Genomic DNA, 115,343 nt, shown 5'->3' on the forward strand with positions numbered 1-115,343 from the left:
GATGCGTGCCGAGCTCGACCAGTGCCTGCTCACTGACGAAGAAATGGCCCTGGGCGTCGAAGGCTGGTGTCAGTGGGTCGATCCCTTTGGCCCCTGGTATGAGGAGGCAGCCGCCTGATGCTGGCCCCGGTTATTCCCCTGCGCCCCGTGATTCGCCAGACCAGCGGGGAAACCCCGCTGGCGCTCTCCGGCATCCTGGAAGATGGCGTGAACCTGGCGCTGTGGCAGCGCCAACTACCGCTGCATATTGCCCAATTCGGTGCGTTGCTGGTGGCGCTCGATGAGCCGCTGGCCGAAGCGTTGGTCATCGAGTTGAGCGACGACGATACCGTGCCGAATTTGCAGGGCCTGGCGTCCGGTTGCCGTGATCTTGAAGGTTATGATGGCTTTATCGCCGATGTCTCCTGGCTGGTCGGCGCCTTCGCCTGCCTGCTTGGCGCCAGGCGCATCGGCGTGCGTTTGCGCCTGCTGGACAAGGCCATGTGCCCGCGTTTTCATGTCGACCACGTGCCTGTGCGGCTGATCACCACCTACGCCGGCGTTGGCAGCCAGTGGCTGCGCGAAGGCGTCATGGACCGCCGCCGGTTGAGCCAGCCTGACGCAGAACCCACCGAGCGCATCGAGCACATCCACTGCGGTGAAGTGGCGCTGCTCAAGGGCACCAAATGGCACGGCAATGAACACCATGGCCTGATTCACCGCTCGCCCGCCCTGAAGGCCAATGAGCGTCGCTTGATTCTCACGCTGGATTGGCTCGCATAAACGCGTAGGATCAAGCGCTCTACATGGCCTGAATGATGCCTTCCATGCTGCAGAATATTCCCACCCACGTGATTGCCGGGCCCTTGGGCGCCGGCAAGACCAGCCTGATCAAACACCTGCTTGCCCAGCGCCCGGCCAACGAGCGTTGGGCGGTGTTGATCAACGAGTTCGGGCAGATCGGCCTGGACGCTGCCTTGCTCACCCAAGAGGAGGATGGCATTGCCCTGGGCGAGGTCGCGGGTGGCTGCCTGTGTTGTGTGAATGGTGCGCCGTTCCAGGTAGGCCTGGGTCGGTTGTTGCGCAAGGCCAAGCCGGATCGGCTGTTTATCGAGCCTTCGGGCCTGGGCCATCCGGCGCAGTTACTCAAACAACTGAGCCAGGCGCCATGGCAGGACGTACTGGCGGTTCAGCCCTGCGTACTGGTGCTGGACGCTCAGGCCCTGGCAGCGGGCAGACCTTTGCCGCCGGCGCAGCAGGAGGCGCTGGCCAGTGCCGGCCTGCTGGTGTTGAACAAGGATGAGACGCTGGATGCGCTGCAGCGCCGGGCCATTGAGCAGCAATTACCCGGCAACGCGGTTTATTGGACGCGTCAGGCGCGGTTGCCCATTGAGCAGTTACCTGGTTTGACGGCACAGGCAGGCGGGGCTGTGGATAACTTTGTGGCCCCCAAAGGCTTGGCGCACATAGAGACGGTCTGGAGCGACCCCGCGCTGCCGATCTGCCTGAGCCAGGCCCAGGAAAACGGCTGGAGCATCGGCTGGCGCTGGCACCCGAGCCAGCAATTCGATCCGCAGCGGTTGAAGCAGTGGCTGACAGGTCTGGAATGGCGTCGTGCCAAGCTGGTTATCCACAGCCGTGACGCGTGGGTATCCGCCAATGCTGTGGATAACAGCCCGTTGGCCTGGCAGCCCAGCGAATGGCGCCGCGATTCGCGTATCGAACTGATCTTCAGCGCACCCCAGGACATGGCGGCATTGCAGGCCGCCGTGATGGCCTGCCGTTACTGACGGTTCTTGGTGGCGTGATCCTGGCGCCACTGGCTCAGTTCGATAACCTCGGCGCTGGGCAGCGGCTCCTTGGCTTCGAACGGGTAGGGCGCCAGTTCGATCTGCGCGCTGTGAGCGCCAAATTGGGTGATGGTGCCGCTGTGGCGAGCCTCGCCCGTCACGGTGAACTCGAAATTGTAGACGCGCGCCAGGCGGCGCCGACCACTGGCATCCTTCACGAAACCGATGCGTTTCAACGCCACCGCGCCGTCGAGCAGTTCGATGTCGAGCTTGGCGCAGTGCTGCTTGACCCGCTCCAGCGCCCGCTCGCGCAGGCCATGGTTGTGCCAGACCCAAGCGGCGCCGGTCGCCAGCAGCATCAACACGAACATGTTTCCCAGGGTCAGCATTCCATGAACTCCAACAAAGTGAGCGCAGCTTAACTGTGTCGCCGGTCTGTCGTACAGGCTGCGTTTAGTCGCATACTGCGCGGCCAGAATTTCAACGGCTTTATGGAAATCTCCTGCATGAAACGTACACCCCATCTGCTTGCGATCCAGTCTCATGTGGTCTTTGGCCATGCCGGAAACAGCGCCGCCGTGTTCCCCATGCAGCGGGTTGGGGTGAATGTATGGCCGCTCAACACGGTGCAGTTCTCCAACCACACACAGTATGGCCACTGGGCGGGCGAAGTGCTGGCGCCGCAGCAAATTCCAGCACTGGTGGAAGGTATCGCGGCGATCGGCGAGCTGGGTAACTGCGATGCGGTGCTGTCCGGCTATCTGGGCAGCGCGGATCAGGGGCGCGCCATTCTGAGTGGCGTGGCGCGTATAAAAGCGCTCAATCCCAAGGCGATGTACCTGTGCGACCCGGTGATGGGCCATCCGGAAAAGGGCTGCATCGTGCCGCAGGAAGTCAGTGATTTCCTGCTGAACGAGGCTGCGGCCATGGCGGATTTCCTGTGCCCTAACCAACTGGAGCTGGACAGCTTTGCCGGGCGCAAGCCGCAATCGCTGTTCGATTGCCTGGCGATGGCCAAGGCCCTGCTGGCGCGCGGGCCGAAGGCGGTGCTGGTCAAGCATCTGGATTACCCGGGCAAACTGCCGGACGGCTTCGAGATGCTGCTGGTGACGGCCGAGGGCAGTTGGCACTTGCGCAGGCCGCTCCTGGCATTTCCGCGCCAGCCGGTGGGTGTGGGGGACCTGACGTCGGGGCTGTTCCTGGCGCGGGTGCTGTTGGGCGATAGCCTGGTGGCGGCTTTCGAGTTCACAGCGGCGGCGGTGCATGAGGTGCTGCTGGAGACCCAGGCCTGCGCCAGTTATGAACTGGAACTGGTGCGGGCGCAGGATCGTATTGCCCATCCTCGCGTACGCTTTGAGGCGACGCCGATCAGCCTGTAAATACAAACCCATGTGGGAGGGGGCTTGCCCCCGATTGCGATATATCAGCCGCCATCTGTTTGGCTGAAAAACCGCTATCGGGGGCAAGCCCCCTCCCACATTTGATTGGGTTCGCAGATCTGGACTCAGGGCGCGTCGGCCTTGATTTCCTGGTAACGCTTTTCCAGTTCCTGGCGAATCTGCCGACGCTGCTGGGCCTGCACGAAGCGGCGCTTGTCTTCGCTGTTCTGCGGCTGCAAGGGGGGGACGGCGGCCGGTTTGCGCTGGTCGTCCACCGCTACCATGGTGAAGAAGCAACTGTTGGTATGACGCACCGAGCGCTCGCGAATGTTCTCGGTCACTACCTTGATGCCCACTTCCATCGAGGTGTTGCCGGTGTAGTTGACCGACGCGAGAAAGGTCACCAGTTCGCCGACATGGATCGGCTCGCGGAAAATCACCTGGTCCACCGACAGCGTGACCACATAGCGGCCGGCATAACGGCTGGCGCACGCGTACGCCACTTCGTCGAGGTACTTGAGCAGGGTGCCGCCGTGGACATTGCCTGAGAAATTGGCCATGTCAGGGGTCATCAATACCGTCATCGACAGCTGGGCGTTTCCGGGTTCCATAGCACACTCACGGGTTTAGGCATTGGTTGGGTAGGGCACCTCTGCGGGTGCTGGGAGCTTTGCAGCCATCCCTAACGGGACGCCGGTGGGCGGCTTGCCGTCACGCCCGGGCCGATCTGTTTCCATATATTGCACCGGCTTTCCGGCGGAAGTCGCAGTGTTAACCTTCAAACGCGCCTCTATGGGCATTTCTTACGGTCACGGCAGACTTTTCTTTCAGCGGCTGCGCGCGCGGGAAGTGGAAACCGCCAGCAATTTCAAGGAGCCCCACGCCATGCACGCCATCAGCTTTATCCAGGACTTGGCCGTGATCATGCTGGTGGCGGGGGTGGTCACCATCCTGTTTCATCGCCTCAAGCAGCCGGTAGTGCTGGGCTACATCGTCGCCGGTTTCATCATCGGCCCCCACACGCCGCCGTTCGGCCTGATTCACGATGAAGACACGATCAAGACCCTGGCCGAACTCGGGGTGATCTTCCTGATGTTCTGCCTGGGCCTGGAGTTCAGCCTGCGCAAGCTGTTCAAGGTGGGCGCCACGGCGTTTATCGCGGCGTTCCTGGAAATCATCCTGATGATCTGGATCGGCTACGAGATCGGTCAATGGTTCGACTGGAACACCATGGACTCGTTGTTTCTCGGCGCGATCCTGGCGATCTCCTCAACCACCATCATCGTCAAGGCGCTCAATGACCTGAAGATGAAGAACCAGCGTTTCGCCCAGCTGATATTCGGCGTGCTGATCGTCGAAGACATCCTGGGGATCGGCATCATTGCCTTGCTGTCGAGCATCGCCGTCAGCGGCACGGTCAGCTCCGGCGAGGTGTTTTCCACCGTGGGCAAGCTGTCGCTGTTCATGATTGTTGCGCTGGTGATCGGTATTTTGCTGGTGCCGCGCCTGCTGGCCTACGTGGCCAGGTTCGAAAGCAACGAGATGCTGCTGATCACGGTACTGGGCCTGTGTTTCGGCTTCTGCCTGCTGGTGGTCAAGCTCGAATACAGCATGGTGCTGGGGGCCTTCCTGATCGGCGCGATCATGGCCGAATCACGCCAACTGATTAAAATCGAGCGCCTGATCGAACCGGTTCGCGACATGTTCAGCGCGATTTTCTTTGTCGCCATCGGCTTGATGATCGACCCGCAAATCCTGCTGCAGTACGCTTGGCCGATTGCGGTCATTACCGTGGCCGTGGTGCTGGGCAAGATGCTGTCTTGCGGGCTGGGCGCGTTTATCGCCGGCAATGATGGTCGCACCTCGTTGCGGGTGGGCATGGGCCTGTCACAGATTGGCGAATTTTCTTTCATCATCGCGGCGCTGGGGATGACTCTGCAGGTCACCAGCGACTTTCTGTATCCGGTGGCGGTGGCGGTTTCGGCGATAACGACGTTGCTCACCCCTTACCTGATCCGCGGCGCCGACCCGCTGTCATTGAAAATTGCCGCCGTGATGCCCCAGCGCATGAGCCGGGTATTCGCAATGTATGGCGAATGGCTGCGCAGTATTCAGCCTCAAGGCGAAGGCGCCATGCTGGCGTCGATGATCCGCAAGATCGTGCTGCAAGTGGGAGTGAACCTGGCGCTGGTGATTGCGATCTTCTTCGCCGGCAGCTTTTTCGCGGCGCGCATCGGAGGGTATCTGGAAGGCTGGATCAGCGATCAAAGTTGGCAGAAGGCGTTGATCTGGGGTGGGGCACTGCTGTTGTCGCTGCCGTTTTTGATCGCGGCGTACCGCAAGCTCAAGGCGCTGTCGATGTTGCTGGCGGAGATGAGTGTGAAGCCGGAAATGGCCGGGCGGCATACCCAGCGTGTGCGGCGGGTGATCGCGGAACTGATCCCCATTCTGTCGCTGTTGGTGATCTTCCTGCTGTTGGCAGCCTTGTCGGCCAGTATTCTGCCGACCAACAAGTTGCTGGTGCTGATTGCGGTGGTCACGGCGGCGGTGGCGGCCGTGCTCTGGCGCTGGTTCATCCGCGTGCATACGAGGATGCAGGTGGCCTTGCTGGAGACGCTGGATAACCACAAGGATAACCACAAGGATACGCAGTAGGAGCGAGCTTGCTCGCGAAGATCGTCAACGATAACGCGGGAAACCTGACACCCAGTGTCGCGCCCAGGTTTTTCGCGAGCAAGCCCGACTCCTACAAGAGGCTCAGCTTTCCAGCCAGACGTCCCGCGCCCAGTGCCACACCGATTCCCAGGTTTCTTCCTGAACCAGTTCTTCCTCGGCGGACCACAGCACCACGGTGCCGTCTTCTTCGACGCAGTAGTAGTCGTCGCCGTCCTGGCAGATCGGGATCAGGCTGCGGTCAACACCGGCGTCCCAGGCGTTGGCGGCAACGTCCGGCAGATACGTGTGGGACTGCGGGTCGGTGACGGTCACCGGCTCAAGGCTGCCGTAGACCACGTCGCTGACGGTCAGCAGGAATTCGCGGAACACGAAGGGAATGTCGATGAACAGTTGTTCTTCGATTTCCACCAGTTGGTCTTCGTCAGGCAGCTCCAAAGGAACCGGGACCGGTTCGTTGGCTTCACGCAGTTGTTCGATGATTTCTTCCACGGCCGGGATCCTCTTGCTAGATGGCGCGTTTTATAGGGGCGTTTTATACAGTAGCTCGCTATAAGTGCAACCGTGAAATAGAAAACCCCGGAACATGTCCGGGGTTTTTGTTACCACTTGCTTAAGCGTGCGGGTTTCAGCCGTTCTGGCGGATACCGGCGACCAGCCATGGCTGGTTTTCGCCCTGCGGACGTTCCATGTTCCAGCTTTCGCTGAACACTTCGCCCTGGTCGAAACGCGAGGTCTTCGACACGCCGCTGAAGGTCAGGGTGGCGATGGTCTTGTCGGCGCGATCATCCACACCTTCCAGCTGTACGCGCAGGTCGTCGATATAGGTCGACTGGAAGCCGTCACCCAGGTCAGCACGTTCGCGCTTGAGGAACTCCAGCAGTTGCGGGGTCACGAACTCGGCGATCTTGTCCATTTCGTTGGCGTCCCAGTGTTGCTGCAGGGACTGGAAGTGGTTGCGGGCCGCTTCGACGAAACGCTCTTCGTTGAACCACGCCGGCGCGTTGATTACCGGACGGGCGGCAGCAGGGGCTGCCGAACCGCCGAAGATCGACCCCATGGCGGGTTTTTGCTCGAACACTTCACGCTGCATCGGCGCGCCGGCCGGAGCCAGGTGCTCCTGCTGCTTGCGACGACGGGCGGCGATAAAGCGGAAGATCACGAAGGCAATGACCGCCAGGATCAGGATGTCGAAGATCTGCATGCCCTGGAAGCCGCCGCCCATGAACATGGACGCGAGCAGGCCACCGGCGGCGATGCCGGCCAATGGGCCCAACCAGCGCGAAGCACCGCCGGCCTTGGCCGCGGCACCAGCGGCACCGGCTGCGCCCGCAGTCGCTGCAGCACCGCCGGCACCGGCGGATGGAGCCATCTGACTGGTCTGGTGAGTCGGCGCCGAGCCCATGCTCTTGCCGCCGCCGAAGCGTTTGGCGTTGGCGTCGAGGCTCATTGTCAAGCCGATGCACAACGCCATGGCGATGCTAAGAAAACGTTTCATAAAGGGAATTCCCATTTGTGGATTGCACGCGCGCCATGTTGCACAGGTGTCGTGACAGTGGCTAGCGACATAATGTTTCGGGCTTTTGCGTAGGACTGATTCGGAATGGTCTGTAGGACTTATTACAGATATTGGCCCGCCCTTACTAAAAACAAGGGTAGGCCAAAAACCTTCATGTTGAACGGTTCTCTGTAGGAGCGAGCTTGCTCGCGAAAATCGTCAACGATAACGCGGGCATTCTGGATGAACGCGTTATCTGGACGTTCTTCGCGAGCAAGCTCGCTCCTACAGGAGGGAAGACTTCAGACAGCCTCAAGTTTGGCGTAGCCCATCATCAGCCACTTGCTGCCTTCGGCGAAGTTCACCTGCACCCGCGCCTGGGCGCCGGCGCCTTCGAAGTTGAGGATCACGCCCTCGCCGAAGATCGCGTGCTTGACCTGCTGGCCCAGGCTGAACGGGGTTTGCGGAATCTCGGAGCCGGCAAACATGTTGCTGGAGTTCTGCTGCTGGCCACCGCCGAACGGGCGGCTGACGCTGTTTGACAGGCGCACTTCCTGGATCAGCCCCTTCGGCACTTCACGTACGAAGCGCGACACCTTGTTGTAGGTCTCGCTGCCGTACAGGCGTCGGGTTTCGGCGTAGGTCATCACCAGGTTCTGCATGGCCCGGGTAATACCCACGTAGGCCAGGCGACGTTCTTCTTCAAGACGGCCAGGCTCTTCCAGGCTCATCTTGTGCGGGAACAGGCCTTCTTCCATGCCCACCAGAAACACATACGGGAATTCCAGGCCCTTGGCACTGTGCAAGGTCATCAGCTGGATGCTGTCTTCATGCTCGTCAGCCTGGGCGTCCCCGGCCTCCAGCGAAGCATGGCCAAGGAAGGCGGCGAGCGGAGTAAGGTCCTCTTCGTTCTCGGCGTTTTCGAACGCACGGGCGGCGCTGACCAGTTCCTCGAGGTTTTCTACCCGTGCCTGGCCTTTTTCGCCTTTTTCGGCCTCGTGGTAGGCGATCAGCCCGGACTGTTCGATCACGGTCTGGGTCATCAAATGCAGGGGCATCTCCGCGCACTTGGCCGCAAGGTTCTCGATCAACTCGACAAACACACCCAGTGCGCCGGCTGCGCGGCCTGTCAGGCCTTTATTGGCGATGAGCAGGCGCATGGCCTCCCACATCGACACATCGGCATGGCGGGCGTGTTCGCGAATGGCCTCGACGGTTTTTTCGCCGATGCCACGGGCCGGGATATTGATCACCCGCTCCAGCGCCGCGTCGTTGCCCCGACCTTCCAGCAAGCGCAGGTAGGCCATGGCGTTCTTGATTTCCGCACGCTCGAAGAAGCGCTGGCCACCGTAGATGCGATACGGGATGCGTTCACGCAACAAGGCTTCTTCCAATACGCGGGATTGGGCGTTGGAGCGGTAAAGAATGGCGATATCGCTGCGCGAAAGGCCGGTTTTCAGCGCACTTTCGATGCTTTCCACCACGTAGCGCGCTTCATCGTGTTCATTGAAGGCGGCGTACAGGTTGATCGCTTCGCCTTCGCCGCCGTCGGTCCACAGCTCTTTGCCCAGGCGCCCGGTGTTGTTGGCGATCAAGGCGTTGGCGGCCTTTAGAATCCCGGCGGTGGAGCGGTAGTTCTGCTCAAGGCGGATGGTCACCGCGTCCGGGAAGTCCTCGGAGTACTGATAGATGTTCTCGATCTTCGCGCCGCGCCAGCCGTAGATCGACTGGTCGTCGTCACCCACCACCATCAGGCTGTCGCCACCCTTGGCCAGCAGGCGCAACCAGGCGTACTGCACGGCGTTGGTGTCCTGGAACTCGTCCACCAGAACGTGCCGGAAACGCTTCTGGTAATGGGCCAGCAAGCCGGGGTTGTCGCGCCACAGGTCGAGGGCACGCAACAGCAGTTCGGAGAAGTCGATCACGCCGGCGCGTGCACAGGCCGCCTCGTAGGCTTCATAGATGCTGCGCATGGTGGCCAGGAACAGATCGCCGCTGGCCTGGATATGTTGCGGGCGCAGGCCTTCGTCTTTCTGACCGTTGATAAACCACTGGGCCTGGCGTGCCGGCCAACGCTGCTCGTCGAGGCCCAGCTCGCGGATCACCCGCTTGACCAGACGTTGCTGATCGTCGCTGTCGAGGATCTGGAAAGTCTGGGCCAACCCCGCTTCCTGCCAATGCGCCCGCAACAGGCGGTGTGCCAGACCGTGGAAGGTGCCGACCCACATGCCGGCCGGGCTGATGCCCATCAGTTGCTCGATGCGATGGCGCATCTCGGCGGCAGCCTTGTTGGTGAACGTCACCGACAGGATGGAATGGGGCGACGCGTTCTCGACCTGGATCAACCAGGCGATACGGTGCACCAGCACTCGGGTTTTACCGGAGCCAGCACCGGCCAGGACCAACTGACGGCCAACGGGGGCCGCTACGGCCTGGCGTTGGGCATCGTTGAGGGAGTTCAGCAAAAGGGAGAGATCATCGCGCATCGGCGCATTCTAGGGTGCCGGGTGAAGACGGGCAAACCCCAATGCCACGCGCCCGACGGAAAACCGCCTGCGGGGCAACATTCTGTCGGGTGCGGATGACCGGTCAGTCATGCGCCACAGCCCGCGTGGCGTCTCGTTCAAGCTGTCTGGAACAGCGCTTTGCGCCCAACGGCCGGGCGTTTTTTATGATCTGGAGCAGTTTGGCCCGAGCGCTTGCTTGTGTATGCTCCGTCGACGTTCGGGCTCACCATTATAAGAACACTGCCTATGACCTTTGACACTGACCTGTTCGGCCCTTCGGCGGCGCCTGCGCAGGTTATCCGCAAACGTTACGCCACCCAGATGGCGGTCGAGCGGACACGCCTGTTGTATCAAGGCTCATTGGTGCCGACCCTGTTGATGCTGGTCAATGGTCTGGTGTGCGCCTGGCTGCTGTGGAACCCTGCGCAATACCTGCTCGACAGCCTCTGGCTGGTCTGGTTGCTGGCGCTGGTGGCGATGCGGGTCATCCAGGTGGCGGCCTTTGAGTCGGCCATGCCCAGCCGTCAGGCCCAACCTGTCTGGCGCCGGATGTTCATGCTCGGCTCGGCGGTCAGCGGCCTGACCCTGTCGATCGCCGCCATCGCCCTGGTGCCCACCGACAGCTTCATGCAACAGGCCTGGGTGTTCGGCCTGATCGGCGCGGCGATGCTGTCGGCCAGCGTGGCGTATGCCGTAAGCCTCTGGGCCTTTGTGTCCTTCGCCTTGCCGTGCCTGTTGCCGGTCATCGTGTATCTGTTCTGCAGCGGCACCTCGCAGCAACAGGGCTGGGGCGTGCTCGGTGTGATCCTGTTGGCGTCGTTGAGTGTGGTGGCGTGGCAGGTCAACCGCCTGATCCAGCGCGGTCTGTTGCGACGCTTCCAGAACCAGGCCTTGATCGAGCATTTGCAGCAGGCCCGGCAACGCAGCGAGCAGTTGAACCAGGCGTTGATGCGCGAAGTCGAGCAGCGTCGCCAGGTCGAGCAGGACTTGCGTGACGCCCAGGTCGGCCTGCAAGACCGTATGGCGCTGCGCAGTCAGGAACTGGACGCCGCCAGCCTCGCCCTGAACAAAAGCGAGGCGCGCCTGGCCATGGCGCTGCAAGCCAGTGAACTGGGCCTGTGGGACTGGAACCTGCAAACCGATGAGGTGCACCACACCCAGCTCAAGGAACTGTTCGGCCTGGAACCCGAGTACGTCACCGCGATGCTCAGTCATCTCAAGCCGCGCCTGCACCCCGACGACCTGCCGCTGCTCAAGCATGCGCTGGTGGAGCACCTCAAAGGCCGCAGCGAGGACTATCAGGTGGAATACCGGATACGCCATGGCGACGGGCACTGGGTGTGGATCGAGGACCGTGGGCGCGCGGTAGAGCGTTCGCCCGGTGGGCGGGTGATCCGCATGCTCGGCACGCGCCGCGACATCAGTGCCGGCAAGGCCCTGGAAGAACAGCAACGGCTCGCCTCGACGGTGTTCGAGGCCGCCAGCGAAGGCATCGTGATTCTCGACCCGAACTACGTGCTGATTGCGGTCAACCAGGCGTTCAGCCGTGTCACCGGTTTTGACATCGACGACCTGCTCGGGCGCAATGTCGTGGAGTTACCCAGCAGTCGCGATGCCCGGCGTCACTTCCCGGTGATTCGCCAGGCGCTGCTCAGCCACGGCACCTGGCAAGGGGAACTGGTGGAGACGCGCAAGAACGGCGAGCTGTACCCGCAGTGGCTGCAACTGAGCGTGGTGCGCGATGCTCGCGGCAATGTCAGTCATATCGTCGGTTTTTTCGCCGATATGTCCGCGCGACGCGAGTCCGAGGAGCGCATGCGCTACCTCACCCATTACGATGAGTTGACGGGCCTGGCCAATCGTTCGCTGTTTCGTGAACGGCTGCGTGAAGCGCATCAGCGCGTGCGTCAGGGTGGGCGCAGCCTGGCGCTGCTGCACATCAACCTCGACCGTTTCAAGCTGCTCAATGACAGCCTGGGCCATGAAGTGGCTGACCAGCTATTGCAGAAAATGGCACGGCGGTTGATCAACGCACTGCCGGAAGCCGACACCATTGCACGCCTGTCCGGTGATGAATTCGCCGTGCTGTTCGATGCCTATGGCAACTTGTCGAGCCTGGCGCGCGTGGCGACTCGGCTATTGGCAAAGCTGCGCGTGCCGGTGACGGTAGAGGGGCATGAGCTGGTGGTCAGTGCCTCCATGGGCGTCAGCCTGCTGCCGGATAATGCGCGGGAAATTTCTGCGCTGGTCAGCCAATCGAATATGGCGATGCAGCACGCCAAGCACCTGGGCGGGAATAATTTCCAGTTCTACACCGATAGCCTGCAAGCCAGCACCCTGGAGCGCCTGCAGCTGGAAAACCATTTGCGCAAGGCCATCGACGAGGGCCAGCTCACGGTGTTCTACCAACCCAAACTGTGCCTGGCCACCGGCAAGCTCAATGCGGTGGAGGCCCTGGTGCGCTGGGAACATCCGCAATGGGGCCTGGTGCCGCCGGGGGACTTTATCGGTCTGGCCGAAGAAACCGGTCTGATCGTGCCGCTGGGTGAGTCAGTGTTGCGCAAGGCCTGCTGGCAGGCCTGTGAGTGGCAGCGTCAGGGGCTGGCGCCGATTCGCGTGTCGGTGAACCTGTCGGTGCATCAGTTACGCCAGGGCAAGCTGGTCAGCCTGGTGCGCCAGGTGTTGGAAGAGACCGGGCTGGACCCGCAATACCTCGAGTTGGAACTGACCGAAAGTCAGCTGCTCGACAGTGTCGAGCACATCATCATTACCTTCCGGCAGTTGCGCGAGCTGGGTGTGAAGCTGGCCATCGACGATTTTGGCACCGGCTATTCATCTCTCAGCTACCTCAAGCGTATTCCGGTGGATTACGTGAAGATCGACCAGACCTTTATCCGGGGGCTTGGCCAGGGGCGTGAGGACGCCGCCATTACCCGAGCGATCATTGCCATGGCCCACGGGTTGGCGCTCAAAGTGGTGGCCGAAGGCGTGGAGGATCAGCAGCAACTGGATTTCCTGCGAAGCGAGGGGTGCGACGAGGTACAGGGCTATCTGATCAGCCGACCGATGCACGCCGAGGGGCTGGCAGATTTGTTACGGAAAAATCCGGAATTTCCTTAACGACTCGGGGGCAGCCCCTGTGGCTACAAAGCCTCTACCCTTAATTTCAGAGGGGGGCGGGGCGATTTAGTGCTGCATCAGGCGGGCAAAACGGCAATTCTTGTAGTATAACTACAAGCTTGCTACATCCCTGGCGTCTGCCAATAACAAGAGTCCTGCCCTTTGAACCTGTTGCAACATATCGCCCAGTCGCGCCACCTGTTACGCAAATCGGAACTCAAGGTTGCCGATCACGTGCTGCTTGACCCTGCGGCCGTGATGCACAGTTCCATGGCTGACCTGGCCCACAGCGTGGGCATCAGCGAGCCGACCATCGTGCGCTTCTGCCGCGCCATCGGTTGCTCCGGGTTTCAGGACTTGAAGCTCAAGTTGGCGCAAAGCCTGGCCGCCGGGGCGAGTTTCGGCCAGTTTGCGATCCATGAAGACGATTCCGTCGCCGACTACAGCCTGAAAATCTTCGACACCACCTTGCACACCCTGATGGAAGTGCGCGAGAAGCTCGACCCGGTGGAGCTGCAAAAGGCCGTGACCGCCATGTCCCAGGCCCAGCGCGTAGAGTTCTATGGCTTTGGTGCTTCCGGCGCGGTGGCGGCCGACGCCCAGCACAAATTCTTCCGCCTGCTGCTCACGGCGGCGGCCTACAGCGACCCGCACATGCAGGCGATGTCGGCGGTGACCTTGAAGCCTACCGACGTGGCCATCTGTATTTCCCAGTCCGGTCGCTCCAAAGACCTGCTTATCACGGCCAACCTGGTGCGTGAAAGCGGCGCCTCGCTGATCACCCTGTGCCCGAGCCAGACGCCGTTGGCGGAGTTGTCCACGGTGAACCTGGCGATCGACGTGCATGAAGACACCGAGATCTACACGCCGCTGACCTCGCGCATCGCTCACCTTGTGGTGATCGACGTTTTGGCAATGGGGGTCGCCATGGCCCGTGGGCCGAGCCTGGTCAACCACCTCAAGAGCGTGAAGCGCAGTTTGCGCAGCCTGCGGTTGTCGCCCAAGTCGGTCAAAGCCCTCGACGACTGATTCATGGGCCATACTCGGTCGAAATGTGGGAGGGGGCTCGCCCCCCGATAGCGCAGTGTCAGTCACCCGATTCATTGACTGACCCGCCGCCATCGGGGGCAAGCCCCCTCCCACATTGGGTTCTCATGTGTGTCCAGAATCTTCATCAGGTTGTCATCGCCCCGTCATCCCCCGCGCCCATTCTGTACTCCCACGTACTCGCATTGGGAGACTCCAAATGGCCCGGACCTACGAAGACAGCAACAGCACCGTCAAGACCCGTCGTCAGCAGGAAGACCAGCGCCGCATGGCGTTCCGTCGCGCAATCGAAGACCGCTGCGACCAGCGCCAACTGCTCCAGAGCATCAGTGATTACCCGGAACTGCATTGGCAGGCGCCCTTGGCTGCCCAGCGAAGCGCTCAGCCAGCGCGCTGATCTGTACCCGTTCGCTGCGAATAAAGCCCAGGAACGCATGGGCCACCGGTGACAGCCGCTTGGCTTTGGCTTGCACCAGGCACCAACTGCGATACAGCGGCAGTTCTTCCACCGCCAGCTCCTTGAGCCCGCCGGTGGCCAGTTCCAGGTTCAAGGCGTGGCGCGTCAGCAGGGCCACGCCCAAACCTGCGACCACGCACTCACGCTGCGCCTCGGCCGACGCCACTTCCACGGTCTGGGTGAAGTGCACGCGTTTTTCCTTGAAGTACTCTTCGCACGCCAGTCGTGTGCCGGAGCCCGGTTCGCGGATGAGCAGGGTGTAGGGTTCCAGATCCTGCAGGCGCAGCGGCCCTTGCAGGCTCAGCGGATGATCCGGCAGCGCCACGGCGACAATCGGATTGTTGAGAAACGGCAGGAATTCCAGGCCCATGTCCTGAGGCACCATGGACATGATCACCAGGTCGTCGCGGTTGTCCGAGAGTCGGCGGATCACCTGGGCGCGATTGACCACGGTCAGGTGCAATTGAACCTCCGGGTGCTGGCGCTTGAAAGCGGCGAACAGGTGCGGCACGAAGTATTTGGCGCTGGACTCCACCGCCAGCTTCAATTGGCCCTGCAGTGAGCCCTGCATGTCCGAGAGCTGCATATCGAGGTTTTCCAGGCGTCCGAAAATATCCCGGCTGGCCCGTTGGAGGGCTTCGGCGGCCTCGGTCATGTAGAGCTTTTTGCCGACATAGTCGAACAGCGGCTGGCCGATCAGCTCTTCGAGTTGGCGAATTTGCAGGCTGACGGCCGGTTGGGTAAGGGACATTTCCTCGGCTGCACGGCTGTAGGAGCGCAAATCACACACTTCATTGAAAATCTGCAGCTGACGCAATGTCATACGCATCAATGACTTACGCATCAAATAATTCCCGCTCCACCCATCGTCCTGCTAACTATAAGTCTTTACTTATACACAACCCAATAATTATTGATTTTTGTTAATCCCTCGGTGCGCATAGTGTGTGTCTCGCGACTGTCATGAAACATTTGGTCACGCGCTGACCCCCGGCTACCCAGGGTCAAAGACGCAGCAATCGGCTCAAGGGAATTTCCAAGTGATAAAAAAGATCCTGATCGCCAACCGTGGTGAAATTGCCGTACGAATCGTGCGTGCCTGCGCCGAGATGGGCATTCGCTCGGTCGCGGTTTATTCGGACGCCGACCGCCACGCGTTGCACGTCAAGCGTGCCGACGAAGCCCACAGCATCGGAGCCGAGCCCCTGGCCGGTTACCTGAACCCGCGCAAACTGGTGAACCTGGCCGTGGAAACCGGCTGCGATGCACTGCACCCCGGCTACGGTTTCCTGTCGGAAAACGCCGAATTGGCGGACATCTGCGTCGAGCGTGGGATCAAGTTCATCGGTCCGTCGGCGGAAGTGATTCGCCGCATGGGCGACAAGACCGAAGCACGCCGCAGCATGATCAAGGCCGGTGTACCGGTTACGCCGGGCACCGAAGGCAACGTCGCCGACATCCATGAAGCCCTCACCGAAGGCGACCGTATCGGTTACCCGGTGATGCTCAAGGCCACCTCGGGTGGTGGCGGTCGCGGTATTCGCCGTTGCAACAGCCGCGAAGAACTCGAACAAGCCTTTCCCCGTGTGATCTCCGAAGCCACCAAGGCCTTCGGCTCGGCAGAAGTGTTCCTGGAAAAATGCATCGTCAATCCCAAGCACATCGAGGCGCAGATCCTCGGTGACAGCTTTGGCAACGTGGTGCACCTGTTCGAGCGTGATTGCTCGATCCAGCGCCGCAACCAGAAGCTCATCGAAATTGCCCCCAGCCCGCAGCTGACCCCGGAACAGCGCGCCTACATCGGCGACCTGTCGGTGCGCGCAGCCAAGGCCGTGGGCTACGAGAACGCCGGCACCGTGGAGTTCCTGCTCGCCGAGGGCGAGGTGTACTTCATGGAGATGAACACTCGGGTGCAGGTGGAACACACCATCACTGAGGAAATCACCGGGATCGATATCGTCCGTGAGCAGATTCGTATCGCCTCGGGCCTGCCGCTGTCGGTGAAACAGGAAGATATCCAGCACCGTGGTTTCGCGTTGCAGTTTCGCATCAACGCCGAAGACCCGAAGAACAACTTCCTCCCAAGCTTCGGCAAGATCACCCGTTACTACGCGCCCGGCGGCCCTGGCGTGCGTACCGACACGGCGATCTACACCGGCTACACCATTCCGCCGTTCTACGACTCCATGTGCCTGAAACTGGTGGTGTGGGCGTTGACCTGGGAAGAAGCCATGGACCGTGGCCTGCGCGCCCTGGACGACATGCGCCTGCAAGGCGTGAAGACCACCGCCGCCTATTACCAGGAAATCCTGCGCAACCCGGAATTTCGCAGCGGCCAATTTAATACAAGCTTTGTGGAAAGCCACCCTGAGCTGACCAACTACTCGATCAAGCGCAAACCCGAAGAGCTGGCCCTGGCCATCGCCGCCGCCATCGCCGCACACGCAGGTTTATGAATAAACAGCTGCAAGTTGTAAGCGGCACGCTACAAGTAAAAGCAGATTGGCTTTTTCTTGCAGCTTGTAGCTTGAAACTTGCCGCTATGAGGAGCTACCAATGACTAAAAAAATCTTCGTAACCGACACCATCCTGCGCGACGCTCACCAATCGTTGCTGGCGACCCGCATGCGCACCGATGACATGCTGCCGATCTGCGACAAGCTCGACAAAGTCGGCTACTGGTCCCTGGAGGTCTGGGGCGGCGCTACCTTCGACGCTTGTGTACGGTTCCTCAAAGAAGATCCGTGGGAGCGTCTGCGCCAACTGCGCGCGGCATTGCCCAACACGCGCCTGCAAATGCTGCTGCGCGGCCAGAACCTGCTGGGCTACCGCCACTACAGCGACGATGTGGTCAAAGCCTTCGTCGCCAAGGCTGCGGTTAACGGGATCGATGTGTTCCGTATCTTCGATGCGATGAACGACGTACGTAACCTGCGCGTGGCCATCGAAGCGGTCAAGGCCGCCGGCAAACACGCCCAGGGCACCATCGCCTACACCACCAGCCCGGTGCACACTGTCGACGCCTTCGTGGCCCAGGCCAAGCAGTTGGAGTCCATGGGCTGCGACTCGATTGCGATCAAGGACATGGCCGGCCTGCTGACCCCTTACGCCACCGGCGAACTGGTCAAGGCGCTCAAAGCCGAACAGAACCTGCCGATCTTTATCCACTCCCATGACACCGCCGGCCTGGCCGCGATGTGCCAGCTCAAGGCCATCGAGAACGGTGCCGACCATATCGACACCGCCATCTCCAGCTTCGCCTGGGGCACCAGCCACCCAGGCACCGAGTCGATGGTCGCGGCCCTCAAAGGCAGCGAATTCGACACCGGCCTCGACCTGGAGCTGTTGCAGGAGATTGGCCTGTACTTCTACGCCGTGCGCAAGAAGTACCACCAGTTCGAAAGCGAATTCACCGCCGTCGACACTCGCGTGCAAGTCAATCAGGTGCCGGGCGGGATGATTTCCAACCTGGCCAACCAGTTGAAAGAGCAGGGCGCGCTGAACCGTATGAGCGAAGTGCTGGCCGAGATCCCGCGCGTGCGTGAAGACCTCGGCTTCCCGCCGCTGGTCACCCCCACGTCGCAGATCGTCGGCACACAGGCGTTCTTCAACGTGCTGGCCGGTGAGCGCTACAAGACCATCACCAACGAAGTGAAGCTCTACCTGCAAGGCGGCTACGGCAAGGCCCCGGGCACGGTGAACGAAAAGTTGCGCCGTCAGGCCATTGGCAGCGAAGAGGTTATCGATGTTCGCCCGGCTGATTTGCTCAAGCCGGAAATGACCAAGCTGCGCGGTGAAATCGGCGCGTTGGCCAAGTCCGAAGAAGACGTGCTGACCTACGCCATGTTCCCGGATATCGGGCGCAAATTCCTCGAAGAACGCGACGCCGGCACCCTGGCCCCTGAAGTGCTGCTGCCGATTCCGGAAGCGGGCGGTGTAGCCCGTGCCAGCGGCGAAGGCGTGCCGACCGAGTTCGTTATCGACGTGCACGGCGAAAGCTACCGTGTGGATATCACCGGTGTCGGCGTGAAGGCCGAAGGTAAGCGCCACTTTTACCTGTCCATCGACGGGATGCCGGAAGAAGTGGTGTTCGAACCGCTCAACGAATTTGTCAGCAGCGGCGGCAGCAAGCGCAAGCACGCTACCGAACCGGGCCATGTCAGCACGGCGATGCCGGGCAATATCGTCGATGTGCTGGTCAAGGAGGGCGACGTGGTCAAGGCCGGCCAGGCCGTGCTGATCACCGAAGCCATGAAGATGGAAACCGAAGTCCAGGCAGCCATTGCCGGCAAGGTGACCGCCGTTCATGTGGCCAAGGGTGACCGGGTCAACCCGGGTGAGATCCTGATTGAGATCGAAGGCTGAATTCAGCCTTCGACATTACCGCTTAATCCTCGGGGGGGCAGGTGCCCTCCTTTTTTTTGCCTGCTATTCAGGCTTCGTCAGCAGGCTTTTTGCGCTTGAAGCTGACAAAGGCGCCGGTGGCTGTGTAGATCAGCTCCGGGGTCAGGGTTTCAAGGTTGCTGGTGATCCGCTCGAAGCGGCCTTCAATCTGTGCGGCGTCGACGATGCGTAGCTGGCGGTTGAGCAGTTCATCACTTTCGTGCTCGATCTGGATACTCAGTGTTGCCCCCCCCAGGCTGGCACGGTTGCCGACTTTCAGGGTGCTGTGTGTTTCGCCCTGGCCCACCTTGAGAGCCAGGGTCGAACCCTGTGTCATGTTCAGGTCGCGTTTGATGCGCCCTTGGTTTTTCAAGGCCGGGTCGAGCACCAGCGTACCGGCAACGTCAAGTTCGTTCACCGTGCCTCCGGCGTAGGTGGCACCCTGTTCAACCGCGACCGTGCCGCCGATGCGGCTCTGGTTGATCAACGTGGCGCCGCTCTGAACCCGACCTCGCTGGTTGGCCTCCAGTGCGCCGGTCAGGGTCCAGGCGCCTGCGGTGACGTCCAGGTGCTGAACCTGGCGGGCGCCGTTGAACATGCCGCCCTCGATATCATCCAGGATTACCTGGTTGGTACCGCTGCCGCCGTCCACCTCGCCCCTGAATCGGGCCTGGCCGCGCACAGTCAGCACGTCGTCGCCACCGCCCATGTTCAGGGCAACGCCGTTGCCACCGCTGATCAGGCCGTTATTAATGACCCTGTCATTGAAATTTCCGACCAGGTTTACCCCATAGCCATTGCGACCTCTGATACTGCCGTTGTTGACCAGCAACGTGCTGCCAAAGGCAGGCCCTGCGTTCCCGTTGTCGACCAGCACGCCATGATGCGCACCGCTGATGAGGCCGTGGTTATAGATGTCGGCACCCCCTATGGCGATGCCTTCACTGGTATTGGGCGCGCCGTGCTTGTCACTGCCATTGGCCCCCGTGCCCTCGATGATCCCGTAGTTGTGTATGCGCCCGAATTTGTCGATATCCAGGCCATCACCGTCGCCGTCGTTCTGCCGGGCACGCTGGGTATCTGCGCCGGTGATGACGCCATAATTGACCACCTCTGCATTGCCCTTGGATTTCAAACCGGCGCCTTTCTGGCCGGTGATCGCGCCTGTATTGGTCAGTACTACAGCGTCCTTGGCCTTGATGCCATTGCTGCCACCCATCACTGCCCCATGGTTGACGACTGTTACGTCTGCGCCGTTCACGCTTATGCCACTGTACGATTCTTCGAAGCGTGTTGAGGGGCCGGTGGATATATGCCCGTTATTTGTGAGGTGGCCTCCGGTGGTGAGTTCGATGGCGCTGCCGGCCTCGACATGCACAGCGGCCGAGTTCGAATAGAACGTTTGAGGGGAGCAGGCTGCAAGCTGTGTGGATACGCTCGACATTGGATTTCGACCTCACGTGTGCTGGAGGTCGAAAAACTACCGCAGGTAAATGCCTGTAGCTGTCGGCGGGTGGCATTGAGCGTTGTAAGAGGGCTCGTTATTGGAATAGCGCCTTAGTACGCTTGGTTAAAAGCTCATGGTCCACTGCCCCTTCACGCCCTGATTGCGGCTATGCGTGCCCGCCTGGCCGCTGTAAGTCAGGCCCAGTGTGTGTTGCTTGGAGAGTGCGACGTCCAGACCGGCTTGCACGTCCAGGCTGTTGCGATCCAGTGCCGTACCGGTGATGGTGAAGCCGTCCAGCACCACTGGAACGTTGCGATAGGATTGGTGCACCTGGCTGTCGACTGCGCCGTAGAGGTGTTTCCAGCCGGTGCTGAGGTGGGGTGTAAGGCTGATCTGATTATCGAACCGGTACACCGTCGCCAGGCGCAGACCAACCGTGCTGCTCAGGTTCTGCTGGGTCTGCGCGCCGACGTTGAGTGCGCTCAGGCCACCGCTTTCCTTGAAACTGTCGCGGTGATAACGCTGGTAGCCAATGCCGGCGAAAGGCTCGACGCGCAAGTCCTGGCTGCCCAATTGATAGCCCAGTTCCGAGAACAGCGTTTGGCTTTGGGCATCGTAACGAGACTTGAGCTGATCTTTGTAATCGAGCAGATTGACGTTGCGCCTGTTGGTCCCGGCGTGGCTGCTGTAGATCGCACCCAGGCGCAGGGCCAGCGGGCCGTCCTGTCGCACGGCATAGGCTCCCAGATGCAAGCTGTCCAGCTCGGCGGAAAAGCGCTGGGCGCCAAGATTGCTCGCGGATTTGGCACTCATCACCCCCACGCGCCAGGCTTGGTCCACCGCCCAGTCGGCGCCCAGCAACAGCCCACGGGTACCGTGTTTCAGGCCGGCGCTGCCGCTTCGTGAATCGAGGTTGCCATCGTTGCCCAGGCCCTGCACCCAAAAGTGACTATTCTCGTCGGCTGGCAAGGCGCGCAGGGTCGAGAGTAATTGGTTGCTGATTTGGCTGGTGACGGCGTGGGTGGCGGTGGCCAGGTTAGCGTTTTGGCTGCCGGCCAATTGTTCAAGGGCTGCGCCGATTCCGCCGGGCTGTCCGGCAAGTGCTTCATTTACCTTTTGCAGCTTCTTTATCTGTTCCGAGGTCAGCTCACCGGCGTTCAGCAGTTCAAGCAGCGCGGGCTCCAGCACCTTGGCGACCTGCACGCCGTTGTAGGTAGTGGCTTGTCCAATGAGGTACCCGGCGTAGGGCGGCGGGGAAGGCGGCGTACCGAGCTTGGGTTCGATGGTCCACTCAGTTTCGATTGAATCATAAGGGTGATGAAAAAACGGCCTGTATTCAATATCGCCGCGTGCTTGCGCGGGTTGAACACTGATGGCCACTGCAAGGCTGATGAACGCAGCGATTCTGGAGGGTATGAAAGACATGAATTCCCGACCTCTGATGAATGAGGCCGGGAATGTAGCGAGGTCGTCGAGGGATAACTGTCAGGCCACTGACCGCTGGTTTGCGGGAGTTGTCGTTAATGGCGTGCGGCTGAAAGCTCATCTGCCTAGGGGTTCTGAACTTCAACCGCGGCGCACATAACCTTTGCCGAAATGCCGCTCCATGCGCGCCTGGATCAGCTCCAGCCCGAGAGACATCACCCAGTAAATGATCGCCGCCGTGGTGAGCATCTCGATATAGCGATAGCTCGAGCGGCCATAGGACTGCGCCAGGAACATCACTTCCCAAACGCCCATCACCGAGATCAGCGACGAGTCCTTGAGCATCGAGATGAACTGGTTGGTGGCCGGCGGAATGATGGTGCGCATGGCCTGGGGCAGGGTGACATGCCAGAAGATCGCCCGGTCACGCATGCCCAGGGCCAATGCGGCTTCCCGTTGGCCATGGGGCACGCCGAGGATACCGGCGCGAAAGATCTCGCTCAGATAGGCACCATAGTTCAGCGACAGCGCGATGATCCCGGCGACGATGGCGCCCGGTACCAGGCCCAGTTGCGGCAAACCCAGGTAAATCAGCAGGATCTGGATCAGCAACGGCGTGCCGCGAAAGAACGAGGCGTAGAAACTGGCAATGCCGAACGCCACCGCGCTTTTCGACAGGCGCCCCAGGGCAGTGACAAAACCCAGTACCGACGACGCAACGATGGCGCACAGGCACAAAAACAGCGTCAGCGCCGCGCCTTGCAGGAAGCCATTGGGCGCCAGGTGCAGGCCGACCAGGTTGGGCAGCTTGTCGAGGATGATCGAGAACTTCAGGTCAAAGCTCAGGAAGAAACTGGCAAACAAGGCGAACAGAGCCGCCCAGGTCAGGTAAAGCCGTATACGAAAACTCATCGGCTGATATCGGCGCCGATCCATTTTTGCGACAGCTTGCTCAAGGTGCCGTCCTGTTTGAGCTGGGCGAAGACCTCACGCACTTTGCTGTCCCACTGCGCGTCGCCTTTCTCGATGGCCACCGAGTTGGGCTCCGAATACAACGGCTCGCCTGCAAGCTTGAAGCGCTTGTCCTGGGTCAGGCGCGGCTGCGCGGTGACCAGGTTGGTGAGGATTGCATCCAGGCGCACGCCCGCGCCCAGGCCGAGGTCCTGGAATGCCACGTTGTCGGTGTCGTACGGGGCAATCTGCACATCCTCGAACGGGTACTGCAACTGAGTGTCTTCGGCGCCTTCGATCACCAGGTTCTTGTTCAGGTAGCTTTCATAGCTGGAAGCGCTGGTGAGGCCGACTTTCTTGCCGCTCAGGTCTTTGGCTGTATGGATGCGATCATCCTTGGCATTGACCACGATGACGGCGGGCGAGGCGTAGTACTCCACCGGGAAGTCGAACACCTCGGCGCGTGCCTTGCTCGGGGTCATGGAGCAGATGCAAATATCGTAGCGCCCGCTCCAGCGGCCGGCGGCAATGACGTCCCATGAAGGCGTTTCCAGGCGCAACTTGACCCCAAGCTTTTGCGCCACGGCCTTGGCCACATCCACGTCGAAGCCGTCCAGTTGGTTTTGATCGTTGAGGAATGAAAACGGCGGGTAGCTTTCCATCAGCACACCGACCAGCTCTTTCTTCTGTTCGATACGGTCCAGCGTGGCGCCGCCAAAGGCTTGGGTTGAAGCGGCCAATATCGTCAGGCCCAGGGCCAACAGCGGTCGTAATTTCAAAATCGAGCACCCGAATAAAAAAGAGGTTGTTATTAACCGAACGGTACGCATTAAATAGTTATAAGAACGACTCTCATAGTGAGTTATTTTCATAAGCATATGAGTAAAAAGCATATGGGCACAGCAAGCACAGTAATTCTTGATGGCGGCATGGGCCGTGAACTGCAACGCCGTGGCGCGCCGTTCCGCCAGCCGGAATGGTCGGCGCTGGCCCTGAGCGAAGCGCCGCAAGCGGTAGAGGCGGTGCACGCAGCTTATATCGACAGTGGTGCCAACGTGATTACCAGCAACAGTTACGCGGTGGTGCCGTTTCATATCGGCGAAGCGCGGTTCGCGCAAGAGGCCCAGGCGCTGGCCGCGCTGGCCGGTGAGTTGGCGCGACGGGCGGTGAAGGCATCCGGCAAACCGGTGCGCGTCGCCGGTTCATTGCCGCCGTTGTTTGGCTCATACCGGCCCGACCTGTTCCTGCCGGAGCGGGTCAGCGAATTGCTGACACCGCTGGTGCAGGGCCTGGCGCCTCACGTTGACCTGTGGCTGGCGGAAACCCAAAGCTCCATCGTTGAAGCACAAGCGATTCATGCCGGCCTGCCGCAGGATGGCAAGCCGTTCTGGCTGTCGTTTACCTTGAAAGATGAAGACACTGATGACGTGCCGCGCCTGCGTTCCGGTGAGCCAGTGGCGGAGGCGGCCGAGGCGGCGGCGCAGTTGGGCGTGCAGGTATTGCTGTTCAACTGCAGCCAGCCGGAAGTGATCGGCGCGGCGATCGATACGGCGCGGGCAACCTTCGAGCGATTGGGCGTCGCGATTCAGATCGGCGCCTACGCCAATGCCTTCCCACCGCAACCCAAGGAAGCCACGGCCAACGATGGCCTGGACCCATTGCGCGACGATCTCGACCCGCCGGGTTACCTGCAGTGGGCGGCTGATTGGAAAGCGCGTGGCGCCAGCCATTTGGGCGGTTGCTGCGGCATCGGGCCGGAGCATATTGCGGTGTTGGCCGAGCGCCTTACCAACTGATTCACCGCAGATCAAAATTGTGGGAGGGGGCTTGCCCCCGATAGCAGAGTGTCAGTCTCAGCCTGTTTGACTGATAAACCGCCATCGGGGGCAAGCCCCCTCCCACATGGGTTTTGTTTTGCGGGTGAGGTTCAGGTTCGGCATTCGGCCAGTGTTCTGAGCTGACCGGAACCGGCCTGGTTCTCCTCCGACAACCACGCCTCAAACCCCGCGCCAATCTTCGGCCATTCCGAATCCAGCATCGAATACCACGCCGTATCCCGGTTCTGCCCCTTGACCACCATATGCTGGCGGAACACGCCTTCAAAACTGAACCCCAGGCGCTCGGCCGCATACCGGGAGCGCGCATTGCCGTTGTTGCACTTCCATTCCAGGCGGCGGTAGCCCTGTTCGAACGCGTACTTGGCCAGCAGGTACACCGCTTCGGTACTTTTTGGCGAACGCTGCATCGGTGCGCCAAAGGTGACGTGGCCGATTTCAATACGCCCGTGAGCGGGGACGATGGACATCAGGCTGAGGATGCCCTGGACCTGGCCGCTTGCGCGGTCGACCACGCTGAAGAAATACGGGTCGCTGCTGGCAGCATGGTTGTTCAGCCAGGCATCGAAGGCGCTGCGCTCAGCAAAAGGCCCGTAGGGCAAATAGTCCCACAAGGTCGGGTCGGCACCGGGGCCTTCGAGGGCTTGCCACAGTTGCTCGGCGTGGCGCGCCGGGTCGAGCTTTTCCAGGCGAATAAAGCGCCCTTCAAGCAGTTGCGCGGCAGGCGCGGGGGCGCCTTTCCAGTCGGCGGGGGAAGTGACCATGCTGCGCTCCTTAAAGACCTTTGCGAAATTGGATGAAACCCGGGCGTTCAGCGATGCGTTCGTACAGTTGAATCGCGGTGGCGTTGGTCTCGTGGGTCAACCAGTGCACCTTGCAGCAGCCATCGGCCTTGGCGGTGGCGTAGACGAATTCGATCAGCTTGCGACCCACGCCAGTGCCACGCTGGGCGGGGTCCACCAACAAGTCCTGCAGGTAGCAGGAGTTCTCGATGCTCCAGTTGGAACGATGGTAGATGAAGTTGACCATGCCCACTGCCTTGCCGTCCTGCCAGGCGAGTGCCGAATGAGTCGGCTCGCGGGCGTCGATCAGGCGTTGCCAGGTGCTTTGGCTGACGGCGTCCGGCAGTTCGGTGTTGTAGAACTTCAAATACGCCTGCCACAACGGCAGCCAGGCGGTGTGGTCGGCAGCGGTGACTTGGCGAATGTCGATCCGGGTCATTGTGTAACTCCTTGGGGAATATAGCGGGCGAGGGTCTGGTCGCGCACATCGGTACTGGCGGCCAGGCCTTCGCGCACGCCTGCCATGTCGGCCGCGCTGCGGTTCTGACTGAGTTTGTGTTTGCCGATCACACGCTCGATGGGCAGGGCGAAGCCGACGATCGCCTTGAGCATGCCGTCGATGTAATCCGCCGGCGCGTCGCTGACTGTCCAGGGCTGGGCGCGGCCGCTTTCATGGCGCTCGGTGAGGGCGTTGACCACCTTGAGCAATCGCTCGGCGTCGCTGAACACCTCGGCCTTGCCATAGGCGTGCACGGCGATGTAGTTCCAGGTCGGTACCACTTTGCCGTGTTCGGCTTTGGCCGGGTAAAACGCCGGGCTGATATAGGCGTCGGCACCCGCAAAGATCACCAGCGCCTCACTGCCATTTTGCAGCTCGCGCCATTGCGGGTTGGCCTTGGCCAGGTGCCCGTAAAGCGTGCCGTTGGGACCTTCATCGGGGTTGAGCAGCAGTGGCAGATGGCTGGCTTGCAGGCCATCTTCTCCCACGGTCACCAACTGCGCCAGACGGGTGTGCTGGATCAGTTGCTGGATTTGGGGCAAGTCATCGAGGGCAAAGGCGCGGGGTGTGTACATGGAAATTTTCCTTGGCGAATGCCTGCATCGTAGGCAGGCTATTGGTTCGTTGTAAGAGCCATCTAGCGCTATTTCCATAGGTCCAATATGCCGCTCCTTTCGCCGCCGTTATCCTTCAACCCTGCCGGTATCGAACTGGACCGCCGCCAGGGCCTGACGCGCCAACTCTATGAAGCCCTGCGCCAGCGGGTGCTGGATGGACGGCTGGTCAGTGGTACGCGGTTACCTGCTACTCGTGATCTGGCGGCGGCATTGTCGATTTCCCGAAACAGCGTCGTGCGCGCCTACGATCAGCTGTATGCGGAGGGGTTTATTGAGAGTCGGGTGGGAGATGGCACCTATGTAGCCCAATTGCCCAGGCCAAAAAAACTATCCACAAAAGTATCCACAGGGTTTTCAACAGGCTTATCCCCAGCCTTATCCACAAAATGGGCGAATTTGCCTGAGGATCTGGACGATCAAGTTATCCACAGCACGGGCCTGGCGCGGGTAAAAAACCACCACCTGCCTCAGCCTCCCATGGGGCCACCGCGGGCATTTCGGGTGGGCGTACCGGCCTTTGATCTGTTTCCATTTGAGGTATGGGCCAAGCTGAACGGGGCGTTCTGGCGCAAACCTGACCTGGAACAGCTGTGCTATGGCGATCCAGCAGGTGACGGCCGCCTGCGTGGTTTGATTGCCGCCTACCTGCGCAGCTCACGGGGTATGCAGTGCACGGCTGAACAAATTGTGATCACCAGTGGGGCACAGCAGGCGATCAGCCTTTGTGCACAGTTGCTGATTGAGCCGGGTGATGGGGTGGCGGTGGAAAATCCGGGTTACCGTGCGGCAGGCCATGCATTCGCCCTGGCCGGTGGACGACTGCAGGGCGTGCCGGTTGACAGCGAGGGCCTGGATTGCCAGGTGCTCAACGCTCTGCATGAGTGCCGTGTGGCCTATGTCACACCTTCCCATCAGTATCCGTTGGGCGTGGTGATGAGCCTGGCCCGGCGTCTGCAATTGCTGGCCTGGGCCGAGCGTTCGGGCGGTTGGATCGTGGAGGACGATTATGACGGTGAGTACCGCTACACCGGCGCGCCGCTGTCGCCGTTGGCGGCGCTGGACCGCAGTGGTCGCGTGTTATACGTGGGCACTTTCGGCAAAGTGGCGTTCCCGGCGTTGCGCCTGGGTTACCTGGTGCTGCCACCGGGCCTGGTGCAAGCCTTCACTCGGCGCCGCGCCGTGGACATGCGCCATTCCGAAGTCAGCACCCAGGCGGTGATGGCTGAGTTCATGGCGGCGGGGCACTTCCAACGCCACATTCGCCGAATGCGTCGCGCTGCGCTGAGCCGTCGCAACGCCTTGCTGGCCGGTTGGCCCGATGGGTTGCCCGGCGTCGGCGCCTTGCCCAGTGTTGCGGCCGGGCTGCACCTGACAGTGCGAGTGGACAGCCTGGCCCGCGAGCAGGCGTTGCTCGCGCAGGCCCGTGCGGTAGAGGTTGAGATCAACGGTTTGAGTAGCTATTGGCTGGCTGGCACAAGCCCACCACCGGACCAGCGCGCGGGCCTGGTGATGGGGTTTGCCGCCGTGCCCGAGGCGGCCATCGCGCAGGCTCTGGCCCGTTTGCGCCAGGTATGGCAGGCATAAAAAGGTGATCAGCTGTTGAGGAACAGCGACTTGGCCAGTTGATCACCGATGCTGCTGCGGTGGATTTCTATCATTTCCCAGTCACTGGGTCCGGTGCGTTGGCGAGAGCCACCCAGGCGCTGTTGTTCACGCGTCTTGAGGTGGGCCTTATCGAATCTCTCAAGGGCGGCGCCTTTCGTTGCATAGTGGAAGTGCGCGTACCACAGCACGGCGTTGGTTTCTTTATCACGTACCTCGTACTCGTCCAGGTAGCCCTTTGGAGGCCCTTTGACGGCGCGGCGGCTGAAGGTTTTGCTGATACTTATCAGCCCTTGGCTACGCAGCCACTCCACCCGCGCCGCCGTGGGCGGCTGCTGTTTGATCATGTCGATGTAGGTTGTTCTACCCAGGCGATAAAGCCGCTGTGCTGCGTCGTTGAGGTTGCGCTTGGTCGACGCGGCGGAAGTATGGTCGCTTTCGGTGAGATTGCGTCGGGTCAGCGCTTGCTCGATGTCGTTTGACACATCCTCCAGTTTTTTGGCGTAGGCCTCGTACATATCTTGGATATCCTGGGGCGCGTGCCAGGGTTTACGTGAGAAGCCCTGATACTTGCGGGTTTCAGCCTGCTCGGCATCCAACAGCGTTTGTCCGGTGTTGATGCTGGTATCCAGGTCCACCGTGGCAGGCGGTGGCGGTGGCGGGGTGACCTTTTGCCGCTTGACCCAGACGCCTGGGGTTTTTTCATGAAACGTAGCGAGTACCTTGCCCGTCACGGACGTCCTGACATCGACCAGCGTACTGTCGGACTCTTGGGGCTGGGCTATTAGAATGCCATCGTAGCGTGTCGTGATCACCTTGCGCCGTGGCGCGCGCGTGGCCTTTGAGCTGCCGGGCTTGGGTTCCAGGGCTTTTTTCTCGCGCAGCAGATGCGCCAGGTCGTGAACGGCCCGCCGGCTGAACTCGCCAATTTGCTGTCGAAAGCTCTCCAGGCGAGTTTTCAGCAGAAACTGCGGGTGGTCGGCATGCATGTCCAGCAGACGTTGGTCTGCGCTGGAAAATTGCTCGACCAGGCTGTTGAGCACGTCAATGCGCTCATCCAGCGATGTGTCGCTACCCCGTTCCATGATTTCAGTGAAACTCTCGACGTTAAGTTCGGCTGTATCGACGCACTGGTTCATCTGCTCTCGCAGCGTGGCAGGGATCTGGCTTTGCTCTTCATCGATACACAAGTAGCGACCCAAGCCGATCTCCAGGGATTTGAGCTCAGCGAGGGTGAACGGGGGCAACTCGCTCATGGTTTTTTGAATGACCGCTGCGCCTTCATCTCCCAGCATTTTGAGATCGCTGAAACGATTGTTGATGAACTCCAGGCGCTTGATGATTGCCAGGTTCAAGGTGGACAGGGTTTGTGCGCTTCGCGCCTGGTTTTTATAGTCAATGCCTGTTTCGGCGTCGAGGATGGGGGACGAAGCCTTCAAGGCCTCGCTATAGCCCACCAATTGTTGCTCCACGACTATCTGAGACAGTTGTATTTGCTGTTTCAGGTATTCACTCATGTTGCGCTGGTAGGTGGGCACGGCATCGATGATGCTCAAGGATTTCAGCTGACTGATCGCTTCATCGTACGCCGTCAGCCGGTTGTCGGCTTTACCTATGAACGCTGTACGCAGCAGGTCCGTGGAAGGGCCGGGGGCGGCGTCCAGTGCAGGCTTTGACTCAAGCACGTCCAGCTGTTGTCTGGCGGCGACCGCATCAAAGGCGTTGAGCTGGGTCATGAGTGCCGCAATGCGCTCAGGCTGGTTCACCTTGACCGCACGCTGACGGTTCCGAAGGCCGCCGCCGCGCAGTCGTAAGCGGATGTCAACGTACCACTGGCCCGCCAGATTGCCGATCAGCGGCGGGCCCGTACGCAACGGTGCCTTCGGGTCGATGATGATGACAATGTCGTTGTCATCCACCCTCACCTCGAACCAACGCGCGGCAACCGGTGCATACCACTTGTCCGCAAGTGGATACAGATTCAAGTGGCGCCCAGGCGTTTTGTTTTGCTCGCCAAGCTTATCGGGTTTGGCGATATTGAAACTGTCGAGTGTCTTGGCCAGGCCCAAGCGGCTATGGCTCAGGGCCCCCAGGATGTGTACGGCGCCTTGGTGCTTGGCGGGCAGTTGGCTGTCGGGAATATTGGCTTGTTGCACAGCTTTATATTTTTTCTTGGTAACCGGTGGTTTACCGGCGGTTTCGATCGTTTTTGACTCGGATCGAGTTTTGCCCTTCGGCGCATCGAACTGTTCCAGCGGGCGAGGATGGCGTAGGGCGATGTGCAGGGTCAAAGCCATGCCCAGGTTGAGGAATACATCCACTAACGCTGTCCACGAGGCTTGTTGATCCCCCTTGTCCACGGCTTCCTCGGTGGCTTGCAGGTCGTCCATGATTTGCCAGACCCAGGCGGCTATTCCGACGGTACGGCCCATGAATGGCAGGGCCGCGTTGAATATTTGCCAGCCGGTGTGTCGAAACGTCGCCCAACGCTTCTGTACAGTGGACACCGACTGGCGGTCCGCCAATTCGACCATCGCGGTGGCGTTGGCCTTGAACAGCGTTGCCAGGGCGTCATTGCCCACTTCTTGATCGGCCAGGGCCACGGGGCCGCTCATGTACAGCAGGGTGAGGGGCTCGACCAGGGCTCGCACCACCGTCCAGGGCGAGGGGAAGGTGTCGGGGAACACGTATTGGGCGTAGTTGAAGCTTTGCGCTTGCGGCAGCCAGGCCAGCACCGATTCGCGCAAGGGGCGGTTATGTTTGATCGCGTACAGCAGGTTTTGCCGTGACGGGTATTGCACCAGCACCGGTTCCAGCAACGGGCGATAAAGCAGGCACGGACCGGCGTTGGCGTCCCTTGGACCGATCACGAACATATTGGCGACCACGTCGCGCTCATTGCCGGGCCGCAATGTGGGCACGAAGGCCAGGGCGCGGATAACAATGAGTTGCCCGTCTACGTGGCGGTCGTATTCATCGGTGTGCATCACGGCGGCAACGTAACGGTAGCCGCGTTCATCGATTGCGCCCTGTCTGCGGATTTTCATTTGCAGGGCCAGCAGCGGCAGTTGCAGGCGTAGATGGCTGATATACAGCTGTTGGCGGTGACTGGATTGCACCGGGTCATCGAGCAGTTTCTGTTTGATCAGTGCGGGGTAGTGTTCGCCGATATCAATGTCTTCGATCAGGTCTTTCAAATAGCTGAAGGTCAGCCAGCTGGGGACGCCATTGTTATCGTCGTTGTGGTGCACCGTGGTGTTGCCGGTGGGCAGGCCGGTGAGGTTGTCCAACGTCAGATCGATCAGGCCGCGACGGGTGATGTCCACGCTGCCCGGCACGACGAAGGTGCCCCATACCACCGGGCTTTCGATCACCACCTCGATTTTGTCCAGGTTCAGGCGTGCACCGCCTTTATGCGCCTGGATGCGGCTTTGCAGTTGCGTACGGGCATAGTCCCGAATGGGCGCAATGCCGTCCTGGAATGTTTCGCCGCGATAGTGGGCATGCAGTTGGGCCAGGTCGATCATGTAGCGGCTATAGGCGGCGGTGTCCGAGTCCGACGCCGAGGCCAGCCAGTCGGGCAGTTGTTGATGAACCTCGCGGATACTCGAGAGTTGGTGATCGCTCATCTCTTCGATGCTGGGCACAATGCGGGCGACGGTGGTAGGGCTTGGCTGGTCCTCTGCCGGCTCATCGACCGCGGCTTGGCTGTAACTGCCGATGGCGCGGATTTGCAGCGCGATCAGGGTGCAGGCCAGTGTGTCGAAAAAGTTGCCGGCGGGCTCATACAGGCGCCATTGCAACGTGATATCGCGCTGTGGCGCACTGAGCCGGGCTGGCAATGAGGCGCCGAACGCTTCAAGTGACTCGAAGGTTTCATAGCCACTGACCAGCGAGTGCGTCAGGACCAATTGGCGCTCGTCGTGCTCGCCAACCAGTACGGCGATGTCCAGGAAACTGATGTGGGTGGACTCGCCGTCCCACAGTAGGTCGACGTCAACCAGGTAGGCGTGACTCTTGTAGCGATCATTGAGCGAGCGCCTGCCCCGGTCCGGTTCCTGGAACACTTCACGGGCCATGGCCGCATGGTGCTCATCCAGGCCTTGCTCTTCGGTGACATTCCACACTTTCCTCAGCGAATTGGAAAACGTCTGCCAGCGTGGCCTGCTGCTGTCGTCGGAGGCGTTCCAGAAGTTAAGTTGCTGTTCCTGAAAAGCGATGAACAGCAAGTCGGATAACTCGTTGATCAAGCGTGCGATGGCATCGATCTTCACCGCAAGGTGCACAGGCGCCGCCGCGTTCGGCTGCAGCGTGAGGAAGTGCTCGCCATCGATGTAAGTGACCCGCTCGCTGGTCAGCGTTTGATGAGCCAGTACCGAGGTCAGGGACTGGATAACGGCTGGCGCCGGTTCGACAGCGCTGCCCACGACATGCCAGCGCGGGCTGACCACCATCGCCAGGTCGGGATCGATATTAAGGGTGGGGTAGAGTTCTCTGAGTGCCGAGCGCAACGTGGCGGCCGCGACCTCGTGGGTGGTGGGCCCGGTGGTTAACTGGGTGAGCAGTTCATAGGTGCTGGGGGGGCGATGATTGTTGTCAAGTCGGTCGTTGGGCATGTGTTGCTCCTCTGCAATCGCTGGCCTGGACGGGCGTTGAGGCTGTGCAAGGTAGCGATGGCCAGGGAAACTTTTCATAACCCTTGAGCAGCAGCGGGGTCGCAGTCTCCCTGAACGACGCGCCGCTAGAGCGCTGCGTGAGCAGCGCTATCGGTGCATTCGGACGCGGTGTGTGGGTGGGCGTGGTAGTTGAAGCGGCGGCGTTCATGGTGAGGCTTCCCTGTCTGGCCGTTTGGTGGAACTAGCCTGAGGTAAAGGCTAGGCGTTCCATGCTAGGGCGCGGCCACACAGAGAGGCGGTGCTTAGATAGGCCCACCTTCACGAGCGCACTGGAAGGCGCCCGTCAAATCAAGGTGTTTCAGGTGCCGGATTTGATCTTGGTCCAGGCCCTTGTCCTGGCGCGTTCGGCTTTGCTGTCCAGGGGCTTTAGGGTATAGAGCGTCGTCATGGCCGCGTCGGTCGGGTACAAGTTGGGGTTGTTGCGTATCGCCGGGTCGACCCACTCGGTAGCGTCCTTGTTCGGGTTGGGATAGCCGACAAAGTCGCTGACCGGTGCGATGACGTTGGGTTGCAACAGATAATTGATGAACGTGTGGGCGTCGCCCGGGTTTTTAGCACCCTTGGGGATGGCGAGCATATCGAACCAGATCGGCGCGCCTTCCTTGGGCAGGCGCATATCCACGGTCACGCCGTTCTTGGCTTCCTTGGCGCGGTTGGCGGCCTGGGAAAAACTGCCGGAATAACCCACCGCCACACAGATGTCGCCGTTGGCGATATCGGCCATGTATTTGGAGGAGTGAAAGTAGGTGATGTACGGACGGATTTTCATCAGCAGTGCTTCGGCCTTGATGTAGTCCTTGGGGTTGCTGCTGTTGGGGTCCAGGCCCAGATGCTGCAAGGCCAGCGGCAGGATCTCCGAGGGCGAATCCAGCAGCGCGACGCCACATTGCTTGAGCTTGCTGATGTTTTCTTCCTTGAAGATCAGGTCCCAGCTGTCCAGTGGCGCGTTGTCGCCCAGGGCCGCCTTGACCTTGGCCGGGTTGAAGCCGATCAGGATGGTGCCGTACATGTAGGGCACGGCGTACTGATTGCCGGGGTCGTTGGCTTCGATCAGCTTCATCAGCTTGGGATCCAGGTGCTTCCAGTTGGGCAACTGGCTACGGTCCAGGGGTTGGAACACGCCGGCTTCGATCTGCTTGGCCAGGAACACGTTGGACGGCACGACCACGTCATAGCCGGAGTTGCCGGTGAGCAGCTTGGCTTCCAGCGCCTCGTTGGTGTCGAAGATGTCGTACACCAGCTTGATCGACGGGTTCTGCGCCTTGAAGTCCTCCAGGGCCTTGGGGGTGATGTAGTCGAACCAGTTGTAGACCTTCAGGGTTTTCTCTTCGGCCTGTGCCGCGCCGCTGGCGACAGCGACGCACAGGACGAGCGATTTGAGTATGTTCATTGGGCTGCTTCCTCGAAACCTTCAAGCACGTTGACGGCGTTGATACCGATTTCTTCTACGGCGTAGCCGCCTTCCATCACAAACAGCGTCGGCTTGCCGAGCTGCGCGATGCGACGACCCATGGCCAGGTAGTCCGGGCTGTCCAGCTTGAATTGCGAAATGGGGTCGTCCTTGAAGGTGTCCACGCCCAGGGAGACAACGATGACATCGGCACCGTAGCGCGCGATCTCGGCACAGGCTTGTTCAAGCGCGGCGCTCCAGGTTTCCCAGCCGGCGCCGGCCGGTAACGGATAGTTGAAGTTGAACCCTTCTCCCGTGCCCTCTCCGAGCTCATCGGCATACCCGAGAAAGAAGGGGAACTCTGCCTCCGGATGGCCATGGATCGAGGTGAAGAGCACATCGCTACGCGGGTAGAAAATCGACTGCGTGCCGTTGCCGTGGTGGTAATCCACATCGAGGATGGCGACCTTTTTGCAGCCCTGATCGAGGAACGCCTGGGCGGCGATGGCCGCGTTATTGAGATAGCAATAACCGCCCATCAGGTCGCTGGCGGCGTGATGCCCTGGCGGGCGGCACAGCGCAAAGGCACTGTGGGCGCCTTGCACGATGGCGGCCTGGGCGGTGAGGGCGACTTGCGCCGCGCTGTAAGCCGCTTGCCAGGTGCCGGCGGTGATCGGCGCGCCTCCATCGAAACTGTAATAGCCCAGCTGGCCGTGCAGGCTGGCGGGAATCACGCGGCGCAACGTGCGAGCGGGCCAGGTGTAGGGCAACAGGTCGCCGTCCTGGCCGTACTCGGTCCAGCGTTGCCAGGCGCCTTTGAAGAAGTCCAGATAGTCGCTGCTGTGAATACGTTGCAGCGGCGCCAGACCGAAGTCCTGCGGGGCCTGCACGGGCCCCAGGTCACGGTCCTTGACGCGTTGCAGCACGTGGTCGGCGCGCGAGGGCATTTCAAAGCAGGGCATCAGTTGCCCGTCCATCAATTCACAACGGCCGTGGTGCAGGTGGTGATCGTCCGAGTAGATCGTCAGCATTTATTGTTCTCCGCAGGCGGTATCGGTGCCTGCAGTCTTGCGGCGGACGCGGTTTATGAGAATGGCAGGAGCGGCCAAAAGGGGATAAATATGGCCAACTTATGTGTCCGCAATTGGCCCCTGATTGGGGCGTCATGCGCGAAATTGGCTCGGCGCTACGCCGCTCCAGCGTACGAACGCGTGCCTGAAGCTGGCCGTCTCGCTGAACCCCAGCGTCTCGGCAATCCGGTGGATTGGCCACAGGCCGTCAGCCAATAGCTGTTTGGCGCGTTCAAAGCGCAACTCATCGAGCAGCTCCTGATAGCTGCAGCCCAGGTCGTGCAAGTGTCGACGCAGGGTGCGTGCGGAGCAGTTCATTTGCCGGGCCAGGCCATCCAGCCCGGGTGCGGCATGCAGTTGCGCGGCCAGCAACTGACGGATCCGCCCCAGCCATGCCTCGCGTCCGGTGAATTCGGTGTTCTGTTTCCGGCAACGCTCGACCATGGCCTGGTGGGTCACGGTGTCGGCCAGTGGCAGAGGTTGGGCAAGCCAGCGTTTATCAAAGGCGAATGCATTGGCCGTGGCCTGGAACTGCAGTGGGCAATCGAAGCTCTCGACGTAACGCGCTTGATAATCCGGCGCGTCGTGCTCGAAACGAGCGCCCAACAAGGGCAGTGGATGGCCAAGCAGGTCGTCACAGATCACCTTCAGCGACCCCAGGCACAACTCGACATTGAAGGCCGTCAGTGCAGGGCTCTCGCGGTAATCGCCAGCGGTGAACCAGACACGTTCACCGTCCTCCTCCAGGCTCAGTTCGAAGAGTGTTCCCAGCAGCGCCGGATAACGCAGGGCCAGGCGCAAAGCGTCACCGAAAGTGGCACTGGTGAGCAGGGCATAGCCGAGCATGCCGTAGGAGGAAACATGCATACGCCGCCCCACGATCAGGCCGATATCGCGCTGCAGGGCCACGGCGTTGGCGCACACTTGCATCTCCTGGTGCGTGGCGATACGCGTGTCGGCGCGGCGCAAGTCCGCTGCGCGGATGCCGCTGCCGGCCAATAACGCTTCATGGGGCAAGCCTTCGGCCTCGAAGGTACTGAGCACCAGGGACACGGCATTGAGGGTGGTGAGATGGGAGTGCAGCATGGGGACTTCCAGCCTTGGGTAGGCTGGAAGTGGAGCAAGTTACATGCCGGTCAGTTCAGTTCGCCGCACAGGTCCAGTTCCACCAGGCGCCGGATTTCGCTGGTTTGCAACCCGGCCCCGAGCAGGGCGTTGAGCTTGCCGAATACCGCCTCGCGGGTCATGCCACCACCGGACAGCACGCCCACACCGCGCAGGCGGCTGCCGGCTTCGTAGACGTCCAGTTCCACGCCGCCTTCATGGCATTGGGTGATCGCAACCACCACTACATCCTGATCCTGCGCACGTTGCAGGCTGGCCAGGAAGGCCGGGTTGTCACTTGGGCCGGTGCCGCTACCGAAGCATTCGAGCACCAGCGCCTGGATGCCGCTGTCGAGCAGCGCATCCAACAGGTCGGCGGCGATGCCCGGCACCAACGGCAGGACGCCGACCCTGGCGACGGACTTGGGTTGGCGGTAATGCAGGGCAGCAGGGATCATGTCGGCTTGGGAGACGCCGCCGTTACGTTGCAAGGCTGCGAACGGATGGCGACCAAAGCTGCGGATCTTCGCGCACCGGGTTGGCGCCATGAGTGCGCCGTGGAAATACAATTGCACGCCAGGTGCCAGGCCTTCCCCCAGTGCCGTCAGCGCACCGCTGACGTTTTCCCAGGCATCACTGTCGGGCACGCCTGCCGGCAACATCGAGCCGGTGAACAGTACGGGTGCCGGCAGACCGAGGAGTTGAAAACTCATGGCCGCCGCGCTGTAGGCCAGGGTGTCGGTGCCGTGCAGGATCAGCACGGCGTCGCAGCCGTCGTCCACGGCCTCGACGACGGCGCTGCGCAGGTGCTGCCAGTAGGCAGGGGTCATATTGGCGCTGTCGATCAGCGGCGACATCTCCCGGAAGCGCCACGTGGGCACGGGTGCGTCGGCCAGTTGCTCGCGCATACGCGCCTCAAAACCGGAAGCGGGTGCCAGGCCATTGGCACTGGCCTGCATACCGATGGTGCCGCCGGTGTAGAGCACCATGACGTTGTTGGCTGGTTGCATGAAAAATCTCCTGAACGAAAAACGCCGCCGGGCCCAGAGCATGCCCAAGGCCGGGCGGCGTGTCATCTAGCGGTGATTAACGTTGCGCCTGGGCGCTCAGTTCAGGCGACGGCGCTGCTTCGGATTTTACCGGGTTGGCCGGCCAGGCCTTGCGGTCCAGATCCAGGTCAGGGAACTGGCTGGAGTCGAACACCGGGGTCTTGATGCCCGCTGCGCGCTGGTTGTCGTAGTCGTTGAGGATGCGCATGGCGATCTTGAACAGGAACGCCAGGGCGAACAGGTTGACGAACGCGAGCATGGTCATGGTGATGTCGGCGAAGGCGAACACGGTGCTCAGGTTCTCGATCGAACCCCAGAAAATCAGCACCAGCACCAAGGCGCGATAGCCCATCAGCACCTTGCGGTTGTTACCGACCAGGAAGCGCAGGTTGCTCTCGCCCAGGTAGTAGTTGTACATGATCGAGGTGAACACGAACAACGCCAGGGCGACCGAGATGAACATGCGGCCCCAGTCACCGACCACGGCGGCCAGGGAGTTCTGGGTCAGGGCAATGCCGTCGCCTTCAAAGCCCGGGGTGTAGAAACCGGACAGCAGGATCAGCAACGCGGTGCAGGTGCAGATCACGAACGTGTCGAGGAACACGCTGAATGCCTGCACCACACCTTGGGCAATCGGGTGTTCTACCGAAGCGACTGCCGCCACGTTAGGCGCGCTGCCTAAACCTGCTTCGTTGGCGAACACGCCGCGTTTCACGCCCATGATGATCGCGCTGCCCACCAGGCCACCGAAGGCCTGGTCGAGGCCGAAGGCGCTCTTGACGATGGTCGCGAGCATGGCCGGCACGTGGTCGAATTGCAGCACGATCACGTACAGGGTCACTGCGATGTAGACCAGCGTCTTGACCGGCACCAGCAGGTCGGCGATCGACGCAATACGCTTGATCCCGCCGATGAATACCAGGCCCAGCAACACCGCCAGCGCGAGGCCGGTATAGGTGGTGTCGAGACCGAAGGCGTTATTGAGCGAGTGAGTCACGGCGTGGGCTTGCAGGCCGTTGAAGGCAAAGCCGAAGGTCACCAGCAGCAGGAACGCCATGACCATCCCCAGCCAGCGTTTGTGCAGGCCGTGCTGGATGTAATAGGCCGGGCCGCCACGGTAGGTACCTTCCGCATCGGTGCGCTTGTACAGCTGACCCAGGGAGCACTCGATAAAGCTTGAGGACATGCCCACCAACGCAGTGACCCACATCCAGAACACCGCACCCGGGCCGCCCAGGGTCACGGCAATGCCGACGCCGGCAATGTTACCGGCACCGACGCGGCCCGCCAGGCTGAGCATCAGTGCCTGGAACGAGCTGAGTTGACCGGAGCTGCTTTTCAGGCTGTCTTTAAACACCGAGAACATGTGGAAAAAGTGACGCAGTTGAACGAAACGCGAGCGGATCGTGAAATAACCGCCGAGCCCGACAATGAGCACGATCAGTACTTTCCCTGAGAGGAAGTCGTTGATGACTTCGAGCATGGAGTGTTCCTCGCTGATTTTTCTAATGGCAAACGCAGGACGGTCCGATACATCGCTCGGCACCAGGCAGTGCACGACGCTTCGATCCCGATCCTTTTGCGGGTGTTGTTATTCATGCGCTTTCGCGTGGTATCCGGGCCTCGTTACCGATTGCCGCAGACGCGAAGAGGGGCGGCACTATACCTAGGCGAGCGTGATCCGTCTGCACGGCCTGATTAAAGGTTTCAGCGAAGCGGTGACAGGGGAGGTGGGTAAGCGGTGCGATATTGGATTTTTTATAAGCGTCATGAGCAACCTCAAGGCAAAAAAAAGGGCCTGAAGAACGAGCCTTCAGGCCCTCAAAAGGTGAGAGGTGTCTAGTCCCTCAACCTGGTGAGCGGTGCAACAAACACTTAGGCCTTCAGTGGGACCAAGCGTGGAGCGATCATGTTTTCGGGGCGCAGGATGTCGTCGAGCATGGCGTCGTCGAGCAAGCCTTCTTCACGCACCAGTTCCAGCACGCCGCGACCGCTTTCAAGGGCGATACGCGCAATGCGGGTGGCGTTTTCATAGCCGATGTAGGGGTTCAGCGCGGTGACCAGGCCGATAGAGTGCTCCACCAGCTCGCGGCAGCGCGCTTCGTTGGCGGTGATACCGACGATGCAGTGCTCGCGCAGCATGTCCATGGCGCGTTGCAGCAGGCGGATCGAGTCGAAGATCTTGAAGGCGATCAGCGGCTCCATCACGTTCAGTTGCAGTTGGCCGCCTTCGGCCGCCATGGTCAGCGCCAGGTCGTTGCCGATCACCTGGAAGGCCACCTGGTTGACGGCTTCCGGGATCACCGGGTTGACCTTGCCGGGCATGATCGAGCTGCCCGGCTGGCGTGCCGGCAGGTTGATCTCGTTGATGCCGGTGCGTGGGCCGCTGGACAGCAGGCGCAAGTCGTTGCAGATCTTCGACAGCTTCACGGCGGTACGCTTGAGCATGCCGGAGAACAGCACGAAGGCACCCATGTCGGAGGTGGCTTCGATCAGGTCGGCCGCCGGTACCAGCGGCTGGCCGCTGATGGTGGCCAGGCGCTGTACGGCCAGGGCCTGGTAGCGTGGGTCGGCGTTGATGCCGGTGCCGATGGCGGTGCCGCCCAGGTTCACTTCGGTGAGCAGCTCCGGCGCCAGGGTTTTCAGGCGGGCCAGGTCTTCGCTCAGGGTGGTGGCGAAGGCACGGAATTCCTGGCCGAGGGTCATCGGCACGGCGTCTTGCAGTTGGGTGCGGCCCATTTTCAACACATGCCCGAACTCGACACCTTTGGCGGCAAAGGCCTGGATCAGGCTGTCGAGGCTGGCCAGCAGCGCGTCATGGCCCAGCAGCAGACCCAAGCGGATCGCGGTCGGGTAGGCGTCGTTGGTCGACTGCGCCATGTTCACGTCGTTGTTGGGGTGCAGGTACTGGTATTCGCCCTTCTGGTGGCCCATGGCCTCCAGCGCGATGTTGGCGATCACTTCGTTGGCATTCATGTTGGTTGAAGTGCCGGCGCCGCCTTGAATCATGTCCACCACGAACTCTTCGTGGAAGTCGCCACGGATCAGCCGGGCACAGGCTTCGCTGATGGCAGCGTGCTTGGCTTCGCTGAGCTGACCCAGTTCGCGGTTGGCGTCCGCCGCTGCTTGCTTGACCATTGCCAGGCCGACCACCAATTTCGGGTAATGCGAAATCGGAACGCCCGAGAGGCGGAAGTTGTTCACCGCTCGCAGGGTCTGGATGCCGTAATACGCTTGAGCCGGTACTTCGAGTACGCCAAGCAGGTCTTTTTCTGTACGGAAAGATGCAGCAGAGGACATGACGGAAATCATCTCGATAGGGACCCGGAACTGGCCGGAACGCTGCGAATGCTAGGCTTGTAGAACTTTTTGGGCCAATGCTGTTAAACACTGGCCTATGCACAAACGGCATAATGTGGATGTGACCCGGTTACCATGACGGGCGTGTGTGCCAAAATGGTGCATTCCCGTGGGAGGCAGTGATGAACCTTGAGAGCAAATGGCTGGAAGACTTCAGCGCCCTGGCGGCAACGCGCAGCTTTTCCCAGGCGGCGGAGCGGCGCTTTGTCACCCAGCCGGCGTTCAGTCGACGTATTCGCAGCCTGGAAGCGGCGCTGGGGTTGACCCTGGTCAATCGCACACGCACGCCGGTGGAACTGACGGCGGCGGGGCAATTGTTCCTGGTCACCGCGCGCACGGTGGTCGAACAACTCGGTGAAGTGCTGCGCCATTTGCATCATCTGGAAGGCGGGCAGGGCGAGGTCATGCAGGTGGCGGCGGCTCACTCCCTGGCATTGGGTTTTTTCCCGCGCTGGATCGCCCAGCTGCGCAACGAAGGTTTGAACATCGCCACGCGGCTGGTCGCCACCAACGTGGGTGACGCCGTGCACGCCCTGCGCGAAGGCGGCTGCGACCTGATGCTGGCGTTCTACGACCCGGATGCCGCCATGCAGATGGACGCCGAGATCTTCCCCTCCCTGCACCTGGGCAACACCGAAATGCTCCCGGTGTGCGCCGCCGATGCCGACGGCAAGCCGCTGTTCGATCTTGAAGGCGAGGGCAGTGTGCCGCTGCTTGCCTACAGTGCCGGTGCCTTTCTCGGGCGCTCGGTGAACCTGCTGCTGCGCCAGCGTGCCCTGCGTTTTACCACCATCTATGAAACCGCCATGGCCGACAGCCTCAAAAGCATGGCCCTTGAAGGCTTGGGGATCGCCTGGGTGCCGCAATTGAGCGTGCGGGCGGAACTGGCTCGAGGCGAACTGGTGGTGTGTGGCGGGTCGCAATGGCATGTGCCGCTGGAGATTCGGCTGTATCGCTGTGCGCTGGTGCGCAAGGCCAATGTGCGGTTGTTGTGGCGCAAGCTCGAGAGTGGCATCGCAGTGAGTTCCTCCGCATGAGCGGAGGAAGGCCAGTGATCGAATCGATGGGCGTAAAACGGTAAAAGAGGTGTTGGTATTAATCTTTGCTGGCCAGGTAATTCTTGATATTTTGCCGATTGGCGGGGCTGAACGTGTAAGTGGTGGAACTGCTACTGCGGGGTGCCATATAGGTATACGTCTTGATGTCCTCGTACCAGGTTCCGAATACCCAAGCTTCTAGAAGTTTAAGGCCGCTGGCCCAGCGGCGCTTTAAATGAACTTCAGAGTCGTCATGTCTGGCCCCTAATAAATGACCGATCTCATGGGCGATAACTTCTGGCGAGACCAATGATGCGATGGCGAATGTTCCGCCCTGGGTTTCCCCATGCGTGCTCGCGAGGCCTAAAACCGTATTATTTAATTTGTCGTTGGTGACGAGAACGACTTTGGTCAGATCATTGGTTTCCAGGCCCTCTTGCGTCATGTCGTCGAGAAGTTGAGTGCCGAGAGTTTGCCAGCGTGTTGCCGCGTCCTCAATATCGTCGCCTTTGTATTCCATGTTGCTGTGGGGCTCGCCCTGGGTGAAGACGACATTGATTTTCCGCTCTGCGAAGCTTTCCAGTTCTTTTACGAGTGCGTGAAAAAAATCAGCGTAAATGGTCTTTCGTTTTGCCGGCGTCACGTCATCATGCAGGACGGCGATAATAGTAATGTGTTTGTTAGGTGTGCCTTCGGTTGTCGACGTCATCTTTCAAACCTTTCAAGGAGTTCCAGGTTATTGATAGTGAATCAGCGTCCGGCGAGTTTATTAAATGAAGGTATTGCCCCAGGTGGTAATTAATTCTCGACGGTCATGCGGTTTGGCGAGTGGGCATGAGCGTGGTGTTTTGGCGTGCGCCAGTGACTGACCTGAGAGTCAATAAATCGCTCGGTGGCAACGGATGACAGATGGTCGTGACAGGGGCTGTTTATCTGGATTATTACGGTATACTGCGCGGCCTTCGGCCGGTCCAACCGGCCTGATTTCGTACACCAAGCCACGCCGGATTTCCCGCGTGGCTTGTTGTTTTTTGACGCGCCTGCGGGCGCCCAGAGAGAAGAGGCACGACGATGAGTGCATTGGTTGGCGTGATCATGGGCTCCAAGTCCGATTGGTCCACCCTTAGCCACACCGCCGATATGCTGGAAAAACTCGGCATTCCGTACGAAGTGAAGGTGGTCTCCGCCCACCGCACCCCGGACTTGCTGTTCCAGTATGCCGATGAAGCAGAATCCCGTGGCATCGAGGTGATCATCGCCGGTGCCGGCGGTGCGGCGCATTTGCCAGGCATGTGTGCAGCCAAGACTCACCTGCCCGTGCTGGGTGTACCGGTGCAGTCGTCGATGCTCTCGGGCGTGGATTCGCTGTTGTCCATCGTGCAGATGCCGGCCGGCATCCCGGTGGCGACCCTGGCGATCGGCAAGGCCGGCGCGATCAACGCCGCGTTGCTGTCCGCCAGTATCCTGGGCGCCAAGCACCCGCAGTTCCATGCGGTGCTGAAAAAATTCCGTGCTGAGCAGACAGACAGCGTGCTGGACAATCCAGACCCACGCATCGCCTGAGGGTGTTGATTGATGAAAATCGGTGTAATCGGTGGCGGCCAACTGGGCCGCATGCTGGCTCTGGCGGGAACCCCGCTGGGGATGGATTTCGCTTTTCTGGACCCGGCGCCGGACGCTTGCGCGGCCGCCCTGGGTGAACACCTGCGCGCGGACTACAGCGACCCTGATCACCTGCGCCAACTGGCCGACGAAGTTGACCTGGTGACCTTCGAGTTCGAAAGCGTCCCGGCCGAAACCGTGGCTTTCCTGTCGCAGTTCGTGCCGGTGTACCCGAGCGCTGAAGCCCTGCGCATCGCGCGCGACCGCTGGTTCGAGAAAAGCATGTTCAAGGACCTGGGCATCCCGACCCCGGCCTTCGCCGATATCCAGTCCCAGGCAGACCTGGACGCCGCCGTCGCCAGCATCGGCCTGCCGGCCGTGCTGAAAACCCGCACCCTGGGGTATGACGGCAAGGGCCAGAAAGTGCTGCGCACCGCTGCCGATGTGGCCGGTACCTTCGCCGAACTGGGCAGCGTCGCCTGCCTGCTGGAAGGCTTCGTGCCGTTCACCGGCGAAGTCTCGCTGATCGCAGTGCGCGCCCGTGATGGTGAAACCCGCTTCTATCCGTTGGTGCACAACACCCACGACAGCGGCATTCTCAAGCTGTCCGTGGCCAGTACCGACCACCCGCTGCAGGCCCTGGCCGAAGATTATTCCAGCCGTGTGCTCAAGCAGCTGGATTATGTCGGCGTGATGGCGTTCGAGTTCTTTGAAGTCGATGGCGGTCTCAAGGCCAACGAGATCGCCCCGCGCGTGCACAACTCCGGGCACTGGACCACCGAAGGCGCCGAGTGCAGCCAGTTCGAGAACCACCTGCGGGCGGTGGCGGGCTTGCCGTTGGGCTCCACGGCCAAGGTTGGCGAGAGCGCCATGCTCAACTTCATTGGCGTGGTGCCGCCGGTTGAGCGAGTCATGGCGATCGACGATTGCCATGTGCATCACTACGGCAAGGCCTTCAAGGCAGGGCGCAAGGTGGGTCACGCCAACCTGCGCTGCAAGGACCGCGCGACCCTGCAGGCGCAGATCCTCAAGGTCGAAGCACTGATCGCCGAACAATAAGCTGCGTCGCCGTGGGAACCATTAAGGCTCGGCGTCCCTCTGATTGCAGGATGCCAAAGTCTGACTAGGCTTTGGCATGACTCACACCAATCAGAGGGAAATGCCATGGGTATCATCGGAACCATTTTTATCGGCTTGATCGTCGGCCTGCTGGCGCGTTTCCTCAAGCCTGGCGACGACAGCATGGGCTGGATCATGACCATTCTGCTGGGTATTGCCGGCTCCCTGGCTGCAACCTACGGTGGCCAGGCCCTGGGGATCTACCAGGCCGGTCAAGGCGCGGGCTTTATCGGTGCGCTGGTCGGCGCGATCGTGCTGCTGGTGATCTACGGCCTGATCAAAAGAAAGTAATCAGCCGACAAAGTCCTCTGCGCTGCGCAGGCGCAGAGGGCTAGAATGCTCGCCACTTGTACTTGCCGAGCTTCTCCATGCGCCGTCTTCTGTTGACTCTCCTCTTGCTGGCCCCAGGCCTGGCCCACGCTGGCGAACTGCCGGAAACCGACTGGCTCGAGCTGATGCCGCTGTCGGATCAGAAAGCCCTCGAAGCCATGCCCGAGATCGATCACAACTCGCCCGAAGCCCAAGGCACCTTTACCGACAAGGGCGGCCTGAAACAGAGCAAAGGCTTGCCGGCGGTGATGTATTCCACCAAAACCGTGCCGGCCATGAACGGCAAGCACATCCGTATCGGCGGCTACCCAGTGCCGTTGGAAACCGATGCCAAGGGCCGCAGCACGCTGTTCTTTCTCGTGCCATACCCCGGCGCGTGCATCCATGTGCCGCCACCGCCGCCCAACCAACTGGTGTTGGTGCGCTATCCCAAGGGCTTGAAGCTGGATGATATCTACACGCCGCTGTGGGTCACCGGAACCTTGAAGGTGGAGAAGGTGAATAACGACCTGGCGGATGCGGCGTATGCGCTGGACGCAGGGAAGGTGCGGGTAGTGAAGGAGTCCGATCTCTGAAAGCCAACACATAACAATGTGGGAGGGGGCTTGCTCCCGATTGCGGCATGCCAGTCAAACATGTTCTGACTGAACCACCGCTATCGGGAGCAAGCCCCCTCCCACATTTTGAACTTCGCCTACAGGGCGACAGCGGCGATGCTCACGCCCAGGGTGTGGCTTTCACCGGGCGCCAACGCCACCACATCATCCAGCACATTCGCCGTCTCGACGCATAACATCCCCTGCCAGCCATCGTCGGCCATGTCATCGAAGGCCTTGGCGCGTTCGGTCCACGGGTTCCAGATCACGGTCGATTTCGAACCTTCGCTGGTGAGCTGGATGCGGCGCTGCCAGTCCTTGTCGACGATGCTCAGATGGGCAGGCGTGTCGAGATAGATACGGTCAGTCTCGGCCGTGAAGTGCAGCAGGCCCGATTGCGTCTTCTCGGCCCAGCCATCGGCGGTATCGATATAGGCCGCCCCGTCCAGGCCTTCGACCTGCACCTTGCGCACATCGCTGACGGCGAAGTAGGTGTGCAGTGCCTGGCTGAGGGTCACGGTGTCAGTGCCGCGGTTATGGCTGGTCAGGTGGATATGCAACTGGTCGTCCAGCACCAGGCTCAACGTCAAGTCGACCTGATGAGGCCAGCCAGGAAAGCCGCCTGCCGGTACGGGCAGCGCAAGATCCACCCGCAACGCCTGGCCTTCAAGCTCGGTTGCGGCTAATTCCCACAACGCCGTACGCACAAAACCGTGGGCACCGGCCGGCTGATCGCTCTGGCGCATTGCCTTGACGCTCTGCGGGTTGCGGTCGAACACACCAAACCAGGGCCAGCACACCGGGACGCCGGTACGAATGCCTTTGCCCTGCTTGAACACCGCTTCGGGGTTCGGCCAGATCAGCGGCTGCTCGCCGTCGCGCTGATAACTGAAGATATGCGCGCCCTGTTGGGCCACCCTCAACTCGGCGCCGTTGTGGCGGATGCGCCAGCAGTCCAGCGCGTCGATTTTCACGGTTTCAACGTGGGGCGTCGGCATAACAAAGCTCTCTCAATGGCAGGCAATGGGCAATGGCAGGCAATGGGGCAATTGACCGTGAAAACCCGATGAGGTTTAACGCGCGCGCGACGGAACCGAGCGCGTGCGGCCGCTGCCGTCGATGGCGACGAACACGAATACCGCCTCGGTGACCTTGCGCCATTCGCTGGACAGCGGGTCGTCGCTCCACACTTCGACCATCATCTGGATCGAGCTGCGGCCGATTTCCAGGGCCTGGGTATAGAAGGACAACTGCGCGCCCACCGCGACCGGTACCAGGAATGCCATGCGATCAATGGCCACCGTGGCTACGCGCCCGCCGGCCACCTTGCTGGCCATTGCCGTACCGGCCAGGTCCATCTGCGCGACCAGCCAGCCACCGAAGATATCGCCAAAACCGTTGGTTTCACGCGGCAGCGCAGTGATTTGCAGGGCGAGATCGCCTTGCGGGATAGGATCTTCTTGTTCGAGTTCGATCATGCCGAAGGTGCCTCTGACCCGTGACGCTTCATGGGTATTTCAAGTGGATAGCCGTCTTCTGGAAAAACGTTTCAGCACCAACATACACCGCTCGATGCGTTTCTCGTAAGGCGAACTAAAGGGAAACTCTGCCAAATCGGCTGGATGGCGCCCAACAACGTTTTGGCACAGCAGCCCGTCAAGACTGGGGTTCCTGCGCTTGCACGGGCGAGTATATCGGGACGCTGGCGCGACGACGACCACCTGAGGCTCATTTGGTCGGTTAATAGACGCTGTATCGGGGCTTTTGCGCGCAACTGTTTTCACAGCGCTGTGCTTTTTCAAGCGATTTGCTATCTTGCCAAACCCGCCGCAAGTCACGGGCGTGCAGTCCTTTACGATGATTACTATAAGAGAAGCCTTGCCATGTCCTCCGTGCCCGCAAGCAGCGCGCAACCGTCGCGCCCGCTGACCCGCAACGACTACAAAACCCTGTCGCTGTCTGCCTTGGGCGGGGCGCTGGAGTTCTACGACTTCATCATTTTCGTATTTTTCGCCACCGTGGTCGGGAAACTGTTCTTCCCCGTCGACATGCCCGAATGGCTGCGCATGATGCAGACCTTCGGCATCTTCGCCGCCGGCTACCTCGCCCGCCCGCTGGGCGGCATCATCATGGCGCACTTCGGCGACCTGCTGGGCCGCAAGAAAATGTTCACCCTGAGCATCTTCATGATGGCCGTGCCGACCTTGATCATGGGCCTGTTGCCGACCTACGCGCAGATCGGCTTGTGGGCGCCGCTCCTGTTGCTGCTGATGCGCGTGATCCAGGGTGCGGCGATTGGCGGCGAGGTACCGGGCGCCTGGGTATTTGTCTCCGAACACGTCCCGCCACGCCACATCGGCTACGCCTGCGGTACCCTGACCAGCGGCCTCACCGCCGGTATTCTGCTGGGCTCGTTGGTCGCCACCGCCATTAATACGGTCTATACCCCGGAGCAGGTCTCCGATTACGCCTGGCGGATCCCATTCCTGCTCGGCGGTGTATTCGGCCTGCTGTCGGTGTACCTGCGCCGCTGGCTGCATGAAACACCTATTTTCGCCGAGATGCAGCAACGCAAGACCCTGGCCGCCGAGCTGCCGTTGCGCGCGGTATTGCGCGACCACCGTGGCGCCATCGTGTTGTCGATGCTGCTGACCTGGCTGCTCTCGGCCGGCGTCGTGGTGGTCATCCTCATGACGCCGACCGTGCTGCAGACCGTCTACCACTTCAGCCCCACGGTTGCGTTGCAGGCCAACAGCCTGGCCATCGTGACCCTGAGCCTGGGTTGCATTGCCTCGGGTGCCCTGGCCGATCGTTTTGGTGCCGGTCGTGTACTGGTCACCGGTTGCGCACTGTTGCTGGCCACTTCCTGGACGCTGTACCACAGTCTCATGGCCCACCCGGACTGGCTGTTCCCGCTGTACGCCTTGACTGGCCTGTTTGTCGGCACCATCGGCGTGGTGCCTTACGTGATGGTCAAGGCATTTCCGCCGGTGGTGCGTTTCAGTGGCCTGTCGTTCTCCTACAACGTGGCCTACGCCGTGTTCGGTGGGCTGACGCCGCTGGCGGTGTCGCTGCTGATGAAGGAAAGCCCGATGGGGCCGGCCTACTATGTTGCTGCCTTGTGCTTGATGGGGATGGTGGTGGGTGGGTATCTGTGGAAGCGTTCCCGCTGACACTGCCCTGATCTCCTGTGGCGAGCGAGCAAGCTCCCTCGCCACAGTGAAGGTGTTCATTGACCGTTTTACTTTCCCAAGCCTGCGCTTTCGATAGTGGCCTTTCATCTAACTGTCACATTGCAGACATAGAGTGTTCACACGGCCTCTCGATACTTGGCCCCGATCCAACTATCCCTATCTGCTAGGAGCAAGGCATGAAACTGAAACGTTTGATGGCGGCAATGACGTTTGTCGCTGCTGGCGTCGCGACCGCCAACGCGGTGGCTGCTGGCGTTGACCCGGCGATCCCGGCTTACGTCAAGACCACTGGTGTGTCGGGCAACCTGTCCAGCGTCGGTTCCGATACCCTGGCAAACCTGATGACCCTGTGGGCCGAGGGTTACAAAAAGGAATACCCGAACGTCAACATCCAGATTCAAGCGGCCGGCTCCGCCACCGCGCCACCTGCGCTGACTGAAGGCACCTCCAACCTGGGCCCGATGAGCCGCAAGATGAAGGACACCGAACTGGCGGCCTTCGAGCAGAAGTACGGCTACAAGCCAACCGCTATCCCGGTAGCCGTGGATGCCCTGGCGGTATTTGTGCACAAGGACAACCCGATTCAGCACCTGACCATGGAACAGGTCGACGCGATCTTCTCTTCGACGCGCTTGTGTGGCGCCAAAGCCGACGTGAAAACCTGGGGTGACCTGGGCGTGACCGGCGACCTGGCCAACAAGCCGGTTCAGCTGTTTGGCCGTAACTCGGTGTCCGGCACCTACGGCTACTTCAAGGAAGAAGCCCTGTGCAAAGGCGACTACAAGCCTAACGTGAACGAACAACCTGGTTCGGCTTCGGTCGTACAGTCGATCAGCTCCTCGCTGAACGGCATCGGTTACTCGGGCATCGGCTACAAGACGGCCAGCGTGAAGACCGTGGCCCTGGCCAAGAAAGGCAGCACTGACTTCATCGAAGACAGCGAAGAAAACGCCCTGAACGGCAAATACCCGCTGTCGCGTTTCCTCTACGTTTACGTCAACAAAGCCCCGAACAAGCCTCTGGCTCCGCTGGAAGCTGAGTTCGTGAAACTGGTGCTGTCCAAGCAGGGCCAGGAAGTGGTAGTGAAAGACGGTTACATCCCGCTGCCAGCCAAAGTTGCCGCCAAGGCCCTGGCTGACCTGGGTCTGAAAGAAGGCAACTGATTGCCTCTGCGGGCGCCGGTACGCCGGTTCCCGCATCACTCATTTTCAATCCGCTGCCAGCCCTGCTTCGCGGCGGATTTCCTGCGTCACTGCACTGTCATCTTTCTGTCATACAGGACCGCTAGGGTGTGCGCATGAATGATCTGGCCAATTCCACCATGACGACGACTTCTCCCCCCAAGCGCATTGATTTCAATACGCCTGAGCTGCAACGCAAGCGCCGCATTCGCGCGCTCAAGGATCGTTTCACCCGCTGGTACGTATTGGTCGGCGGCCTCGCCGTGCTGGGTGCCATTACCCTGATTTTCTTCTTTCTCGCCTATGTGGTCGCGCCGCTGTTTCAAGGCGCCTCGCTGACCAAGGAAGACGCGCTGACGCCTGCCTGGATGCAGGACGCCGGCAAGCCATTGCTGATCTCGCTGGAAGAACAGAACCAGGTTGCCATGCGGGTTTCCGACAAGGGCCAGGCGCTGTTCTTTGCAGTCGACACCGGCACCGAGCTCAAGCGCGTTGACCTGCCGCTGCCGGCCGGTACAAGCGTTGCGTCCATCGGCGAAGACCAGCCGGGCAGCCCGCTGGTGATCCTGGGTTTGTCCAACGGCCAGTCCATGGTGTTCCGCCACACTTATAAAGTGTCTTACCCGGACGGCAAGAAAACCATCACGCCGGCAATCGAATACCCTTATGGCGAGACGCCGATCGTGCTGGATGAGGCCGGCCGCCCGTTGGAGCACGTCGCGCTCAATGCCACCGATACTTCCCTGGTGGTGGCAGGCTCGGCCGGTTCGCACTTGAACGTGCTGACCCTGAGCCGCGAAGAAAACATGATGACCGGCGAAGTCACCAGCGAGCAGAAGCGTGTCGAGCTGCCGCAAATGACCGAGCCGGTGAAGGCGATCTTCATCGACCCGCGCCAGCAATGGTTGTATGTGATCAACGGTCGTGCCCTGGCCGACGTGTTCAGCCTGCGCGACAAGAGCCTCAACGGTCGCTACAAGCTGCTTGAAGACGGCACTGCCGACGTCACCGCCAGCACCCAGCTGGTGGGCGGCATCTCGCTGATCGTCGGTAACTCCAAGGGCGGCCTGGCCCAGTGGTTCATGGCCCGCGATCCGGATGGCGAGCAGCGCCTCAAGCAAATCCGTACCTTCCAGATGGGCACTGCGCCCATCGTGGAAATCACCGCCGAAGAGCGTCGTAAAGGTTTCACTGCCCTCGACGCCTCCGGTCAGTTCGGCGTGTTCCACAGCACCGCGCACCGCACCTTGCTGGTCGATCCAGTGGTCGACGGCCCAGGCGTGTTCGGTTTGTCGCCACGGGCCAACCACGTGATCGTCGAGGCCGGTGGCAAGCTGCAACCGTTGCTGCTCGACAACCCGCACCCGGAAGTGTCCTGGAGCGCGCTGTGGAGCAAGGTCTGGTACGAGAACTACGACGAGCCTAAATACGTCTGGCAGTCGACCGCCGCCAACACCGACTTCGAGCCCAAGATGAGCCTGGCGCCGCTGACCTTCGGTACGTTGAAAGCCGCGTTCTACGCGATGCTGCTCGCCGCGCCGCTGGCCGTAGCCGCCGCGATCTACACCGCTTACTTCATGGCCCCGAGCCTGCGCCGCAAGGTCAAGCCGGTGATCGAGTTGATGGAAGCGATGCCCACGGTGATCCTCGGCTTCTTCGCCGGCCTGTTCCTGGCGCCTTATGTGGAAGGGCATCTGCCGGGGATTTTCAGCCTGCTGATGCTGTTGCCGATTGGCATCCTGGTGGCCGGCTTTGTATTCAGCCGGTTGCCTGAGTCGATCCGCCTGCGGGTGCCGGATGGCTGGGAAAGCGCGATCCTGATCCCGGTGATCCTGTTCGTGGGCTGGCTCTCGCTGTACATGAGCCCGTACCTGGAAACCTGGTTCTTCGGCGGCGACATGCGCATGTGGATTTCCCATGACCTGGGCATCACCTACGACCAGCGCAACGCCCTGGTGGTCGGCCTGGCCATGGGGTTCGCGGTGATCCCGAACATCTACTCCATCGCCGAAGACGCCGTGTTCAGCGTGCCGCGTGGCCTGACCCTGGGCTCCCTGGCCCTCGGCGCCACGCCCTGGCAGACCATGACCCGCGTAGTGATCCTGACCGCCAGCCCGGGCATTTTCTCGGCATTGATGATCGGCATGGGCCGCGCCGTCGGCGAGACCATGATCGTGCTGATGGCCACCGGTAACACGCCGGTGATGGAGATGAACCTGTTCGAAGGCCTGCGCACCCTGGCGGCCAACGTCGCGGTGGAAATGCCCGAGTCGGAAGTGGGCGGCAGTCACTACCGCGTGCTGTTCCTCTCGGCGCTGGTGTTGCTGCTGTTCACCTTCATCATGAATACCCTCGCCGAGCTGATCCGTCAGCGTCTGCGCAAGAAATACTCGTCGCTTTAAGAAAGGTAGAAGTCTGTGAAACAGAACTCCCTGAATGGATGGTTCAAGAGCGGCGCCCCCGGCGTCTGGATCAGCGGTGGCGCGGTGTCCATCGCGGTCATCATGACCATTGGTTTGCTGGCGGTGATTGCGGTGCGCGGTCTGGGCCATTTCTGGCCGGCCGACCTGATCCAGGCCAACTACAGCGTGCCGGGCCAGGCCAACCATATCGTCATCGGCGAAGTGGTGCAGAAGGAAGAAGTCCCACGCGAGCGCCTGAAAAGCGCTGGCCTGCCGGTGCCCGATGAGGGCCCGGAGTTCATGACTCGCGAGCTGATCAAGGTCGGCAACCGCGACTTGAACGGCAATGACTTCACCTGGATCGTCGGCGAATGGTTGAAGGACCAGACCACGCCGGTGCAGTTGATGACCATCGAGCGGCGTGAATGGGGCAACTTCTACGGCACCCTGGTCAACGTCAAGCAGGATGGCAAGATCATCGCCGAAGGCGAGGCCGCGTGGCCGGAGTTGCAAGCCCGTGTGGACCGCGTCAACACGCTCGCCGCCCAGCTCAAGAGCCTGGAAAAAACCGATATCGGTGCGATCAATGCCGGGCTGGAGCGCGTCCGCCTGCACGGTCGCAAGCTGGAGCTGGAAGGCAAGCTCGACGCCGCCGCCCAGGCCGACATGGACGCCGACCGCGCCGAACTGAACGCCCGCTACCAGGACATCGAAGCGCGCCTGGCCGACCTGCACGCCCAGTTCAACCGCGACGCGCTGACGGCCCGGGACGGCAACGGCAAGGAAATCGAAATCGGTATCGGCAAAGTGGTACACGCCTACCAGCCGAACGCCATGGGCACCCTGACCAAGATCGGCTTCTACTTCAGCAAGGTCTGGGAGTTTCTGAGCGACGATCCACGGGAAGCCAACACCGAAGGCGGGATCTTCCCGGCGATCTTCGGTACCGTGATGATGACCCTGATCATGGCGATGATCGTCACGCCATTCGGCGTACTGGCGGCGGTGTACCTGCGTGAGTACGCCAAGCAGAACACCCTGACGCGGATTATCCGCATCGCGGTCAACAACCTGGCGGGCGTACCGGCCATCGTCTACGGCGTGTTTGGCCTGGGCTTTTTCGTGTATGTGCTGGGTGGCTCGGTGGACCGGCTGTTCTTCGCCGAAGCCCTGCCGGCGCCGACCTTCGGCACGCCGGGCCTGCTCTGGGCCTCGCTGACCCTGGCGCTGCTGGCGGTGCCGGTGGTGATCGTGGCCACCGAAGAAGGCCTGGCGCGGATTCCTCGCACCGTGCGTGAAGGTTCCCTGGCGCTCGGCGCGACCAAGGCGGAAACGCTGTGGAAGATCGTGCTGCCGATGGCCAGCCCGGCGATGATGACCGGCATGATCCTCGCCGTGGCCCGGGCCGCCGGTGAAGTGGCGCCGCTGATGCTGGTCGGCGTGGTGAAGCTGGCCCCGTCGCTGCCGTTGGACGGTAACTACCCGTACCTGCACCTTGACCAGAAGATCATGCACCTGGGTTTCCATATCTATGACGTCGGCTTCCAGAGCCCCAACGTCGAAGCGGCGCGGCCGCTGGTCTACGCCACCGCCCTGCTGCTGGTGCTGGTGATCGCCACGCTCAACCTGTCGGCGGTGTGGATTCGTAACCACCTGCGCGAGAAGTACAAGGCGTTGGACAGTTGACAGCTAAAGCTAAGTCACAAGCGGCAAGCCTCAAGCTACAAGCCGCTTTTGCTCAAATCTTGCAGCTTGCAGCTAAAAGCTTGCAGCTACGAACGGAGTGAGACCATGCAACACGAAACCCATTCCCACGGCATCAACATGTCTGCCCTGGGACGCGACAAGCAAAGCCTGAGCCTGGCCCAGGAAACCGTGGCCATCGAAGTGCCGGGCCTGAGCCTCTACTACGGCGACAAGCAGGCGCTGTTCGACGTCAGCATGAACATCCCCAAGCAGCGCGTGACTGCCTTCATCGGCCCGTCCGGCTGCGGCAAGTCCACGTTGCTGCGCACCTTCAACCGCATGAACGACCTGGTCGACGGTTGCCGCGTGGAAGGCGCCATCAACCTCTACGGCACCAACATCTACCGCAAGGGCGAAGACGTGGCCGAGCTGCGCCGCCGCGTGGGCATGGTGTTCCAGAAGCCCAACCCGTTCCCCAAGACCATCTATGAAAACGTGGTTTATGGCCTGCGCATCCAGGGCATCAACAAAAAACGCATTCTCGATGAAGCGGTTGAATGGGCACTCAAGGGCGCAGCGCTGTGGGACGAGGTCAAAGACCGCCTGCACGAGTCGGCCCTCGGTTTGTCCGGTGGCCAGCAACAGCGTCTGGTCATTGCCCGCACCATCGCCGTGGAACCTGAAGTGCTGCTGCTCGACGAACCGTGCTCGGCCCTCGACCCGATTTCGACGCTCAAGGTTGAAGAGCTGATCTACGAGCTCAAGTCCAAGTTCACCATCGTCATCGTGACCCACAACATGCAGCAAGCCGCGCGGGTGTCCGACTACACCGCGTTCATGTACATGGGCAAGCTGGTGGAGTTCGGCGACACCGATACCCTGTTCACCAATCCGGCGAAAAAACAGACCGAAGACTATATTACGGGGCGGTATGGTTAGCCCCGGCTGCAAGCCGCAAGTTTGAAGCGGCAAGTAAAAGCAGTTTGATTAACGACACACATCAGCTTGCAGCTTGTAGCTTGCGGCTTACAGCTTTTGCGGAGCAAAACCATGATTTCAAAGGAAGGCCTTACCCACCACATCTCCGCGCAGTTCAACGCCGAGCTTGAGGAAGTGCGCAGCCACCTCCTGGCGATGGGCGGGCTGGTGGAGAAGCAAGTCAACGATGCGGTCACCGCGCTGATCGAGGCCGACTCGGGCCTGGCCCAGCAAGTGCGTGAGATCGATGACCAGATCAACCAGATGGAACGCAACATCGACGAAGAATGCCTGCGCATCCTGGCCCGTCGCCAGCCCGCGGCTTCCGACCTGCGTTTGATCATCAGCATCTCCAAATCGGTGATCGACCTCGAGCGTATCGGCGACGAAGCCACCAAGATCGCCCGCCGCGCCATCCAGCTGTGCGAAGAAGGCGAAGCGCCGCGTGGTTACGTGGAAGTGCGGCATATCGGCGACCAGGTGCGCAACATGGTGCGCGATGCCCTTGACGCGTTTGCGCGGTTCGATGCGGACCTGGCGCTGTCGGTGGCCCAGTACGACAAGGTCATCGATCGCGAATACAAGACTGCCTTGCGTGAGCTGGCCACCTACATGATGGAAGACCCGCGCTCTATCTCGCGCGTCTTGAGCATCATCTGGGTGCTGCGCTCGCTGGAACGCATCGGCGACCACGCGCGCAATATCTCGGAATTGGTGATTTATCTGGTACGCGGCACCGACGTTCGGCACATGGGCCTCAAACGCATGAAAGCCGAAGTTGAAGGCAACGCTGATCTTATCCCTAATGTTCCGGGCGAATCTGACGATAAGTAAGGTTGCCCGAGAAATTAACGCCCGGCCATTGGTCGGGCGTTTTCGTTTGTGGCGAGCGGAATTTATTGCGGACGGGGCGTAATAAGTCCTAACGTGACTGCAGAGTTTTGGCAAACTGCCATCAGTCAGGCGTACTGCCAGCCAAGGTTTTATAGGATGAAGGGTCGATGAGTAAAGTCAGTGTGTTGGTGGTGGATGACGCCTCGTTTATTCGCGACCTGGTGAAGAAGTGCCTGCGCAACTACTTCCCGGGGATCAAGATCGAAGATGCGGTGAACGGCAAGAAGGCGCAATCCATTCTGATGCGCGAGACCTTCGACCTGGTGCTGTGCGACTGGGAAATGCCGGAGATGTCCGGGCTTGAGCTGTTGACCTGGTGCCGCGAGCAAGCCCATCTGAAGGCCATGCCGTTCGTGATGGTGACCAGCCGGGGTGACAAGGAAAACGTGGTGCAGGCCATTCAGGCCGGCGTGTCCGGTTACGTCAGCAAGCCGTTCACCAATGAGCAGTTGTTGAACAAGGTCAAGCAGGCCCTGCACAAGATCGGCCGCCTCGACGCGTTGATTGCCAGCGCGCCGACCAAGATGAACTCGGCCTTCGGCAACGACTCCCTGAGCGCGCTGACCGGTGGCAAGCCCGAAGCTGTCAAACCGGCGCCGGTGTCGGTGGCGGCAGCCCCGAGCAGAGGCCTGCTCAATAGCGCGCCTGTCGCCGCCGCCCCGACCGCTTCGCCTGCAGGCGGCCGTGGCCAGGGCCAGTTGCGGCTGTCCAGCGGAACGCAGCAGTGCGTGATCAAGGCGCTGAGCATCAAGGAGGCGTTGTTGGTGGTGCGTCGCGGTGAGGTCCTGCCCCAGGTACTGGAAAGCGCCGTGCTCGACCTCGAACAGGGCGAGAACGCTGAAGTGGCACGCCTCAACGGCTACCTGCACGCCATCGTTGCCTACGAGCCCAGGCCCGACAGTGACTGGCTGCAACTGACCTTCCGGTTTATCGACCAGGATGCGCAGAAGCTGGACTACATCTCCCGGCTGATCGCACGTGGTACCGCGCAGAAGCATTTTGTGCCGGGTGCGTAATTCAAAGGATGACCACTCACCAATGTGGGAGGGGGCTTGCCCCCGATTGCGGTCTATCAGTTAAAAATATGCTGACTGAACCACCGCTATCGGGGGCAAGCCCCCTCCCACATTGGGTAGTCAATCCAGCATCAACACCTTGGCCAGCACGATCTTCGGTCCTTTCATCTTCTTGATGATGATCCGCAAGCCCTCAACCTCCAGCACTTCTTCCTCTTCAGGCACCCGTTTCAAGGTGTCGTAGATCAGGCCGGCCAGGGTTTCGGCTTCGATGTGGTCCAGGTCGATGCCGAGCAGGCGTTCTACCTTGAACAGCGGGGTGTCGCCACGCACCAGCAGCTTGCCCGGCTGGTAGGCGAGGATGCCGCGTTCGGCCTTGCGGTGTTCGTCCTGGATATCGCCCACCAGCACTTCCAGCACGTCTTCCATGGTCAGGTAGCCAATGATCTTGCCGTCGGCTTCTTCCACCAGGGCGAAGTGCGCGCCGCCTTTGCGGAACTGCTCCAGCAACTGCGACAACGGCATGTGCCGCGACACGCGCTCCAGCGGGCGGGTCAGTTCGGCCAGGTTGAACGACTCGGGGATATGGTCCAGGGCCGCCAATTCAAGCAGCAGGTCCTTGATGTGCAGCAGGCCCACGAACTCGTTGCGCACGGCGTCATACACCGGGTAACGGCTGAATTTGTGGCGACGGAACAGCGCCAGGATTTCCTTGAGTGGGGCGTTGAAATCCAGGGTGACCAGGTCCTCCCGGGAGTTGGCCCAGTCCACCACTTCCAGTTCGCCCATTTCCACGGCGGAGGCGAGTACGCGCATGCCTTGGTCGCTCGGGTCCTGGCCACGGCTGGAGTGCAGGATCAGCTTGAGCTCTTCGCGGCTGTAATGGTGCTCGTGATGCGGGCCGGGCTCGCCCTGGCCGGCGATGCGCAGGATGGCGTTGGCGCTGGCGTTGAGCAGGTAGATCGCCGGGTACATGGCCCAGTAGAACAGGTACAGCGGCACGGCGGTCCACAGCGACAGCAATTCGGGTTTGCGGATGGCCCAGGATTTGGGGGCCAGCTCGCCGACCACAATGTGCAGGTAGGAAATCACGAAGAAGGCGGCAAAGAACGAAACGCCCTTGATCACCTCCGGCGACTCCACGCCTGCGGCGCCCAGCAAAGGCTCGAGGATGTGCGCAAAAGCCGGTTCGCCGACCCAGCCCAGGCCCAGGGAGGCGAGGGTGATACCCAGCTGGCAGGCCGACAGGTAGGCGTCGAGCTGGCTGTGCACGGTGCGCAGGATCTGCCCGCGCCAGCCGTTGGTGTGGGCGATGGCCTCGACCCGGGTCGAGCGCAGTTTGACCATGGCAAATTCCGCCGCAACGAAGAAGCCGTTGAGCAGTACCAGGACCAGTGCAAAAAGAATCATGCCGAAATCGGCGAAAAGTGTCGCGAGGGTGATACCAGGGGAAGGGTCCATGATGGGGTTTTGCAGGTTCCGTCTGTTCAATAGGGGGAAGGCTGGCCTGAAAGGCAGGCGCAAGTCGGCCAATGTAGCGGCTGATGGGGCGCTTGCCTAGTGGTTGCTGCCGGGCGGGGCCTGGAATGCATTCCCCAGATTCATGCACAACCACTGTGGGAGGGGGCTTGTCCCCGATAGCAGGGTGTCAGTCAGCACATCTGGTACTGATACACCGCTATCGGGAGCAAGCCCCCTCCCACAGTGGGTGTTGTGCTGTGTTTGAGTTATTCGTCATTTCCGACGAGCCGCGAACGGGTCACCTGCGTTGTCGGAAAGTGGCAGGTAAATGTACTGCCATGCCCCAGCACGCTGCTGATCTCCAGGCGTGCCCGATGGCGCAGCAGCACATGCTTGACGATCGCCAGGCCCAGCCCGGTGCCGCCGGTATTGGAGTTGCGGCTGGAATCGACGCGGTAGAAGCGCTCGGTCAGGCGTGGCAGATGCTTGGCGTCGATACCGATGCCGGAGTCCTGCACGCTCAGGTGCGCCCCCTGTTCGTCGGCCCACCAGCGGATGCGGATATTGCCCTTGTCCTGGGTGTACTTCACCGCGTTGAACACCAAGTTGGAGAACGCACTGCGCAGCTCGCCCTCGCTGCCCTTGAGCAGCACCGTCGGGTCGGCTTCCAGAGTGATCTGCTGGCCGCGTTCGCCGGAGAGCGCCTGGGCGTCGTTCTTGATGGTTTGCAGCAGGCTTTGCACCGCCACTGGGTGGTTATCGGAGGGGTAATCGGTGGCCTCAAGCTTGGCCAGCAGCAGCAAGTCATTAAGCAGGGTCTGCATGCGTGAGCCTTGCTGCTGCATCTGCTGCAGGGCGCGGCTCCAGCGCGGGTTGATCTCGTCGACATTGTCCAGCAGCGTCTCCAGGTAGCCGCAGATCACCGTCAACGGCGTGCGCAGCTCGTGGGAAACGTTGGCAACGAAGTCCTTGCGCATCTGTTCCAACTGATGGATGCGGGTCACGTCGCGCACCAGCATCAAGTGCTCGTTGTTGCCGTAGCGCGTCAGGTACAGCTGGATACGCATGCGATCATTGGTGGGCGAGGGGATTTCCAGGGCTTCTTCGTAGTTGTCCTGCTCGAAGTATTCCTTGAAGCGCGGGTGGCGTACCAGGTTGGTCACCGGCTGGCCGCTGTCCTGGGGGGTCTTGAGGCCCAGCAGGGTCTCGGCGGCGCGGTTCCACCATTCCAGGTTGCCGTCGCTGTCGAGCATGATCACCGCGTCCTTGAGCGCGGCGGTGGATTCCTGTACCCGATCGATCACCGCCTGCAGGCGCCCGCGCACCCGTTGGTCGCGGCGCTGCAAGTGGTAAATGCTGTCGAACACTTCACCCCACAGGCCGTAGCCATCGGGGGGAGCTTCGTCGGGTTTGTGCTGGCGCAGCCATTCATGCAGGCGCAGCAGTTGCTTGAGGGTCCAGCCCAGGTACAGCGCGATGCCGATGGCCAGGCTCCAGCCGTAATAGCCACTGATCAGCCCGACCAGCAGGCAACCGGTGACCAGCAGGAGCATGTGGCGAATCAGGGTGCCATGCCAGTTTTGGTTCATGGAGCGTCCTTCGGAGCAGCTTCAAGTTTCAAGCTGCAAGCTTCAAGTCAGAGCGAGGCGGCTTTTCTCTTGCCGCTTGTAGCTGATCACTTGCAGCCAGATTTCAACCTTTGGTTGAAAACCGGTAGCCCGTGCCGCGCACGGTTTGTACCAGATTCTCATAGGCATCGCCCAAGGCTTTGCGCAGGCGGCGGATGTGCACGTCCACGGTGCGCTCCTCCACGTACACATTGCCGCCCCACACCTGGTCCAGCAGTTGGCCACGGGTGTAGGCGCGCTCCTGGTGGGTCATGAAAAACTGCAACAGACGGTATTCGGTCGGGCCCATCTCAGCCGGCTTGCCGTCGATGGTCACGCGGTGGCTGATCGGGTCCAGGATCAGGCCGTCGACTTCGATGGGGGCTTCGCCGTCGGTCGGGCCGGCTCGGCGCAGTACGGCTTTGAGGCGCGCTACCAACTCTCGCGGGGAGAAAGGCTTGGTGATGTAGTCATCGGCGCCGACTTCCAGGCCCTGGATCTTGTTGTCCTCTTCGCCCTTGGCGGTGAGCATGATGATCGGGATATCCCCGGTCAGCTCGTCACGCTTGAGGCGCCGGGCCAGCTCGATACCGGAAGTGCCGGGCAACATCCAGTCGAGCAGGATCAGATCCGGCTTGCGGTCGACGATAATGGCATGGGCCTGCTGGGAGTTCTCCGCCTCCAGGCAGTCGTAGCCGGCCATTTCCAACGCAACGGCGATCATCTCGCGAATGGGCGCTTCGTCGTCAACAATCAGAATGCTCCTGCCAACCATGCTCAAAAATCCTCTTTGTCATTTAACTGTCTTGCGCCGCATTAGATAACGGAATTATTGCAGTCGTGTGACAGTAATTTAGACCCTTGGGCAATTCACGGCACTCTGGACTACCCTTTGGGTCCGAATCCTGACAACCACAAAAGGAAGGTTCCGATGACTTACAGCACGATTTCCTGGAAAGCCCTGCTGGTAACGGCCGCGTTGACGCTGCCGGGCCTGGCTTTGGCCGCAGAACCTGCGATGACGAAAGACGGGATGCTGGTTGATCACAAAGGCCTGACGCTCTACACCTTCGACAAGGACGCCGACGGCAAGTCCGTGTGCAAGGACCAGTGCGCGACCAATTGGCCGCCGCTGAAGGCCGAGTCTACCGATACCAAGGCTGGCGACTGGACAGTGATTACCCGCGACGATCAGACCAGTCAATGGGCCTACAAAGGCAAGCCGGTCTACACCTACAAGGATGACAAGAAAGCCGGTGACAAGACCGGGGATGGCAAGGGTGGGGCTTGGCATATCATCAAGCCTTGACTGCGCGGCGCTGCTGAAATCATCGGGGGCAAGCCCCCTCCCACAGTTGATGGGTTAACACCTTCAAATGTGGGAGGGGGCTTGCCCCCGATGGCGTCGGAACAGTTACCGCAAACCTCTCATCGCAACCCGTAGTCAGCCACAATCCCCACAAAAATCGCCAACCCGGCCCAGTGGTTGTGCAAAAACGCCTTGAAGCACTTCATACGGTCCCGGTCTCGGGTGTACCAGAATTCCCAGGCAAAACAGCCTGCCGCCGCCAGCAGACCCAAGTGAAACCAGCCGCCCAGCTCGAACCGGGCCCCGGCGAGCAACAGGCACACCAGCGCCAGGCCCTGCAGGGTGAGAATGATCACGCGGTCAGCATCACCGAACAGGATTGCGGTGGATTTCACGCCGATCTTCAAATCGTCGTCGCGGTCGGTCATCGCGTAATAGGTGTCGTAACCCACCGTCCACAACAGGTTGGCGATGTACAGCAGCCAGGCCTCGGCTGGCAGATGGCCGGTCTCGGCCGTGAATGCCATCGGCATGCCCCAGGAGAACGCCGCGCCCAGCACCACCTGCGGGTAATAGGTGTAACGCTTCATGAACGGATAGCTTGCCGCCAGCGCCAGCCCGCCAAGGGACAGCAGGATGGTGCTGGCGTTGGTCAGCAGCACCAGCAGGAAACTGATGCCCATCAGCAGCGCAAAAAACACCAGTGCCTCTTTCGAACTGATCTTGCCGCTGACCAGCGGACGTTGCTCGGTGCGTTTCACATGCCCGTCGACCTTGCGGTCGGCCCAGTCATTGATCACGCAGCCACCGGCACGGGTCAGCACCACACCCAGCACGAAAATCACGATATTGAGCAGCGACGGCGAGCCCTTGCCGGCGATCCACAGCGCCCATAGCGTCGGCCACAGCAGCAGGTAAATACCGATAGGCTTGTCCATGCGCGTCAGTTGAATGAAATCCCAGGCCCTGGGGTTCAGGCGATTCAAGGATTTGAGCACACGTTGGTACATCAGCGGTTCTCCGGATGGTCATGCAGCACCTGCCAGACACTCGGCAGGAAGACTTCCGCCACCAGCACGCTCAGCGCCCCGCGATCGAAACGCGAGCGGCGCGCCCACAGCCCGTCGACCTGATCCGCAGCGGGTAGCCAAGGTGCCGGGTAATGGCACACTTCGATCGGCTGGCGGGTAAAGGCGCGGTCGCAGAACAACAACTCGCCCAGCGAGCGGCTGCCCAACTCATCCATCTGCAAGCCGTCGCCCTGCAATGCCCCGCGTGACGCGACACTGCGGGCAAACACCCAGGGTTGGTCATGCCCGCGCAAATACACCTCGCGTACCCAGCCGACAGTGCCCGGGGGCAGGGCCAGCGCCGTACATTCATCGTCGCGCAACGGTTGCCAGCCTTCGAGCAGCGGCGTCACGCTGAAGTCGTTGCCGGACAGCCCTGTCAGCCGCCGCGTCAGCGAGCCTTCATCGAACAGCCAATCGAGGGTCAAGGGCGCAGGCATCGGACTCAGAAGGCTCTGGGGCAGCCATCGGCAAGCATCGGAAGGGGCGATTGAGTGCGGCACGGCAAGTCAATATTGGCGGCAAAAGAGGCGGCGAGCTTACCATGGCGTCCTGAACTTTTGCCGGGCTGACCCGACGTTTAAGCCAATCCTACTTGCATCTGCCGGCTGCGATCAGTACAAACGCCCTGAGCCGAGCGGCAGCGCTGGTCTATCGACCGTCGGCCAAGATGCCTGGACCCTGAGGAAGTACGTAATGAAAAAGTGGCAATGTATCGTCTGTGGCCTGATTTACAACGAAGCGGATGGTTGGCCGGATGACGGAATTGTGCCCGGCACCCGTTGGGAAGATGTTCCGGAAGACTGGCTGTGCCCGGACTGCGGCGTAGGCAAAATGGATTTCGAAATGATCGAAATCGGCTAATTTGAAGTTTTACGAAACGTACTACAAGGAGAAAGGAATGAACTCACCTGTCGTGATCATCGGCACAGGATTGGCCGGTTACAACGTAGCCCGGGAGTTTCGCAAGCTCGACAGCGACACCCCATTGCTGCTGATCACCGCGGATGATGGGCGCTCCTACTCCAAGCCCATGCTCTCCACCGGTTTTGGCAAGAACAAGGAAGCCGATGGCCTGAGCATGGCCGAACCTGGCGCCATGGCCGAGCAACTCAAGGCCCAGGTACGCACCCACACCCGTATCAGCGGCATTGACCCGGGCCACAAGCGCTTGTGGATCGGCGAGGAGTCAGTGACCTACCGCGACCTGATCCTGGCCTGGGGTGCCGAGACCGTGCGTGTTCCGGTCGAGGGTGATGCCGCCGAGCTGATTTTCCCGATCAACGATCTTGAAGACTACGCGCGCTTTCGCGCCGCCGCTGCCGGCAAACGCCGCGTGCTGCTGCTCGGCGCCGGCCTGATCGGCTGCGAATTTGCCAACGACCTGATCCTTGGCGGCTATGAAGTCGACCTCGTCGCGCCGTGCGAACAAGTCATGCCGACCCTGCTGCATCCGGCGGCTGCGGCTGCGGTGCAAGCCGGGCTGGAAGGCATTGGCGCGCGTTTCCACCTGGGGCCGGTACTCAACCGCCTGCAACGCAACGCCGATGGCCTGGAAGCCCATCTGTCGGACGGCGAAGTGATCCAGTGCGACCTGGTAGTCTCCGCCATCGGCCTGCGCCCACGCATCGACCTGGCGGCGGCGGCCGGCCTGCAGATCAACCGCGGCATCATGGTGGACCGCCACCTCAAGACCTCCCACGCCAATATCTACGCCCTGGGCGACTGCGCCGAGGTCGATGGCTTGAACCTGCTGTACGTCATGCCCCTGATGACCTGCGCCCGCGCCCTGGCCCAGACCCTGGCCGGCAACGCTACCGCCGTGAGCTACGGGCCGATGCCCATCACCGTGAAAACCCCGGTCTGCCCGCTGGTGGTCTCGCCGCCGCCACGCGGTAGCGAAGGCGTATGGAGTGTCGAAGGCGAGGGCGCCGACATCAAGGCCTTGTGCCGCGACGCCAGCGGTCGCCTGCTGGGCTACGCGCTGACGGGCACCGCCGTCATGGAAAAACTGGCATTGAATAAAGAACTTCCGCCGCTGCTGGCGTAAATGTCGGTCGTTCTGTCGGAATCAGCCTCTTCTTACCCGTAGAAAGGTCGCGGCGAGGCTGGCGGAGCGTGCGAGGGCATGCCATCCTCACTCCCGTCTGCCGCAGAGTAGAGCCTGCGGCGCCTTGGCGCTGCTCCACCAGAGAGCAGCACGGACATAACAACAAAAAACCGTCAAAGAGGCTTCACATATGCGTAAACCAGAACTCGCCGCCGCCATCGCTGAAAAGGCCGATCTCACCAAGGAACAGGCCAACCGCGTCCTCAACGCCGTTCTCGAAGAAATCACCGGCGCCCTGCACCGCAAAGACAGCGTCACCCTGGTTGGCTTCGGCACTTTCCTGCAACGCCACCGCGGCGCCCGCACCGGCAAAAACCCGCAGACCGGTGAGCCGGTGAAGATCAAGGCCAGCAATACTGTTGCGTTCAAGCCGGGCAAGTCGCTTAAAGACAGCGTCAATCCGTAAAAGCGGTACCGCCTGAAGGGAAGCGGGTTGGTATGAAAAATGGGCACGCCGACGGGGTTGGGTGCCCATTTTTGTTGGATAGGAATCAGCCTTCCATGAAGTCGTCGTATTCCCGATAGTGATTGATTGCTCGGATCAAAATATCATTATCTGGCGCGTTAACCTTCTTTTGAATGACTTCAAATATGGCTTGTAGAGTTTGCACATCCAACCAAGTTTCGACGTTTTCTTTTTCCAGGGACTTGGGGATAAGCTCGCCGGCAGAATTCTCGACTGTTTTATCGTCTTCCTCGAGATCGTCAATTTCCTCCTCGGAAATGAGGTAGAAAATTGCATTCCTTGGTTCTTCTTCCCATTTATCCAAGTTGGTATAGACCCAGTCGTTATCGGTATGGGAGTTGACGGTGCTGAACAGGTTGGTGATGCCTTGCATCTTTTTCATCAGTGACTCCTCATTTTCTACAAGATGACCCGCCACCCCACGTTTTTCTGCCGCCTACTCGTTTACCGTTACGGCCTTTCGGGTGGTAGTCGCCGTGACGGTTTTTATGGTCCTCGTGACTGACCAACTGCAAATTGCCACCTACTACAGGGTGGTGATGCCAGGTCGAGCCTTCATTGCTGTTGTTCTGAACTTGCCATTTTTCTTCGGCGCAACCCATTTTGAGATGCCTGGGTGTTTTGCTTCGACAGTAGCTTGCAATGCGGGATCGTTCTTCATTGCGTAATGCAGTTGTCTGTTGGATTCGGCGAAATGTACGGAGTCCTTTGAGAAGGGAGAAGGGGACGGATTTATTTTCGCAATTGCTTGGCTAGGAGATCTTTAAATAAATCTTTCCCTTTTTCTACTTTTCTATAAAAACTTGATAGCCTTGCTGCCGTGGAGCTGCACACCGCGAACTCCAAGATAGCCTTGAATTTTGTTGGTTGAGTAAGGGATTTCATTATCAAAGAGCGATTTCAAAAACCACTTTGCCGAGACGATTTTTGATTTTATAAGCAGAGTCATTGATTTCCGCAGTTTTGAATAAGTCGCTCCGGTCAATAAAGCCGGGCAGCTCATGCATCCAGCTTTTTTTATGTGCCGGGAAGAGCTCTTCACAGTACCAGCCTTCACCGACTGCAGCATTGAGCACTCGATAAACATTTATCTTGGATTTTTTATTTTTGCTGGTTTTTGAGAGTTTTTTGATTTGAGTTTCTAGTTCAAAATTTGTTTTTAATACGGCCTCAGCGGTTGAGTTGATAACATCAACAATGGCTTGATTGTCTTCTTTTTTCGTTGCAATAAGAGTGAGTGATTGACGCAACGTTTCCAATAATTTTTCATCCTGGCTACGGCGGTTCAGAGAGAGAAACTGTTTGAAGTCGAAATTTTCAACGAAGATATTGGTCACGCCTAAGACATTATCAAATACATCTTCGTCTCCGCGAGGTCCCAACGAAACAACTATTTTGCTACTACCGTTTAGCTCGACCTTGGGCAGCAACGTCATGAATATCTGGGTAACGTGATGGCTCAGTTGACGTACACGAACGCCATCTCTCAGAGCAGATGCGTCATTTTCTTGCAAAGTCAGTAGATTTAGATTCATTGCAGTATTCACTTCGAAAAACTAACCGATAAAGGGGTCGGATTTATTTATAGTCCCTATCCGGATTAAATAGGTCCGTCCCCTTTATTGTTGTTTATTGTTCAGTCCCCTTTATTGTTCAGACTTGGATACCTTTGGAACAGTCTACGAATCGAAGACCTTTAAGCTGGGATGCTTCGCATTGCTGCTTGAACTGCTGGGAAACAAAGATGCGTTGTGAACTTTCCTTAGCTCTCACGATATGGTGATTGCCTAAGGTAGCAGGTGGCAGACTTTGAAGAGTGGTGAATCTCAGAGGGCCATCCGGCATAAAGCTGAACATGGGACCATATTGAGAGTTATTCAAATCAATACAAGGAAGTATCTGGATCACATTGAATACATAGTAACCTTCCAGCTTTTCTTCTTTTAGATAAACGTTGGCAGGAAAAAGCTGAACGTCTGTCGGGAATTTGCGCAGTACGTTGGCCATTGCCTCGCTTACAAATTCAAGCGTGTCACTTTGAAGAAGATCGAAGGACATTAGGCGAGATGCGCTGATCTTATTTTTATTTCTAAAGGTTGGAGTGGTAGCAATTGATGATTGCTCTTCTCCACTAATAAACAATAGGTGGTCGGGAGATTTTTTCTGGTCGTATTTGAACCAGTAAATTTCTGAATAATTTTCACTGATTTCTAATAGGTACATATTATTTCCCGCAGCGACCTGCTTGAGTTGAGTTTTTATTCAACCGAGTACGCCCATTGCGTAATCCCGACCTTTCAGAGCTGACAACCTCCCTCACTGCCTGCGCGTACTGGGCTTTTTTCCATTTTCCAGCCTTGCCCGCGAGGGATATTTCATTGAGTTGTGCCCGAACAGCTTTGTTGTAACCCGGATGTGAGCCTTTGTGAATAGTGCGATATTTGTGCTTGCCCTCTTCACTAGGCAAGTAAATGATGTTGGAAGTTTTGTGTATGTCGAATCCAGCCTTCTTCAGAGCAGGGTGATCAGCCAGCGATTGAGGAATAATATGGTGTTTCTGGAATCCATCGATTCCAGGCATATTTTTATAGTTCCAATTAAACAGGCCCCATGGATCAACCCATGTAATTGGATTTGGCGCATATTGGTACAGGTTTATGCCGCCCAGTAAACTGATCGGATCTGGAGTCGTGAATCTCCCTATTTCGGGGTCGTAGAACCTGAGAGTGTTGTAGTGTAGCCCCGTCTCCCGATCCAGGTACTGCCCCTGGAACCGCAGGTTCTGCTCCTCGATGTAATAAGGCTCCCGCACCTCTTCCAGCGTGTTGCCCCACACCCGATAAGTCGCCTGCCAGACGCTGTGACCATCGGCTTCGGTCAGTTGCTCGGGCAAGCCGTTCAGGTCGTTGTGGTAGTAACGAATCTTCTGCAACGGACCAATGCCGTCCACGCGAGCCAAGGGCTCGTAACCGCTTTCATCTTCGTAAACATAAAGACTGGTCTGGCTATGTTTATGCTCCTGCAACAACCGCAAACCATCCCACGTAAACCGTGTTTCCCCCAGCGGATACCCATCGCTGCCATGCTCGGTTTTTTCAATCCGGCGCCCCAGCGGGTCATACGCCATTCTGACCACGCTACCGTTCTCATTGCGCACTTCAATCAACCGACTTTCAGCGTCATACGCAAACCGCTGCACGCCTCGCTTGGCACTGCGCTTTTCAATCATCCGCCCAAACGCGTCATAGCGATAACGCTTGTCCTGATACGTCAGCAGCTTGTTATGCACCACCAACCCGGCACCCGCCTGCGAGCCGTCAAGCAGGTTGGCGGCGGCATCGTAGGCGAAGGTTTCGCGCTGGCCATGCAGGCTGTCCTGGCTGGCGATGATGCGGCCGGTGGCGTCGTAGTGCAGCAGTTGGCGATGTTGCGTGGCGGGTTGCTGGTCGAGTTTGCCGATCAGGTTGTCGGCAGGGTCGTACTCGAACTGTTTCTGCGCGGCTGCGGGCATCAACGATGGTTGGCTGGCAAGGCGGCGCTGGCGTGAGCGCAGGCGGCCGCTGCGGTCGTATTCGCTGCGGGTGCTGAGCTGGCCTTGGGTGCGCAGGACTTCGCGGTGCAGGCGGTCGCGTTCGAAGTCGCTGATGACCTGGCCGTCGAGGTTGATCTGGTGCAGATGGCCGCTGCCGTAGTACAGGCGGTTGAGCCAACGGCCGTCGGGTAGTTGGGTCTGGATCAGGTTGCCGAGTTCGTCGTAGTGGTGTTTCAGGCTACCGGCCGCGCTCTGTTCGACAAGCAGTTGGCCGAGGGCGTCGTAGGCGAAGCCCAAGGCCTGTGCATTGCCTTGTAGATCGGTGAAAGTCACCGCCGTGAGCTGGTCCACCGCATCGTAGCTGTACTCAGTGCGACCATCGTCGGTGACTTTCGCCACCAGCCGGCCGACAGAATCACGCTCCAGCCGATGAACAATGGGGGCGGGTGGTGCCTCGGGGACCACCGCCAGGCCGTTGCCATAAGGCGCCGCAATGGCGGTTACCGTGGTGATGTTGTCCAGCAGGTCGTAGTCGTAACGCTTGGCGCTGCCGTCCAGGTCCTGCTGCTCGGCCAGGCGGTCGGCGGCGTCCCAGGCAAAGCGATAGCGTTCACCGTTCTCGTTGATCAGCGCTTGCAGGCGCCCGTAGCTGTCGTAGCCGAACTTCACCTGCCGGCCATGGGCGTCGGTGCGCTGGCTGACTTGGCCGCGGCGGTTGTGCTGGTAGAGCGTGGTGTGCCCGGCCGGGTCGGTATACCCCAGCAGTTGACCGCTGATGTCGCGCTGGTACTGCTCGATACGGCCATCCGGCAATTGAGTGCTTAGCAAGCGCCCCTGAGCGTCGTAGCTGAATTGCGTGCGCTCACCCAGTGCATCGGTGATGACGTGCAGATAACCGCGCTCGTCGTAGCTGAAACGCGTCGGGTAACCCGAACAATCGATGTGCTCGACCAATTGCCCGAACGGGTTCCAGCGCAGTTTCTTGCTTTTGCCGGTGGCGTCGATGATTTCCACGACCTGGCCATGGGCGTCATAGCGGTACCGGGTGACGTAGCCCAGCGGATCTGTTTCGCCGATGCAGTTGCCGCGCTGATCGTAGCGATATTGCCAGCTGTTGTCGGCGGCGTCGGTCTCTACCAGCGGCAGTGCCCAATGCTCCAGCCACAAGGTCGAATCGCTGCGGCCCAGTGGGTCGGTTTCGCCGATCAGGTTGCCGGACTCGTCGTAGCTGTATTCGTAGCGCCCACCCTGCGGGTCGGTGGCGCTGAGCAATTGGCGCTCATCGTTCCATTCGAACAGCCAGGTCTGTCCGAGGTTGTCGCTGTAGCGAATGATCTGGTGCTGCGTGTTCCAGTGCCGGGTGCTGATGCGCTGCAATCCGTCGGTGATGCGGGTAAGGCCGGCGTTCAAGTCATAGTCGAATTGATACGCGTCGCCTTCATCCGTCCAGTGCCGCACCACGCGCCATTCCAGGCCTTCAACCAAAGCCCACTCATAGAAACAACGCAACCCGGTCGGCAACTGATGCTCCACCATGCGCCGGTCGCTGTCGTAGGCGAAGCGCCGCCGCACCTGCCCGGTGGCATCACGCACCTCGGCCAGGTTGCCGGCGGTGTCGTAGCCATACCCAACAAGCGCCTCACGGCGTTGATCGGGATACACCCGTTCGATGCGACTGACCTGTTCGCCGTCGCGAATCAGCTCAACCTGCACCAGGTCGAAGGTATCGCGCAGCCGTACCAGGCGTCCGGCCTCGTCATAATCAATATGGATGCGGTTGTCGTTGCGGTCCCCCAACTGAGCCAGGCGCAGTCGCGACGGGTTAGTCGTAAGTTCAAAAAGACGGTACAGGCCATCATCGCTCTCAATCAGCAACTGCCCATTGAGGTGCCGCCGCACAGCGAGCCCTTCACCGGCGCTGAACACCGCGCCGCCCAAGGGAATCGAACCCATGTCGATAGGGCGCCCTTGCTCGTCGGTGTATACAAGCGTCTCGCCGCCGTCGGGATGAGGCCGGACTTCGACGCAGACCTCATACGGCACGCTCCAGCCCGCGCCAAACAGACTGCCGGTGCGTTCGTCGCGGCTGTTATAGAAACGTTGCCAGTCAATCGGCAAGATGCCGGGCAGCATGAAATCCAGCTCATCGACATCGCCCAATACCTTCGCGCCCGTCGCCGCATGCACCGGATTCGACGAGCCCATGGCAGCATTCGCCATCGCTCCCATCGCACTGCTGACCGCCATCGAGGTCGCACCGCCGATCAGCATGCAGGGCAACTTGCTGAAGAACTTGCCCTTGCCACCCTTGAGCATCAGTAATGCCGTCACCGCCAGCCCCACGCCAGGCGTCTTGCCGCTGCGAATTTCGCGCACTACCACGGATCCACCGCCGATGGTCACGTTCGATGAAATCAACCCGGACGAAACCACCGTCGCATCACACGTGCTGCGGTCACCGCTGCGCACCGCCGGTTGGCCGTTGATCGTGACCTTGTCCGAGCCTTCGGCCAGAAACTGCGGCGGCATCGGCGGGTGTTTCATGCACACGACCAGGTCCAGCGGCTTGGGCACGGCACCTGGCGCAGGCGTGGCGACGGTCGGACGCCACATCTGCGAAAAGAAGCTCTCGGCCATGTCCAGGTAGCTGGCCTCAGGCGCAGGTGCCGGCTCTTCCAGTTCGGTACCCGCTGGCGCAACGTGAGAGCTGATCGCGCCGGCGGCGCGGGCGGCGGGGATGTTATTGGTGAGTGTGTTGGTGGAACCGGTGAGAATATTGGCCTGTACCGTGGGCGGAAACAGCGCATTGCTGAAGCTGTCGCATAAATTCGTCAGGCCTTTATCCGCGCCCGTCTTGCTCATGGCCAGGCCGACAATCGTGCCCACCACCGCGCCCAACAGGAAGCAGCCCAGCCCGCCGGTGGCGACGGTAATGCCGGTGGCCGCGACTACTGCGGCAGTCGCTACAGCAGTAATCGCGATATTCGCCGCCACCTCCAGCACACCGCCGAGGATGTCGGCCATCATCGAAGTGTGGGCGAGCGCATCGCCCATCCGGGCTGCCCATAACGCGTCAGACATGCAGGCCGCTCATCAGGAAATAGCGTCGAACGACAGTGAGTTTTTTATCAAGGCCCAATGCGCCGCCTCGGCCTCACCCAGCGCGTCCGCCTTCACGTAGCTGAGAGCAAGCATCTTGCGCGTGCCCGGAATCACCAGTGCCAATTGATACTGGAACACCTTGTCATTGCCCTTGTTGAACTGGCTGCGCAATTCGATCCCTGCCACTTCTTGAGCCGCGCCCAAACGCACATCGACACCCGGTTGATAACGTAAATCCTGCACCTGTTTTTCCAGGCGCTGGAGTTGGTCGTTGAAGTTGCTGTGCAGGGTTTCACCTTCGCCCAGCAAGCTGCGGCTGACGATCAGGGAGGTGCCCAGTTCGGGGAACTTGAGAATGTTGATCGTCGCGTCCTGCAACTCGCCGGCAGGCAGTTGAAACTGGAATTCATTGATTCGATACGTCATGGCAAACAGATCTCGTCAGGAGCTTTTAGGCGTGGGGAACGCGGCTTTGATATTGGCGTCGATGCTGGCTTTCACGCCCTGGCCATCCGGTGTGGCGCCCGCGCCGCCACCATTATTCAGGTGTAGGAGGCCGCCGGTATTGAACTCGGCATCGCCGCTGGCGTAGAAGCTGATTTGCACGCCAGTGAGGTTGATCTGCCCGCTGGCGTTCAATTCCAGGATGCTTTCGCCGCAGACCAGGCGCAGGTTTTCGCCCACTTCGATGACGTAGCTCTGGCTGATGCTGTCGGTCTTGCGCTGGCCCACTGAGAGGATGTCTTCCTGCTTGACGATGCGCAGACGGTTATTGCCGATGGTCACCACCTCGTCATGTCCAATGCTCTTATTCCGGTCATGCCCCACCGAATGGCTCTCATCCACCTCCACCACGATGTCCTGGTTACGCTCGGCATGGATGTACAACTGCTCCAGGCCCTTCTTGTCCTCCATGCGGATTTCATTGAAGTTGGCCGGCGTGCCGCCTTTGCTGGATCGACTTTTCATGCCGCTCTGGGTCGCGTTTTCCGGCAGGTCGTAAGGCACGGTCTGCTCAGCGTTGTATACCCGCCCGGTGATGATCGGTCGGTCGGGGTCGCCTTCGAGGAAGCTGACGATCACTTCCTGGCCGATTCTGGGAATCTGCATCGAGCCCCAGTTCTTGCCGGCCCAGGACTGCGACACGCGAATCCAGCATGAGCTGTTTTCGTTGGATTGGTCGTGACGGTCCCAGTAGAAGTGCACCTTCACGCGGCCGTATTGGTCGGTCCAGATTTCCTCGCCTTTGGGGCCGACCACCAGCGCCGTTTGCGGGCCTTTGACCACGGGCCGATGGGTGGTGGGCAGGGTGCGGTAGCTCTGTTGCGCGGGGATACAGGTCAGGCTGCTTTCGAACTGCGCCGAGCCGGATCCGCCGCCACTTTCCAGGCTTTCCTGAACGATGTAGTAGCGACAGCCGACGATCAGGTATTCGCGGTTCTGGTCCTGGCGGCTGAAGCCGGTGAGGCTGAACAGGTGGCCCGAACCCAGGCCGCGGGCATTGCCGGCGAACTCGATCTGTTCATGCAGGGTTTGCAGGGCTTCGATGCGGGTGCGCGCGTAGTGTTCGCCGTCGGCGCTCTGCACGTAGGTGCCGGGGTAGTCGTACAGCGGGTAGTCGCCGGCGGTGTGCGGACGCGGCATGGCCGAGCGCACGTCGATGCTCGCGCTGGGCCGCTGGAAGTCATAGTCGTTGAGCTCCAGCGAGCCGGGCTGCACCTCCTGCGCCAGGTGCCAGTTATGCATGTGGTCGCGTTCGCGCTGCTGCTCGTCCTTGGGGTAGTACGGAATCGAGGCGTAGCCGGGCACCGTGGTGTGGGCGCCATAGGCGTCGGCCAGCACCAGCACATGGCGGTCCTGCTCGTGACGGAAGAAGTAGTAGATACCTTCCTGTTCCATCAAGCGGCTGACGAAATCCAGGCTGGTCTCGCGGTACTGCACGCAGTATTCCCACTCGCGGTACGGCCGGCTCAGGGCGTCTTCGAAGTCGGAAAAGCCCAGGTCGCGGAACACCTGCTTGATGATCTGCGGGATGCTCAGGTTCTGGAAAATCCGGCAATCGGAGGTGCGGCTGAGCAGCCACAGCCATGGGCGCAACGTCACCTGGTAGCTGGCGAACTGGCCCTGGTCGATGTTCTGGCTGCAGCGCGCGACGATGCCGTGGAAATGCCGCTCGCCACCGTTGGCCAGTTGCAGGCCCACGCTCATCGGCTTGCCCAGCAACTGGTTGAGGTCGATGTTGGCGTCCAAAGACGTCAGTTGCAGCTCGTAGTTGAACAGCCGTCCCAGCTCTTCGCCGCCGCCCATTTCATTGAGCAACAGCACATCCGGCCCGAGGGGGCTGGTGATCTGGGCCAGGCGTGAGGCTTGGTTGAATAACATCGGGCGTCTCTTAATGACTAAATGACTGAAGAAACCGGTTCAAAGTGTGGGAGGGGGCTCGCCCCCGATAGCAGTGTGTCAGCTGATGCATCCGGTGACTGATTCACCGCTATCGGGGGCAAGCCCCCTCCCACATTTGGATCGAGTTTCGTCAGGTCAATCGTTGAACTGGTAGTGCAGCTCGTTATCCCGACTGCTGATCCGCACCCCCGCCAACGCCTTGCCTTCGAGCATGCGTGTGAGGAATTCACGGCTCATGTCCGGCAGCAGGCTGTTGGTGAGGATAGTGTCGATCATGCGCCCGCCGCTTTCGGTTTCGGTGCAACGCGAGACGATCAGGTCGACCACCGCGTCGTCGTAGTCGAAGGCGACCTTGTGGGTGTTTTCCACGCGCTTTTTGATGCGGTTCAGTTGCAGGCGAGTGATCGCCTTGAGCATCTCGTCGCTCAGCGGGTAATACGGAATCGTCACCAGGCGACCGAGCAAGGCCGGCGGGAAAATCTCCAGCAGCGGCTGGCGCAGGGCCTTGGCGATTTCCTCGGGCTCGGGAATGTTTGCCGGGTCCTTGCAGACGTGGGAAATCAGCTCGGTACCGGCGTTGGTGGTCAGCAGGATCAACGTATTCTTGAAGTCGATCACCCGGCCTTCGCCGTCTTCCATCACGCCCTTGTCGAACACCTGGAAGAAGATTTCATGCACGTCCGGGTGGGCTTTTTCCACCTCGTCCAGCAGCACCACACTGTAAGGTTTGCGCCGTACCGCTTCGGTCAATACACCGCCTTCGCCGTAGCCGATATAGCCCGGTGGCGCGCCCTTGAGGGTCGACACGGTGTGAGCTTCCTGGAACTCGCTCATGTTGATGGTAATCACGTTCTGTTCACCGCCGTACATGGCTTCAGCCAGGGCCAGGGCGGTTTCGGTCTTGCCCACGCCCGAGGTGCCGGCGAGCATGAACACACCAATCGGCTTGCTCGGATTATCGAGGCCGGCGCGGGAGGTCTGGATGCGCTTGGCGATCATCTGCAGGGCGTGGTCCTGGCCGATGATGCGTTTCTTCAGGTGCTGGTCGAGGTTGAGCACCGTCTCCAGTTCATTGCGCGCCATGCGGCCCACCGGGATACCGGTCCAGTCGGCGACCACCGAGGCCACGGCCTGGTAATCCACGGTCGGCAGGATCAGCGGGGTTTCGCCCTGCAGTGCGCTGAGGCGCTGCTGCAGGTCGACCAGTTGCGTGCGCAATTCATCGCTGCCGCTGTCCACCACGCCGGCTTTTTCACGCAAGGTCGCACGGGTGGCAAGCAGCTCATCCACCAGGGCTTTTTCTTCAGCCCAACGGCTTTCCAATGTGGCCAGGCGCTCACGCTCGGCGCTCAGCAAGGCTTCGCTGTTGGTCTGGCGCGCCCCAATGGCGATGCCGATCGCATGCTCGCGGGCGATGATTTGCAGCTCGGTTTCCAGGGCTTCGATACGACGGCGGCTGTCGTCCACTTCGGCCGGCACCGCATGCAGGCTGATGGCGACGCGGGCGCAGGCGGTGTCCAACAGGCTCACGGATTTGTCCGGTAGCTGGCGCGCCGGAATATAGCGGTGGGACAGCTTGACCGAAGCTTCCAGCGCTTCATCGAGGATCTGCACCTGGTGGTGTTTCTCCATGGTCGACGCCACGCCGCGCATCATCAGCAGTGCCTTGTCTTCCGAGGGCTCGGCAACCTGTACCACCTGGAAACGGCGGGTCAGGGCCGGGTCTTTTTCGATGTGCTTCTTGTACTCGGCCCAAGTGGTGGCGGCCACGGTACGCAAGGTGCCACGGGCCAGCGCAGGCTTGAGCAGGTTGGCTGCATCGCCCGTGCCGGCGGCGCCACCGGCACCGACCAGGGTGTGGGCTTCGTCGATAAACAGGATGATCGGCTTGGGCGAGGCCTGCACGTCTTCGATGACCTGGCGCAGACGCTGTTCGAACTCGCCTTTCATGCTGGCGCCGGCTTGCAGCAGGCCCACGTCGAGACTGCGCAGTTCCACGTCCTTGAGCGCAGGCGGTACGTCGCCGGCGACAATGCGCAGGGCGAAACCTTCGACCACGGCGGTCTTGCCCACCCCGGCTTCACCGGTGAGGATCGGGTTGTTCTGGCGGCGACGCATGAGGATGTCCACCAGTTGGCGGATCTCTTCATCACGGCCCACGATGGGGTCGAGCTTGCCGCTGCGCGCCTGTTCGGTCAGGTCGACGGTGAAACGCTTGAGCGCCTCCTGCTTGCCCATCGCGCTGGGGGCCATGGCGCCGCTGGCTTCGCCTGGCACACCGGCATTGAAGCCATCGCTGGCGCTCAAGGCATTTTCCGGCGAGTCGCCGACGTACTCGTCAAAGCGTTCGCTCAAGGCTTCGGGCTTGATCTTGTCGAACTCGGCAGACAAGCCCAGCAGCGCATGGCGCAGGCTCGGCGTTTTCAGAATGCCCAGCACCAGGTAACCGGTGCGCACCTGGCTCTCACCGAACATCAGGCTGCCATACACCCAGCCGCGCTCCACCGCTTCCTCCACATGGGACGACAGGTCGGTAATCGAGGTCGAACCGCGCGGCAGGCGGTCCAGGGCGTCGGTGAGGTCGCGGGCCAGGCGTGCCGGTTCCAGGTTGAACTGGCGGATGATGCGGTGCAGGTCCGAGTCCTGCAGTTGCAGCAACTGATGAAACCAGTGGGCCAGTTCCACATACGGGTTGCCCCGCAGTTTGCAGAACACGGTGGCGGCTTCGATGGCCTTGTAGGCCACGCTGTTGAGTTTGCCGAACAGTGCGGCGCGACTGATTTCACCCATGCTCTGGATTCCTTGAGGTGGTGGCGTGATCGGCGTAATGCCGGGCCAGGATTAGGTCGTTGGCGTCATGTGCAGGTTGGCCGAGCCAGGTATTGAAACCCAGGCGGAACCGGCCGTTGAGTTGCAGCGCCGGGACTTCAGGTTGTTGCAGGACCAGGTTCAAGTCCCAGTCCAGTTCATGGCCCAGGTACTCGGCCACCCAGGCCACCAGTTCGTTGAACGGCGGGTGGCCGGGCAGCATGCCCATGTAATCGTCGAGCTTGAGCGGCCCGAGGCGAATACGGAATTTGTGCTGGCGGTCCCACACATGGTTGCCCAGGCAGAAATCCACGCCCAGCCGGTTGGCGCTCACGCCGACGCGGCTGCGTTCGGGTAGTTCCAGCCATTGGCCGACGTATTCCTCGATCGCTACCGGCAAGCCGAAGTACTCGCTGAGGATCGCCTTCAAGCCATCCGGGTAGCGGGTTTGCGCCGACAAGTGGCCGCTGTAATGCAGCTTCGCCGTGTCGGCGATCAAGCCCTGGTTGAGCAAGCTCGGCATGCCGCGGCCACTCAAGGCGGCGAGGCGTGCGGACCAGTAGTCATCGTCTGGCCGGTCGTGGCTGACCGTCGGCCGTGCCTCGGCCCAGGCTCGGTAGAACAAGGTCAGCAGGCGATGGTGGAACACGTCCAGAAATTGCTTGCTGGTGCTGTCGGCGTTGTTGCGCTGGCGCTCGCGCACATACTCGGTGATGTGCAGCGGCAGCGGGCCGTTGGGGCCGCCGAGGCCGAAGAAGAATTGCTCCAGCCGCGCCGGCTTGCCGTCGCCGCCAGGGTCGACCGACGCCAGGGTGGCCGGGGCGAAGGTGCAATCGGCCTGTTGCCCCAGGCGCAGCGGGTCGTCCGCCAGGCGCAGGGAGTGGCCCAGGCGCGGCAGGTCTGGCGATTCGCACTCGATACGCCGCAGCGCCTGGAAGAAGTCATATTCCCAGGGCTCCTGGTGCATCGCGTCCAGGGTACTCACAGGGTCGGACGCCGTCCGGGCTTGGCTTTCCATCGCATGATCTCGCCGCGTTCGGTGGTACGGATCACCGTCTCGGTAAAACTGTTGATCGACACGTAGCGTGCCAGGAAGCGTTCCAGCACCGCACCGAGCAGGAACACTCCGGTGCCGCGAAACGCGTTTTCATCGAATTCCAGGGTGATCTCCAGGCCCCGGCCAAACACGATCGGGCCGGGCATCGGCAGGCGTCGGGTCACGGCTTTGCTGCTGACTTCGCGCAAGCCTTCAATCTGCAATTGCAGCGCGGCGTCGTTACTGTCGCCGTACAGGCGCAGCAGTTCGCGCAAGGCGCCGGCGCCCTGGCCCTGTTCGCTCAACGAAAGGTAATTGAGCGACAACTGGCTGATCAGGCGCCAGGCCTTGGCGTCGTGGGCATGGCTGGCGCGTGGGCGGCTGGGGCCTGCGACGCAGCGCACAGAGAGCACCGGCGCGCTGTCGGCGAGGGTGAAATCGGTCTTGCCGTTGCCCACGCTCATGAACAACGGCAAGTCACGGTTGGTGCACAGCGCCGTCACGCCGAGCTGGCGCAGGTCATGCCGATACGGCGCCTGGCGGCTGTCCACCAGGCTGACGAAGGTTTCGCTGCCCACATAGGTGGAACGCGGGCCGTTGCGACGCTGGTCACTGGACAGCACGCGGGGTTCGCGGCGTACCGTGTAATAGGCCTGGTCGCGCCCATAGCGGGAAGGATCGCGCACGGCGTAAAACGGCAAAAACGACTGCTCCGGCCCGGTGCCGTGGCCAGTGATGCCGCTCAGGGAGTGAATCTCGAAATCCATCGGCCGGGTGCGGTCGGCGATCACATGGTGTTCGTTGACCCGATCAGACAAGTGAATACGGTCCACGCGCTTGGGGAACAGGTTGATCGCCGGCGTGCAGAACGGCAGGAACTGCGCCGCGCCGACGCTGCCTTCCAGGCTGGGGTCGTGACGGTCGAACAGCACGATCAACTCCAGCTCCTGGCCGTCGCAACGTTTGACTGCGCGGCTCAGTTCGGCGAATTCGACAAACAGGAAACGGTGGGGCAGGGCGAAGTACTCCTGCAACAATCGATAGCCCTGGAACGCCCGCGCCACCACCGGCATGGCCGCGTCGGCATCGTCGAAACCGCGTGAACGCAAGGCATCCTGAGGCAGGCGCTCAACCCAGTCGCCACCGGGCTTGCGCGCGAACACTGCGCAGGCGTTGCCCAGCAGTTGTTCGTAGAGGCGGAACGGCTGCTCATCGGCGCCGCTGAGGTACAGCGGCAGGTTGTCCAGCTCGAGGCTGTTGAACGGCAATTCGGCGCCGGTGCGCAGGGTCAGGCGCAGACCGGCCTTGGCTTTCGGTTCGCTGGCGGCCAGGCGGCCGAGCACGGCGGACGGGTTGCCGAAGTACTCTGCATGGCTGACCTGCAGCGGCCACAGCGTCACCGGGTGCGCGGTGCGGTACTCGCAGCAGGTCTGGGTTTCACGGCCCAGGGCGGCGCGCAGTACAGTGTCGCGGGGCAGCGGGAAGCCGCCGCCGAGGGAGCCTTCGTCGGGGTCGGTCTGCAGCTGCACCACGGTCATTGACGGCGTCGGTGCCAGGTAGTGCGGGTAGGCGATTTCCAGCAGGTTGTGGGTGAAGGTCGGGTACTCGGCGTCGAGCTTGAGCTGCACGCGGGCCGTCAGGTAGGCAAAGCCTTCGAGCAAGCGTTCGACGTACGGGTCGGCGCAGTCCATACCGGACAGGGTCAGCCGACTGGCGATCTTCGGGTATTCCTTGGCGAACTCGGCGGCGCTTTCGCGCACGTGGTGCAGTTCCTGGTTGTACAGCTCCAGCAGGCGCGGGTTCATGGGCGTCTCCGCTGGTCGGCATTGACCACGCGCACATGCCCGGATTCCAGGTCCAGATCGGTCTGCAGCAACAGGCGCAACGGCACCGGTTGCGCCCACAGGTCGCCTTCGATTTCGAAACTCAGGGCGTTGTGATTCATCTCGCCCTGGCCGACACGGGCTTTGACCCGCAGGGTGTGGCGCAGGATGCGCGGCTCGAAGGTGGCAATGGCCTGGTAGATCAGGGCTTCCAGGGCCTTGATATCCACGCTGGAAACACTGTTGCCCGCCAGCGCCGGCAGGCCGTAATTGACCACCGACGTACCGGCCGGGGTGTGCAGCGTGGCATCGGCATCGAGCAACGACGTGGTGTTGAGCAGCCACGCCAGGTCGCGCAGTACCGAGGCTTTCAATTGGGTCAGGGACAGCACGCGTTTGTCGGCGCTTTCCTTGGGATTGGTTGGGTCGTCGTCGGTCAACCGGTCCAGCAGGGACGGTTGCAGACGGTCGCGGGAAGCGATTTCAGTTACCACCAAAGCAGCTCCACGGACGGGTTGCGGGAGGGACAAAATGTCTGCAGCCGTGACGCAAGGCCACGGCTGCAGGGGCTATCAGCGCTTGGTGTTGGAACGGATGTTCCAGCCAAACTTGATCGCGCCGCCGTCTTTGGTGCCGTCGGCTTTCTGCGGCTGGTAGTCGACCATCACTTGGGCGAAATTCAGGGTGACGTTTTCGGTCAGGCGGTCATCGGTGCCCGAACCGCCGGTGCTCAGCGAGGTGACCAGCACTTCTTCCAGGTTGATCACCATGTACTCGACCTGGCTTTCGCCACCGGCCTTGCGCACGGTCAGCTTGACCTTGTCGATGTGCTTGCCGCTGGCGCAGTGCATCATCAGGTTCGGCGATGCCTTGTCGACGTATTTGGTCAGCGACAGGTCCTGGATATTCACCTTGCCCGCGCCGCCGCCACCGCCCACATGCATGTTGCCGGACTGGGCCATGCCCCAGCTCCAGTTCAGCACGTCGATTTCGTCCTTGTGGGCCTTGTCCATGGACTCGCCCTTGATGTCGCCGATCTTGATGAAAATATCAACAGCCATGTTTTCTCCCTGTGTGGACTCAGCCACTGAATTTGGTTATGCCCCAAAAGGGCCATTGCTTTTGTGTGGGAGGGGGCTTGCCCCCGATGCAGGCAACTCGGTTTGTGAGGCCGACCGAGGTGATGCTATCGGGGGCAAGCCCCCTCCCACAGAAGAGCGAATTACTTAAGCGCTCTTGGCCGAAGGCAGCTTCGATACCAGGCGCAACGACACCGTCAGCCCTTCAAGCTGGTAGTGCGGGCGCAGGTAGAACTTGGAGTTGTAATACCCCGGGTTGCCTTCGACTTCTTCCACGATCACTTCGGCAGCTGCCAACGGGTGCTGGGCCTTGGTGGTCTCGGTGGAGTGCGCAGGATCGCCATCGACGTAGTTGAGGATCCAGTCCTGCAACCAGCGCTGCATCTCGTCCTTCTCTTTGAAGGAGCCGACCTTGTCGCGCACGATGCACTTCAAGTAGTGGGCGAAACGGCAGGTGGCGAACAGGTACGGCAGGCGCGCGGCCAGGTTCGCGTTGGCGGTGGCGTCCGGGTCGTCGTATTCGGCCGGTTTCTGCAGCGACTGGGCGCCGATGAACGCGGCGAAGTCAGTGTTTTTCTTGTGCAGCAGCGGCATGAAACCGTTCTTCGCCAGCTCCGCTTCACGACGGTCGCTGATGGCGATTTCGGTCGGGCACTTCATGTCCACGCCACCGTCATCGGTCGGGAACGTGTGGGCCGGCAGGTTTTCCACTTCGCCGCCGGACTCGATGCCACGGATGCGCGAGCACCAGCCGTAGTGCTTGAACGAACGGTTGATGTTCACCGCCATCGCGTATGCGGCGTTGGCCCAGGTGTACTTGGAGCTGTCGGCGCCGTCGGTGTTTTCTTCGAAGGCGAAGGCTTCCACCGGGTCGGTCTTGGCGCCATACGGCAGGCGCGCGAGGAAGCGCGGCATGGTCAGGCCGATGTAGCGCGAATCTTCCGATTCACGCAGCGAGCGCCAGCCGGCGTATTCCGGGGTAGTGAAGATCTTGGTCAGGTCGCGCGGGTTCGACAGTTCCTGCCAGGAGCCCATGCCCATCACGGTCGGCGACGCGGCAGCGATGAATGGCGAGTGCATGGCGGCGCAGACTTTCGACAGCTCGCCCAGCAATTCCACATCGGGCGGCGACTGGTCGAAGTAATAGTCACCCACCAGGCAGCCATAAGGTTCACCGCCGAACTGGCCGTACTCTTCTTCGTACATTTTCTTGAAGATCGGGCTCTGGTCCCACGCCGTACCTTTGAATTTCTTCAGGGTCTTGTGCAGGTCCGGCTTGGAAATGTTGAGCACGCGAATCTTCAGCTGCTCATCGCTCTCGGTGTTGTTGACCAGGTAATGCAGGCCACGCCAGGCGCTTTCCAGCTGCTGGAAATCCTGATGGTGGATGATCTGGTTGACCTGGGCGGTGAGCTTGGCGTCGATCGCGGCGATGATCGACTCGATCGACTTGATCGCGTCGTTGGACACCAGGTCGGTTTGCGCCAGGGCCTGTTCGGCCAGGGTGCGTACGGCGGTCTCCACGGCTTCGCGAGCGCGCTCGGTCTTGGGCTTGAATTCCTGCATCAACAGCGAGGCGAACTCGCTGGTTTCTTCGGTGGCGCCCAGGTTGGGCGCGCCTTCGCGAACGGTATTGTCAGTCATGCTTACTGCTCCCCTGCAGGCTTGGGCGCACTGGCAAGTGCCTGGAGCAGTGCCGGGTCCTTGATCGCCTTCATGATGATTTCTTCAGCGCCGGTCTTGCCGTCCATGTAGGTCAGCAGGTTGGCCAACTGGGTGCGGGCTTCGAGCAGCTGGTTCAACGAGTCGACCTTGCGCGCCACAGCGGCCGGGCTGAAGTCGTCCATGCTTTCGAAGGTGATGTCCAGGCTCAGGTTGCCTTCGCCGGTCAGCTCGTTCGGTACGTGGAAGGCCACGCGCGGCTGCATGGCCTTGAGGCGTGAGTCGAAGTTGTCGACGTCCACTTCAAGGAACTTGCGGTCGGCCACGGGTGCCAGCGGCTCGGCTGGTTTGCCGGCGAGGTCGGCCATCACACCCATGACGAAGGGCAGCTGGACCTTTTTCTCGGCGCCGTAAAGCTCGACGTCGTACTCGATCTGCACTCGAGGCGCGCGGTTGCGCGCGATGAATTTCTGAGAACTTTGCTTCGCCACGTTGCTGCTCCTGGTCGCTTGAGCGACGGTGTTGTTACTGCACGGTCCGGCGGCTTACTCGCTGTCCGGGCCGCGCAGGTTTTCAAATTGGGACATGCCGTCGGGAATCAGATTGCGCACGATCGCCGCGAAATCGGCATGCACCAGATTCTTCGCACGGTTCAACAGCACCGGCAGCGGGCTTGAAGGCTCGTGCCGGGTGTAATACGCAAGGATTTTGTCGAGGCTGCGCAGCACATCGTCGCGGCTGGCGATATCGCCGACCGGACGCGGGGCAGCGGGGGCAGCGGCGTAGTCCACCGAGGGGGCATGGTCTTCATTGACCGCCTCGGGTTCGCTGCTGCTGTCGGCGCCGGGCACCGCTTGATTGAGCAATTGCAGGGCTTGCTTGAGCGGCTGCTTCAAGGCGCTGAGGTCCACGCCCTGGGCGGAACCGACCTGTTCGTTGACCTGTTGTTCGATGGCTTCGCAGGCGGCGCGCGCGGCAACCAGCGCATCGCGGGTGGCCTGCAAGTGCTCCGGGTCGCTGTCGAGGAATGCGGCGTTGAGTTGCTGGGCGCCGAGTTGTTCATCGGGGAAGCTCAACAGGCCGCTGGCGTTGAGCGCCGCGCGCAGAGTCACAGGGCCGAAGGTACGTGAGCGCGTGAGGATGCTCTCGCGCAGCAGGCGAATATTGGTGTCGCAGGTCAGGCCGGTGAGGGCGTTGATGCGCACGGTGGGATCGTTATCGTCGTCGGCATCCAGGCGTGGGTGCAGGTCGGCCCAGTAATCGCGCAGCAACGCATCGATCAGCGTCAGCGCTTCGGCCAGTCCGGCCACGCCCTGGAGGGCGAGGGTGCTTTGCAGCAGAAAGTGGGTGATGCGCAGGTCTTTGCTGCGCTGCAACAGGTCGAGGCTCTGTTGCTGGATGCTGCGCCACTCCGGCGGCTCGGCGGGCAGGATCGAGTCGCCCATGCTGCGCTCGGGCTGGCCCTTGGCATCACGTTCCAATTGCAGAAATTGCGCGTCATATTCCATGTCTTCGCCACAGGGCGAAGTCGCGGAAACGGCGGTGAGCAGCAACGGCACATCCACAGAATTCGATCTCCCTATCAGCCCGTTAGATGCCGGGCAATGCATGCATTAGTTGCGCGGTGAACTTTGCATGTTTTCTTGGTCATAGCCTCAGAATGCCACTATCGTGCCATCACTGATGTTCAAGAAGTTGTGCATTTTTGGTGTAGTACTTATGCCTTGTCAAGGTAAGCTATTCGCCCTCTGTGACAGATGTGCGGTGTTTAACAACCTGCGCGACTGATGGGTCGAACGCTGCGCCCGCAGAGGATTTTTGTCATGCAAGCCGGATAAGATCAGCGATCATGCTGGCAAATGCGGATTTGGAAGGTCGGTCCCACGACCTGGCGGCGATATTCAGGCAAGCGTAGGCCAGGTCTCGACTGCGCGCGATGTATCAGCAAGGAGGCAAGATGTCGCTGTGTTTGACTATCACTAGTTATCACAAGATTACCCCAGGGCAGTGCGCCGAAAAGTCCATGAACCAGGGCTCGATGGCGATCGGCCGCAGTTCGGAAAATGACTGGGTATTGCCCGACCCCGAACGCCTTGTCTCCTCGCAACATTGCGTTATTCAGTACAAAGATGGCCGTTATTATTTAACCGACAACAGTACCAACGGTGTGGAGTTGGTCAACGCCGGCATCCGGTTGCGCCGTGGTAACAGCGAGCCGCTGCAGGATGGGGAGTTGATTCGCATCGGCGATTACGAAATCCAGGCGCGCATCGACTTCAATGTGCAGGCCGTCGACAGCCAGCCGTTCGCCGGTGATTCGCCGAACAGCTTTGAGGCGTTGATGGGCGCGGTGGCGAGCCCGCCCGCGCCGACACCGATGATCGCGCCGCAGTTTCATGGCGCTTCGTCGATGGAGACCCTGCCGGACCTGTTCGATTTCCTCAGCCCCGCTGCCGTGCCACCGGCCACCGTGGCAGACCACGTGCCCTCCGAGCAACATGACTTCCGTGCGCCGGCTCCGGTTGCCGTGCCGGTGGCCGAACCCCCGGCGGTGGCCGGTGCGGTCATTCCCGAAGACTGGGACCTGCTTGGCGACGCGCCCGCGCCGCTCGCCCCTGTTGCGCCACCCCCCGCGCCGGTGATTGCGCCGCCGCCTGTGGTCGAGCCGGTTGCGCTCCCCGCTGACGACGCCCAGCCACAAGCCGACCTCTTGCAGGCTTTCCTGCGCGGTGCCGGCCTCGATCAGTTGCGTCTGGACCAGGCCGATGCCTGCGCCCAGATGGAAAGCATCGGCCGCAGTTACCGGCTGATGGTCGAAGGCCTGATCGACGTGTTGCGTGCCCGCGCCAGCCTCAAGGGCGAATTTCGCATGCAGCAGACCATGATCCGCCCCGCCGAAAACAATCCGTTGAAATTCGCTCCGAATGCCGACGAAGCGTTACTGCTGCTGCTTCGTCACGGCAACCCGGCCTTCATGGCGCCGGACGCTGCCGTGCGTGACAGTTTCGACGACCTGCGCGCGCACCAACTGGCCGTGATGGCAGGTGTGGAAGCAGCGCTCAAGCACTTGCTGCTGCGCTTTGAACCGGCGCAGCTGGAGGAACGCATGGGCAAGCCCGGCGGCCTCTCGAGTATTTTCAACGGCTCGCGCCAGGCCCAGTACTGGCAGCAATTCACCGAGCTCTACAACAATATTTCCCGCGAGGCCCAGGAAGATTTCCAGGACCTGTTCGGCCGCGAATTCAGCCGGGCCTACGAAGCGCACAGTGCACGACAGCGACGCTGAGCCGCGTCGCAGTGATGGATAAAACGGATAGCTAAACACGTCATTGAGGACGCAGGATGATTCCCAGGTTTTTACTTTCAGCCGCCACCGCGCTGCTGCTGACGGCGTGTGCCAAGGACGCGGCCAAGCCCGAAGCCGGCGCCGACGCTGAAGCGAACACTGCCGCCGTCGAGCTGCATTTTCATGCGATCGCCGGGCTCAACCCCGGCGCCAACGGCCAGGCCGCCCCGGTGCGGGTGCGTATTTTCGAGCTGAAAAACGCCGCGACGTTCGCGCGCTCCGATTACTTCGCCCTGGCTGACCGTGCGCAATCCACGCTTGGCCTGGACCTGCTGGACCAGGACGAAGTGGTGATCCAGCCCGGCCAACAGCTGAGCGTTCAGCGCGATCTCGACCCGGCCACCCGGCAGATCGGCCTGCTGGTGGGCTATCGCGAGCTTGACCGGGCGCAATGGCGCGCCGTTATCAACGTGCCGCCACGCCAATACACCGAATATCAGATCAGCCTTGATGTGCGCGCCGTGCGCGCCGACGTCGTGGCTACCCCCTCCAGCCCAGCCCAATAACAAGCAATCGGAGCCCCCATGTCCTGGAACAATCGCGTGGTCTGGTCGGAAGGCATGTTCATCGGAACGCAGCACTTCCAGCAGCATGACCGTTACCTGGAAAACCTGATCGACGCCCGCAGCCGTCCTTTGTCAGCGGGTGCCTGGGGCTTTTCCGAGTTGCTGATCGACCAGGGCCTGCTCGCCCAGGGCAAGCTGGCAATCGTGTCGGCCCGTGGCCTGCTGCCTGACGGTACGCCGTTCAATATCCCCCAGGACGATCTGGCGCCGAGTCCGCTGAATATCGACGACAACCTGCGCGACGGTCTGGTGTACCTGGCCCTGCCGCTCAAGCGTGCCGGTGCGCGTGACACGGTGGACGAAGGCGAGGCGTTGGAAGCCGCGCGTTATGTGAGCCAGGTGCGTGAAGTGCGCGACGACAACGCGCCCTTCGAAAACCGCGCGCCGGTGGCTGTGGGCTCCAGGGCATTGCGTTTGCTGACCGCCCAGGACGGCATCAGCGACTACGCCGCCATCGGGCTGGTGCGCATCAAGGAAAAGCGCGCCGACCGCGCACTGGTGCTCGACGACACGTACATCCCGCCGGTATTGGACGTGGTCGCGAGCAAGCCGCTGACGGCCTTTCGCAGCGAGCTGCTCGGCCTGCTGCACCAGCGTGGCGAAGCCCTGGCTGGCCGTGTGGTGGCGTCGGGCGCTGGCGGCGCATCGGAAATCGCCGACTTCATGCTGCTGCAACTGGTCAACCGCGCCCAGCCGTTGATTCAGCATTTGAGCCAGTTGAGCCCGCTGCACCCGGAGCGTTTCTTCAGTGAGCTGGTGAGCCTGGCCGGTGAGTTTTCGACATTCTCGACCTCTGGCCGCCGCCCCCAGGAATACCCGCAGTACCAGCACGACGACCTGGCCCTGAGCTTCGCCCCGGTGATGGCCGCCCTGCGTGAGGCGCTGTCGATGCTGATCGACAGCAAGGCCACGCCGATCCCGATTGTGGAGAAGGCCTACGGTATCCACGTGGCGATGCTGGCGGACAAGACCCTGCTCGACAACGCCAGCTTCATCCTCGTGGTACGTGCCGACGTGCCCGGCGAAACCCTGCGCGCGCGCTTCGGCCAGCAGAGCAAAGTCGGCTCGGTGGAGCACATCCGCGACATGGTCAACCTGCAATTGCCGGGCATCGGCCTGCTGCCATTGCCGGTGGCGCCACGCCAATTGCCCTACCACGCAGGCAGTACCTATTACGAGCTGGACCGGGGCAGCGAACACTGGCAGCAGTTGAGCAATTCCGGCGGTTTCGCCTTTCACATCGCCGGGCAGTTCCCGGGCTTGAACCTGGCCTTCTGGGCGATCCGAGGATAATCCGCGATGCATCCCAATGATGATGACCGCACACAGTTCATGCCGCGCCCGGGCGGCCGAGCACCCGAACCTGCGCGCGCGGAACCTGCACCTTTGTCGATGCCGGCCGCGCCGATGCTCACCGGCAAAAGCCAGGGCCTCAACCCGCTGGAAAGCGCCGCCGGCCCGTTGCTGGCCTTGCTGACGCGGTTGCGTAACACCCTTGCACACCCGGCGCCGGCCAGCCTGCGCGCGCAGTTATTGGCCTATCTGCGCCAGTTTGAAGAGCGCGCCGAAGCCGCCGGCGTGGCGCGCAACGAAGTGCTGCTGGCCCGTTACGCGCTGTGCACTGCCCTGGACGAAGCCGTGCTGAGTACGCCCTGGGGCAGCACCAGCGATTGGGGCAAACAGAGCTTGCTGATCACCGTGCACAACGAAGCCTGGGGCGGTGAAAAGGTCTTTCAGTTGCTCGACCACTGCCTGCAAAGCCCGCGGGAGCGCCTGTACCTGCTGGAGCTGCTGTACCTGTGCATGTGCCTGGGTTTTGAAGGCCGCTACCGCGTGATGACCGACGGGCGCAGTCAATTGGAAGCCTTGCGCGAGCGCACTGCCGCGGCGATTCGCAATGCCCGTGGCGAACACGAGCGTGAGCTGTCGCCGCACTGGCGCGGCGTGACCGTGGCGCGCGATCGCCTGGCGCAATTCATGCCGCCGTGGATTGCGCTGGCGATCGGCCTGGCGCTGCTGCTGGCGTTGCTGTTTGGCCTGCGCATGAAGCTGGCCTCGGATGCCGAGCCGGTGTTCAAGAATATCCATGCCCTGGGCGAGATTCCGGTGCAAGCCATCGACCGTCCGGTGGCGCAACCGAAAGTGATCGAGCGGCCACGCCTGGCCGGCTTCCTGGCCGAAGACATCAAGGCCGGCCGCGTAGCCTTGGAAGACAAGGTGGACCGCTCTGTGGTGACGATTCGTGGCGATGAACTGTTTGCGTCCGCCAGTTCCAGCATCGTCGATGACTATCAGCCGCTGATGCTGCGCATTGCTGATGCCATCCGCAAGGTCAAGGGTCAGGTGCGTGTCACCGGCCACAGCGACAACCGCCCGATTGCCACCCTGCGCTTTCCGTCGAACTGGGCGCTGTCCGAAGCGCGGGCCAAGTCGGTGCTGGAGATCCTCGCGGCCAAGACCGGCCAGGCCGAGCGCTTCAGCGCCGAAGGCCGCAGCGACACCGAGCCGTTGGCCACCAACAGTACTGCCGAAGGCCGTGCCCGCAATCGTCGGGTTGAAATCACCGTATTGGCGGAGGGCGTCGAGTGAAGGCGTTTTTCAGTTTCATGATTCGCTGGGTGATCCCCGTGCTGGGGTTGATCGCCCTGAGCCTGATCATCTGGTTTGTCGGGCCGTTACTCGACGTGCTGGTGCCCGAGGGACGCCGCTGGGCGCTGATCATCCTGGTGTTTGCACTGTGGATGGCCTACCGCGTGTTGCGCATCATCCAGGCGCGCCGCCAGGCCGCCGAAGTGATGCGCAGCCTGGCCGCCGAAACCCCGGCCGACCCCAATAGCGTCGCGACCGCCGAAGAGCTGTCGACCCTGCGCCAGCGCATGGACGAAGCCCTCACGCTGCTCAAGAAAGCCAAGCTCGGTGGCGACGAACGCCGCAATCTGTATGAGCTGCCGTGGTACGTGATCATCGGCCCGCCGGGTTCGGGCAAGACCACCGCACTGGTCAATTCCGGGCTGCACTTCCCCCTGGCTGCGCAATTGGGCGCGGGGGCGGTGCGCGGCGTCGGCGGCACGCGCAACTGCGACTGGTGGTTTACCGACCAGGCCGTACTGCTCGACACCGCCGGTCGCTACACCACCCAGGACAGCAACTCGACGGTGGATAAAGCCGCGTGGCTGGGCTTTCTCGACCTGCTGAAAAAGCAGCGCTCACGTCGGCCCATCGACGGTGCCTTCATTGCCATCAGCCTGTCGGACCTGCTGCTGGGCACCGATGCCGAGCGCGCCGCCCATGCCGCCGCGATTCGCCTGCGTATCCAGGAGCTGTACACCCAATTGGGCGTGCGTTTCCCGATCTACCTGATGCTGACCAAGCTCGACCTGGTGCCGGGCTTCATGGAGTTCTTCGACAACCTGAGCAAGGAAGAGCGCGCCCAGGTGTGGGGCATGACCTTTGCCCTGGACGACGGCAAGCATAGCGACAGCCCGTTGGCGCATCTGCAAAGCGAATTCGCCGGTCTGGAACAGCGTCTTAACGAACGCCTGGTGGAACGCCTGCAACAGGAACGCGACCCGGCGCGGCGCGACCTGATCTACGGTTTCCCGCAGCAGTTCGGCGCATTGAAGGACTGCCTGCAGAGCTTCCTCGAGGGCGTGTTCAAACCCAATGCCTTTGAAGAGCGTGCGCTGCTGCGCGGCGTGTACTTCACCAGCGGCACCCAGGAAGGCAGCCCGATTGACCGTCTGATCGGCGCCATGGCCCAGAGCATGAACCTGGACCGCCAACACTTGGCGCGCCAGAGCGGCACCGGGCGCAGTTACTTCATCGAAAAACTCTTCACCGCCGTGGCCTTTGCCGAACGTGGCCTGGTCGGGGTGAACCCGAAAGTCGAGCGCCGTCGCAAGTGGCTCGCCCGGGGTGTCCTCGCGGCCACGGTGGCCTTGGTGGTGGTGGTCAGCAGCCTGTGGTGGGTGAGTTATCGCGCCAACCAGACGTATATCGCCCAGGTCGATCAGAAAGTCGCTCCCCTGGGCCAGACCGTGCAGAACCTGAGCCCGGCGCAGCGTGACGTATTGGCCGTGCTGCCTTTGCTCAACGCGGTGAAGCACCTGGCCGGCGATTCGCCAAGCTGGTCCGAAGGGCTGGGGCTGTACCAGGGCGACATGCTCGAAGCCGAATCCGCAAGCGTCTATCGCAAGTTGCTGATCGCGGTCTTCGCCCCGCGCCTGGTCACGCGCATCGAAGAACAACTGCACGGCGGCGGCAACTCGGACTTCCTCTACGAAGGCCTCAAGGCCTATCTGATGCTGGCCGACAACGAGCATTACGACCCGGACTTCATCAAGGCCTGGATCGCCCTCGACTGGGACCGCAACCTGCCACGCGACCTGCCGGCCGATCAGCGCCAGGCCTTGACCGGGCACTTGCAGGCACTGTTTGACCGTCACCCACCGAATGCGCGTCTTGACCCACGCCTGATCGACGACCTGCGCCGCCAACTGCAACAACTGCCGGTGGCCCAGCGTGTCTACGACCGGGTCAAACGCCAGAAACTGCCTGAAGGTATTGCGGACTTTCGCCTCAACGAAGCGGCCGGCCGTGATGCCGCGCTGGTGTTCAGTCGCAAGAGCGGCAAGCCGTTGGGCGAGCCGTTGAGTGGTTTCTTCACCGCCAGGGGCTATCGCCAGGCGTTTTTGTTGAGCAGCCTGAACCAGACTGGCACCCTGGCTGAAGAGCAATGGGTCCTGGGCCAGGAACAGGCCGACCAGCAGAACGTGGTGAGCCTGGCCGCCGATGTGCGCCGCCTGTATTTCCAGGACTATCAGCGCCAGTGGGACGCGTTGCTCGCCGACATCGACTTTGTGCCGATCACCAGCGTGGCCCAGGCCGCCGACGTGCTGCGGGTTATCTCGGGGCCGACCTCACCGCTGAAAAAGCTGCTGGTGGCGGTGGCCAGGGAAACCGACCTGCAGGCCGAAGAGCGTCAACTGGCCGCCAAGGGTGTGCCGGTGGAAGGCGGTGTCGACAAGCTCAAGGAGCGCTTGGGCAGCTTGCTCGGCCAGGAACAACCCACGGCGAATGCGCCGGTGGCTGCGGATGATCCAGTCACCGCGCACTTTGCCGAACTCAACAGCATCGTCAGTAAAAACGAAGGCGAGCCGGCGGCCATCGACAGCCTGCTCTCGGACATGAATGCGCTGTATGTGCAGGTCAGCGCCATGGTCGGTGCCAGCGGCGATGCGCTGCTCGGCGAAGCCAAGAACCAGGCGGCGGCTGCGGCCACGCGGGTCAGCCTGAATGCCGAGCGCCAACCGCCGCTGGTGCAGGGCATGGTCAAGTCGGTGGTCAATTCCACCACCAACAGCATGATGGGCGGGGTGCGTAACCAGTTGAACGCGGCCTGGGTCAGCGAAGTGGTCAACGTGTATCGCCAGTCCCTGGCCGGACGCTATCCGATGTCGCCCGGCAGTGCGCGGGACGCGACCCTGGATGACTTCGGCCAGTTCTTCGGCGTCGGCGGGGTGATGGATAACTACTTCCGTAAGTACCTGCAGCCCTATGTGGATACCTCGGCGCAGACCTGGCGCTGGCAGCCGGGCGCGGCGCAGAAGCTCGGTATCGCGCCGGGCGTGCTGCAGACCTTCCAGCGCGCGGCGGCTATTCGCGATGCGTTCTTCAGGTCCGGGGGCACGCAACCTATCGTGCGCTTCGAACTCAAGCCGGTGTCGATGGACCCGACCATCACCCAGTTCCTGCTGGACCTCGACGGCCAGCAACTGAGCTATGACCACGGCCCGAGCCGCCCGGTGGCGATGCAATGGCCGAACCCCGGCAGCATTGGCGTGGTGCGTATTTCCATCATGCCGCCCTCGGCCAGCGGGCGTTCCGGTGTGACGCTGGACGGCCCGTGGGCCTGGTTCCGCCTGCTGGAGCAATCGGACCTGACCGCCGGCAACTCGCCGGACCGCTTCAACCTGCGCCTGCGGGTCGACGGCGCGAGCATCGCTTACGAATTGCGCGCCAACAGCGCCTTCAACCCGTTCAAGAGCCGCGTGCTCAGCGGCTTCAGCTTGCCGGAGCGGCTATGACGACGCTGGGTTTCTACGGCAAGTTGGCCAGTCGTGGTGATTTTGTCAGCCGCGCCTTGCCCCAGAGCTTTATCGGCCCCTGGGACAGCTGGCTGGCGGCGGGGCTGCTCGCCAGCCAGAACAGCCTGGGCGGCGACTGGCTCAACGCTTACCTGGTCAGCCCGCTGTGGCGCTTTGTCTTGGCGCCCGGGGTGTGCGGACCGGATGCGGCGGCGGGTGTGGTGATGCCGAGTATCGACCGGGTCGGGCGGTATTTCCCGCTGGCCGTGGTGGTGTTGCTCGACCACGACACCAACCCCGCGTCTCTGGTCGGCGGGCCGGATGCCTGGTTTGAGCAGGCCGAAGAGCTGTTGCTCAGCACCCTGGACAGTGGCGCTACCTTCGAAAACTTCAACGCCGGCCTCGACGCCCTGGGCGTTCCGGCGAGTGAGCCGCGTGCGCTCGACAGCCGTTTCGCCGGCCTGCAACGCGTGGCCGCCACCGTGCCCCACGGGCGCATGACGGCGCTGGCCGAACAAGCCTGCGAAGGTGCCAGCCTGTGGTGGGGACGCGGTTCGCAGCGTATTTCTCCCGGTTTATTACGGTGTCAGGGCTTGCCTGCCGCCAGCGATTTTGCGCAGTTTCTGCTCGGACAAGAAGGTGTGGTGTAGATGGGGGCGACTTACAAATCCGCGAGCAAAAGCCATGTGGGCATGGTCCGCCAGGTCAACGAAGATGCTTGCCTGGAGCTGCCGGAGAACCGCCTGTGGGTGGTGGCCGATGGCATGGGCGGGCACGCGGCGGGGGATTACGTCAGCAGCCTGATCGTCGACAGCTTGCGCGCTGTACCGGTGGGGCGCTCCCTCGACGAATACGCGGCCGCCTTGCGCAACGACCTGATTCGCATCAACGCGGCGGTACGCGAAGAAACCGCCAACCGTGGCGTGACCATGATGGGCAGCACCGTGGTGGTGCTGGCCGCACGCGGCTTGCGTGGGGTGTGCCTGTGGGCCGGCGACAGTCGCCTGTACCGCCTGCGCGACGGTGAGCTGGAAAGCCTCTCCCGCGATCACAGCTATGTGCAGGACCTGCAAGACAGCGGCCTGCTCAGCGAAGCCGATGCCCGCGTGCACCCACGCGCCAATATCGTCACCCGCGCGGTGGGCGTGGAAGCGCAACTGAACGTGGCCTCGGTGGAGCTGTTGATCGCCCCCGGCGACAGCTACCTGCTGTGCAGCGACGGCCTGACCAAGACCGTCGAGGATCATGAGATTGGCGAAGTGCTCGGCCATGACGCGCCGGATGAAATCGTGCGCAGCCTGGTCCACCTGGGGCTCAATCGCGGCGCGCCGGACAACATCACCACGATCGTCGTGAAGGTCTCGTCATGATCATCGAGATCCCGGGCTATGCCATCGAAGGCGAGATCGGCGAAGGCGCCATGGCCAACGTCTACCTGGCGACCCAGCGCTCGCTGGAACGCAAGGTGGCGTTGAAGGTGATGGCGGCGGCCCTGGCGGCCGACCCTACGTTCTGCGAACGCTTCCTGCGCGAGGGCAAGACCCTGGCGCGCCTGTCGCACCCGCACACGGTGACCATTCATGACATCGGCAATGTCGGTGAAATGTATTACATGGCCATGGAGTACCTGCCCAACGGTACGCTCAAAGAGCGCATTGCCGCCGGGCTGACCCCGGAGCAGGGCGTGACGCTGATCCGCCAGATTGCCTCGGCGCTCGGTTATGCCCATGCCCAGGGGCTGGTACACCGCGATGTGAAACCGGCAAACATCCTGTTCCGCGCCGATGGCACGGCGGTGTTGTCGGACTTCGGTATCGCCAAGTCCCTGGACGACCGCACCCAGTTCACCCAGGCCGGCTTCGCCGTGGGCACGCCGAGCTACATGAGCCCGGAACAGGCACGCGGCCAGGAGATCGACGGTCGCGCCGACCTGTATGCGCTGGGCGTGGTGCTGTACGAAATCCTGGTCGGCGAGCTGCCGTACCGCGGAACCGATGCGCTTTCGACGGCGCTCGCGCACCTGACTGAGCCGTTGCCGGAATTGCCGGTGCACCACGGCCGTTACCAGGAGGTGCTGCGCAAGTTGTTGGCCAAGGATCCGGCGGAGCGTTTCGCGGATGCCGACGCATTACTGCTGGCCCTGGACAACCTGCCGGCGGAGTCGCCGGAGGCTACCCTGGTGCGGCCGCTGCCGATTCCACTGAGTTTTGACCTGGCGGGCATGACCCCTGTCACCGTCGACATACCCACCGACAAACCGCAGCCGCAGCCGATAGTGCGCCAACCGGTCGTGACGCCAACGCAGCACAACGCCCCGTCCGAACAGCGCCGTGGGCCGGTGCTGGCATTGGCCGCCGTGGCGGTTGCGGTGGCACTGGCCATCGGTGGTGCCAGCTATTGGTGGCTGAGCGGTAGCGATGAGCCTGCCCAACCGCCGGCTGCCGTGGTTCCCAAGGTGACGCCGCCCGTAGCCGTCGCTGAAGTGGACGGTGGTCAACGACCGTTGCTGATGGCGGGCAAGAAAACGCTGTTCCAGCGCGTGCTCAGCAAGCCCGGCGCCAAGCTTTCCAACGAGGCGGGCAGCGCGCCGGGCAAGGCGCTACCCGCGTTTTCCGTGCTCTACGTGTACCAGCGCAAAGATATCGACGGCAGCCCTTGGGTGCGTGTCGGCGCCGCTACCGACGGGCGCAGCGACGGTTGGTTGCCCGCCTCCCAAGTCAGTGACTGGAAACAAAGCCTGGTGCTCAAGTTCACCGAACGCTCGGGGCGTGCGCCAGTGATGTTCCTGCGTCAGTCCGGCGAGGTGGAAAAACTGTTGGGCGATCCGGCTGCGGCGAAAAGTGCGTTGGCCAAGGCGCAAAGTAACCGTGAGGACAACCAGCAAGTCCTGGCCCTAGAACCCACCGCCAGCGCGGTGCCGCAAGACCAGTTCTACCTGTTGCCGATTTTTGATTCCAAAGAGAGCTTCGACGAAAACGGCCAACCGGTGCAGTTGCTCAACGTGGCGTCCATCGACCCTGGCAGCAGCGCGGTCGCCAAGCCTTCGGCGCCCGCGCTCAGTGCCCATGCCGACGCCTTCCGTACCGCTGTGGTGCTGGTGGTCGACACCACTGTGTCGATGCAGCCCTATATCGATCAAGTGCGCGACGTGGTGCACGAGCTGCAAACCCGCATCGCCGAGCGCGGCGAGCTGGACAGCGTCAGCTTCGGCCTGGTGGGTTTTCGCAACAGCATCAAGAAAACCCCCGGCCTGGAATACGTGGCCAAAACCCTGATCACCCTTGATCAGGGCCGCGATCCGCAGCGTTTCCTCGACATGGCGCGGCAGGTCAAGGCCTCGACGGTGTCCAGCCACTCGTTCAACGAAGACGCGTTTGCCGGCGTGATGCAGGCGGTGGACGGCATGGACTGGTCCGGCTACGGCGGGCGCATCATCCTGCTGGTCTCCGATGCCGGTGCGCTGCGCAAGAACGACCCGTTCGCCGCCACCCAGATGAACGAAGCCGAAGTGCGCCAGGCGGCGCTGGGCAAGCAGATCAAGATCTACGCGTTGCATCTGCGCACCGATGCCGGCAAGAAAACCCATGCCGGCGCCGAGAGTCAGTATCGCGTCCTGACCGCCGACGCCAACCCGCAGATCGGCGACCTGTACACGCCGGTGCCGGGCGGCGATGTACGCAAGCTGGGTGAGCGTGTCGATGAGATCGGCACGGTGTTCGCCAACCTCGTGCATCAGGTGCGCAGCAACACGCCGCAGCCAGTGCCTTTGCTCAGTGCCGCGCCGAGCCTGGCGGACAAATCCGCAGCCGTCGGCTATGCCATGCACATGGATTTCCTCGGCCGTAAAACCGCAAGCCAGGCACCGCAACTGGTCAGCGCCTGGACCGCCGACCGCGACCTGACCAACCCGGCGCTGCCGGCTTTCCAGGTGTGCGTGATGCTGACCAAATTGCAGCTGAACGACTTGCAGCAGTCGCTGAAATTAATCGTCGATGCGGCGCGCAAGACCCAAAGCTCGCCCAAGGACTTCTTCCAGGAAATTGCCAGCGCGTCGGCCTACATGAGCCGTGACCCGCAAGCCCTGCGCAAGGGCGGCAACCTGGCCGACGGCGGCCTGTTGGGCGAGTACCTGGAGGGGCTGCCGTATCGCAGCAAATCGCTGAACATGACCCAGGACCTGTGGTTGTCGTTGAGCGTGGCCGAGCAGGAAGATTTTATCGACGAGCTGGATTCGAAAATCCGTCTCTACGAGACCTTCCACAATGACCTGGCCAACTGGGTGCGGTTCGGCGATGCCGAGCCGGGCGATGCGTTGTACCGCGTGCCGTTGTCGACGTTGCCGTGATGCTGAGCCTGAACGCGGTGCACAAGAGCCGGGGCGTCGGCAGCCAGCGCTACAGCCTGGTGATTCCGGCGCTGCACGTGCGTGCGGGTGAGCAGTTGGCGATTGTCGGGCCCAGCGGCTGCGGCAAAAGCACCTTGCTGGATATGCTCGCACTGGTGCTGGCGCCGGACCGGATCGGGCAGTTCGAACTCAACCAGGTCGACATCGATGGGCTGTGGCGCGCGGACCGGCAGACCGACCTGGCCCGATTGCGCAGCCGGCATCTGGGCTATGTGCTGCAAACCGGCGGGCTGCTCGAATTTCTCGATGTACGCGGCAATATTGCCTTGTCCCGGCAGTTGCTGGGTTTGAAGGACGACGGCAGCGTGGCGCGCCTGGCCGAGCAGCTGCAAATCAGCGATCAACTGGACAAGCGTCCGGCGGCGCTGTCGGTGGGCCAGCGCCAACGCGTGAGCTGCGCCCGCGCCCTGGCCCATGCACCGCAACTGGTGTTGGCCGATGAGCCGACGGCGTCCCTCGACCCGCTCAATGCCGAGCGCGTGATGCAGGCACTGCTGGCCCAGGCCCGTGAACACCGCGCCGCCTGTGTGATCGCCACGCATGATGAACCCTTGGCCCGCGCCAGCGGCTTGCAGGTGCACCGCATCGGTTGCCGACGCGATGCCGACGGCGGTGTCACGGCCACGCTCGGGGAGGCCTGCTGATGCGCATCGGTCTGGTTGCGTCGCTTGCCTGGCAGGACTACCGCAACGATGCGTGGCTGTCGGCCTGCTCGGTGCTGGCACTGGTGGCGGTCATCGCGCCGTTGCTGGTGTTATTTGGCCTGAAATTTGGACTGGTTGGCAGTTTGACCCAACGCCTGGAGACCGACCCCGCTACCCGTGAAATTATTCCGTTGGGCGGCGGTCGATTCAGCAGCGCTTTCGTCGAGCAGCTTGGCCAGCGCAGCGATGTGGCGTTTGCCATACCGCGTACGCGGCAGATTGCGGCGACCGCGCAGGTCGGCGCCTTGGTCCTGGAAATGCTGCCGACCGCGCCGGGCGACCCGCTGCTGGTCGGCTTGCCGATACCTGAGGGTCTGGACCAGATCGTGCTCAGCCATACCGCCGCCGAGAAGCTCGCGGCGCGGCCCGGCGACTGGCTGGAGACGCGCTTTGCGCGGCAACTGGCCGGGCGCGTCGAGGCCCAGCGAGCGCGGTTGCAGGTGCGGGCGGTATTGCCGTTGGAGGCTTTCGCGCGTGACGGGCTGTTTGCGGATCTGGCGTTGCTGGAGGCGGTGGAAGATTATCGCGATGGCCGCGCAGTGCCGGCGTTGGGATGGGAGGGTGACGCCGTGGCGGTGGGCGAGCAGCGGGTGTACCCGGCGTTTCGCTTGTATGCGCGCGGACTCACCGACGTGGAACCGCTGCGCCTCTATTTCGCCGGGCAGAATCTGCCGGTGTCGACCCAGGCACCGACCATCGCCCAGGTGCAGTCGTTGAGTCGCAACCTGTCGATCGTATTCTGGATCATCTGCGGGTTGGCCCTGGCCGGTGCATTTGCCGCGACCTTCGCCGGCGCGTTGGCTGCGGTGGCGCGTAAGCGACGGGAGTTGTCAGTGTTGCGCCTGCTGGGATTTTCCACCGCGGCGCTGTTGCTGTTCGTGGTGCTGCAGGCGCTGTACAGCGCGAGTATTGCCGCGGTGCTCAGTGCCGGGCTGTATGGGCTGGCCGAAGCGGGTTTGAACCGATTATTCGTGCAGGTGCCGGGCGAATACGCCAGCCATCTGTTGGCGCGTCACTACGGCCTGGCCCTGGCTGCCGTGCTCGGCGTCAGCGCCGTGGCGGCGGCGTGTGGGGGTTGGCGAGTGGCGCGTATCCAGTCTTGCGAAGGAATCAGAGATGTTTAAGTTACTGGGCGCCTGTGTGGCGCTGAGCCTGGCCTCACTGGCCTGGGCCGATGAGGCAAGCGACAAGCTCGACAACCCCAAGCCGTTGCCGGACGACGTGAGCCTGCCGCTGCCGTGCGAAGGCCAGATGGTGTTTCGCTACGCCTACGTGTTGGCCCAGGGCACCCTGGACGACCGCGAAGTCAGCCTCGGCTATCCCTTTGCCGAAGGCGAGGCGGGCTACCAGCAGTCGTTTATTTCCGGCTATCGCCGCGACTTCATCAACGGCCAGTTCACCCTCAAGGATCTGCCGAAAGACTGGAACAAGATCATCGCGCCGCTGATGCCGAAAACCGACGCCAAAACCCCGCTCAAGCCGATGCTGTACTTCATCGGCAAGTACGAAGTGACGGCCCGCCAGTACGCCCAAGTGATGTCCCAGGCGCAGTCCCTGGCCAGCGGCGAACCGGCTCCGGCCTGCGATGCGCCTGAGGGTATGGCCGGGCGTTTGCCTAAAGTGAAATTGTCGCGTTTCGAGGCCGAGCGTTTCTCGGCGGTGTACAGCGCCTGGCTGATGAAATACCACCGCGAGTTGCTGCCGGTGAGCGGCCGCGGTGCCTCGGCCGAAGACGGCGGCCTGGGCTTTGTGCGCCTGCCCACCGAAGTCGAATGGGAGTACGCCGCGCGCGGTGGCCAGGCGGTGAGTCGTCAGGATTTGGAAGGGCGTCTGTTTCCACGCCGCATCGAGGGCAGTGAAAACGACGGACCCCTGGGCGATTACGCGGTGTTCAATCAAGTTGCGGGAGGCACCGGACAGGCGGCGCGGTTGATGCCCATCGGCACCAAATTGCCCAACCCGATCGGTATGTTCGATGTAATCGGCAACGCTGCGGAAATGGTTCAGGAATCCTTCCAGCTGGTGCACGCAGGGCGCCGCCAGGGCACTTATGGCGGCTTCGTGGTCAAGGGCGGCAATTACCTGGAGGGCGAAGGCACGTTGTTTACCGGCATGCGCCGCGAGTACCCGCTGTTTGGCGCCGATGGCACCGAGCAAAGCAACGAGACCACCGGCTTTCGCGTGGCGATTGGCGCGCTGTCGGCGCCGCGCTCGCGCTACAAGGAACTGTTCGCCCAGTGGCAGAAAGAAGGACGCCTCGCCTCGCTGACCGACGCCATCGACGACGCTCAGGACCCGACCAAGCGCCTGGACAGCATCATCGCCGCCAGCGTCGATCCCAAGCTGCAAGCCGAACTGGGGCTGGTCAACGAAGAACTCAAGCGCAACGTTTCGCTGATCGCCCAGCAACGCGAAGAAGCGGCGGGCAACCTGATCCAGTCTGCCGCGTTGGTGGCCGAGACCATCAGCAACTACAACATCCGCCTGGCCAACCTGCAGAAGAGCCGCCAGCAGGCTGTGGATAACAAGGACACGGCCAGCGCGCAGTTATTCGACATGGCTATTGCTAACGGGCGCAGCGCGCTGGATGGCGCGGTGGCGATTTATATCGATAACCTGGCCACCGGTACGCGCTATACCGATGCGGTGATCCAGGCCCAGTTTCAACGGATCAAGGAAGAGTTGGATCGCAAGCCGGTGCTCGGCAAGAGCCTGGTGACGCGCGCAACACTGTTCGTTCGCCATGTCGGCAACTACCGCAAGCAACAGCGGGCCGACCCGGCAACGATCTTGAAGGAATTGCTCGCAGCGAGCGGTCAGCGGTCTTGATCGTTGGCTGTCCAGCGAGCTTGGAAGGGACTCAGACGGCGGTGGGCCGTGCTGGGCAAGTCAAACTTAATAGAGATCACACCTATGCTTTTTTCCCGTAAGTCGGTTTCCAAGCGTCACCTGCTGCTGATCGCGGCTGGTTTCAGCACCGTGTTGACCGGTTGCGCTACGTCGCCTGCGTCCAAGGTCGCGTCGAGCACCAAAGTCGAGTACTACCCGAACTGCTACGAGCCGGTGCAGCACCTGCGCGCTACCGATTCGAACATGACCAAGTCAGTCGTGAGCGGCGCCGCTATTGGCGCGGCCGGCGGTGCATTGCTCGGCGCCCTGACCGGCGACAAGGAAAAGCGCGGCCGTAACGCGGCTATCGGCGCAGCCGGCGGTGCCCTGGCGGGCGGCGCGGCGGGCTACTACACCGAGCGTCAGAAGCAGATCGCCGATGACAACCAGCGCATTGCTTCCTACTCCACCGACTTCAACAAAAGCGCCTCTGACATCGACCGCAGCACCGCCTATGCCAAGGCTTCGCAGCAGTGCTACCAGAGCGCGTTCACCAAGCTGGTGGCAGACCGCAAGACCAAGACCGTCAACGACACCGAAGGCCGCAAGCGCCTGGCGGAAATCGTGGCAGGCCTGAAGGAATCCAACGATCTGATCGTTGCGGTCAACGGCAAAGCCAGCGAAGACCTGAACAACTACACCCAGGCCTACGAGAAAGACCTGCAGCAAGTGGGGGTGCAGCGTAATGATGTGGTCACCGTCGCCACTGCCGACACCACACAGGTCGCGCCGCCAGCCAAAGGCAAGAAAGTCGTCAAGCCGCCGAAAAAGAAAGTGCTGCCAGTGGTGCCACAAGAAGCGGTGACCACCGAGAAGAGCATCCAGACCGTGCAGGCCAAGCAGGCTGAAAGCAAGCAGGTCGCCAGCGCCGGCAAGGCTCAGCTTGAGGGCAGCTGCCGTGATCCGAACCTGGCCGACTGGGCGCCGGTGCCTTGCCCTAACGTTTAAGTAACATGTTGCTATAAGCGTTAAACGCCAGCCGATCTCCTGCTAAAGCGCGAGATCGGTGGCGTTCTGCCTGCAAATCGTTACACTGCTGCGGCCACTCAATAATTACACCGAGGCCGTGTGCATGAAATTTCGTCTTCTCCTGTGGGTGCTGGGCCTGATGATGGGCAAAGCCAGCCGCACCAATCCCGCCTTCCAGCAGCAGCTGGGTGACAAAGACCTGGCCTTCCAGTTGCAGACCCTCGACGGCAAGGTTGCCCGTCACTTCATCGTCAAAGACCAGCGCATCACCAGCCGCTCGGGCGTACACCCGGCGCCGGCGTTTGCGATCGCCTTCAAGGATGCCGCCTACGGCTTCGCCACGATGCAGGCGAAGAACAAGCAACTGGCATTCATGACGGGGATTCAGGACAAGTCGATCCAGATCAAGGGCAACCCGGCGCTGGTGATCTGGTTCCAGGGGTTGACCAAGTATTTGAAGCCGAAGAAAAAGAAGTAGGCTTTCAGGGAGACCGAGCTGGATTCAGCGGGAGCAAGCCCCCTCCCACATTCGGCCACATTCCAACGCTGGAACTCGATCAAATGTGGGAGGGGGCTTGCCCCCGATAGCGGCCTGACAGGCTACACATTCATCCCTGGCTGAACTGTGAAGCCAGCTCCCGCAACAGCACCTCGGCATCCAGCACTTTACCGACCACTTCCTCAGCCTTCTCACGGCTCAAGCCCAGACGCTCAAGCAGCGCATCCGGAATCGCCTCATCCGGCCCGGAACCAATGCCTCGGCTGCGCAACAGGCGCACGGCCAGGCACACCAGATTCGGGTATTCAGCGTACTGCCCGTCATAGGTGGGGTCGTGTTGGAAGCGCAGAGCGGTGGACAGCTCGTCCGGCATGTCCCAGTAGCGCATCAGCCAGGCACCGATCTGCTCGCGGCTGATACCGAGCAGGTGTTGCTCGACATAGCTGTGGCACACATGCGGGTTGACCTCCAGGTGGCGGCAGATCAGCGAGAAGTGCGGCGGGAAAACGTGGGCCAGCAGCAGGTAGCCGAAGTTATGCAGCAGGCCGGCGAGGTAGGTCAAGCCGGCTTCGGGGCGCTGGGCGCGGGGCATGGCGCGGGTCAGGCCCTCAATCACGGCGGCGGTGTAGATCGATTGGTGCCAGTACGGCGTGGACGGGTGCGGACGGTCCTTGGGCAGGCTCAGGGTTTTACCCAGGGCCAGGCCCAGCGCCAGGTTGATCACCAGATCGAAGCCCAGTACGCGCACGATGGCGTCTTCCACCGAGCGGATCTTGCCCGGCGAAGCGTAGTAGGGTGACGCCGCCCAGCTCACCACCTGGGCGGCCAGTGCCGGGTCGGTTTCCACCACGCCGGTGATGTCATCGATGGTGGCGTTGGGGTCGACGCGCAGTTTGATGATCTTCTGCGCGGTATCGGCCAGCGGCGGGATCTCGATGGTCGCTTCCAGGCGTTGCTGAATACGGCGGGCGGTGAAGGCCTGCATCGCCTGGGTGATTTCCTCACGGTCATCATTGGGGCGGTCGAGGTTGGGGCGAATCTTGCTCAGCGGCTCGCCAAACTGCGCGGCGCTGGCTTTGGTCAGCATGGTCTTGAAGTGCTCGCTGGCGATTTCCAGCAGCAACCCGGCTTCGCCCGAATGCACCAACAGGCTCGGCTCGTTGAGCAGGCAGCCTTCATACAGGCAAGGCGAACTGGTGAGTGGCGGCAGGCCCGGCAGCAGGTTCAGTTCATGTGTGCCCAATAGTCGCTCAACGCGCTCCGGCGCCACAGCGGTGAGCCGACGCCCGGTGAGTTCGGTAAGGCGGTTGAGGTCGAGCAACTGGCTCTGGGGGAACAGCACCATGAGCGCGCCGACGGCGTCTTCGAGCAGTACCGCCTGGACCTTTCGCGCAGGGTTCAGGCCAGGCTGTTCGATGACTTCCGTGTAGGGAATGGCGAGCTTTGCGAGCAGCGCCCGAATGACCGGCGGGGCGGTCAGTGGGGCTGTAGCGAGGGCAACTTCTGACATGGCCTGATCCAATTTCTTACAGTCACCGAAGTATAACCAGCTTGTTACACCTGTTGGTTGACTAACTTTGGTTTGTGATCGGGTGCGCGGCCCCTGTAGGAGCGAGCTTGCTCGCGAAAATCGTTAACGATAACGCTGGCATTCTGGATGACCGCGTCGTCAGGGCGGTTTTCGCGAGCAAGCTCGCTCCTACAGGGGGGAGGGGCGTCAGACCTGGCCGTATTGCTGCCCGTGCCGCAGCCAGCGGTTGAGCAACGGGCTGACATGTTCCGGCCAGCGCTCCAGCAGCGCTTGCGCCGCATCGCGCACGGCGGGCAGCAGGTCGGCATCGCGCATCAGGTCGGCGACCTTGAATTGCAGCAGGCCGGTCTGGCGGGTGCCGAGCATTTCGCCAGGACCGCGCAATTCGAGGTCTTTTTCGGCAATGACAAAACCGTCGTTGGTTTCGCGCATGATGCCCAGCCGTTGGCGGCCGATCTGCGACAGCGGCGGGTGATACAGCAGCACGCAATGGCTGGCGGCGCTGCCCCGACCGACGCGGCCGCGCAATTGGTGCAGTTGAGCCAGGCCCAGGCGCTCGGGGTTTTCAATGATCATCAGGCTGGCGTTGGGCACGTCCACACCGACTTCGATCACGGTGGTGGCCACCAGCAATTGCAGGTTGCCGGCCTTGAACTCGGCCATCACCGCGGCTTTTTCGGCCGGTTTCATACGGCCATGGATCAGCCCGACCTTGAGTTCGCCCAGGGCGCTGGTGAGGTCTTCATAGGTGGTTTCGGCGGCCTGGCAGGTCAGCTCTTCGGACTCTTCGATCAGCGTACACACCCAGTACGCCTGGCGGCCTTCGGCGCAGGCGCCGCGCACCCGCTCGATCACTTCGACGCGCCGCGTGTCGGTGACCAGCACGGTGTTGACCGGCGTGCGGCCGGGCGGCAGTTCGTCGAGGATCGAGGTGTCGAGGTCGGCGTAGGCACTCATGGCCAGGGTGCGTGGGATCGGCGTGGCGGTCATGATCAACTGGTGCGGGTTCATGCGCCCGCCCACGCCTTTCTGGCGCAGAGCCAGGCGCTGTTGCACGCCGAAGCGGTGCTGTTCGTCGATGATCACCAGCGCCAGGTTCTTGAACTGCACTTCGTCCTGGAACAATGCATGGGTACCCACCACCATGGGCGCGCCAGCGGCGATTTGCTCGAGGGCGGCTGCACGGTTCTTGCCCTTGAGCTTGCCGGCCAGCCACGCGACTTCCAACCCCAGCGGCTCGAGCCAGCGTTTGAAGGTGATGAAGTGCTGTTCAGCGAGGATTTCCGTCGGTGCCATCAGCGCGACCTGGTACCCGGCTTCCAGGGCCTGCAAGGCGGCGAGGGCAGCGACCACGGTCTTGCCTGCGCCCACATCGCCCTGGATCAGGCGCAGCATCGGTTCCTGCTGGCTGAGGTCGTAGGCAATTTCGTTGCCGACGCGTTGCTGGGCGCCGGTCGGTGCAAAGCCCAGGTTGGCCAGATATTGCGCGGGCAGGCGCGTGGCCTTGGGCATCGCCGGAGCGCGCAGCGAGCGCATGCTTTCGCGCAAGCGCTGCTGGGACAGTTGATGGGTCAGCAGTTCTTCGAAGGCCAGGCGGTGCTGCGCCCAGTGATGGCCGAGGGCGAGCTCGTCGACATCGGCGTCGGCCGGCGGGTGGTGCAGGTAGCGAATCGCATCGGCCAGCGGTGCCAGTTGATAGTCGCGCGCCAGCTCCAGCGGCAACCAGTCGGGCAGGCTTTGCGGGCCGAGCATCGTCAGGGTCTGCATGCACAACTGGCGCAGGCGCTGCTGGGTGAGGCCTTCGGTCAGCGGGTAGATAGGCGTGAGAGTGGTGTCCACCGGCGGCGGTTCGTCGCCGGTAATGGCGCGGTACTCCGGGTGATAGATCTCCAGGCCCGACGCACCTGGACGCGCTTCGCCGTAGCAGCGCACGCGGGTGCCGCGCTTGAGGCCGTCTTTCTGCGCATTGCTGAAGTGATAGAAGCGCAGGCTCAGGCCACCGGTACCGTCCTGCAGGCGCACCACCAGGCTGCGGCGCTTGCCCATCACCACGTCGGCGCCACTGACAGTGCCTTCGATCACCGCGTCCTGGCCGGGACGCAAATGGCCAATGGGCACGACCCGGGTGCGATCCTGGTAGCGCAGCGGCAGGTGGAACAGCACGTCCTGAAGATTTTCCAGGCCGACCTTGGCCAGTTTCTCGGCCATGGCTTCACCGACACCCTTGAGTGCCGTCACCGGCACCTGCGACAGCTCTGTCATACCGTTACTTAGCTCGCAGCAGGCGGTTTGGCCACCGAGCACAGGCGGATCGAGTCGGCGAGGATCTCAATCGCTTTGGGGCGCGGGAAGCTGGCGCGCCAGGCGATGGCCACGGTGCGGAAGGGCACCGGTGGCGTGAGTGGGCGCACTTCGATCACGCCGGGGGCGTAGTGATGGCTGTCTACCGCCGACAACGGCAGGATCGAAATACCCAGGCCGGAAGCGACCATGTGGCGAATGGTCTCCAGGGAGCTGGATTCCACCGTGGTGTGCTTGGCGCCGTCGTTGCCCTTGGTCAGGGTGGGGCAGGCTTCCAGGACCTGGTCGCGGAAGCAGTGGCCTTCACCGAGCAGCAGCAGGCTCTTGTCGTTGAGCAGGCCGGCGTCGATGCTGTCCTTTTTGGTCCACGGGTGGGAGGCCGGCATCAGCACATAGAACGGCTCATCGTAGAGCGGCAGCGTCAACACATCCGCCTCATTGAACGGCAGGGCGATGATGATCGCGTCCAGCTCGCCGTTGCGCAGTTTGTCGCGCAGTACGTGGGTGAAGTTTTCTTCGATATACAGCGGCATCTGCGGCGCGACGCGGTGCAGTTGCGGGATCAGGTGCGGGAACAGGTAGGGGCCGACGGTGTAGATGGCGCCGACCTTGAGCGGTGCGGTCAACTGGTTCTTGCCGGCCTGGGCCAGTTCACGAATGCTTTGCGCCTGTTCCAGCACCTTCTGGGCCTGGGCAACAATGCCTTCGCCCACGGGGGTGAGGCGCACGGCGCTCTTGCTGCGCTCGAAAATCAGTACACCGAGTTCGTCTTCAAGCTTCTTCACACCCACCGACAGCGTCGGCTGGCTGACGTGGCAGCGCTCGGCCGCGTGGCCGAAATGCTGTTCCTGGGCGAGGGTCACGATGTAGCGTAATTCTGTAAGAGTCATAGCGGGCGTCCATGAAGTTGCGGGCCAAGCATACCGGCTGCAATCGATAGACGCACGTTATCAGAACTTTGCTGGGGATTGAGCGGGGGCTGTCGGTAATTTTGCTGATTCGCTGAAGCCGACTGTGGGAGGGAGCACGCCCCCTCCCACAGTGCCCGGCTAGCGGCGGCGCTTGTCGATGTTGTAAACGAACGGTGCGACGAGTTCCACACTGCCGTTTTTCAGCAGGTCGGCTGGCGGCTTGGGCAAGGGTTGAGCCTTGCGGATCATGTCCAGCGTCGCGCGGTCCAGGTCGGCGTTGCCGGAGCGGCCCTCCAACTCATAGGACAGCACATTGCCTTCGCCATCCACCACGAAGCGCAGGCGGTTCATGCCTTCCTTGCCACGCTGCTGCGCGCCTGGCGGGTACTTCTTGTACTTCTGCAGGTGTGCCAGCAGGGTACTTTGCCAGGATGCCTGGGCGGCAAGCTGCTGTGCCGATGGGCCGGGGGCGGGCTGCGCGGATTTTTGCGCAGGCGCGTTGCTCGGCGGCGTGTCGCTCGGTGGCTCTTCGGAAGGTTTTTCCTTGGGCGGCTCGGGCTTTTTCTCCACCGGCTTGGGCGGCTGGGGCTTGGGCTTGGGTTTGACCGGCTTGGGCACCTGGATCGTTGGCTTGGGCGCTTCGGCCAACTTCGGCAGAGGCAGCTCTTCGACCGGTGGTGGCGGTGGCGCAACGACCTTGGGCGGTGCCGGAGGCGGCGGTGGCGCCGGCAGGGGCGCGAGGTCGATGACCATCGCGGCCGGCGGCAGCTGAATCGCCTGCGGCGCGGACCATTGGAGCGCGATGATGATCGCAACGGCATGCACGCCCAGCACGACTGCGAGGCTGGTGCCATAACGCGTCAGTTTGTGGCGCGTCGTGATCATTTCTTGGCTGCCGTCTCAAGTCCGACCAGGCCTACCTTGAGGTAGCCGGCTGCCCGCAGGGCATCCATCACGCTCATCAGGTCGCCGTAGTCCACGCCCTTGTCGGCCTGGAAGAAGATCGTCGTGTCTTTCTTGCCCTGGGTCTTGGCGTCGAGCACCGGCCCCAGGGTTTCGGCCTTGACTTCTTCTTCACCCAGGAACAGGCGTTGATCCGCCTTCACGCTGAGGAAAATCGGCTTCTCCGGCCGCGGCGCCGGCTTGGCGCTGGAGGCGGGAAGGTCGACCTTGATATCCACGGTGGCCAACGGTGCGGCCACCATGAAGATGATCAGCAGCACCAGCATCACGTCGATAAACGGCGTGACGTTGATTTCGTGGTTCTCGACGAGTTCGTCGTCGCCTTGATTCAAATGCAGGCCCATGGCCGATTACCCCACTTTCACCATGTGCGGTTGCGAGCTGCGCTCGGGAGGCAGGTGATCGAGGTCGCGGCTGACCAGCAGCAGGACTTCTGCCGACGCATCCGACACCTGGGCCTTGTAGCCGGCAATCGAACGGGCGAAGACGTTGTAGATCACCACCGCAGGAATCGCGGCAACCAGGCCCAGGGCGGTAGCCAGCAGGGCTTCGGCGATGCCGGGGGCGACCACGGCGAGGTTGGTGGTCTGGGTTTTGGCGATGCCGATAAAGCTGTTCATGATGCCCCACACGGTACCGAACAGGCCGACGAAGGGCGCAGTGGAACCGATGGTGGCCAGCACGCCGGTGCCGCTGCTCATGTTACGGCCGCAGGCCGCCACCAGACGCTCCAGGCGGAAGCTGACACGCTCCTTGATGCCTTCTTTTTCGCGGGTGTTGGCCGACAGGCGCATTTCTTCCAGCGCGTCGTGCACCAGGGTATTGGCCAGGGTGCCCTTCTTGGTCGCGGTTTCACTCGCTTCCTTGAGGGTGGTGGCTTTTTTCAGGTGGACGATTTCAGTACGCAGGCGACGCTTGGCGCCCAGCAGCTCGAAGCCTTTGGCGATCCAGATGGTCCAGGTAATGATGGAGGCGATGGCCAGGCCGATCATCACGGCTTTTACCACCACGTCGGCGTTCTGGTACATGCCCCACGGAGACAGGTCGTGTGCCATGCCCAGGGTGTTGTCTTCTTCCAGCACAACGCCGGTTTCGTCGGCAGACGCTGCAGCCGGGGCCGGGTCGGTGGCGGTTGGCGCGGCGGCTGGGGCAGCCGGGGTGGCGGCATTCTGCTCGGCAGCGGCTGGAGCGGCAGGTGCGGTGGCATCAGCGAAAGCGGCGGTCGGCGCCAGCAGTACGCTGAACAGCATCGCAGCAATCGCACGCCAGGCGCGGGATGGGCTGTGAGGCTTGGTTGGCGAAGCGGGGTTTGTATTACGTGTCATGCTGGCCGGACCTGAGAGAAAATAATGGGTGATCGTCCTGCCAGACCCCTGCGGGCCGAGGACAAATGGGTGGTTATTATTGCAAGTAATTCTTGTTAACTAAAGTGGCACTGTTACTTTATTTCGCTTTTTACTGGCCGTTGATCCTCTCGCGCGGCTAATCTGCGCCTTTGAGAATGGAGTTTTATGATGTCTGCGCCTTCTGTTGTGATTGCCGGTTGCGGCGATGTGGGTAGTCGGCTGGCTAGCCAATTGCTGGCCGGAGGATGGGAGGTGCATGGCCTGCGCCGCGATATTTCACGTCTTCCCGAGGGCGTGATCGGCATCGCCGGCGACCTGTTCAATAAAGACTGCCCTGAGACCTGGCCGATCGGCGGGGTGGATTACCTGGTGTACTGCGCCGCAGCCACCGACCACGACGAGGCCGGCTATCGCGCGGCGTATGTGCAGGGTTTGAAGCATGTGCTGGAGTGGCTGCAGGATTACGGTCAGGCGCCCAGGCACCTGCTGTTCGTGTCCAGCAGCAGTGTGTATGGACAGCAGAATGGCGAGTGGGTCGACGAAACCTCTGAAACCCAGGCCAAAGGTTATTCCGGCCAGGTCATGCTCGAGGCCGAGCAGGTTGCGCTCAACAGCGGCATCCCGGCGAGCGTGGTGCGATTGACCGGCATTTACGGCCCGGGCCGTGAGTGGCTGTTGACCCAGGTTCGCCAGGGCTACCGCGTGGCGATTGACCCGCCTTTATATGGCAACCGGATTCACGCGGATGACGCGGCGGGCTTGCTGGCGTTTTTGCTGCGTCATGTGGAGCAGGGCGGTTCGCTGGACAAGGTCTATATCGGTGTCGACGACGCGCCCGCACCATTGGCCGAAGTGGTGGGTTGGTTGCGTGAGTATCTGGGGGTGACAGAGTGGTCCGAGGACGCCAGTGTGCGGCGTGCCGGCAGCAAGCAATGCAGTAATGCGCGGGCCAAGGCGCTGGGGTGGGCACCGACCTATCCGACTTACCGGGAAGGCTATGCAGCCATCCTCAAGGGTTGAAACACCGTCTGGAATGTGGGAGGGGGCAAGCCCCCTCCCACATTTAGCTGCTTGCCCGGTCGGTTATTGCTTTTCAAGCAGCCATTGGCGAGGGCCTTGGGTGAACTGAGGCACTTCATCCGCTTGCGCCGTGTTGATCGCCTGGAAAATCTCCAGTTGCTTGCCCTTGCGCGCAAAGATCCACGGATTGCCCACGCCATTCAATTGCAGCCAGATGCTGTCATAACCGCCGCTCATCGAGGCGCAATCGCCCGCCAGGCACAGGGAGTAGCGGTCCACCCCAGGCAGGCCGACAATCTTGCCGTCAGCCTGGAACTGTACGGTGGCGCCATTGCCGACCCCGTCGGTGATCTTCCAGTCCCCGCCCATGTAGGCCGCATAGAGCGCCCGCTCGAAGTTGGCGCCCAGTGGCGCGCCCTCCGGAGCCGGATCCTTGGGGCGCATGAACAGTTGCTCAGGCTCATTGTCGTTGGCCACTTGCAGCAGCTTTTTGCCCCTGCGCTTGAGCTCGGTGGCAGCGCTGCCGTAGAAGTCCACGCTCCAGGCGCCTGGCTTGTCCGTCTGCAACTTGCCTTCCGCTACTTCAAAACCGTTGTAGTAGCGTGCCTGCAAGGCCTTGGTGTTGACCTCCCATTCCAGGTTCGGGCCAAAGGTCTGCAAGGCTTCGCGCAAAGGGCCGCCCTTGGCTGCCGCATCGATGGCGGCCTGGTTGATCCAGGTCCCGCTGACATCCAGATTGGCAGGGTTGCTGGCACAGCCGCCGAGCAGCAGGGCGAGCAACGACGAGGCTACAAGCGCTTTGCGCATGACTAAATCCTTCTGAAACGAAGTCGGCGCAGCGATTGAAGCTGCGCCGGGTGTTTTTACTCGATGACCAGAATTGCGTCCATTTCAACCTGCGCGCCCTTTGGCAGGGCAGCAACGCCGATGGCGGCGCGGGCTGGGTACGGCTGTTCGAAGTACTTGCCCATGATCTCGTTGACCTTGGCGAAGTGGCTCAGGTCGGTCAGGAAGATGTTCAGCTTGACGATGTCCTTGAAGGAGCCGCCAGCCGCTTCAGCCACGGACTTGAGGTTTTCGAAGACCTGTACGGTCTGTGCTTCGAAGCCTTCCACCAGTTCCATGGTCTTTGGGTCCAGCGGGATCTGGCCGGACATGTAGACGGTGTTGCCCGCCTTGATCGCCTGGGAATAAGTACCGATGGCGGCCGGGGCTTTGTCGCTGGTGATTACTGTCTTGGTCATGAGTGACTCCTTGTAATGGATCGGTTATGCACGCATGCGGGTGATGCGGATCACACCGGTCAAGGCGCGCAGCTTCTTGATCACGCGAGCCAGGTGCACGCGGTCGTGCACGCTGACCACCAGCTGGACCACGCTGATGCGCCCATCGCGTTCGTCCATGCTGATTTTCTCGATATTGCCGTCGGCCGCGTTGACGCTGCTGGCCAGCAGGGCGATCAAGCCACGCTGGTGCTCCAGCTCCACGCGCAGCTCGACATTGAATTCGCCGGTGACATCCTTGGCCCACGAAAGCTGGATGCATTTTTCCGGGTTGTGACGGATTTCGGTGATGTTGCGGCAGTTGTCCAGGTGCACCACCATGCCTTTGCCCGCCGACAGGTGGCCGACAATCGGGTCGCCCGGGATCGGCGTGCAGCATTTGGCATAGCTGAGCACCAGGCCCTCGGTGCCGCGAATCGCCAGTGGGCCTTCCGGGCTTGGCAACTGTTCGCCTTCGCCGAGCAGGCGGCGCGCGACCACGTAGGCCATGCGGTTGCCCAGGCCGATATCTTCGAGCAGGTCTTCGATGGTTTCCTGGCGGTACTCGTGGAGCATCGCTTGCACGCGCTCCTGCGGGATCTTGTCCAGGGCACTGTCAAAACCGTTGAGCACCTTGTTCAGCAGGCGTTCGCCCAGGCTGATGGACTCGGAACGGCGCTGCAGTTTCAAGGCGTGGCGGATATGCGTGCGCGCCTTGCCGGTAACCACGAAGTTGAGCCAGGCCGGATTCGGCCGCGCGCCCGGTGCACTGACGATCTCCACCGTGGAGCCGCTTTGCAGCGGTTCCGACAGCGGGGCCAGGCGCCGGTTGATGCGGCAGGCGATGCAGCTGTTACCCACGTCAGTGTGCACGGCGTAGGCGAAGTCGACTGCCGTGGAGCCCTTGGGCAGCTCCATGATCCGGCCCTTGGGCGTGAACACGTAGACCTCGTCCGGGAACAGGTCGATCTTCACGCTTTCGATGAACTCCAGGGAGTTGCCGGCGCGTTGCTGCATTTCCAGCACGCCCTTGACCCACTGACGGGCGCGGGCGTGGGTGCCCTTGGGCTGCTCATCGCCGCTGGACTTGTACAGCCAGTGGGCGGCGATGCCGTTGTTGGCCATCTCTTCCATTTCGCGGGTGCGGATCTGGATCTCGATCGGTACGCCGTGCATGCCGAACAGCGTGGTATGCAGCGACTGGTAGCCGTTGGCCTTGGGAATCGCGATGTAATCCTTGAAGCGGCCCGGCAGGGGTTTGTACAAATTATGTACAGCGCCCAGCACGCGGTAGCAGGTGTCGACCTTGTCGACGATGATCCGGAACGCATAGACGTCCATGATCTCGTTGAAGGCCCGGCGCTTGCCGCGCATCTTCTTGTAGATGCCGTAGATGTGTTTCTGCCGTCCGCTGACTTCGCCTTCGATCTCGTCGATCGCCAGGCAATGGCTCAGGGACTCTTCGATCTTGTTGACGATTTCCTTGCGGTTGCCCCGGGCGCGCTTGACCGCCTGGAAGATGCGCGCCGAGCGCATCGGGTGCATGGCCTTGAAGCCTAGGTCTTCGAACTCGATACGAATGGCATGCATGCCCAGCCGGTTGGCGATGGGCGCGTAGATTTCCAGGGTTTCCTTGGCGATGCGCCGGCGTTTTTCGCCGGAGAGCACTTCCAGCGTGCGCATGTTGTGCAGCCGGTCGGCCAGCTTGACCAGGATCACGCGGATATCGCGGGCCATGGCCATGGCCATCTTCTGGAAGTTTTCCGCCTGGGCTTCGGCCTTGGTCTCGAAGTTCATCTGGGTCAGTTTGCTGACCCCATCGACCAGTTCGGCCACGGTTTCGCCAAATTGCGCGCTGAGCGCTTCCTTGGCGATGCCGGTGTCTTCGATCACGTCATGCAGCATCGCGGCCATCAGGCTCTGATGGTCCATGTGCATGTCGGCAAGAATGTTTGCCACCGCAAGAGGATGGGTGACATACGCCTCGCCGCTACGACGGCGTTGGCCGTCGTGGGCTTGTTCGGCGTAGAAATACGCTCGGCGGACCAGGTTGACCTGGTCGGGACCGAGGTAGGCCGATAAGCGATCGGCGAGGGCGTCTATGCTCGGCAAAGTGTGAACTCCTGCCGAAGGCTGTGACCCCGCGCCGTGCTACGTCGACCAGGCATAGGCTTAGACGGCCTCGTTGGACTCGTCCTCGAACGCTGCAAACAGCGGTTCGTCTTCAACGATTTCAGCGTTGGCGATGAACTCGTAGCTCATCAGGCCTTCAGCGATTTCACGCAGGGCCACAACGGTAGGCTTGTCGTTTTCCCACTGGACCAGGGGCTCTTTGCCGCCAGTGGCCAGTTGACGGGCACGCTTGGTAGAGAGCATGACCAGCTCAAAGCGGTTATCCACGTGTTCTAGGCAGTCTTCAACGGTTACGCGGGCCATGGTATTCCTCGGAGCGAATGCAAGATGCGCGCTGCCCGGTTGGGCGAGCGGACTGAGCAGTTTAAAAAATCACCAGCGTTTAGGGAAGCGCTGATTTTTCTCAGGCCCTCGCAAAACCGCTACAAGTGCCAATGTAAAGCCCTTGCAGCCATTTTGGGAAGGGCCAATCAGCCGAGCAGTTCGGCGAGTAACTTGCCGAAACGCTGCTGTTGACGCTTTTGCTGCAGTTGATTGGCGCGGAAAATCGCCTTCAAATCGTCCAGCGCGTGGGCAAAATCGTCATTGATGATCAGGTAGTCGTAGTCGACGTAGTGGCTCATTTCGCTGACGGCTTCACGCATGCGACCTTCGATGATCTCGTCACTGTCCTGGCCGCGGTTGGTCAGGCGCTGGTGCAAGGCTTCAAGCGAGGGCGGCAGGATGAAGATCGAGCGCGCCTTGGGCATCAGCTGGCGTACCTGTTCGGCGCCCTGCCAGTCGATTTCCAGAATCAGGTCATGGCCTTCATCCAGCGTCTGTTGCAGGTGGCTTTGCGAGGTGCCGTAGAGGTTGCCGAACACTTCGGCGCGCTCCAGGAAGTCACCGTGTTCGATCATCTTGACGAACTCGGTACGCTCGACGAAGTGATAGTGCACGCCGTTCACCTCACCCGGGCGCATGGCGCGGGTGGTGTGGGAGACCGAGATGCGGATCTGCTCGTCAGCGTCGGTCAGGGCCTTGACCAGGCTGCTCTTGCCCGCGCCCGAGGGGGCGGAAATGATGTAAAGGGTGCCGGTGCTGTGGGTCATGGAGGTTGCCTTACTCAATATTCTGTACTTGTTCGCGCATCTGCTCGATCAACACCTTGAGGTTGACCGCCGCCGTGGTGCTGCGCGGGTCGAACGCCTTGGAGCCCAGTGTATTGGCTTCGCGGTTGAGTTCCTGCATCAGGAAGTCCAGGCGCCGACCGGCGGCGCCGCCGGACTTGAGCACGCGGCGCACTTCGAGGATGTGGGTGCTCAAGCGATCGAGCTCTTCGGCGACGTCGCTCTTCTGGGCCAGCAGCACCATCTCCTGCTCCAGGCGCACGGGGTCGAGGTCGGCCTTCATGTCGGCGAAGCGGTCCAGGACCTTCTGGCGCTGGGTGGCGAGCATCTGCGGTACGAGTTCGCGCAGGGTGACGACGTCTGCTTCGATCGACGTCAGGCGCTCGTTGATCAGGCGGGCCAGTTCGGCGCCTTCGCGTTCACGGCCGGCCTTGAGTTCGTCCAGGACCTGGGTGAAGAGTGCCAGCGCTTGGGCGTTCAAGGCTTGCGGGTCGGCGGCATCGGCCACCAGCACGCCGGGCCAGGCCAGGACTTCCAGGGGGTTCAGTGCGGCGGGCTGCTTGATCAGGCCGGCAATGGTTTCGGCGGCGGCGACCAGTTGCGCGGCGCGGTCGCGGTCAACCTGCAGCGGTTTGCCGGTGGTTTCTTCAGTAAAGCGCAGGGTGCATTCGAGCTTGCCGCGGGAAATGCCCTGGCGCAGCGCTTCACGTACGGCGCCTTCGAGGTCGCGGAAAGACTCGGGCAGGCGTAGATGTGGCTCCAGGTAACGGCTGTTGACCGAGCGCAATTCCCAGCTGAGGGTGCCTTGGGCGCCGGCTTTTTCGACACGGGCGAAGGCGGTCATGCTGTGCACCATGGAGGTACCTCGCAATGCAGTCCCGCAGATACGGGCTGATGATGAAATGGGAGCCGACAGGCTGCAAAGGCGCAGGAGTGTAGCGCAGTGAGGCGGGTGCGCCCAGACAATGGGCGATGGACCGCGTATTCGTAACCGGATTTTTAGAAGTGCCCCGAATCCGCTGGCGGCTCTATAATGCTCGGCAGTTTTTCGTCCTCAGTACAGGAATTCCCTATGAAACGTCCAAGTGGTCGCGCTGCCGATCAGCTCCGCTCGATCCGCATCACCCGCAACTACACCAAACACGCCGAGGGGTCCGTAC

Annotated in this window: 97 protein-coding genes (2 of these 97 cut by a window edge); 43 read left to right on the top strand and 54 right to left on the bottom strand. The window is 61.5% G+C overall.

Annotation, left to right across the window (positions count from 1 at the left end; genetic code table 11):
- The 3 genes in view from zigA to PspCFBP13528_RS00825 are tightly spaced (at most 44 nt apart) and all read left to right on the top strand, a layout consistent with a single transcriptional unit that may run on beyond the window.
- On the top strand, positions 1-118 hold the 3' end of the coding sequence (gene zigA, locus PspCFBP13528_RS00815; protein WP_137199486.1) for a zinc metallochaperone GTPase ZigA. It extends 1,091 nt beyond the left edge of the window; 118 of the gene's 1,209 nt are visible here — the last part of the coding sequence; its start codon lies beyond the left edge, outside the window; its stop codon occupies positions 116-118.
- Entirely contained in the window at positions 118-762 is a 645-nt protein-coding gene (locus PspCFBP13528_RS00820; RefSeq protein ID WP_137199487.1) for a DUF1826 domain-containing protein, read from the top strand. Before zigA ends, PspCFBP13528_RS00820 begins: the two co-directional genes overlap by 1 nt.
- Positions 763-806: 44 nt before the next feature.
- Complete coding sequence (locus PspCFBP13528_RS00825; protein ID WP_137199488.1) at positions 807-1,769, top strand: CobW family GTP-binding protein; 963 nt, start codon at positions 807-809, stop codon at positions 1,767-1,769.
- On the opposite strand, the gene PspCFBP13528_RS00830 is transcribed toward PspCFBP13528_RS00825, so the two are convergent.
- Positions 1,763-2,158 (bottom strand): DUF3301 domain-containing protein, encoded by a 396-nt coding sequence (locus tag PspCFBP13528_RS00830; RefSeq protein ID WP_057726057.1) that lies wholly within the window; start codon positions 2,156-2,158, stop codon positions 1,763-1,765. The genes PspCFBP13528_RS00825 and PspCFBP13528_RS00830 overlap by 7 nt on opposite strands.
- 117 nt (positions 2,159-2,275) lie before the next feature.
- Here PspCFBP13528_RS00830 and pdxY point away from each other — a divergent pair, with 117 nt between their 5' ends.
- Entirely contained in the window at positions 2,276-3,148 is an 873-nt protein-coding gene (gene pdxY, locus PspCFBP13528_RS00835) for a pyridoxal kinase PdxY (protein WP_065953306.1), read from the top strand.
- 125 nt (positions 3,149-3,273) lie between these two features.
- On the opposite strand, the gene PspCFBP13528_RS00840 is transcribed toward pdxY, so the two are convergent.
- A complete protein-coding gene (locus PspCFBP13528_RS00840) occupies positions 3,274-3,759 on the bottom strand; it encodes an acyl-CoA thioesterase (RefSeq protein WP_053258732.1) in 486 nt (161 codons plus the stop codon).
- A 274-nt stretch (positions 3,760-4,033) separates the two neighbouring features.
- Here PspCFBP13528_RS00840 and PspCFBP13528_RS00845 point away from each other — a divergent pair, with 274 nt between their 5' ends.
- Positions 4,034-5,803: a cation:proton antiporter gene (locus tag PspCFBP13528_RS00845; RefSeq protein WP_065953429.1), complete on the top strand. Its 1,770-nt coding sequence runs from the start codon at positions 4,034-4,036 to the stop codon at positions 5,801-5,803.
- 102 nt (positions 5,804-5,905) lie between these two features.
- Here PspCFBP13528_RS00845 and PspCFBP13528_RS00855 read toward each other — a convergent pair whose 3' ends face one another.
- The 3 genes from PspCFBP13528_RS00855 to uvrD form a co-directional block, all read right to left on the bottom strand.
- Positions 5,906-6,313, bottom strand: a complete 408-nt coding sequence (locus tag PspCFBP13528_RS00855) for an SMI1/KNR4 family protein (protein WP_003195742.1) — start codon at positions 6,311-6,313, stop codon at positions 5,906-5,908.
- 136 nt (positions 6,314-6,449) lie between these two features.
- Positions 6,450-7,319 carry a Tim44 domain-containing protein gene (locus tag PspCFBP13528_RS00860; RefSeq protein WP_065953305.1) on the bottom strand — a complete coding sequence of 290 codons (870 nt, stop codon included), beginning with the start codon at positions 7,317-7,319 and terminating at the stop codon, positions 6,450-6,452.
- A 302-nt stretch (positions 7,320-7,621) separates the two neighbouring features.
- Positions 7,622-9,805, bottom strand: coding sequence for a DNA helicase II (gene uvrD, locus PspCFBP13528_RS00865; protein WP_065953304.1), 2,184 nt, complete (start codon positions 9,803-9,805; stop codon positions 7,622-7,624).
- Between the two features lie 267 nt (positions 9,806-10,072).
- On the opposite strand from uvrD, the gene PspCFBP13528_RS00870 reads away from it, so the two are divergent.
- The 3 genes from PspCFBP13528_RS00870 (at position 10,073) to PspCFBP13528_RS00880 (ending at position 14,390) form a co-directional block, all read left to right on the top strand.
- Positions 10,073-12,946: a GGDEF domain-containing phosphodiesterase gene (locus tag PspCFBP13528_RS00870; protein ID WP_137199489.1), complete on the top strand. Its 2,874-nt coding sequence runs from the start codon at positions 10,073-10,075 to the stop codon at positions 12,944-12,946.
- Positions 12,947-13,108: 162 nt separating this feature from the next.
- Positions 13,109-13,975: a transcriptional regulator HexR gene (gene hexR, locus PspCFBP13528_RS00875; protein WP_003177007.1), complete on the top strand. Its 867-nt coding sequence runs from the start codon at positions 13,109-13,111 to the stop codon at positions 13,973-13,975.
- Between the two features lie 217 nt (positions 13,976-14,192).
- Entirely contained in the window at positions 14,193-14,390 is a 198-nt protein-coding gene (locus tag PspCFBP13528_RS00880) for a hypothetical protein (protein WP_083218075.1), read from the top strand.
- Here PspCFBP13528_RS00880 and PspCFBP13528_RS00885 read toward each other — a convergent pair.
- On the bottom strand, positions 14,320-15,294 hold the full coding sequence (locus tag PspCFBP13528_RS00885; RefSeq protein WP_065953301.1) for a LysR family transcriptional regulator: 975 nt from the start codon (positions 15,292-15,294) through the stop codon (positions 14,320-14,322). The two genes, PspCFBP13528_RS00880 and PspCFBP13528_RS00885, sit on opposite strands and share 71 nt — an antisense overlap.
- Before the next feature lie 196 nt (positions 15,295-15,490).
- Between PspCFBP13528_RS00885 and PspCFBP13528_RS00890 the strand changes: the two genes are divergently transcribed.
- Both PspCFBP13528_RS00890 and oadA read left to right on the top strand, forming a co-directional pair.
- On the top strand, positions 15,491-16,906 hold the full coding sequence (locus PspCFBP13528_RS00890) for an acetyl-CoA carboxylase biotin carboxylase subunit (protein ID WP_065953300.1): 1,416 nt from the start codon (positions 15,491-15,493) through the stop codon (positions 16,904-16,906).
- Between the two features lie 100 nt (positions 16,907-17,006).
- A complete protein-coding gene (oadA, locus tag PspCFBP13528_RS00895; protein ID WP_065953299.1) occupies positions 17,007-18,815 on the top strand; it encodes a sodium-extruding oxaloacetate decarboxylase subunit alpha in 1,809 nt (602 codons plus the stop codon).
- 67 nt (positions 18,816-18,882) lie between these two features.
- On the opposite strand, the gene PspCFBP13528_RS00900 is transcribed toward oadA, so the two are convergent.
- From PspCFBP13528_RS00900 to PspCFBP13528_RS00915, 4 genes are all read right to left on the bottom strand, one after another.
- Complete coding sequence (locus PspCFBP13528_RS00900; RefSeq protein ID WP_101218725.1) at positions 18,883-20,052, bottom strand: hypothetical protein; 1,170 nt, start codon at positions 20,050-20,052, stop codon at positions 18,883-18,885.
- 351 nt (positions 20,053-20,403) lie between these two features.
- On the bottom strand, positions 20,404-21,705 hold the full coding sequence (locus tag PspCFBP13528_RS00905; protein WP_137199490.1) for an autotransporter outer membrane beta-barrel domain-containing protein: 1,302 nt from the start codon (positions 21,703-21,705) through the stop codon (positions 20,404-20,406).
- A 141-nt stretch (positions 21,706-21,846) separates the two neighbouring features.
- Positions 21,847-22,617 carry an amino acid ABC transporter permease gene (locus PspCFBP13528_RS00910; protein WP_101218722.1) on the bottom strand — a complete coding sequence of 257 codons (771 nt, stop codon included), beginning with the start codon at positions 22,615-22,617 and terminating at the stop codon, positions 21,847-21,849.
- Positions 22,614-23,435 (bottom strand): ABC transporter substrate-binding protein, encoded by an 822-nt coding sequence (locus PspCFBP13528_RS00915; protein WP_065953295.1) that lies wholly within the window; start codon positions 23,433-23,435, stop codon positions 22,614-22,616. Before PspCFBP13528_RS00915 ends, PspCFBP13528_RS00910 begins: the two co-directional genes overlap by 4 nt.
- A 114-nt stretch (positions 23,436-23,549) precedes the next feature.
- Between PspCFBP13528_RS00915 and PspCFBP13528_RS00920 the strand changes: the two genes are divergently transcribed.
- Complete coding sequence (locus PspCFBP13528_RS00920) at positions 23,550-24,452, top strand: homocysteine S-methyltransferase family protein (protein ID WP_137199491.1); 903 nt, start codon at positions 23,550-23,552, stop codon at positions 24,450-24,452.
- A 131-nt stretch (positions 24,453-24,583) separates the two neighbouring features.
- Here the strand turns inward: PspCFBP13528_RS00920 and PspCFBP13528_RS00925 are convergent, their stop codons facing one another.
- The 3 genes from PspCFBP13528_RS00925 to PspCFBP13528_RS00935 are packed head-to-tail and all read right to left on the bottom strand — an operon-like array spanning position 24,584 to position 26,347.
- A complete protein-coding gene (locus tag PspCFBP13528_RS00925; RefSeq protein WP_065953293.1) occupies positions 24,584-25,255 on the bottom strand; it encodes a GNAT family protein in 672 nt (223 codons plus the stop codon).
- Between the two features lie 10 nt (positions 25,256-25,265).
- Positions 25,266-25,712 (bottom strand): GNAT family N-acetyltransferase, encoded by a 447-nt coding sequence (locus tag PspCFBP13528_RS00930; RefSeq protein ID WP_101218719.1) that lies wholly within the window; start codon positions 25,710-25,712, stop codon positions 25,266-25,268.
- On the bottom strand, positions 25,709-26,347 hold the full coding sequence (locus tag PspCFBP13528_RS00935; protein WP_137199492.1) for an FMN-binding negative transcriptional regulator: 639 nt from the start codon (positions 26,345-26,347) through the stop codon (positions 25,709-25,711). Before PspCFBP13528_RS00935 ends, PspCFBP13528_RS00930 begins: the two co-directional genes overlap by 4 nt.
- Before the next feature lie 87 nt (positions 26,348-26,434).
- On the opposite strand from PspCFBP13528_RS00935, the gene PspCFBP13528_RS00940 reads away from it, so the two are divergent.
- Entirely contained in the window at positions 26,435-27,973 is a 1,539-nt protein-coding gene (locus PspCFBP13528_RS00940) for a PLP-dependent aminotransferase family protein (protein ID WP_137199493.1), read from the top strand.
- An 8-nt stretch (positions 27,974-27,981) separates the two neighbouring features.
- On the opposite strand, the gene PspCFBP13528_RS00945 is transcribed toward PspCFBP13528_RS00940, so the two are convergent.
- From PspCFBP13528_RS00945 to aspA, 7 genes are all read right to left on the bottom strand, one after another.
- On the bottom strand, positions 27,982-32,607 hold the full coding sequence (locus PspCFBP13528_RS00945; protein ID WP_137199494.1) for a DUF6543 domain-containing protein: 4,626 nt from the start codon (positions 32,605-32,607) through the stop codon (positions 27,982-27,984).
- Positions 32,608-32,965: 358 nt separating this feature from the next.
- On the bottom strand, positions 32,966-34,057 hold the full coding sequence (locus PspCFBP13528_RS00950) for a polyamine ABC transporter substrate-binding protein (RefSeq protein WP_137199495.1): 1,092 nt from the start codon (positions 34,055-34,057) through the stop codon (positions 32,966-32,968).
- A complete protein-coding gene (locus PspCFBP13528_RS00955; RefSeq protein WP_101218711.1) occupies positions 34,054-35,088 on the bottom strand; it encodes a histone deacetylase family protein in 1,035 nt (344 codons plus the stop codon). Before PspCFBP13528_RS00955 ends, PspCFBP13528_RS00950 begins: the two co-directional genes overlap by 4 nt.
- 132 nt (positions 35,089-35,220) lie before the next feature.
- Positions 35,221-36,213 (bottom strand): AraC family transcriptional regulator, encoded by a 993-nt coding sequence (locus PspCFBP13528_RS00960; protein WP_137199496.1) that lies wholly within the window; start codon positions 36,211-36,213, stop codon positions 35,221-35,223.
- 50 nt (positions 36,214-36,263) lie between these two features.
- Positions 36,264-37,241 (bottom strand): asparaginase, encoded by a 978-nt coding sequence (locus PspCFBP13528_RS00965; RefSeq protein WP_065953286.1) that lies wholly within the window; start codon positions 37,239-37,241, stop codon positions 36,264-36,266.
- 76 nt (positions 37,242-37,317) lie between these two features.
- Positions 37,318-38,763: an alanine/glycine:cation symporter family protein gene (locus tag PspCFBP13528_RS00970; RefSeq protein WP_065953285.1), complete on the bottom strand. Its 1,446-nt coding sequence runs from the start codon at positions 38,761-38,763 to the stop codon at positions 37,318-37,320.
- 392 nt (positions 38,764-39,155) lie between these two features.
- Positions 39,156-40,580, bottom strand: a complete 1,425-nt coding sequence (aspA, locus tag PspCFBP13528_RS00975) for an aspartate ammonia-lyase (RefSeq protein WP_032884466.1) — start codon at positions 40,578-40,580, stop codon at positions 39,156-39,158.
- Between the two features lie 182 nt (positions 40,581-40,762).
- On the opposite strand from aspA, the gene PspCFBP13528_RS00980 reads away from it, so the two are divergent.
- Positions 40,763-41,677, top strand: a complete 915-nt coding sequence (locus tag PspCFBP13528_RS00980) for a LysR substrate-binding domain-containing protein (RefSeq protein ID WP_065953284.1) — start codon at positions 40,763-40,765, stop codon at positions 41,675-41,677.
- A gap of 58 nt (positions 41,678-41,735) precedes the next feature.
- Here PspCFBP13528_RS00980 and PspCFBP13528_RS00985 read toward each other — a convergent pair whose 3' ends face one another.
- Positions 41,736-42,386 carry a reprolysin-like metallopeptidase gene (locus PspCFBP13528_RS00985; RefSeq protein WP_101218707.1) on the bottom strand — a complete coding sequence of 217 codons (651 nt, stop codon included), beginning with the start codon at positions 42,384-42,386 and terminating at the stop codon, positions 41,736-41,738.
- A 362-nt stretch (positions 42,387-42,748) separates the two neighbouring features.
- On the opposite strand from PspCFBP13528_RS00985, the gene purE reads away from it, so the two are divergent.
- From purE to PspCFBP13528_RS01005, 4 genes are all read left to right on the top strand, one after another.
- Positions 42,749-43,240, top strand: coding sequence for a 5-(carboxyamino)imidazole ribonucleotide mutase (purE, locus tag PspCFBP13528_RS00990; protein ID WP_003195648.1), 492 nt, complete (start codon positions 42,749-42,751; stop codon positions 43,238-43,240).
- A 12-nt stretch (positions 43,241-43,252) separates the two neighbouring features.
- The gene (locus PspCFBP13528_RS00995) at positions 43,253-44,338 is read left to right on the top strand and encodes a 5-(carboxyamino)imidazole ribonucleotide synthase (RefSeq protein WP_065953282.1); all 1,086 of its coding nucleotides are present in this window, start codon (positions 43,253-43,255) and stop codon (positions 44,336-44,338) included.
- 105 nt (positions 44,339-44,443) lie between these two features.
- The gene (locus PspCFBP13528_RS01000) at positions 44,444-44,689 is read left to right on the top strand and encodes a GlsB/YeaQ/YmgE family stress response membrane protein (RefSeq protein WP_057006311.1); all 246 of its coding nucleotides are present in this window, start codon (positions 44,444-44,446) and stop codon (positions 44,687-44,689) included.
- A gap of 77 nt (positions 44,690-44,766) precedes the next feature.
- Entirely contained in the window at positions 44,767-45,303 is a 537-nt protein-coding gene (locus PspCFBP13528_RS01005; protein ID WP_065953281.1) for a DUF3299 domain-containing protein, read from the top strand.
- Positions 45,304-45,422: 119 nt separating this feature from the next.
- Here PspCFBP13528_RS01005 and PspCFBP13528_RS01010 read toward each other — a convergent pair whose 3' ends face one another.
- Together PspCFBP13528_RS01010 and PspCFBP13528_RS01015 are read right to left on the bottom strand one after the other, a co-directional pair.
- Entirely contained in the window at positions 45,423-46,322 is a 900-nt protein-coding gene (locus PspCFBP13528_RS01010; RefSeq protein ID WP_065953280.1) for a D-hexose-6-phosphate mutarotase, read from the bottom strand.
- Positions 46,323-46,397: 75 nt separating this feature from the next.
- A complete protein-coding gene (locus tag PspCFBP13528_RS01015) occupies positions 46,398-46,802 on the bottom strand; it encodes an acyl-CoA thioesterase (RefSeq protein WP_003176975.1) in 405 nt (134 codons plus the stop codon).
- A 405-nt stretch (positions 46,803-47,207) separates the two neighbouring features.
- Here PspCFBP13528_RS01015 and PspCFBP13528_RS01020 point away from each other — a divergent pair, with 405 nt between their 5' ends.
- The 7 genes from PspCFBP13528_RS01020 to PspCFBP13528_RS01050 all read left to right on the top strand — a co-directional run bounded on the left by PspCFBP13528_RS01020 (position 47,208) and on the right by PspCFBP13528_RS01050 (position 56,675).
- Positions 47,208-48,497, top strand: a complete 1,290-nt coding sequence (locus PspCFBP13528_RS01020) for an MFS transporter (protein ID WP_065953279.1) — start codon at positions 47,208-47,210, stop codon at positions 48,495-48,497.
- Positions 48,498-48,694: 197 nt separating this feature from the next.
- Positions 48,695-49,681: a phosphate ABC transporter substrate-binding protein PstS gene (locus PspCFBP13528_RS01025; protein ID WP_017135798.1), complete on the top strand. Its 987-nt coding sequence runs from the start codon at positions 48,695-48,697 to the stop codon at positions 49,679-49,681.
- A gap of 386 nt (positions 49,682-50,067) precedes the next feature.
- On the top strand, positions 50,068-52,101 hold the full coding sequence (locus PspCFBP13528_RS01030; RefSeq protein WP_175413321.1) for an ABC transporter permease subunit: 2,034 nt from the start codon (positions 50,068-50,070) through the stop codon (positions 52,099-52,101).
- A gap of 15 nt (positions 52,102-52,116) precedes the next feature.
- Entirely contained in the window at positions 52,117-53,787 is a 1,671-nt protein-coding gene (pstA, locus tag PspCFBP13528_RS01035; protein WP_065953277.1) for a phosphate ABC transporter permease PstA, read from the top strand.
- Between the two features lie 105 nt (positions 53,788-53,892).
- Positions 53,893-54,726, top strand: coding sequence for a phosphate ABC transporter ATP-binding protein PstB (gene pstB, locus PspCFBP13528_RS01040; RefSeq protein WP_065883786.1), 834 nt, complete (start codon positions 53,893-53,895; stop codon positions 54,724-54,726).
- Between the two features lie 111 nt (positions 54,727-54,837).
- On the top strand, positions 54,838-55,599 hold the full coding sequence (gene phoU, locus PspCFBP13528_RS01045; protein ID WP_065953276.1) for a phosphate signaling complex protein PhoU: 762 nt from the start codon (positions 54,838-54,840) through the stop codon (positions 55,597-55,599).
- A 167-nt stretch (positions 55,600-55,766) separates the two neighbouring features.
- Entirely contained in the window at positions 55,767-56,675 is a 909-nt protein-coding gene (locus PspCFBP13528_RS01050; RefSeq protein WP_065953275.1) for a response regulator, read from the top strand.
- A gap of 120 nt (positions 56,676-56,795) precedes the next feature.
- Here the strand turns inward: PspCFBP13528_RS01050 and PspCFBP13528_RS01055 are convergent, their stop codons facing one another.
- The 3 genes from PspCFBP13528_RS01055 to phoB form a co-directional block, all read right to left on the bottom strand.
- Positions 56,796-58,136 carry a hemolysin family protein gene (locus tag PspCFBP13528_RS01055; RefSeq protein WP_057726098.1) on the bottom strand — a complete coding sequence of 447 codons (1,341 nt, stop codon included), beginning with the start codon at positions 58,134-58,136 and terminating at the stop codon, positions 56,796-56,798.
- Positions 58,137-58,402: 266 nt separating this feature from the next.
- The gene (gene phoR / locus PspCFBP13528_RS01060; protein WP_065953274.1) at positions 58,403-59,725 is read right to left on the bottom strand and encodes a phosphate regulon sensor histidine kinase PhoR; all 1,323 of its coding nucleotides are present in this window, start codon (positions 59,723-59,725) and stop codon (positions 58,403-58,405) included.
- A 103-nt stretch (positions 59,726-59,828) separates the two neighbouring features.
- Positions 59,829-60,518 carry a phosphate regulon transcriptional regulator PhoB gene (gene phoB, locus PspCFBP13528_RS01065; RefSeq protein WP_003195617.1) on the bottom strand — a complete coding sequence of 230 codons (690 nt, stop codon included), beginning with the start codon at positions 60,516-60,518 and terminating at the stop codon, positions 59,829-59,831.
- A gap of 156 nt (positions 60,519-60,674) precedes the next feature.
- On the opposite strand from phoB, the gene PspCFBP13528_RS01070 reads away from it, so the two are divergent.
- The gene (locus tag PspCFBP13528_RS01070) at positions 60,675-61,052 is read left to right on the top strand and encodes a hypothetical protein (protein WP_101218700.1); all 378 of its coding nucleotides are present in this window, start codon (positions 60,675-60,677) and stop codon (positions 61,050-61,052) included.
- Between the two features lie 119 nt (positions 61,053-61,171).
- On the opposite strand, the gene ubiA is transcribed toward PspCFBP13528_RS01070, so the two are convergent.
- Positions 61,172-62,062, bottom strand: a complete 891-nt coding sequence (ubiA, locus tag PspCFBP13528_RS01075; RefSeq protein WP_124388797.1) for a 4-hydroxybenzoate octaprenyltransferase — start codon at positions 62,060-62,062, stop codon at positions 61,172-61,174.
- Complete coding sequence (locus PspCFBP13528_RS01080) at positions 62,062-62,625, bottom strand: chorismate lyase (protein ID WP_065953271.1); 564 nt, start codon at positions 62,623-62,625, stop codon at positions 62,062-62,064. The genes ubiA and PspCFBP13528_RS01080 overlap by 1 nt, the downstream gene beginning before the upstream one ends.
- A gap of 193 nt (positions 62,626-62,818) precedes the next feature.
- Between PspCFBP13528_RS01080 and PspCFBP13528_RS01085 the strand changes: the two genes are divergently transcribed.
- The 3 genes from PspCFBP13528_RS01085 to PspCFBP13528_RS01095 all read left to right on the top strand — a co-directional run bounded on the left by PspCFBP13528_RS01085 (position 62,819) and on the right by PspCFBP13528_RS01095 (position 64,638).
- Entirely contained in the window at positions 62,819-62,986 is a 168-nt protein-coding gene (locus PspCFBP13528_RS01085) for a rubredoxin (RefSeq protein WP_065953270.1), read from the top strand.
- 37 nt (positions 62,987-63,023) lie between these two features.
- A complete protein-coding gene (locus PspCFBP13528_RS01090; protein ID WP_137199497.1) occupies positions 63,024-64,172 on the top strand; it encodes an FAD-dependent oxidoreductase in 1,149 nt (382 codons plus the stop codon).
- Between the two features lie 190 nt (positions 64,173-64,362).
- On the top strand, positions 64,363-64,638 hold the full coding sequence (locus PspCFBP13528_RS01095; RefSeq protein WP_003213368.1) for an HU family DNA-binding protein: 276 nt from the start codon (positions 64,363-64,365) through the stop codon (positions 64,636-64,638).
- A gap of 85 nt (positions 64,639-64,723) precedes the next feature.
- On the opposite strand, the gene PspCFBP13528_RS01100 is transcribed toward PspCFBP13528_RS01095, so the two are convergent.
- From PspCFBP13528_RS01100 to tssA, 14 genes are all read right to left on the bottom strand, one after another.
- A complete protein-coding gene (locus PspCFBP13528_RS01100) occupies positions 64,724-65,080 on the bottom strand; it encodes a hypothetical protein (RefSeq protein WP_057726105.1) in 357 nt (118 codons plus the stop codon).
- A 505-nt stretch (positions 65,081-65,585) separates the two neighbouring features.
- On the bottom strand, positions 65,586-66,233 hold the full coding sequence (locus PspCFBP13528_RS01110) for a hypothetical protein (RefSeq protein WP_137199499.1): 648 nt from the start codon (positions 66,231-66,233) through the stop codon (positions 65,586-65,588).
- 118 nt (positions 66,234-66,351) lie between these two features.
- Entirely contained in the window at positions 66,352-66,921 is a 570-nt protein-coding gene (locus tag PspCFBP13528_RS01115; protein ID WP_065953267.1) for a DUF1629 domain-containing protein, read from the bottom strand.
- A 1-nt stretch (position 66,922) separates the two neighbouring features.
- Positions 66,923-71,311: an RHS repeat-associated core domain-containing protein gene (locus tag PspCFBP13528_RS01120; RefSeq protein WP_137199500.1), complete on the bottom strand. Its 4,389-nt coding sequence runs from the start codon at positions 71,309-71,311 to the stop codon at positions 66,923-66,925.
- A 12-nt stretch (positions 71,312-71,323) separates the two neighbouring features.
- A complete protein-coding gene (locus tag PspCFBP13528_RS01125; RefSeq protein ID WP_065953266.1) occupies positions 71,324-71,758 on the bottom strand; it encodes a DcrB-related protein in 435 nt (144 codons plus the stop codon).
- 15 nt (positions 71,759-71,773) lie between these two features.
- Positions 71,774-73,714 carry a type VI secretion system tip protein VgrG gene (locus PspCFBP13528_RS01130; protein ID WP_137199501.1) on the bottom strand — a complete coding sequence of 647 codons (1,941 nt, stop codon included), beginning with the start codon at positions 73,712-73,714 and terminating at the stop codon, positions 71,774-71,776.
- A gap of 156 nt (positions 73,715-73,870) precedes the next feature.
- Complete coding sequence (gene tssH, locus PspCFBP13528_RS01135; protein ID WP_065953264.1) at positions 73,871-76,525, bottom strand: type VI secretion system ATPase TssH; 2,655 nt, start codon at positions 76,523-76,525, stop codon at positions 73,871-73,873.
- Complete coding sequence (gene tssG, locus PspCFBP13528_RS01140) at positions 76,518-77,561, bottom strand: type VI secretion system baseplate subunit TssG (RefSeq protein ID WP_101218694.1); 1,044 nt, start codon at positions 77,559-77,561, stop codon at positions 76,518-76,520. The genes tssH and tssG overlap by 8 nt, the downstream gene beginning before the upstream one ends.
- Positions 77,525-79,384, bottom strand: a complete 1,860-nt coding sequence (gene tssF / locus PspCFBP13528_RS01145; protein WP_137199502.1) for a type VI secretion system baseplate subunit TssF — start codon at positions 79,382-79,384, stop codon at positions 77,525-77,527. The genes tssG and tssF overlap by 37 nt, the downstream gene beginning before the upstream one ends.
- Positions 79,381-79,896 carry a type VI secretion system baseplate subunit TssE gene (tssE, locus tag PspCFBP13528_RS01150; RefSeq protein ID WP_042945974.1) on the bottom strand — a complete coding sequence of 172 codons (516 nt, stop codon included), beginning with the start codon at positions 79,894-79,896 and terminating at the stop codon, positions 79,381-79,383. The genes tssF and tssE overlap by 4 nt, the downstream gene beginning before the upstream one ends.
- Before the next feature lie 78 nt (positions 79,897-79,974).
- Positions 79,975-80,463: a type VI secretion system tube protein Hcp gene (locus PspCFBP13528_RS01155; protein WP_005792512.1), complete on the bottom strand. Its 489-nt coding sequence runs from the start codon at positions 80,461-80,463 to the stop codon at positions 79,975-79,977.
- Positions 80,464-80,628: 165 nt separating this feature from the next.
- Positions 80,629-82,125, bottom strand: coding sequence for a type VI secretion system contractile sheath large subunit (tssC, locus tag PspCFBP13528_RS01160; RefSeq protein WP_104505157.1), 1,497 nt, complete (start codon positions 82,123-82,125; stop codon positions 80,629-80,631).
- Positions 82,126-82,127: 2 nt separating this feature from the next.
- On the bottom strand, positions 82,128-82,634 hold the full coding sequence (gene tssB, locus PspCFBP13528_RS01165) for a type VI secretion system contractile sheath small subunit (RefSeq protein ID WP_003195557.1): 507 nt from the start codon (positions 82,632-82,634) through the stop codon (positions 82,128-82,130).
- A gap of 54 nt (positions 82,635-82,688) precedes the next feature.
- Positions 82,689-83,708, bottom strand: coding sequence for a type VI secretion system protein TssA (gene tssA / locus PspCFBP13528_RS01170; protein WP_065953260.1), 1,020 nt, complete (start codon positions 83,706-83,708; stop codon positions 82,689-82,691).
- 392 nt (positions 83,709-84,100) lie between these two features.
- Here tssA and tagH point away from each other — a divergent pair, with 392 nt between their 5' ends.
- From tagH to PspCFBP13528_RS01235, 13 genes are all read left to right on the top strand, one after another.
- Positions 84,101-85,429 carry a type VI secretion system-associated FHA domain protein TagH gene (gene tagH, locus PspCFBP13528_RS01175; protein WP_065953259.1) on the top strand — a complete coding sequence of 443 codons (1,329 nt, stop codon included), beginning with the start codon at positions 84,101-84,103 and terminating at the stop codon, positions 85,427-85,429.
- Between the two features lie 56 nt (positions 85,430-85,485).
- Positions 85,486-85,995, top strand: a complete 510-nt coding sequence (gene tssJ, locus PspCFBP13528_RS01180) for a type VI secretion system lipoprotein TssJ (RefSeq protein WP_137199503.1) — start codon at positions 85,486-85,488, stop codon at positions 85,993-85,995.
- An 18-nt stretch (positions 85,996-86,013) separates the two neighbouring features.
- Positions 86,014-87,348 (top strand): type VI secretion system baseplate subunit TssK, encoded by a 1,335-nt coding sequence (gene tssK / locus PspCFBP13528_RS01185; RefSeq protein ID WP_065953257.1) that lies wholly within the window; start codon positions 86,014-86,016, stop codon positions 87,346-87,348.
- Positions 87,349-87,354: 6 nt separating this feature from the next.
- Positions 87,355-88,644: a DotU family type VI secretion system protein gene (locus PspCFBP13528_RS01190; protein ID WP_137199504.1), complete on the top strand. Its 1,290-nt coding sequence runs from the start codon at positions 87,355-87,357 to the stop codon at positions 88,642-88,644.
- A complete protein-coding gene (tssM, locus tag PspCFBP13528_RS01195) occupies positions 88,641-92,141 on the top strand; it encodes a type VI secretion system membrane subunit TssM (protein WP_137199505.1) in 3,501 nt (1,166 codons plus the stop codon). Before PspCFBP13528_RS01190 ends, tssM begins: the two co-directional genes overlap by 4 nt.
- Entirely contained in the window at positions 92,138-92,791 is a 654-nt protein-coding gene (gene tagF / locus PspCFBP13528_RS01200; RefSeq protein ID WP_137199506.1) for a type VI secretion system-associated protein TagF, read from the top strand. Before tssM ends, tagF begins: the two co-directional genes overlap by 4 nt.
- Complete coding sequence (locus PspCFBP13528_RS01205) at positions 92,792-93,511, top strand: protein phosphatase 2C domain-containing protein (RefSeq protein WP_065886928.1); 720 nt, start codon at positions 92,792-92,794, stop codon at positions 93,509-93,511.
- Positions 93,508-96,486: a serine/threonine-protein kinase gene (locus PspCFBP13528_RS01210; RefSeq protein ID WP_137199507.1), complete on the top strand. Its 2,979-nt coding sequence runs from the start codon at positions 93,508-93,510 to the stop codon at positions 96,484-96,486. Before PspCFBP13528_RS01205 ends, PspCFBP13528_RS01210 begins: the two co-directional genes overlap by 4 nt.
- The gene (locus tag PspCFBP13528_RS01215; RefSeq protein ID WP_065953252.1) at positions 96,486-97,190 is read left to right on the top strand and encodes an ABC transporter ATP-binding protein; all 705 of its coding nucleotides are present in this window, start codon (positions 96,486-96,488) and stop codon (positions 97,188-97,190) included. The genes PspCFBP13528_RS01210 and PspCFBP13528_RS01215 overlap by 1 nt, the downstream gene beginning before the upstream one ends.
- On the top strand, positions 97,190-98,374 hold the full coding sequence (locus PspCFBP13528_RS01220) for an ABC transporter permease (RefSeq protein WP_065953251.1): 1,185 nt from the start codon (positions 97,190-97,192) through the stop codon (positions 98,372-98,374). The genes PspCFBP13528_RS01215 and PspCFBP13528_RS01220 overlap by 1 nt, the downstream gene beginning before the upstream one ends.
- Positions 98,367-100,079, top strand: coding sequence for an SUMF1/EgtB/PvdO family nonheme iron enzyme (locus PspCFBP13528_RS01225; RefSeq protein ID WP_065953250.1), 1,713 nt, complete (start codon positions 98,367-98,369; stop codon positions 100,077-100,079). Before PspCFBP13528_RS01220 ends, PspCFBP13528_RS01225 begins: the two co-directional genes overlap by 8 nt.
- 84 nt (positions 100,080-100,163) lie before the next feature.
- On the top strand, positions 100,164-101,087 hold the full coding sequence (tagQ, locus tag PspCFBP13528_RS01230; RefSeq protein WP_137199508.1) for a type VI secretion system-associated lipoprotein TagQ: 924 nt from the start codon (positions 100,164-100,166) through the stop codon (positions 101,085-101,087).
- A gap of 124 nt (positions 101,088-101,211) precedes the next feature.
- Positions 101,212-101,586 carry a hypothetical protein gene (locus PspCFBP13528_RS01235; protein WP_003195530.1) on the top strand — a complete coding sequence of 125 codons (375 nt, stop codon included), beginning with the start codon at positions 101,212-101,214 and terminating at the stop codon, positions 101,584-101,586.
- Positions 101,587-101,716: 130 nt separating this feature from the next.
- Here the strand turns inward: PspCFBP13528_RS01235 and PspCFBP13528_RS01240 are convergent, their stop codons facing one another.
- The 6 genes from PspCFBP13528_RS01240 to exbB all read right to left on the bottom strand — a co-directional run bounded on the left by PspCFBP13528_RS01240 (position 101,717) and on the right by exbB (position 108,638).
- On the bottom strand, positions 101,717-103,117 hold the full coding sequence (locus PspCFBP13528_RS01240) for an aminoacyl-tRNA deacylase and HDOD domain-containing protein (protein WP_065953248.1): 1,401 nt from the start codon (positions 103,115-103,117) through the stop codon (positions 101,717-101,719).
- A 207-nt stretch (positions 103,118-103,324) separates the two neighbouring features.
- A complete protein-coding gene (gene recG / locus PspCFBP13528_RS01245; protein WP_065953247.1) occupies positions 103,325-105,400 on the bottom strand; it encodes an ATP-dependent DNA helicase RecG in 2,076 nt (691 codons plus the stop codon).
- A gap of 8 nt (positions 105,401-105,408) precedes the next feature.
- On the bottom strand, positions 105,409-106,329 hold the full coding sequence (locus tag PspCFBP13528_RS01250; RefSeq protein ID WP_057723306.1) for a hydrogen peroxide-inducible genes activator: 921 nt from the start codon (positions 106,327-106,329) through the stop codon (positions 105,409-105,411).
- A gap of 159 nt (positions 106,330-106,488) precedes the next feature.
- On the bottom strand, positions 106,489-107,235 hold the full coding sequence (locus tag PspCFBP13528_RS01255) for an energy transducer TonB (protein ID WP_057723307.1): 747 nt from the start codon (positions 107,233-107,235) through the stop codon (positions 106,489-106,491).
- Positions 107,232-107,657 carry a TonB system transport protein ExbD gene (gene exbD, locus PspCFBP13528_RS01260; RefSeq protein ID WP_003195519.1) on the bottom strand — a complete coding sequence of 142 codons (426 nt, stop codon included), beginning with the start codon at positions 107,655-107,657 and terminating at the stop codon, positions 107,232-107,234. The genes PspCFBP13528_RS01255 and exbD overlap by 4 nt, the downstream gene beginning before the upstream one ends.
- A 6-nt stretch (positions 107,658-107,663) precedes the next feature.
- Positions 107,664-108,638, bottom strand: coding sequence for a tonB-system energizer ExbB (gene exbB, locus PspCFBP13528_RS01265; protein ID WP_137199509.1), 975 nt, complete (start codon positions 108,636-108,638; stop codon positions 107,664-107,666).
- Positions 108,639-108,827: 189 nt separating this feature from the next.
- Between exbB and PspCFBP13528_RS01270 the strand changes: the two genes are divergently transcribed.
- Entirely contained in the window at positions 108,828-109,679 is an 852-nt protein-coding gene (locus PspCFBP13528_RS01270) for an SDR family oxidoreductase (protein WP_065953245.1), read from the top strand.
- Positions 109,680-109,742: 63 nt separating this feature from the next.
- Here the strand turns inward: PspCFBP13528_RS01270 and PspCFBP13528_RS01275 are convergent, their stop codons facing one another.
- From PspCFBP13528_RS01275 to PspCFBP13528_RS01300, 6 genes are all read right to left on the bottom strand, one after another.
- Positions 109,743-110,486, bottom strand: coding sequence for a hypothetical protein (locus PspCFBP13528_RS01275; protein ID WP_065953244.1), 744 nt, complete (start codon positions 110,484-110,486; stop codon positions 109,743-109,745).
- Between the two features lie 56 nt (positions 110,487-110,542).
- A complete protein-coding gene (locus PspCFBP13528_RS01280; protein ID WP_003176922.1) occupies positions 110,543-110,923 on the bottom strand; it encodes a RidA family protein in 381 nt (126 codons plus the stop codon).
- Positions 110,924-110,947: 24 nt separating this feature from the next.
- Complete coding sequence (spoT, locus tag PspCFBP13528_RS01285) at positions 110,948-113,053, bottom strand: bifunctional GTP diphosphokinase/guanosine-3',5'-bis pyrophosphate 3'-pyrophosphohydrolase (RefSeq protein ID WP_065953243.1); 2,106 nt, start codon at positions 113,051-113,053, stop codon at positions 110,948-110,950.
- A 60-nt stretch (positions 113,054-113,113) separates the two neighbouring features.
- A complete protein-coding gene (rpoZ, locus tag PspCFBP13528_RS01290) occupies positions 113,114-113,377 on the bottom strand; it encodes a DNA-directed RNA polymerase subunit omega (RefSeq protein ID WP_003176920.1) in 264 nt (87 codons plus the stop codon).
- Between the two features lie 167 nt (positions 113,378-113,544).
- Positions 113,545-114,165, bottom strand: a complete 621-nt coding sequence (gmk, locus tag PspCFBP13528_RS01295; RefSeq protein WP_003213284.1) for a guanylate kinase — start codon at positions 114,163-114,165, stop codon at positions 113,545-113,547.
- A gap of 10 nt (positions 114,166-114,175) precedes the next feature.
- Complete coding sequence (locus PspCFBP13528_RS01300) at positions 114,176-115,039, bottom strand: YicC/YloC family endoribonuclease (RefSeq protein WP_137199510.1); 864 nt, start codon at positions 115,037-115,039, stop codon at positions 114,176-114,178.
- 216 nt (positions 115,040-115,255) lie between these two features.
- Between PspCFBP13528_RS01300 and rph the strand changes: the two genes are divergently transcribed.
- On the top strand, positions 115,256-115,343 hold the 5' portion of the coding sequence (gene rph / locus PspCFBP13528_RS01305) for a ribonuclease PH (RefSeq protein WP_016975928.1). Its footprint extends 635 nt past the window's final position; the window shows 88 of its 723 coding nt (coding positions 1-88); its start codon is at positions 115,256-115,258; its stop codon lies beyond the right edge, outside the window.

The organism is Pseudomonas sp. CFBP13528 (assembly GCF_005233615.1).
Classification (GTDB): Bacteria; Pseudomonadota; Gammaproteobacteria; order Pseudomonadales; family Pseudomonadaceae; genus Aquipseudomonas; species Aquipseudomonas fluorescens_AM.

Coding starts and splice junctions, on each gene's coding strand:
- PspCFBP13528_RS01120 (WP_137199500.1), bottom strand. CDS start 71,311: ATGTCTGACGCGTTATGGGCAGCCCGGATGGGCGATGCGCTCGCCCAC.
- PspCFBP13528_RS01300 (WP_137199510.1), bottom strand. CDS start 115,039: ATGGTGCACAGCATGACCGCCTTCGCCCGTGTCGAAAAAGCCGGCGCC.
- uvrD (WP_065953304.1), bottom strand. CDS start 9,805: ATGCGCGATGATCTCTCCCTTTTGCTGAACTCCCTCAACGATGCCCAA.
- PspCFBP13528_RS00820 (WP_137199487.1), top strand. CDS start 118: ATGCTGGCCCCGGTTATTCCCCTGCGCCCCGTGATTCGCCAGACCAGC.
- PspCFBP13528_RS00900 (WP_101218725.1), bottom strand. CDS start 20,052: ATGGGTGGCAGCAATGGCATCAAGGCCAAGGACGCTGTAGTACTGACC.
- PspCFBP13528_RS00955 (WP_101218711.1), bottom strand. CDS start 35,088: ATGCTGACGATCTACTCGGACGATCACCACCTGCACCACGGCCGTTGT.
- PspCFBP13528_RS01110 (WP_137199499.1), bottom strand. CDS start 66,233: ATGAATCTAAATCTACTGACTTTGCAAGAAAATGACGCATCTGCTCTG.
- PspCFBP13528_RS01100 (WP_057726105.1), bottom strand. CDS start 65,080: ATGAAAAAGATGCAAGGCATCACCAACCTGTTCAGCACCGTCAACTCC.
- gmk (WP_003213284.1), bottom strand. CDS start 114,165: ATGACCCACAGCACCGGCACCCTTTACATCATTTCCGCCCCCTCGGGC.
- PspCFBP13528_RS00980 (WP_065953284.1), top strand. CDS start 40,763: ATGAACCTTGAGAGCAAATGGCTGGAAGACTTCAGCGCCCTGGCGGCA.
- tssH (WP_065953264.1), bottom strand. CDS start 76,525: ATGGGTGAAATCAGTCGCGCCGCACTGTTCGGCAAACTCAACAGCGTG.
- aspA (WP_032884466.1), bottom strand. CDS start 40,580: ATGTCCTCTGCTGCATCTTTCCGTACAGAAAAAGACCTGCTTGGCGTA.
- PspCFBP13528_RS01210 (WP_137199507.1), top strand. CDS start 93,508: ATGATCATCGAGATCCCGGGCTATGCCATCGAAGGCGAGATCGGCGAA.
- PspCFBP13528_RS01205 (WP_065886928.1), top strand. CDS start 92,792: ATGGGGGCGACTTACAAATCCGCGAGCAAAAGCCATGTGGGCATGGTC.
- purE (WP_003195648.1), top strand. CDS start 42,749: ATGAGTGCATTGGTTGGCGTGATCATGGGCTCCAAGTCCGATTGGTCC.
- ubiA (WP_124388797.1), bottom strand. CDS start 62,062: ATGTACCAACGTGTGCTCAAATCCTTGAATCGCCTGAACCCCAGGGCC.
- PspCFBP13528_RS01255 (WP_057723307.1), bottom strand. CDS start 107,235: ATGATCACGACGCGCCACAAACTGACGCGTTATGGCACCAGCCTCGCA.
- phoR (WP_065953274.1), bottom strand. CDS start 59,725: ATGAACCAAAACTGGCATGGCACCCTGATTCGCCACATGCTCCTGCTG.
- PspCFBP13528_RS00910 (WP_101218722.1), bottom strand. CDS start 22,617: ATGAGTTTTCGTATACGGCTTTACCTGACCTGGGCGGCTCTGTTCGCC.
- PspCFBP13528_RS00885 (WP_065953301.1), bottom strand. CDS start 15,294: ATGCGTAAGTCATTGATGCGTATGACATTGCGTCAGCTGCAGATTTTC.
- tssK (WP_065953257.1), top strand. CDS start 86,014: ATGTCCTGGAACAATCGCGTGGTCTGGTCGGAAGGCATGTTCATCGGA.
- exbD (WP_003195519.1), bottom strand. CDS start 107,657: ATGGGCCTGCATTTGAATCAAGGCGACGACGAACTCGTCGAGAACCAC.
- PspCFBP13528_RS00940 (WP_137199493.1), top strand. CDS start 26,435: ATGCCGCTCCTTTCGCCGCCGTTATCCTTCAACCCTGCCGGTATCGAA.
- PspCFBP13528_RS01070 (WP_101218700.1), top strand. CDS start 60,675: ATGACTTACAGCACGATTTCCTGGAAAGCCCTGCTGGTAACGGCCGCG.
- PspCFBP13528_RS00960 (WP_137199496.1), bottom strand. CDS start 36,213: ATGCTGCACTCCCATCTCACCACCCTCAATGCCGTGTCCCTGGTGCTC.
- PspCFBP13528_RS00965 (WP_065953286.1), bottom strand. CDS start 37,241: ATGCAACCAGCCAACAACGTCATGGTGCTCTACACCGGCGGCACCATC.
- oadA (WP_065953299.1), top strand. CDS start 17,007: ATGACTAAAAAAATCTTCGTAACCGACACCATCCTGCGCGACGCTCAC.
- PspCFBP13528_RS00905 (WP_137199490.1), bottom strand. CDS start 21,705: ATGTCTTTCATACCCTCCAGAATCGCTGCGTTCATCAGCCTTGCAGTG.
- PspCFBP13528_RS00970 (WP_065953285.1), bottom strand. CDS start 38,763: ATGCTCGAAGTCATCAACGACTTCCTCTCAGGGAAAGTACTGATCGTG.
- PspCFBP13528_RS00950 (WP_137199495.1), bottom strand. CDS start 34,057: ATGAACATACTCAAATCGCTCGTCCTGTGCGTCGCTGTCGCCAGCGGC.
- tssF (WP_137199502.1), bottom strand. CDS start 79,384: ATGAACCCGCGCCTGCTGGAGCTGTACAACCAGGAACTGCACCACGTG.
- tagH (WP_065953259.1), top strand. CDS start 84,101: ATGTCGCTGTGTTTGACTATCACTAGTTATCACAAGATTACCCCAGGG.
- PspCFBP13528_RS01130 (WP_137199501.1), bottom strand. CDS start 73,714: ATGTTATTCAACCAAGCCTCACGCCTGGCCCAGATCACCAGCCCCCTC.
- PspCFBP13528_RS01155 (WP_005792512.1), bottom strand. CDS start 80,463: ATGGCTGTTGATATTTTCATCAAGATCGGCGACATCAAGGGCGAGTCC.
- PspCFBP13528_RS01005 (WP_065953281.1), top strand. CDS start 44,767: ATGCGCCGTCTTCTGTTGACTCTCCTCTTGCTGGCCCCAGGCCTGGCC.
- tssG (WP_101218694.1), bottom strand. CDS start 77,561: ATGGAAAGCCAAGCCCGGACGGCGTCCGACCCTGTGAGTACCCTGGAC.
- PspCFBP13528_RS01275 (WP_065953244.1), bottom strand. CDS start 110,486: ATGCGCAAAGCGCTTGTAGCCTCGTCGTTGCTCGCCCTGCTGCTCGGC.
- PspCFBP13528_RS01010 (WP_065953280.1), bottom strand. CDS start 46,322: ATGCCGACGCCCCACGTTGAAACCGTGAAAATCGACGCGCTGGACTGC.
- PspCFBP13528_RS01240 (WP_065953248.1), bottom strand. CDS start 103,117: ATGTCAGAAGTTGCCCTCGCTACAGCCCCACTGACCGCCCCGCCGGTC.
- PspCFBP13528_RS01235 (WP_003195530.1), top strand. CDS start 101,212: ATGAAATTTCGTCTTCTCCTGTGGGTGCTGGGCCTGATGATGGGCAAA.
- phoB (WP_003195617.1), bottom strand. CDS start 60,518: ATGGTTGGCAGGAGCATTCTGATTGTTGACGACGAAGCGCCCATTCGC.
- PspCFBP13528_RS01270 (WP_065953245.1), top strand. CDS start 108,828: ATGTCTGCGCCTTCTGTTGTGATTGCCGGTTGCGGCGATGTGGGTAGT.
- PspCFBP13528_RS00925 (WP_065953293.1), bottom strand. CDS start 25,255: ATGGTCACTTCCCCCGCCGACTGGAAAGGCGCCCCCGCGCCTGCCGCG.
- pstB (WP_065883786.1), top strand. CDS start 53,893: ATGCAACACGAAACCCATTCCCACGGCATCAACATGTCTGCCCTGGGA.
- PspCFBP13528_RS00935 (WP_137199492.1), bottom strand. CDS start 26,347: ATGTACACACCCCGCGCCTTTGCCCTCGATGACTTGCCCCAAATCCAG.
- PspCFBP13528_RS01280 (WP_003176922.1), bottom strand. CDS start 110,923: ATGACCAAGACAGTAATCACCAGCGACAAAGCCCCGGCCGCCATCGGT.
- tssC (WP_104505157.1), bottom strand. CDS start 82,125: ATGACTGACAATACCGTTCGCGAAGGCGCGCCCAACCTGGGCGCCACC.
- PspCFBP13528_RS01215 (WP_065953252.1), top strand. CDS start 96,486: ATGCTGAGCCTGAACGCGGTGCACAAGAGCCGGGGCGTCGGCAGCCAG.
- PspCFBP13528_RS00995 (WP_065953282.1), top strand. CDS start 43,253: ATGAAAATCGGTGTAATCGGTGGCGGCCAACTGGGCCGCATGCTGGCT.
- PspCFBP13528_RS00945 (WP_137199494.1), bottom strand. CDS start 32,607: ATGCCCAACGACCGACTTGACAACAATCATCGCCCCCCCAGCACCTAT.
- PspCFBP13528_RS01015 (WP_003176975.1), bottom strand. CDS start 46,802: ATGATCGAACTCGAACAAGAAGATCCTATCCCGCAAGGCGATCTCGCC.
- PspCFBP13528_RS01190 (WP_137199504.1), top strand. CDS start 87,355: ATGCATCCCAATGATGATGACCGCACACAGTTCATGCCGCGCCCGGGC.
- PspCFBP13528_RS00840 (WP_053258732.1), bottom strand. CDS start 3,759: ATGGAACCCGGAAACGCCCAGCTGTCGATGACGGTATTGATGACCCCT.
- PspCFBP13528_RS01250 (WP_057723306.1), bottom strand. CDS start 106,329: ATGACTCTTACAGAATTACGCTACATCGTGACCCTCGCCCAGGAACAG.
- exbB (WP_137199509.1), bottom strand. CDS start 108,638: ATGACACGTAATACAAACCCCGCTTCGCCAACCAAGCCTCACAGCCCA.
- phoU (WP_065953276.1), top strand. CDS start 54,838: ATGATTTCAAAGGAAGGCCTTACCCACCACATCTCCGCGCAGTTCAAC.
- PspCFBP13528_RS01095 (WP_003213368.1), top strand. CDS start 64,363: ATGCGTAAACCAGAACTCGCCGCCGCCATCGCTGAAAAGGCCGATCTC.
- PspCFBP13528_RS01225 (WP_065953250.1), top strand. CDS start 98,367: ATGTTTAAGTTACTGGGCGCCTGTGTGGCGCTGAGCCTGGCCTCACTG.
- PspCFBP13528_RS01125 (WP_065953266.1), bottom strand. CDS start 71,758: ATGACGTATCGAATCAATGAATTCCAGTTTCAACTGCCTGCCGGCGAG.
- PspCFBP13528_RS01050 (WP_065953275.1), top strand. CDS start 55,767: ATGAGTAAAGTCAGTGTGTTGGTGGTGGATGACGCCTCGTTTATTCGC.
- PspCFBP13528_RS00825 (WP_137199488.1), top strand. CDS start 807: ATGCTGCAGAATATTCCCACCCACGTGATTGCCGGGCCCTTGGGCGCC.
- tagQ (WP_137199508.1), top strand. CDS start 100,164: ATGCTTTTTTCCCGTAAGTCGGTTTCCAAGCGTCACCTGCTGCTGATC.
- PspCFBP13528_RS01085 (WP_065953270.1), top strand. CDS start 62,819: ATGAAAAAGTGGCAATGTATCGTCTGTGGCCTGATTTACAACGAAGCG.
- PspCFBP13528_RS00930 (WP_101218719.1), bottom strand. CDS start 25,712: ATGACCCGGATCGACATTCGCCAAGTCACCGCTGCCGACCACACCGCC.
- PspCFBP13528_RS00985 (WP_101218707.1), bottom strand. CDS start 42,386: ATGACGTCGACAACCGAAGGCACACCTAACAAACACATTACTATTATC.
- PspCFBP13528_RS00845 (WP_065953429.1), top strand. CDS start 4,034: ATGCACGCCATCAGCTTTATCCAGGACTTGGCCGTGATCATGCTGGTG.
- PspCFBP13528_RS00880 (WP_083218075.1), top strand. CDS start 14,193: ATGGCCCGGACCTACGAAGACAGCAACAGCACCGTCAAGACCCGTCGT.
- rpoZ (WP_003176920.1), bottom strand. CDS start 113,377: ATGGCCCGCGTAACCGTTGAAGACTGCCTAGAACACGTGGATAACCGC.
- PspCFBP13528_RS01090 (WP_137199497.1), top strand. CDS start 63,024: ATGAACTCACCTGTCGTGATCATCGGCACAGGATTGGCCGGTTACAAC.
- PspCFBP13528_RS00870 (WP_137199489.1), top strand. CDS start 10,073: ATGACCTTTGACACTGACCTGTTCGGCCCTTCGGCGGCGCCTGCGCAG.
- PspCFBP13528_RS00920 (WP_137199491.1), top strand. CDS start 23,550: ATGGGCACAGCAAGCACAGTAATTCTTGATGGCGGCATGGGCCGTGAA.
- PspCFBP13528_RS00830 (WP_057726057.1), bottom strand. CDS start 2,158: ATGCTGACCCTGGGAAACATGTTCGTGTTGATGCTGCTGGCGACCGGC.
- recG (WP_065953247.1), bottom strand. CDS start 105,400: ATGACAGAGCTGTCGCAGGTGCCGGTGACGGCACTCAAGGGTGTCGGT.
- PspCFBP13528_RS01025 (WP_017135798.1), top strand. CDS start 48,695: ATGAAACTGAAACGTTTGATGGCGGCAATGACGTTTGTCGCTGCTGGC.
- PspCFBP13528_RS01000 (WP_057006311.1), top strand. CDS start 44,444: ATGGGTATCATCGGAACCATTTTTATCGGCTTGATCGTCGGCCTGCTG.
- PspCFBP13528_RS01030 (WP_175413321.1), top strand. CDS start 50,068: ATGCAGGACGCCGGCAAGCCATTGCTGATCTCGCTGGAAGAACAGAAC.
- pdxY (WP_065953306.1), top strand. CDS start 2,276: ATGAAACGTACACCCCATCTGCTTGCGATCCAGTCTCATGTGGTCTTT.
- tagF (WP_137199506.1), top strand. CDS start 92,138: ATGACGACGCTGGGTTTCTACGGCAAGTTGGCCAGTCGTGGTGATTTT.
- PspCFBP13528_RS01055 (WP_057726098.1), bottom strand. CDS start 58,136: ATGGACCCTTCCCCTGGTATCACCCTCGCGACACTTTTCGCCGATTTC.
- PspCFBP13528_RS01220 (WP_065953251.1), top strand. CDS start 97,190: ATGCGCATCGGTCTGGTTGCGTCGCTTGCCTGGCAGGACTACCGCAAC.
- PspCFBP13528_RS00860 (WP_065953305.1), bottom strand. CDS start 7,319: ATGAAACGTTTTCTTAGCATCGCCATGGCGTTGTGCATCGGCTTGACA.
- PspCFBP13528_RS01020 (WP_065953279.1), top strand. CDS start 47,208: ATGTCCTCCGTGCCCGCAAGCAGCGCGCAACCGTCGCGCCCGCTGACC.
- tssJ (WP_137199503.1), top strand. CDS start 85,486: ATGATTCCCAGGTTTTTACTTTCAGCCGCCACCGCGCTGCTGCTGACG.
- PspCFBP13528_RS01115 (WP_065953267.1), bottom strand. CDS start 66,921: ATGTACCTATTAGAAATCAGTGAAAATTATTCAGAAATTTACTGGTTC.